Genomic DNA, 92,281 nt, shown 5'->3' with positions numbered 1-92,281 from the left:
ACCCACCCCACCTCCGACAGATTCCCGCTGCTGTTGGTAGGTGTCGACCTTGGTCGACACGGTAGATCCACGCCATGCGTGGATGCTTTTCGATCAATTATCGAAATATTCGATTTCGATGGAGATTCATCCACGCATGGCGTGGATCCATCAGATCGCGGAAATCTGTCAGAGGTGGGGCGGCATGGGCAGGCAGGACCGTTGGCGGCATGGATGCCGCCATCGAGCCCCCATGGATGGGTTTACGGCGTGTCCTGCCTGTCCATGCCGCCCCGCCAACCCACGGAACACCAGCTGTTGCTGTTGCTGTTGCCGTTGCCTTGGCTTGAAGCATCTGCAGGTGCAGGGCGCAGCCCTGCCGAAAAACACACATAAAAAAACAGCAGGCCGAGGCCTGCTGTTTCGGTGTAATGGTGCGCCCGGAGAGATTCGAACTCCCGACCGCCTGGTTCGTAGCCAGGTACTCTATCCAACTGAGCTACGGGCGCCAATTACATAAACTTGTTGTGCTGACTGTGTATGGTGCGCCCGGAGAGATTCGAACTCCCGACCGCCTGGTTCGTAGCCAGGTACTCTATCCAACTGAGCTACGGGCGCGCGGTACACAATCAAATTTTAAAACATTTCCAGCGGCGGATGCTGAAAACCTGTCGAGTGGTGCGCCCGGAGAGATTCGAACTCCCGACCGCCTGGTTCGTAGCCAGGTACTCTATCCAACTGAGCTACGGGCGCCCTGCGACAGGAGCGGAATTATGCGGATGTCGGCGCGAACCGTCAACAGTTTTTGTGAAAATTTTCATCCAACTGAATGAAAAAGCTGTCAGCCACGGCGTCCGGCGCCTTCAGCCACGCGAAATGATCGGCGCGCGTGCCCAGTTCCTGCGCGGACAGCACGCGCAGCTGCGCGTCCACATTCGGCAGCTTCGCCAGCAGCGTCTGCATCGATCCGGTGGGGGCCAACCAGTCGTGTTCCATCAGCACCGCCTGTGCGCTGCCATGCACGCGCGCCATCTGCGCATCGAGGTCTTCGTCCATGCCGGACGCGGCGTAGTGGTTGTTCAGGCCCACGCGCGCCCAGTCGGCAATCAGCCCGCGCGCTTCGGTGCCACCAAAGCCGAGGCGACGGCCATGCAGGACGCCCTGGCGCCGCGCGATCCACGGCAGGAAGCGGTAGACCAGTGGCAGCAGCCAGCCACGCGGTGGCGGGAACCCGCGCCAGAACGGTGAGCCACTGGCGGCCAGCCATAGCCGGTTGAAGTAGTGCGGGTTGCGGCCGGCATGCACGCAAGCCAGCTGCCCACCGAGACTGTGTCCACCGATGATCCAGGGCAGGGCGCCGGCGTCGTCATCCGCTGTGGCCAGGACCGCCTGGCTGGTTGGCAGATCCTGTTCGAGTACCTCGCGATAGCCCCAGTCCTGCGTGCGCGACGGGCGCAGTGAACTGCTGCCGTTGCCGCGCCACTCGTGCAGGTAGACCGCCACGCCCTTCGCCGCCAGCGCCAATGCCAGTGGCAGGTAGTGGCGCGCGGCCACGCCCAGTGCCGGTAGCCACAGCAGGCGCGCGACGGAATGTGCAGGCACGCAGGCGATCACTTCGTAGCGATGGCCGTCGTTGCACTGCACGGCGAGGATGCGTGGCGTCAGGCTCATGCGTGCGGTGCCGCGCCGAAATGGTCGAGCACCAGCACTTCGCTGCGGCCCGGCGCATAGCCTTGCTGCAGCCCACGTGCAACGTAGTCGATGCCGGCTTCGCAGGCATTGGCCAGGCTCAGGCCATTGCACAGCTGCGCAGCAATGGCCGAGGCCAGCGTGCAGCCGGTGCCGTGTGCGTCCAGCGGCAGGCGGGCGTGGATGAATTCTTCGCTGCTGACGCCGTCGAAATAGCGGTCGATCACGCGATTGCCTTCCTGCAGGTGACCGCCCTTGAGCAGCACTGCGCCCGCACCGAGGTCGAGCAGGGCTGAGGCGGCCTGTTCTGCGTCTTCGCCGTTGCTGATCTTCCGGCCGACCAGCAGTTCTGCTTCCGGCGTATTGGGAGTGATCAGCGTGGCCAGCGGGATCAGGCGCTCACGCATGGCCTGCAATGCGCTGTCTTCCAGCAGGCGTGCGCCGCTGGTGGCGACCATCACCGGGTCCAGCACCACGTGGGGCGGACGATGCTTCTCCAGTGCGTCGGCGACGGCATGGATCACTTCGGCGTTGGCCAGCATGCCGAGCTTCACCGCGTGGATGTCGAAGTCGTCGAAGCAGGCGTCCAGCTGCGCGCGCAGGAAGTCGATTGGTGGCACGTGCACGGCGGTCACGCCGCGGGTGTTCTGTGCGGTCAGCGCGGCGATCGCCGAAAGGCCGTGCACACGATGCGCGGCGAAGGCCTTCAGGTCGGCCTGGATGCCGGCGCCGCCGCCGGAGTCGGAGCCGGCGATGGTGAGGGCGGAAACGGGAGTGGTCGGGCTCATCAGGCGATTGTGCCGTGGTCCTGCAGGGGAAGGTAGATCCACGCCATGCGTGGATGCCGGCGGGGTCAGATCCCATTTCCGCAGGAAAAGGGATCTGACCCCCAGAGCGCGACCCTCAATGCCGCCAGCGCGCCCACTGCTGGTACAGCACATAGCCCAGCCCGGTCAGGCCGGTCAGCAGGGCGGGGGCGAGCAGGGCGTCGTACTGCCAGCGCATGAACAGCCAGGCGCCGATGATGCCGCCGGCGAGGAAGCCGCTGATGATCAGGCCGCTGAGGGTCAGGCGTCGTACCTGCAGCGGCAGCCCACGCAGCAGGTGGCCCAGGCCGATGCCGAGGTCGGTGAACATGCCGCTGAGGTGGGTGGTGCGTACCACCGCGCCACTGAAGGTGGTGGCCATCGCGTTCTGCAGGCCGCAGGCCATGGCGGCGGCCAGTGCGCCCCAGATCTGGTGCTGTTCGAACAGCGGAATGGCCACCAGCAGCAGCGCCGATTCCAGTGCCAGGGCCACGCCGTAGCGACGGCCCAGCTGCAGGGTGCTGTCCTGGATCAACAGGCCGCTGAGCATCGCGCCCAGCGAGAACGCGATCAGCAGTCCCCACAGGTGGCCGACCGCGCGCCAGTCACCCTGGGCCAGCGCCATGCCCAACTGGCTGGTGCTGCCGGTCATGTGGCTGACGGCCTGGTGTTCGAAACCGAGGAAGCCGACGACATTCACCATGCCGGCCACGCACGACAGCGCGACCGCGCCGATCCAGACCCAGGTGGGCAGGCGAATTCCCATCGGCGGGGCCCCTCAGGGCCCGCCGAAGCCGCCGTTGAACTGCAGCTCGCTGAAGGTGTTGTTGGCCGGGTCGAACACCGCGCCCCAGAACTGCGTGCCGCCGTCACAGACGCGGATCGCTTCCCGTGCCGGATTGATGCCGCTGTCGTCGGGCAGGTGGAAGGCGTTGATGTAGATCAGCCGCTTGCCGGCGCTTTCGATGCCGACGTACTGGCGGTCGAAGTCCAGCACCTTCGGTACCTGTGCCTCCAGCGATGACAGCCGCGCTTCCAGCTGGTCGACCTGCTGCCGGCTGGGCGCCCAGTAGCCGCTGACCCGCCCGGCCTCGCGGCCGGGGCTGGGTCGCGAGCAGGTGTCGAGCACCTGCGCGGCGATGATCGGGCGGGTGACCACCCAGGACTGGCCGGTACGTTCGGCGGTCGGCACGCTGGCCGGGCCGCGCGTGGTGGTGCAGGCGCCGAGCACGGCTGCGAGCGTGATCGCAGCCGCGGGCAGCAGCAGGCGGGTGCCGCGGTTCACAACACCTCCGAAGCGTAATCGGCCAGGCGCGAACGCTCGCCACGGCGCAGGGTGATGTGTGCACTATGCGGCCAGTTCTTGAAGCGATCCACCGCGTAGGTCAGGCCCGAAGTGGTTTCGGTCAGGTACGGGGTGTCGATCTGCTCGACGTTGCCCAGGCAGACGATCTTGGTGCCGGGGCCGGCACGGGTGATCAGCGTCTTCATCTGCTTCGGGGTGAGGTTCTGCGCCTCGTCCAGGATCAGGTAGCGCGACAGGAAGGTGCGGCCGCGCATGAAGTTCATCGAGCGGATCTTGATGCGGCTGGCGAGCAGGTCGTTGGTGGCCTGGCGGCCCCAGGTGCCGCCTTCCTGGTTGTGCGTGAGCACTTCCAGGTTGTCGGTCAGCGCGCCCATCCACGGCGTCATCTTTTCTTCTTCGGTGCCGGGCAGGAAGCCGATGTCCTCGCCGACGCTGACCGTGGCGCGGGTCATGATGATCTCGCGGTAGCGCTGCTGGTCCATGGTCTGGGCCAGGCCGGCGGCCAGCGCCAGCAGGGTCTTGCCGGTACCGGCGGTACCCAGCAGGGTGACGAAGTCGATCTCCGGGTCCATCAGTGCGTTCAGTGCGAAATTCTGCTCGCGGTTGCGCGCACTGATGCCCCACACGGCGTGGCTGCCGTGGCGGAAATCATCGACCAGCGACAGCACCACCTTGCCATCGCCGACCACGCGGCTGACGCGCAGTTCGACCTCGTCTTCGCCGGGCAGGTAGACGTACTGGTTCGGGTACCATTCCTCGCCGTCCTGCGCGAGGATTTCGTAATGGGTACGGCCCTTGTCGCTCCAGCTGCGCAGGTCGTCGCCGTGGCGCTTCCAGAAGTCTTCCGGCAGCTCGGTGGCGCCGGTGTAGAGCAGGCTGAAATCGTCCAGCGCGCGGTCGTTCTCGTAGTCCTCGGACACGATGCCGGCGATGGCGGCCTTGATCCGCAGGTTGATGTCCTTGGAAACGAACACCACCGGCAGATCCGGCGTCTCTTCCTTCAGGGCCAGGATCGCGCCGAGGATGGCATTGTCGGGAATGACCTTGCCAAAGCTCTTGCCCGCGTCGAAATGACTGGTCTGGAAGCGCATCTTGCCGGCGCTCTGCTTGCCGCGCAGCTGTAGGCCGTTGGGGCGCTGCAGCGGAATGCCGTCGGCCAGGTTGTCCAGGCCGGATTCCTGCACCAGTTCGTTGAGGAAGCGGCTCACCTGGCGGGCATTGCGGCTTGCCTCGGAGGTGCCCTTCTTGCCGTTGTCCAGCTCTTCGATCACCTGCATGGGCAGGTAGACGTCGTGCTCCTCGAATTTGAACAGCGCGGTGGGATCGTGCATCAGCACGTTGGTATCCAGCACGTAGATGCGCTTGCCTCGGGTCATCGTCGATTCCTGGTTACGGACAGGGAAAAACCACCACGGCCTGCTGCGGGGCAGGGTGATGGCAGACACAGTAGGCAGTGGGACTCACTTGGACTGGGAGGCCTTCAGTTCGGCGAGAACGGCATCGGCATGGCCGGCAACCTTGACCTTGCGCCAGGACTGCACGATGCGGCTGTCGGGGGAAATCAGGAAGGTGCTGCGTTCGATGCCACGTACCTGCTTGCCGTACATGTTCTTCATCTTGATCACGTCGAAGGCGCTGCACAGCGCTTCGTCACCATCGCTGACCAGCGGAAAGTTGAAGCCCTGCTTGGCACAGAAGTTGTCGTGCGACTTCACTGAGTCGCGCGAGACACCGAGTACCACCGCGCCTGCCTTCCTGAACTTCGGCAGCAGCGCGTTGAAGTCGATGCCTTCGGTGGTGCAGCCGGGGGTGCTGTCCTTGGGATAGAAGTACAGCACCAGCCAGTGGCCGGCGTAGTCGCCGAGAGTGGCCTGTTCGCCACCGGACAGCGCCAGCGGCAGGGAGAGGGTGGTGCTGTCCAGGGTATCGCCGTTGTTCATGAGGTCCTTCTGTCGAGCCTGGGTTCTTTCTACGACAATTGCATGAAACGCCACGCGCCCGTGAGAGGCGCGCGAAAAATCCGCACTTCCGATCAGAATTTCATCGGGTCCATGATCGCGTCCAGGTTCAGGTGGTCGCAGAACTCGAGGAAATCGTCGCGCAGCGCGGCGATGTGCATGTTGGCCGGCACGCCGATGGTGACCTGCGCGCTGAACATTTCCGCACCGGTCTGCATGGCGCGGTAGCGCGTGCTCTGCAGGTTCTCGATGGTGATGCCCTGGCGGTCGAAGAAATCGGCCAGCTGGAACAGGATGCCCGGCTTGTCGGCGGCGATCACCTCGACGATGTACGGCAGCAGGTTGGACTGCGCCTGCTTGGCGGCGGTGCGGTACCAGACCAGCTTCAGGCCTTCCTCGCGCTCGAGCCGGGTCAGCATCGCTTCCAGCTTGGCCACCGAGTCCCACGAGCCGGTGGCCAGGGCGGTGACCGAGACATCGCGGCCGACCGTGGCCAGGCGTGCGTCCACCAGATTGCAGCCGCTGTCGGCGATGCGGCGGGTGACGGACAGCAGGGGGGACTCCGGATGCGTCGTATAGGCGTTGATCAGGAGGTGGTTTTCGCTCGGCGCGGGGCGCGGGGTGGTGTCGGTCAAGGCGATTCCGGGTAATGCATGCGTTAGTCTGAATGCCCGCCAGAGGCGGGGATCCACCGGTGTCCAGCATACTTGCCCGTGCTTTCGCGCCGCAAGTAACATTCAAGTCGCCCCCGGCCTTTCGTGGCGGGCGTTTTCCCTTCCCAGCCAAGAGCAGCACGTCCTTGTCCCTTTCCGGCCTCATCACCGCGCTGGCGACCCCGTTCCGGGCCGACGGCGCCCTCGATCCCGACGGTTGGCAGCGCCTGCTGCACCTGCAACTGGAAGGTGGCGTCCATGGCGTTGTCGTAGCCGGCTCGACCGGTGAAGCGGCAACCCTCACCGATGCCGAGTACGACCTGCTGCTGGCCAGCGCGGTCGAGCGCATCGGCGGCCGCATCCCGGTCATGGCCGGTACCGGCCTTTCGGGCACCGCCAAGACCATCGAACAGACCCGCCGTGCCGCCGCGCTCGGCGCCAGCCATGCGCTGGTGGTCACCCCGCCTTACGTGCGGCCGACCCAGGCCGGCCTGATCGCGCACTACCGCGCGGTGGCCGACCAGGGCGGGCTGCCGGTCGTGCTGTACAACGTGCCCGGCCGTACCGGCTGCGACATGCAGCCGGAGACCGTGGCCGAGCTGGCCAGCCATCCCAATATCGTTGGCATCAAGGAAGCGGTGGGTGATACCGGCCGGGTGCAGGCGCTGCTGGCCCTGCGCAGCCCGAAGTTTGCGGTGCTCAGTGGCGACGACGGTACCGCCGCGCGTTCGATCCGGGCCGGCATCGATGGCCTGATCTCGGTCGGTTCCAACGTTCTGCCGGGCGCCTATCGCCGGATGTGCGAGCTGGCCGCCGCGCACGACCACGAAGCTACCGAGTCCTGGGATGCGCGCCTGCAGCCGTTCCATGATTTCTGTGGCGTCGAACCCAACCCGATCCCGGTCAAGGCGCTGCTGCGCCGCATCGGCATCGGTCACGACCTGCGCCTGCCGCTGCTGCCGCTGTCGGCAGCGCATCATCCGGCCGCCGACCATCTTGCCGGCGACATCGCCGCCCTCGAAGCCCTTTCCAGCCACTGACCTTCCGTCTTGGTCTGACCCAGGAGATTCACATGCGTCAATCCGTTTCCACCGTCCGCGTGTTGTCCTACGCCCTGCTTGCCGTGGCTGTCGCCGCCGGTACCACCGGCTGCTTCAAGCGTGGCGTCAAGGGCGACTACGCCCTGGCCCCGGAAATGCGTCCGCTGGAAGTGCCGCCGGACCTGAACCTGCCGACCACCACCGGTGACAACAAGGTGCCGACGCTGGCATCGGCGACCAAGCCGGCCGCGCCTGCGGCTGCGGCCCCGGCCGTGGGCAACACCGGTTTCACCATCGCCGGTGGCAAGGACGAGGCTTTCGCCAAGGTCGGCACCGCGCTGGAAGGCGTGGAAGGTGTGACCATTGCCAGCCGCGCGCAGCTGCTGGGCTCGTATGACGTGGCCTACGAAGGCAGCAACTTCCTGGTCCGCGTGGTCGCCGTCGATGCTGGCGCCTACATCTCCGCGGTCGACCCGCGTGGCCTGCCGGCCACCGCCGAAGCGCCGGTGAAGCTGATCGCTGCGCTGAAGGCGAAGCTGGCGCAGTAAGGGCTGGTCGGGTGGGGGCGGGCCTTGGTCCGCAGCTGCCTTGGGTAGCGCCGGGCCATGCCCGGCGAGCTTGAAGCGCGGCCCAGGATCCGCCGGGCATGGCCCGGCGCTACCGGAAATGGAAAAGGGCGCCCAAGGCGCCCTTTTTCGTTGTCGCAGCAGGCGCTTCTCAGCGCTCCAGCAGCTTCAGCTTGTCCGGCTTGCCGTCCCATTCGCCGGCATCGGCGGGCGGGTCCTTGCGCACGGTCAGCACCGGCCACTCCTTCGCCAGCTCGGCGTTGAGGGCCACGAAACTTTCCTGGCCGGCAGGAACATCGTCCTCCGGGAAGATCGCGTTGACCGGGCATTCCGGTTCGCAGAGGGTGCAGTCGATGCACTCATCCGGGTCGATCACCAGGAAGTTGGGGCCTTCGTGGAAGCAATCCACGGGGCACACTTCCACGCAATCGGTGTGTTTGCACTTGATGCAGTTTTCGGTGACGACAAAGGGCATGGGCTGGGGGTGGATCGATTCCTGAACCCGCCAATTCTAGAACAGGTTGGCCCCCGGTGTCGGTGCGGGGCGGAAATCGGGCGTCTGGCAGGCGCGGCCGTGGCGGTCATTGGCGGCAGGGCGAGGCCTGTGCGACGCTGCGGGTCAGCCGGCTGCGTCGGATGGCCGGACCCCTTCCCAGCAGGATCGTCCATGTCCCCAGCCCAGCCCAACATCGCCTCCCATGGCGGTGAGAACACTGCATTCATCGTCCTGATCAGCTGCGTGGCCACCCTGGGTGGATTCCTGTTCGGCTTCGACAGTGGTGTCATCAATGGCACGGTCGATGGCCTGCGCCAGGCTTTCAACTCCAGTGAGGCGGCGCTCGGTTTCGAGGTCGCCTCGATGCTGCTGGGCTGCGCGATCGGTGCCTTCCTGGCCGGCTGGCTGGGAGATCGCCTGGGCCGTCGTGGCGTGCTGATCGCCTCGGCGCTGATGTTCCTGGTTTCGGCGCTGGGTGCCGGTGCCGCACACGCCTCCTGGTTGTTCATTGCCGCACGCGTGCTCGGCGGCTTCGCGGTGGGCGCGGCCAGTGTGATGTCGCCGGCCTACATTGCCGAGGTGGCTTCGGCGCGCTATCGCGGGCGTTTGGCCACGGTGCAGCAGATGGCGATCATCTGCGGCCTGTTCGCCGCCTTCCTCAGCAATTACCTGCTGGCCCGTGCCGCTGGGGCGTCGACCGAGCCGCTATGGCTGGGCCATGAGGCTTGGCGCTGGATGTTCTGGATGCAGGCGCTGCCGTCGGGGCTGTTCCTGCTGTTGTTGCTGGTGATTCCGGAAAGCCCGCGCTTTCTGGTCGTGAAAGGGCGTCAGCAGCAGGCGAGGGCGGTACTGTCGCGGCTGTACGGCGAGGCCGCTGCGGCGGCCAAGCAGGCCGAGATCGAAGCCAGCCTGGCGCAGGACCAGCACAAGCCGCGCTTTGCCGACCTGCGCGACACGGTCAGCGGCAAGCTGCGCCCGATCCTCTGGGTGGGCATCGGCCTGGCCATGTTCCAGCAGCTGGTCGGCATCAACGTGGTGTTCTACTACGGCGCGGTGCTGTGGCAGGCGGTGGGCTTCTCGGAAAGCGATGCGCTGCTGATCAACGTGCTGTCCGGCGCGCTGAGCATCGGCGCCTGTCTGCTGACGGTGCTGTTGATCGACCGCATCGGGCGCAAGCCGCTGCTGTGGATCGGTTCGGTCGGCATGTCGGTGGCGCTGGTGCTGATGGTGGTTGCCTTCGCCAGTGGCAGCCTGGCCGACGGTCGCCTGCAGTTGTCCGACGGCATGGGCCGACTGGCGCTGGTGGCAGCCAACGTCTACGTGGTGTTCTTCAACATGTCCTGGGGCCCGGTGATGTGGGTGATGCTGGGCGAGATGTTCCCCAATCAGATCCGTGGTCCGGCGCTGGCGGTGGCCGGCGCCGCGCAATGGACCTCGAACTTCGCGATCACCGTGACCTTCCCGATGCTGCTGGCCGGCATCGGCCTGGCCGGCGCCTACGGCATCTATACGGTGGCGGCCATCCTCTCGATCGTCTTCGTGGTCCGCTACGTGCGCGAGACCAAGGGCAAGGAGCTGGAGCAGATGGAAGGCTGACGGCGACTGGCTTCGGTTGCATTCCGTTGGCGCCTGCCTGTCCAGAGTGTGAGGGGGCAGGCCGCCCTCTCCAGGACACGCAAAAGCCCATCCATGGTGCTCGATGGCGCCATCCATGGCGCCAACGGTCCTGGAGAGGGCGGCCCGCGCCCTCCTGACAGTTTCATGGTGCGTGCGGATGCGGCGAAGCGCTGGTCGGTTGTTGCCGCAGCTCGCGGGAAACCGTCCAGAGTCGGTGGGGTCACCCAGGGCAGGACCGTTGGCGCCAAGGATGGCGCCATCGAGCCCCCATGGATGGGTTCACGGCGTGTCCTGCCCTGGGTGACCCCACCGGCTCAAGCCGATTGCAGGCAGGCGCCAAAGCGACCAAGCCGATCGATGCCATTGCAAACCCCGGAAAACAGAAAAGCCCGCACAAGGCGGGCTTTTTCGGTTCCTGCTGCGGCGACTGGCGCTCCCTAGGGGACTCGAACCCCTGTTTTAGCCTTGAGAGGGCCACGTCCTAACCACTAGACGAAGGGAGCGTAACTGTGTCGCTGCCGAGGCAGGAGCGCTAGTATATGCACCTCGATGCCATTGGGCAATCCCGAAACTTCAACCGGAAGCGCCAACATCATTTCCTCTGCTACATCACCGTTCAGCCTGCGCGTCATCCCGCGCGACCAGCACACGATCTCCCGCAAGGACATCAGCCCGAACGCCCTGCGCGTGCTTTATCGCCTGCGCGATGCCGGCTTCGGCGCCTACCTTGTCGGCGGCGCGGTGCGCGATCTGCTGGTCAATGGCCAACCCAAGGATTTCGACGTGGCCACCGATGCCACGCCCGAACAGGTCAAGCAGCTGTTCCGCAACTGCCGCCTGATCGGTCGTCGGTTCCGCCTCGCCCACGTCGTGTTCGGCCGCGAGATCATCGAAGTCGCCACCTTCCGTGCCAACAGCGATGACGGCAGCGGCGACCGCGAGATGGAAAACGGCATGCTCGTGCGCGACAACGTGTACGGCACCATCGAAGACGACGCCATCCGCCGCGACTTCACCTGCAACGCCCTGTACTACGCCATCGAGGACTTCTCGGTGCGTGATTACACCGGCGGCTTCGAAGACGTCCAGGCGCGCCTGATGAAACTGATCGGCGACCCCGAGCAGCGTTATCGCGAAGACCCGGTGCGCATGCTGCGTGCGGTGCGCCTGGCGGCCAAGCTCGGCTTCCAGATCGAAGAGGGCACCGCCGCGCCGATCCCGCACCTGGCTGGCCTGCTCAACGAAGCCGCACCGGCACGCTTGTTCGAGGAGGTGCTCAAGCTGTTCCTGTCCGGGCACGGCGTGGCCAGCTTCGAAGGCCTTGAGCGTTACGGCCTGCTCGACGTGCTGTTCCCGGAAAGCGCCAAGGCATTGAAGTCCAACCGCACCGGTGCGCTGCGCCGCATGCTGGTCGAGGGCCTGGCCAACACCGATGCGCGCGTGGCCAACGACGAGCCGGTCTCGCCGGCGTTCCTGTTCGCGCTGCTGCTGTGGCCGGCGTTCTGCCGCGCGCAGGCGACCCTGCTCAAGCAGGGCGTGGCACCTGAGGAGGCACAGCGCCGTGCTGCCGACCGTGTGACCGTGCAGCAGCTGAGCACCATCGCATTGCCGCGCCGCTTTTCGCTGCCGATGCAGGAAATCTGGCTGCTGCAGTCGCGCTTCAGTTCGCGCCAGCGCAAGCGCGTGTTCCGTACCCTCACCCACCCGCGCTTCCGCGCCGCGTTCGATTTCCTCAGCCTGCGCCAGGTCGCTTCGTCCGAGCATGCAGTGGATGTCGAGTTCTGGCGCGAAGCACAGGCGCAGTCCGGTCGCGAGCTGGAGTCGTCGCTGGATGCGATGCACAGTGAAGACGGCGATGACGAGAGCGGGGCACCGCGCAAGCGCCGCCGTCGGCGTCGACGTCCCGGTGCTGCTGCGGCGGGCGAGTAAGCGATGACCCTGGCCTGGATCGGCCTCGGCGCCAACCTTGGCGACGCGGCCGCGACCGTGGGCGCGGCGATTGCCGCGCTGAACGGCCTGCCAGGAACGCGCCTGCGACAGGCCTCGCGCCTCTATGCAACCCCGGCCTGGGGCAATGAAGACCAGCCGCCGTTCGTCAACGCGGTGGCCTCGGTCGAAACCACATTGCCGGCCGATGAGCTGCTGCAGGCGATGCTGGCGCTGGAGCGGGGCTTTGGCCGCGTGCGCGATCCGGCGGTGCACTGGGGGCCGCGCGCACTGGACCTGGACCTGCTGCTGTATGGCGCGCAGGTGCTCGACCATCCCGGCCTGCAGGTACCGCATCCCTACATGCACGAGCGTGCCTTCGTGCTGGTGCCGCTGGCCGAAATCGCGCCGGATCTGGCCATTCCCGGCCATGGCCGCGTGCAGGATGCAGTGATGCGGGTGGATGCCTGCGGGATCGCGCCGATAGGGTGATAATGCCCAGGTTATCTCCCCCGGTTATCAGCACATGAGCACCCACGCAGACAGCAAGCCCTGGACCGTTCCCGCCCTGGCCGAGGCCAAGCGCAATGGCCAGAAGCTGGTCATGTTGACCGCCTACGACGCCGGCTTTGCCCGTACCTTCGATGCCAATGGCGTCGACCTGATCCTGATCGGCGATTCGCTGGGCATGGTCGTGCAGGGCCATGATTCGACCCTGCCGGTGACCGTGGCCGACATGGTCTACCACACCCGCGCCGTGGCCCGCGTGCTGCAGCGTGCGCTGCTGGTGGCCGACCTGCCGTTCGGTGCCGATGCCACCCCGGAACGCGCGCTGGATGCATCGCTGCAGCTGCTGCAGGCCGGTGCCGAGATGGTCAAGATCGAAGGTGCCGGCTTCAAGGTCGACATCATCCGCTACCTGGTCGAACGCGAGATTCCGGTCTGCGCGCACCTGGGCCTGACTCCGCAGTCGGTGTTGCGCCTGGGCGGCTTCAAGATCCAGGGCCGCGGCGATGCTGCACGCCAGCTGGTGGAGGATGCCAAGGCCGTGGCTGCCGCCGGCGCCAGCATCATGGTGCTCGAATGCGTGCCGACCCCGGTCGCCGCCGAAGTGACCGCGGCGGTGGATGTGCCGACCATCGGTATCGGTGCCGGCCCGCAGTGCGACGGCCAGGTGCTGGTACTGCACGATTTCCTCGGCCTGGACAGTGGCCATCGCCGTCCCAAGTTCGTCAAGGATTTCCTTGCCGAAGGCGGTTCGGTGGCCGGTGCCACCCGCGCCTATGCCGACGCCGTGCGCGACGGCAGCTTCCCCGACGAACAGCACGCCTACGCCCAATGATCCAGACCTTCAACGAGCTCGGCGCGCTGCGCGAGCAGATCGCCCAGTGGAAGCGCGAGGGCCTGCGCGTGGCGCTGGTGCCGACCATGGGCAACCTGCATGGTGGCCACCATTCGCTGGTGACCCTGGCCCGCCAGTACGCCGACAAGGTGGTGACGAGTATCTTCGTCAACCCGACCCAGTTCGGGCCGAACGAGGACTTCAGCCGCTACCCGCGCACGCCCGAGGCTGACGTGGCCGGGCTGGAGCAGGCCGGCTGCGATGCGGTGTGGCTGCCCAGCGTCGAGGCGATGTATCCGCTGGGCGTGGACAAGACCACGCAGATGCACGCGCCGGGTGTCAGTGAAGTGCTGGAAGGCGCCAGCCGCCCGGGCCACTTCGACGGCGTGTGCACGGTAGTGGCGCGCCTGTTCCTGCAGGTGCAGCCGGATGTGGCCGTGTTCGGCCGCAAGGATTACCAGCAGCTGGCCGTGATCAGGCAGATGGTGGCCGAGCTGTCGTTCCCGATCCAGATCGTCGGTGCCGAGATCGTGCGCGACGAGGATGGCCTGGCCAAGAGTTCGCGCAACCAGTACCTCAACGCCGAACAGCGACCGGTTGCGACGACCATTCACCGCACGCTGCTGGGCATGCGCGAAGGCTACGTGGCCGGGCACACGCGGGTGCAGATCGAGGCCGACGCCACGGCGGCGCTGCAGGCGGCCGGTTTCCAGGTCGACTACGCCGTGCTGCGCACGCCCGAGCTGGCCGAGCCGACCTTCGACGGCGGTGGCCGCGTGGCGCTGATCGCCGCGCGCCTGGGCACGACGCGCCTGATTGACAACCTGGAGTTCTGAGCCGCACGCGGCTTGGGGGCGCCCGTAACGGGCGCCTCTGCACTTCCCACGGACGGGAGACCGGAAATGAAAGCCCCCAGCACTGATACCGGCCGCCTCGCCCAGGCCTCGATCCTGGCGGTGCTGGCGGCAGGCATGTTGCCGGCCCAGCTGTTTGGCGGCCTGTTGTTCGCGCTCGAATTCAGGCGTACGCCGATGCCTGCGCTCACCGGTGGTGGGCTGATGTTCGTACTGGCCGTCTGCAATGCCATCGCGGTGTTGCTGCCGATGGCGCTGATCCTGCAGTCTCAGCAGCGCCTGCGCCGGGCCGGCTTCGTGCTGGTCGGCTTCGGGCTGGGCGCGCTGGCCTTGGCCACCTGCGCCTGGCCGGGAGAAAACCAGGGGCCCTGGCTGCAGCGCCTGCGCTACGTCGATACCTTCGATGTGATCAGCTATGCCTTGCAGGTGCTGGCCGCGGGAGGCTTCGGGCTGGTCGCCGGGCTGGCCTTCCATACGGTGTTCCGGCTGTCTCTGGAAGGCAGTTCCGGGCACGCAGCGCCGCCGCCGCCGGGGGAGGGCACCTGAACAGCCTTCAGCGTCCTGCTGCAGCCCCCTGACGATGGTCAAGCGGGTGCTAGAATCCGCTCTTTCCTTTGCCGTTGCAGCGCCCCCCATGCACCTGTCCCTGCTCAAGACCAAGATCCACCGCGCCACCGTCACCCATTCCGAGCTGAACTACGAAGGCTCGATCGCCATCGATGACAACCTGCTGGCTGCCACCGGCATCCGCGAGTTCGAACAGGTGCACATCTGGGACGTGACCAACGGTGCGCGCTTCTCGACCTATGCCATCCGCGCCGAAGCCGGCAGCGGCGTTGTCTCGCTCAACGGTGGCGCCGCGCGCCACGTGCAGGTCGGTGACATCATCATCATCGCCGCGTTCGCCAGCATGACCGAGCAGGAAGCTGACAGCTTCAAGCCGAAGCTGGTGTACGTTGATGGCAAGAACCAGATCACCCACACCAACGACACGATCCCGACCCAGGCCGCATGACAACGAACAACGGATTCGACTCGCTGCATTCCCATGCCCAGCGCCTGAAGGGCGCAAGCATCCCCAGCCTGCTCGCCGCCGAACCCGGCCGCGTGCAGGATCTGGCGCTGCGGGTCGGTCCGTTGTACGTCAACTTCGCCCGGCAGAAATACGATGCCGCGGCGCTGCAGGCATTGCTGGCTTTGGCCGCCGAGCGTGATGTCGGCGGTGCCATCACCCGCCTGTTCCGTGGCGAGCAGGTCAATCTGACCGAAGGTCGCGCCGCGCTGCACACCGCGCTGCGTGGCGATGTGGTCGATGCGCCGGTGGCAGCCGAGGCCTATGCCACCGCGCGCACGATCCGCCAGCGCATGGGCGTGCTGGTGCGCGCGCTGGAAGACAGCGGCGTCACCGACGTGGTCAGCGTCGGCATCGGCGGTTCCGATCTCGGTCCGCGCCTGGTCGCCGATGCGCTGCGCCCGGTCAGCGGTGCGCGACTGCGCGTGCATTTCGTGTCGAACGTGGACGGCGCCGCCATGCAGCGCACGCTGGCTACGCTGGATCCGGCGAAGACCGCCGGCATCCTGATCTCCAAGACCTTCGGCACGCAGGAAACCCTGCTCAACGGCCAGATCCTGCACGACTGGCTGGGTGGCAGCGAGCGCCTGTATGCAGTCAGTGCCAATCCGGAACGTGCCGCCAAGTCCTTCGCCATCGCAGCCGATCGCGTGCTGCCGATGTGGGACTGGGTGGGTGGCCGTTATTCGCTGTGGTCGGCGGTCGGTTTCCCGATCGCGCTGGCGATCGGCTTCGAGCGCTTTGAACAGTTGCTGGAAGGCGCGGCGCAGATGGATGCGCATGCGCTGGATGCACCGCTGGAGCGCAACCTGCCGGTGCTGCACGGCCTGACCGACATCTGGAACCGCAACCTGCTGGGCCATGCCACGCACGCGGTGATGACCTACGACCAGCGCCTGGCGCTGCTGCCGGCCTACCTGCAGCAGCTGGTGATGGAAAGCCTGGGCAAGCGCGTGCAGCGTGACGGCCAACCTGTCACCACCGACACCGTGCCGGTGTGGTGGGGCGGGGCGGGCACCGATGTGCAGCACAGCTTCTTCCAGGCGCTGCACCAGGGCACCAGCATCGTTCCGGCAGATTTCATCGGCTGCGTGCACAACGACGATCCCTACACGATCAATCATCAGGCCTTGCTGGCCAATCTGCTGGCGCAGACTGAAGCACTGGCCAATGGCCAGAGCAGCGACGACCCGCACCGTGATTACCCGGGCAGCCGCCCGAGCACGCTGATCCTGCTCGACGCGCTGACCCCGCAGGCATTGGGCGCACTGATCGCCATGTACGAACACGCTGTGTACGTGCAGTCGGTGATCTGGAACATCAATGCCTTCGACCAGTTCGGTGTCGAGCTTGGCAAGCAGCTGGCCAGTGGCCTGTTGCCGGCGCTGCAGGGTGAGGATGTGGCGATTGCCGATCCGATGACCCGCGAGATCCTGGCGCAGCTGAAGGGCTGACCCGGCCTGCGGATGTGCCGGCGCCGGCCGGCCATCCCATGCCTCTCCGGTTGCCTTCGATCCGGTCGCGCACGAGTGTCTGCGCGGCCACTCATTCCGTTCTGTTTCCGTGCTGCACATGCCGCGCATCCGCGTGCCTGCCGCAGCGCAGCTTGACTGCGCATCGCGTGCCAATGCAGTGTGCACGGGCGGCTGTACCTGTCATCCAGTATCGCTCGCAGCATGAAGTTGATGCCAGGGACTGGCCGTATCCGAAGGGACGTGGAATCGATCCATGTCCTCAACGCCTCATGTTGTGAATGACAGGAGATTGCGAATGGATCTGAATGACGATGTTGTGTCCGGCTGGCTCAATGGCTCGGACGATGTGGATGGGTGCGCCAACCCTGCGGGTTCGCTGTTCATCTATGGCGCTGGGGCCACCGAGTCCGCGCTCACGTCGGCCTCCGACACCCTGATCACGGGTGGCGGTACCGAATGCACCACCACGATGTCGGTGGTCAATCACTGCCTGTGCTGTTGATGTAGCCCGAGCCGGCACGCAGCGGCTTGCGCTGCGTGCCGGCGACTGGAACAGACTCTGGACACTTTGCAGGGGGCGTAATGACCGCTTCTCCGGCTGCGGCCGCGTTTGCGCGCATCACCGAACATTTCCTTGCCGAGGCGCGCGCCGCGTTGGCGGCTGGCCTGCATGACCCCGCCATCGATCTGCGGCCGGACGAGCGCGCGCTCCTGCATGAGCAGGGCGATGCGGCGCTTCGTGAACATGCCCAGCTCAAGCTCAACCGCGTGCTGTTGCTGGAACTGCATGCGGCCGCGCGCGGTGGTGACATCGGCCCGCTTGAGGGCGCCGGTGCGCTGGACGAATTCGTGGCCCTCGCCACCGGCGAGGGCTTCCATGAGCATCTGCAGCGACGCTACCCGGTGCTGCTGCCGCGGCTGTCGCGCATGCTCGAAGGACAATGTGCGGCCGTGGTGGAGCTGGCCGCGCGCATCGGCCGTGATCGTGCGCTGCTGACGGACCTGCTCGGCAGTCCGGCAGGATCGCTGCGTGCGGTGTCGCTGGGGCGCGGTGACCTGCACGGTGGCGGACGGACCGTGGCGCGGTTGCAGTTCGACGGCGGTACGCTGATGTACAAGCCGCGCTCGCTGCGTATCGATGCCACGCTTGATGGCCTGCTTGCCGCCGTCTTCGGCGAGGGCCCTGGCCGGGTACGCGTGCCGCACGTGGTGGATCGTGGCAGCCACGGCTGGGCCGCATTTGCCGCGCACCGCTATTGTTCCGGTGACGAGGAGCTGCGGGCCTATTACCGCGGTCTCGGCCACTGGCTGGCCATCCTGCGCCTGGTGGGCGGGACCGACATCCACCTGGAGAACCTGATCGCGGTCGGGCCGGTGCCGGTGGTGGTCGACGCCGAAAGCGTGTTCTCGCAGGTCATCGACGTCGAACCCTCCGGTCTGGGCGATGCCTACGACACGGCCGTCAAGCTGATGCGCAATTCGGTGCTGCGGACCGGTATCGTGCCGTTCCGCACCACCGGCCTCGGCATGGAAGGCGTGGACCTGTCCGCCGCCGGCGCACTGCCGGGCGAGCAGCCGCGCGTGCAGGTGCCGGTGATCATCGAAGACGGGACGGCGCCGGCGCGGCTGGGCCTGGTCGAGGCAGAGGTCGCCATCGCACAGAACCATCCAAGCCCGCAGCCGGATGTTTCGTTGTACTGGGACCACATCAGCGAGGGCTTCATCGACGCCAGTGGACGCCTGCGCGCGCTCGATGCCAAGGGCGAACTGATGCCACTCCTGGCGGCTTTCGAAGGCTGCCAGGTGCGCGACGTGCGGCGGCCGACAATGGCCTACGCAGAGCTCGGGCGGATGCTCTGGCATCCAGCCTCGCTGCACAACGAAGCCCAGGCGGTTGAACGCGCGATCGATCTGCTGGTGCGCAATGCAGCGGTGTCACCGGCTGCGCCATCGGACCTGGACACCGTCCGTAGCGAAGTGGATGACCTGCGCCACGGTGACATTCCGATCTTCACTTCGCAGCTGGACGCAGCGCGCATCCGCTCCATCGCCGACAACTGGCGTGCGATGCGCATCGACCTGGAAGACGTGACCATCCGCAGCACGCTGGTGGCCACCGACCTGAACCAGCATGCGCTGGCCCGCGCCGAGGCTCGATCCGGCTACAGCTATGCCGCACAGCATCCGCGTGCGGACGACCTGGACGCGCGCCGTCGTGCGCTGGCCGCGCGCGCGGTGGAGAGCCTGCTGCGGCTGGCGGTGCATGGTGAGGACGGTTCGATGACCTGGATCACCCCCGAGGTGACCCGTACCGGATGGACCGTCCAGCCGGTGCAGCCCGACCTGTATTTCGGGCTGGGAGGTATTGCATTCGCATTGGCGGCTTACCACCGGGAAGTGGAGCAGGGGCGTGCCGACCCGGTAGCGGGGCTGGGCCCGGCCATCGATGGCGCCCTTGCGGTATTCCAGACCATGTGTGAGCAGCACCCCGCCGAGATCGATGGTGGATTCGTCGGAACCGGTTCACAGATATGGACATTGCTGGCATTGCACGACCTGTTGCAGCGACCGGCGTTGCTGGTGCTGGCGGAACGTTGTGCGGAAGCCGCAGAGCGTCGCGGCTTCCAGGAGGCGACAAAGTTCGAACTGATCGATGGCGTGTCCGGCATGATCCTGCCGTTGCTGTCGCTGGCCGCGGCTACCGGGAACGCACGCTGGCTGGAGCTGGCCGCCGCAGCGGGGCGTCGCATGCAGGAAGCGGCGATCGTCGATGCCGACGGCGCACGCTGGCCGACGCCACAGTTCCGAGAGCCGATCGGTGGCTTCGGCCACGGTGCGATGGGCATGGGCTGGGCGCTGGCACGGCTGGCGCGTTCGGATGCCGGCAGCGTGCCTGAGCGAGCGGCCTGGCGGCAGTTGGCTGAAGGAGCGTTTGCGTTCCAGGCGGCGCTGTTCGAACCGCATACCGGGCACTGGCGTGACATCCACCTGCAGGATGGGCAGAAGAACTTCCCGACCTGGTGCCATGGCAGCGTTGGTATCGGTCTGGCGGCGGCGGATCTGTATGCCCGCACCGGCGATCCCGCGCAGTTGCGTGACATGCGGCGGGCTGTGGCCGACGCGCGCGGCAAATGGGGGTTCAGCCACACCCTGTGCCACGGCGATGTGTCCACCCGGGAGCTGCTGGTGCTGGCGGCTGCGCTGGATCCGGAGGGATGTCCCTATCCGCAGGATGAGGCGGCCATCGAGATCGTTTCTTCAATCGAGGAGCACCAGGGCATGGTCGGCGGACTGACCCGCGCGGCCTTCACTCCGGGCCTGATGATCGGCCTGGCAGGTGCGATCTATGGTTTCCTGCGCATGCATCCGGCCTGCGCGCTGCCGTCGCCGTTGCTGCAGGAGACGACAGTGGCCCGGGTCGATGCACCGGCATCGCGTTCCAGTACCGCGCAGGACCGAGCGGTGCTGGCCGAGGTCTGAGCCGGGCGGGGCCGGCCGCGATCAACGGCTGGGATCGCGTTCCGGGCTCGGTCGCTTGGCCAGCTTGCGCTGCAGCGAACGCCGGTGCATGCCGAGCAGGCGCGCGGCCGCCGATACGTTGCCGCCGGTCTCATGCATCGCCTGCTGGATGTGCTCCCACTGCAGGCGGCTGATCGGCGTCATCGCGTCCGGCACTTCCATTTCGCCATCGTCGGCCGGGCCGTCATCTTCCTCACCGAGGGCGCGCAGGATCATCGGCACCGTGGCCGGCTTCGGCAGATAGTCATCGGCCCCGAGCTTGATCGCTTCGACCGCCGTGGCGATGCTGGCGTAGCCGGTCACCAGCAGGATCCGCATGTCCGCGCGCAGGGCGCGCAACGGCTGGATCAGCGCCAGGCCGGAGTCGCTGCCCAGCTTCAGGTCGATCAACGCGAAGGCGGGCGGATGCTGGCGGGCCAACGCCAGTGCGCTGGCGGCATCCTGCGCGGTCTGCGTTTCCAGCCCCTTGCGGGCCAGGCTGCGCTGCAGCGTGCGCAGGTACAGTTCGTCGTCGTCGACCAGCAGGCCGAGGGTTGAGGCGCTCATGGGGTTTCCTCGCGTAGGGCCAGCGGCAGGCGGAAGCCGACGCGGCTGCCGGCCCCTTGGGCCGGGCGCATCCACATCTCGCCGTCGAGGCGTTCGATGGTGGCATGGGACAGGGCCAGGCCGACCCCCATGCCTTCACTCTTGCTGCTGCCGAACAGCTTGCCCGGCAGCACCGCGGCGCGCGCGTTGAAGCCGTGGCCGTAGTCGCGCACCTCGCCGATCAGATCGTTGCCTTCGATGCGCAGGTCCAGGTCCACGCGCGGCCGGCCGGCCTGTTCGCCGGCATCGGCGGCATTGTTGAGCAGGACCATCAGCAGATGGCCCACGCCGGGATCCAGCGGCAGCCGCAGCGGTGCATCGTCGTTGCGGTGCAGATCGATGGTCGGACGCACCAGTCGCCACTGTTCCAGCACCTGCTGGGCCGTGGATACCGCCCGGCCCGGGCCGTCCGCCGAGGCCGGTGCGGCCAGCGCCAGCACACGCTCGCGGCACTGCACCAGCAGCTCGCGCAGGGTTTCCATGTCCTCGCGCACTTCCGGCTCTTCACTGCGCTCGGCCACGTCGTCGGCGAGCAGGGTCATGGTGGCCAGCGGTGTATTCAGTTCGTGCGCCACCGACGCGGCATGGGTCGCCAGGGCGACGATGCCCTCGTTGCGGGCGAAGCGTTCGCGCAGCGCCGACAGTTCCAGTTCGCGCTGGCGCAGCGCCAGTGCCAGGCGGGTGGAGAAGGCCAGCACCACTGCGGCGGAAATCAGGAAATTGGCGACCACGCCCCAGCGGTTGAGGTCCTGCGCACGGAAATAGCCATCCGGCAGCGATTGGCCGAAGATGCCGCTGGCGGCGTAGCCGAGCAGGCAGGCCAGCGCGACCGCCAGCGCCCAGCGCAGGGGCAGGGCGAAGGCGGCCAGTGCGATCAGGATCAGGAACAGTGAACTGAACGGGTTGGCCATGCCACCGCTCCAGCCCACCATCCAGGTCAGGATGATTACGTCCACCAGGATGTGGCCGAATGCGGTCAGCGGCGCGGTGTCGGCCGCTTCCGGGCGCAGCTGGGTATAGACGTTGAACAGGGTCAGCACGGCCACGCCGGCCCACAGCGGCAGCTGCGGCAACGGCAGGCCCAGCACCCAGGTGGCGACCAGGATGGTGGCCGCCTGGCCACCTACGGCAAGCCAGCGCAGGCTGCATAGGGTTCGGAGAAACGGGGCGTCGGGACCGGTCATTCACGCTCATCCTATGCGTTCACGCGTGACCGTGCCTGCGACAATCGGCCGCAGCCGTGCCGCCGGCTGAATGCGAGTCACCCGGAATGCGGGAGCGGGCGGTAGAATGCGCCCATGCACGACGCCGTCACCCGCCCGACTCCCCCCTCCGATGCCACCTCCTGGCCCCGCCGCCAGACCCATGCCGTGCAGATCGGCGGGGTCACCGTAGGTGGAGGCAAGCCGGTGGTGGTGCAGTCGATGACCAACACCGACACGTCCGACGTGGCCTCCAGCGTGAAGCAGGTGGCCGAGCTGTGGCGTGCCGGTTCGGAAATGGTGCGTTTGACCGTCAACACAGTTGAAGCCGCTGCGGCGATCCCGCGCATCGTCGACAAGCTGGCGATGATGGGCATCGACGTGCCGCTGATCGGTGACTTCCATTACAACGGCCACCAGTTGCTGACCGCCGAACCGGCGTGTGCCGAAGCGCTGGCCAAGTACCGCATCAACCCGGGCAACGTCGGCTTCGGCAAGAAAAAGGACCTGCAGTTCGCCCAGCTGATCGAGTTCGCGATCCGCTACAACAAGCCGGTGCGCATCGGCGCCAACTGGGGCTCGCTGGACCAGGCCCTGGCGGCGAAGCTGATGGACGAGAACAACCTGCGCGAACAGCCCTGGGACGCCGGTCGCGTGCTGCGCGAGGCGCTGATCCGCTCGGCGCTGGATTCGGCCGAGCAGGCAGTGGAACTCGGCCTGCCGCGCGACCGCATCGTGCTGTCGGCCAAGGTCAGCGGCGTGCAGGAACTGATCGCGGTGTATCGCGACCTGGCCCAGCGCTCGGACTTCGCCCTGCACCTGGGCCTGACCGAGGCCGGCATCGGCAGCAAGGGCATCGTCGCCTCGTCCGCGGCGCTGAGCGTGCTGCTGCAGGAAGGCATCGGAGACACCATCCGCATCTCGCTGACCCCGGAACCGGGCCAGTCGCGCACGCAGGAAGTGATCGTCGCCCAGGAACTGCTGCAGACCACCGGCCAGCGTGCCTTCACGCCGCTGGTCACGGCCTGCCCGGGCTGCGGCCGCACCACCTCCGAGTTCTTCCAGGAGCTGGCCAAGGTGGTGCAGAACCACGTGCGCGAGAAGATGCCGCTGTGGAAGATCCACCACCCGGGGGCGGAGAACATGACCCTGGCGGTGATGGGCTGCATCGTCAACGGGCCGGGTGAGTCGCGCCATGCCAACATCGGCATCTCGCTGCCGGGCACGGGTGAAACGCCTGCAGCGCCGGTGTTCGTCGATGGCGAGAAGAAGGTGACCCTGCGTGGCGACAACATCGCCCAGGAGTTCGTCGCCCTGATCGACGATTACGTCGAACACAAGTATGTCCGAAGCGCCGGATAAGCCTGCGATCCTCGCTGCACCGGAGTCCGCCTCCGGCTTCCGCCACTGGATGGCGCGCAACGCCTGGCGCCTGGTCCTGCTGTTCGGCGGTGTGTTGCTGCCGCTGGCCGGCTTCGTCGCCCTGGCTGACGAGGTGCACGAGTTTGAATCGTTCCATTTCGACGCGCCGCTGCTGTGGCAGATGCATGGCCTGCATTCGCCGCTGCTGGACCGCTTCTTCGTGCTCATCTCCAAACTGGGCTACGAATGGTTCCTGATCCCGGCCGACGTGCTGATCATCGGCGCGCTCCTGGGCTACCGGCGTTGGCGCGAGGCCACCTTCGTGGCGGTCAGCTTCGTCGGCTCGGCGCTGCTGAACATGGGCAGCAAGCACTTCTTCCAGCGCCAGCGCCCCAGCCTGTGGGAATCGATCGCGCCGGAATCGACGTTCAGCTTCCCCAGCGGCCACGCGATGGGCTCGATGACCCTGGCGGTGACCCTGGTACTGCTGGCCTGGAACACCCGCTGGCGCTGGCCGGTGCTGCTGCTGGCGCCGGCATTCAGCCTGCTGGTCAGCGTGTCCCGGGTCTATCTGGGAGTGCATTACCCCTCCGATATCCTGGCCGGATGGTGTGCCGCGCTGGTTTGGGTGGTAGGGTGCTATCTGGTCATGTTCAGTCGCCGGCACCCTTGGCGACGTCACGGCCCGCCGCCAGCGAAGGCCAGCGAAGCATCATCACAGGGGGATTGACGTGGATGGCCCTTGAGGGACGTCTACGTGATAGATCAGTTGTTTCGTTGCAGCAGGTTCTGCAAGACAGGGGGCAAGCACAACGCGCGGTACTGTGATGCGCAAGGCAGATTGCCGGGGTCGCATTCCGAACGCGCTTGCAGGGGTATCGGCACCCCACCTAGCTTGACCTGCAATGGCCGCATTCGAAGAGGTACGTGAATGACGATTCGAGTCTACCTGGTGGATGACCGCGCACTGGTCCGCACCGGTATGAAGATGATTCTGTCGGGGGAAACCGACATCGAGGTGGTGGGCGAAGCCGAGACCGGCGAGGACGCGCTGCGCGAGGTCCGCCAGCTGCTGCCGGACGTAGTGCTGTGCGACCTGCATCTGCCGGGTGTGAGCGGCATGGAAGTGACTGAGCGCATCGTGCGCAGCCACCGCAATACCCGCGTGGTGATCGTGTCGGTGCTGGAAGATGGCCCGCTGCCGAAGCGGCTGCTTGAAGCTGGTGCTGCCGGCTACATCGGCAAGGGCTGCGATGCGCAGGAACTGCTGCGCGCGGTGCGCGACGTGGCCGGTGGCCGTCGCTACCTGGGTACCAGCATCGCGCAGAACCTGGCGCTATCGACGGTGGAAGGCAACGGTTCGCCGTTCGACAGCCTGTCGCCGCGCGAGCTGGAAGTGGCGTTGCTGCTGACCCAAGGCCTGCGCCAGGAAGACATCGCCCGCCGTCTGAGCCTGAGCGCGAAGACGGTGAACACGCATAAGGCGCGGTTGTTCGAGAAGATGGGGATCCACGACAACATCGCGTTGGCGCGGATGGCCAGCCAATACGGGCTGGTGGATCCGGCACGGCCGCTGTAAGGGATTCGGCCTTCTGTAGAGCCGAGCCCATGCTCGGCTGCGCTTCATTCCGCTGGAGTGGAGCCGAGCGTGGGCTCGGCTCTACAGCTGCGTTCGGCTCAGTGGCCGCGAACGCGCTGGATGATCTTCGCGGCGTCAGCGGCGCTGGCGCGCACCTTGGCCCATTCGCCATTGGCGATCCAGTTGCCCGGCACCATCCACGAACCGCCGATGCAGACCACGTTCTTCTGTTCGAGGTACTCGGCGGCGGTGTTTTCGGTGATGCCGCCGGTCGGGCACAGCTTCAGGTCGGCGACCGGGCCGGCCAGACCCTTGATCATCGCCAGGCCACCCACGGCCGTGGCCGGGAACAGCTTGCACACGCGGAAGCCGCGCGCATAGAGCGACAGAAGCTCGGTCGGCGTGGCCGCACCCGGCACCACCGGTAGCGGCGCAGCGGCCAATGCATCGGCCAGCGCCGGCGGCGTACCAGGCGTCACCAGGAAGTCCGCGCCCGCATCGATCGACTGCTGCATCTGCTCCACGGTCAGCACCGTGCCCGCGCCCACCACCACATCCGGCAGCTCGCGCTTGAGCATCGCCAGCGCTTCCATCGCCACCGGTGTCCGCAGCGTCAGCTCGATGGCCGGCAGGCCACCTTCCAGCAGCGCCGCACTGACCGCCCGCGCCTGGTCCAGCGTATGAATCGTCACCACCGGCAGGATGCCCGCCGCATGCAACAGCTCCGCCGCCTTCACCTGATGTTGTTCGATACCCATGCTTTTGCCCTTGCCTTTGCTCTTCTTGATTCAGTGGCCGCAGCGCAGATGATGCGCCGGGAATTGTCCAAGGGCAGTAGAGCGCCCTGGCCGGGACCGTGAGCGGCATGGATGCCGCGATCGAGCCCCCATGGATGGGTTTACGGCGTGTCCCGGCCAGGGCGCTCTACTGCCCAGGCCGGGAAGCCTGCCGCGGCTTTTCGCTTCAGGCGTCCTTCGCCTCATGCGGTGCCGCCGCCGCCGCGGCATCATGCCCCAGCTCGTACTCCGCGTCGTAATCCCACGGCCCACCATCGGCCGCCGCCGGCCCACACGAAATCGAAATCGCCCCCTGGTCGGCCGGACCCACCATGTGACGGTTGATCGCAAACAGATTGCGGCCCAGGTCATGCGCGGCGGGCGCGGTGTTCGGCGCCAGCGGACGTGCTGCCCATTCCGCCGCATCCACCAGCACTTCCAGCGTGCCGGCCTCGCCATCCAGGCGGATCATGTCGCCTTCGCGCACTTTGGCCAGCGGGCCACCGCGCGCCGCTTCCGGCGTCACGTGGATCGCCGCCGGAATCTTGCCCGAGGCGCCGGACAGGCGGCCGTCGGTGACCAGTGCCACACGCCGGCCCTGGTTCTGCAGCAGGCCCAGCAGCGGCGCCAGCGAATGCAGTTCGGGCATGCCGTTCGCACGCGGGCCCTGGTATCGCACCACCGCCACAAAATCCTGCGGCAGCAGGCCACCGGCGTGCAGCTTGTTCAAAACCTGTGGTGCATCCACCACCACCGCCGGTGCTTCGATCGTGCGGTACTGCGGCTTCACCGCCGACAGCTTGATCAGCGACTTGCCCAGGTTGCCGCGCAGCAGGCGCAGGCCGCCCTGGTGTTCGAACGGGTTGTCGACACCGCGCACTACTTCGTCATCGGCGCTGCGTTCCAGGCCCGGCAGATAGACCAGCTGGCCGTCGCGCAGCTGCGGCTCGCGCGCATAGTCGGCCATGCCGCCACGCGCGACGCTCACGAGGTCGCCGTGCATCAGGCCCGCCTTGATCAGCTCGCCGAACACAAACGCCGGGCCGCCGGCCGCAGCGAAGCGGTTCACGTCGGCGTCGCCGTTCGGATAGACGCGGGCCAGCAGCGGGATCAGCTGCGACAGCTCGTCGAAGTCGTCCCAGGTCAGCACGATGCCGGCGGCGCGTGCCACGGCGATCCAATGGATGGTGTGATTGGTCGACCCACCGGTTGCCATCAGCGCGATGACCGCGTTGATGATCGCGCGCTCGTCGATGATCCGGCCCAGCGGACGGAAGTCATCGCCCAGCGCGGTGATGTCCAGCGCACGTTCGGTGGCTTCGCGGGTCAGTGCATCACGCAGCGGCGTGCCCGGGTTGACGAACGACGCACCCGGCAGCTGCACGCCCATCGCTTCCAGCAGCACCTGGTTGGAATTGGCGGTGCCGTAGAAGGTGCAGGTGCCAGCGCCGTGGTACGACGCGGACTCGGCTTCCAGAAGCTCTTCGCGGGTCGCTTCGCCGGCGGCGTAGCGTTCGCGCACTTCGGCCTTCTGCTTGTTCGGAATGCCCGGGGTCATCGGGCCGGCCGGCACGAACACCGCCGGCAGGTGGCCGAAGGCCAGTGCACCGATCAGCAGGCCCGGCACGATCTTGTCGCACACGCCGAGGTAGACGGTGGTGTCGAACATGTCGTGGCTGAGCCCGATGGCGGTCGCCTGTGCGATCACATCGCGCGAGAACAGCGACAGTTCCATGCCGCCTCGGCCCTGGGTGACGCCGTCGCACATCGCCGGCACGCCGCCGGCCACCTGTGCGGTGGCGCCCAGCTCGCGGGCGATCTCGCGGATCTGCTCGGGATAGGTCTCGAACGGCTGGTGCGCCGACAGCATGTCGTTGTACGCGGTGATGATGCCCAGGTTCGGCGTCACGCCACCGCGCAGGCGGCTCTTGTCGGTGCCGCCGCAGGCGGCGAATCCGTGGGCGAGGTTGCCGCAGCTCAGGCGGCTGCGGAACGGGCCCTCACGCAGGGAGGCATCGATCGCGGCCAGATAGGCGGCACGCGAGGCGGCGCTGCGGCGGATGACACGCTCAGTGATGGCTTGCAGTTGCGGATGGAGGCTCATTGGCTACCGGCGTTCGTGGTGGCGAGAGGCAAGCGGCGGCGCGGCGCCGCCGCCGACATCAATCAGCCCAGTGCACGCGCAGGCGCGCGCCGTCCAGGTTGATTGCATTGAGGATCGGGTACTGCTGGGCGTCGTTGCTGTCCAGCGCCTGGCGCAGCACCTGCAGCTTCTGCTTGCCGCGCAGCAGCAGCAGGCGCTGGCGGCACTGGCCCAGCCCGTGCGGGGTCAGCGTGATGCGCAGCGGCCACTGGTTCGCGCCCGGGCAGCCGGTGGCGTCCAGTGCCGCGTAGGGCAGGGTGCTTTCCAGTGCGCGGGCCAGGTCCTTCGAGCCCGGGAACAGCGAGGCGGTGTGGCCGTCGTTGCCCATGCCCAGTGCCACCAGGCTCGGCGGCTGGCTGTGCTGGGCCTGCAGGTTGGCGGTGTAAACGCATTCCGGCAGCGGCTTTCCGATCCGTACCAGCGGATCGAAATGCGCACCTTCGGCGCGCTTGAGCAGGTGCTCGCGCACCAGCCAGGCGTTGCTGTCGCGATCCTGCGGCGACAGCCAGCGCTCGTCGGCCAGGCTCACTTCCACCCGGTCCCAGTGCACGTCCAACTCGGCCAGCGCCTGGTAGACCGGCGCCGGCGTGGTGCCGCCGGACAACAGGATGCGGGCGCGGCCCACTTCGTTGATGTCGTGGTTGAGGGTCTGCGCCATCTCGGCGGCCACTGCCTCGATCCAGCCGTCGGCATCGCCGTGGCTGATGAACTCGATGCGGTCGTCGTGGAAGGTGGAACTCATGCGGCAACTCCAGGTGCGTCACGTTCGGCGTCGGCTGCATAGGCGGCGGCGCCCAGCAATCCGGCGTGGGGATGCATCACGGCCAACGAGGGAACGCGCGCCATGATCGAAGAGAACCGCCCCTTGTGTTCGAAGCGCTGGCGGAAACCAGAGTGCTGCAGCGAATCGAGCATCTTCGGAGTCAGACCACCGGTCAGGAACACGCCATCCCAGGCACCCTGGGTCAGTACCAGGTCGCCGGCAATGGCGCCGAACACCGCGCAGAACACGTCCACCGTGCGCATTGCCTGCGGATCGCCATGCAGGGCACGGGCGGTCACGTCCACCGGCTGCAGCTGGCCGGGATCGATACCGGCCATCTCGCACACCGCGCGATGGATGTTGACCAGGCCCGGGCCGCAGATCAGTCGCTCGTTGGAGACGCGGCCGAACTGCTCGGACAGGATTTCCAGGATGCGGATCTCCTCCGGGGTTCCCGGCGGGAAGCTGACATGGCCGCCTTCGGTTTCCAGCGGATAGCAGCGTCCGTGGCGCAGGATCAGGCCACCGACACCCAGGCCGGTGCCCGGACCGATCACCGCGTAGTTGCGCGGCTGGCCCGGCTTGCCCGGCACCCAGGCGGCACCACCGACCTGGACCACGTCATCGGGCTGCAGCAGTGAAATCGCCATCGCCTGTGCGGCGAAATCGTTGATCAGGTGCAGTTCGTCGAACCCGAGCATCGCTGCGGTGCGGCTGCGCGAGATCACCCACGGATGGTTGGTGATGCGCGCTTCGTCACCATCAACGCGACCGGCCACTGCGAACACGCCGCGGCTGGCGGTGGCGCCGATCTGTTCCAGATGGTGGCGCGCGGCATCACCCAGCGATGGGAACTCCGCCACCGCGTACTCGCGGATGCTGTCCTTCTGCAGCGGTGCGTCCTGCGAGGTGTCGGCCAGGGCGAAGCGGGCGTTGGTGCCGCCGATGTCGGCCACCAGCACCGGCTGCGAGCTGGCACTCATGCCGAGGCTCCGCTGTCCGGCGCGTCCACGCCCTGCGGCAGGAACTCGCCCGCATTGCTCGGGCCCCATTGGCCGGCGGGGTAGGGCTCCAGCGGCAGCTTGGCGTCCTTCCAGGCATCGGCCACGCTGTCGATCCACGCCCAGGCGGCGCGCACTTCGTCATCGCGCACGAACAGCGTGTGGTTGCCGTTGAACGCATCCAGGAACAGGCGCTCGTACGCGATGCGGCGGTGCAGGCCGGTCGGCACCGACAGCTCCAGCTCCAGCGGGTGCAGTTCCAGCGCGCCCCATTCCGGGCCGGCCAGGCTGCTCATCAGGCCCAGTTCGATGTTTTCCTGCGGCTGCAGCTGGAACACCAGGCGGTTTGGTGCGGCCTGCGCGCGCTGCGGGCGCTCGAACAGCCAGTGGGTGACCGGCTTCAGCGTGACCACCACGCGGGTGGTGCGCTCGGGCAGGCGCTTGCCGGTGACCAGGTGGAACGGCACGCCGCTCCAGCGCCAGTTGTCGATGTGCGCAGTGACACCGGCGAAGGTCTCCACGTCGCTGCCTTCCGGCGGCTGGTAGGCCTGTGCCGGCTGGCCGTTGATGGTGCCGGCGGTGTAGCGGCCGCGGATGCTGTCACGCGCGGCGTGCTTGGCATCAAGCGGACGCAGGGCGCGCAGCACCTTGACCTTCTCGTCGCGGATGCGGTCGGCTTCCAGCGACGCCGGCGGTTCCATCGCCACCATGCACAGCAGCTGCAGGATGTGGCTCTGCACCATGTCGCGCAGCGCGCCGGAGCGGGCGTAGTAGGCGTCGCGGCCATCCACGCCTTCGCTCTCGGCCACCAGGATGTGCACCGATTCGATGTAGTTGCGGTTCCACACTGCCTCCAGCAGCGTATTGCCGAAGCGCAGCGCGATCAGGTTCTGCACTGCCGCCTTGCCCAGGTAGTGGTCGAGGCGGAACACGCGGTCCTCGTCGATCCACTGGCCGATGGTAGAGATGATCTCCTCGGCGCTCTCGCTGTCGCTGCCGATCGGCTTCTCCAGCATCAGGCGTGCCGGTGCGGCAAGTGCGCCGCCCTTGGCCAGGCCTTCGCAGGTGGAGATGTACAGACCCGGCGGGATGGCCAGGTAGCTGACGCACTTGCGGTGCACCAGGTCGGAGACCGCGGCGGCAACCGAGTCGACGTCGCGCAGGTCCACCGAACGGTAGTCGATGCGGCGCAGCAGGGCACTGATGTCGTCCTGCGAGGCCATCGGCATGGCCTGCTGCAGGCGCGGGCGCAGGATGTCATGGAAGGCTTCGGTGTCATGCCCGGACAGGGCCAGCGCACGGATACGGAAGTCCTCCGGCAGCAGGCCGTCGCCAAGCAGGCGAAGCAGCGAAGGGAACAGGTAGCGCTGGGCCAGATCACCTGTGGCACCGAACAGGAAGAGGGTGTCGTGCATCGCTCGAGTTTCAGATCCGGGTGACATCGTTGTCAATCGCTTCATGGCTGGGTTCGGGGGACATCCGCGCAACTGCCTGTCCGAGGTTCGTCAGGGGCGATCTCCGGGGTAGCGGAAGACCGTTCCATTCGAAACCACTGCCCCGGCGGAAGCTTCGTTCCACCGCCGACGCAGATCGGTGCGCACCGATCATCGGATAGTGCCACGTGAAAACGTTTACATGGCAGAATGGGCAACTGTATTCGATTGCAGTGCTCGCCGTCATGCCGCAAGCGCGCAATCATCACTGCCATCGGGAGGGCCGAGGCAGTCCCAAAAGACAGCCCGGCTTCGGGCGGACCGGATAGGTGATATGGCAAAAGTGCAGTTGCAGGGTGTGCGCAAGGTCTATGACAACGGCCAGGTCGCGGTGAAGGACGCCAGCTTCGAGGTCGCCGATGGCGAGCTGATGGTGCTGGTCGGTCCGTCCGGCTGTGGCAAGTCGACCCTGCTGCGGATGGTGGCTGGCCTTGAAGAAATCAGCGGCGGCACGCTGACCATCGGTGATCGCGTGGTCAACGACGTGGCGCCGAAGGATCGCGACATCGCGATGGTGTTCCAGAGCTACGCGCTGTATCCGCACATGACCGTGGCCGAGAACCTGGCCTTCGGCCTGAAGCTGCGCGGGCATGACAAGGCGACCATCGACAAGCGCATCGCCGAAGCGGCGCAGACGCTGGGCCTGACCGAGATGATGGACAAGCTGCCCAAGGCGATGTCCGGCGGCCAGCGCCAGCGTGTTGCGCTGGGCCGGGCGCTGGTGCGCGAGCCGGCGGTGTTCCTGCTCGACGAACCGCTGTCCAATCTGGATGCCAAGCTGCGCCACAGCGTGCGCACCGAAATCGCGCAGCTGCATCGCAAGCTGGGCACCACCATGATCTACGTGACGCACGACCAGGTTGAAGCGATGACCCTGGGCCAGCGCATCGTGGTGCTGAAGGACGGCATCATCCAGCAGATCGATACGCCGATGGCGCTGTACGACCGCCCGGCCAACCTGTTCGTGGCTGGTTTCCTCGGCAGCCCGGCGATGAACGTGCTGCGTGGCACGCTGCAGGGCGATGCCGGTGGCGTGACCGTGGTCGACGGCGAATGGCGTGCACCGCTGGGTCAGGCCACGATCGATCCGGCGTGGTTGCAGAAGCCGATCGCGGTGGGCGTGCGGCCGGAGCACCTGCAGCCGGCGGCCGCCGATGATGCGCATGCGTTCACTGCGCGCATCGAAGGCATTGAGCCGGTCGGCAACGAGATCTTCGTCAACCTCAGCAGTGGCCAGCATGCGCTGACCATGCGCGTGGCGCCGCAGGCGCTGCCGGCGGTGGGCGAGCAGATCCGCGTGGCGATCCACCCGCAGGGGTTGCATTTCTTCAACCCGGAAACCGGCGAGCGGCTCTGACTCTGTAGCCGAACCCACGCTCGGCTGCTTCGTTGCGGTGCGGACCAACGGTCCGCACCCACCATGGCGGCGGTAGCGCCGGGCCGTGCCCGGCGTGAACCTCAGCGCGCCAATCCATCCAGTAGCGGCACACGCTGCGCCACCGCACCACCCACCTGCAGCTCGGCGTCGCTGGCCTCCAGCGGCAGCACCGCCAGCGCCAGTTCACCGGCCACGCTGGCAATCGTGCCCAGCGCTGCGCCGTCCTGTTGTACGCCATCGCCGGCCTGCGCCGGTGCTGCGGCATGCAGCAGCTGCACCGCGCGCTTGGCCTTGCCGAGGAAGTGGGTGCGCGCGACGATTTCCTGGCCGGGATAGCAGCCCTTCTTCACGCTGTAGCCGTTCAGGCGGTCCAGGCCCAGCTGCTGGGGGGTCCACACTTCGCGCTGGCTTTCTTCCAGTCGCGGCAACCCGTAGCGCAGGTCGGCCTGGCGCCAGGCCAGGGCGAAAGCGGCCTCATCGGTTTCGCTGCCGGCGGCAAATGCATCAGCTGCGCCAATGCGCAGGGTGCGCGGCAGCGCATCGCTGCCCAGGTCAAGTTCCCAGCCGGCCGCTGCGGCGTGCGCAATCGCGGCGTTGCTGGCGGCTTCGGGCGCGGTGAAGGCGCCGGCCACCGCCAGATCGCTGCGCACCTGCACCTTCACCTTGCGACGGAACACGAAGCGCTGCAGTTGCGACGCAATCGCATCGGCATCGCCGTCGGCCAGCACCAGCATCACGTGGTCGTCGGCCAGCCGAAGCAGCTGGAACACCGCCAGGGTGCGGCCTTTTGCGCTCAGCCAGGCGCTCCACTGCCAGTGCAGCAGGGGCAGGGCAGTGACGTCGCCGCTGAACTGGGCGTGGGCGAAAACGGCCGCATCCGTGCCCTGCAGGCTCAGCAACTGGTGGCCGGGCAGGCGCGGATATCCGACGAAAGCAGGGGGCAGGTTGTCAGGCACGTGAACGAGGTCTAAAATTTGTGCGTTGCGAGACCGAACATGATAGGCCAAACAACCCCAACTCCCGACGACGAATCTGAAGCCCCGCTGGTCCCCGCGGCACCCGTGCCCGTGGAACAGGAAAAAGCAGAGGAATTCGGCGGCCGCGGCGGACTTGATCCGGTGCGGTATGGCGATTGGGAGAAAAACGGACGCTGCATCGATTTCTGATCAGCATTGAGCCAACGCGGCCGTGTGCCGCCCAGCCGAGACAACGAGCCCAGCGAATGGCGACCAGACAACGCCCACTTTCCCCGCACCTTCAGGTGTATCGCTGGCAGATTCAGATGGCCACCTCGATCCTGCATCGAGCCACTGGCGTCTTTCTGTCTGTTGGTGCCCTCATCATCGCTGCCGGCCTGCTGGCCCTGATGATGGGGCCCGAGTCCTGGAACTGCTTCACCGGCCATGCCGGGGCCTGGTATGGCCGCGTGTTCCTGTTCGCGTGGACATGGTCGTTCGCCTATCACCTGTGCAATGGCATCCGCCACGTGGTGCAGGACTTCGCCATCGGCTTCAGCATCCCCGCCTTCATCCGCAGCAGCTGGCTGTCGGTCACCGGCAGCCTGGTGATCACCCTGCTGGTGTGGGCCTATGTGATGTTCGGAGGTGCCGCGTGAGCAAGTTCCGTACCCCGCTGAAGAACGTGCGCGGCCTTGGCTCGGCCAAGACCGGCACCGAGCACTTCGTGCACCAGCGCCTGACCGCCGCCGCGCTGGTGGTGCTGGGCATCTGGTTCCTGGTCTTCGTGCTGGGCCTGCTGGGCTCGGACTACGCGACCGCCGCCGCCGCCGTGGCCAAGCCGTGGAACGCAGTGCCGCTGATCGGCCTGCTGATCGCCATGTTCTGGCACGCGCAGCTCGGCATGCAGGTCGTGCTGGAAGACTACATCCACGAATCGCTGCTGGCCCTGGTGCTGCAGACCGCGGTGAAGTTCGTCGCCGTGCTCGGCATGATCGTCAGTGTGTTTGCGGTGGGCCGCATCGCCCTCGGCGTTGCCTGAGCCCAGGCACCAACACAGGAATCCAGATTAGATGTCCGCTTACAAGATCACCGAACACAAGTACGACATGGTCGTGGTCGGCGCCGGCGGCGCCGGCCTGCGCGCCACGTTCGGCCTGGCCGCCAAGGGCCTGCAGACCGTGTGCCTGACCAAGGTCTTCCCGACCCGTTCGCACACCGTTGCCGCCCAGGGCGGTATCTCGGCCGCACTCGCCAACATGGGCGAGGACGACTGGCGTTACCACTTCTTCGATACCATCAAGGGGTCGGACTGGCTGGGCGACCAGGACGCCATCGAATACATGTGCCGTGAGGCCATCCCGGCCATCATCGAGCTCGAACACTACGGCGTGCCGTTCTCGCGCACCGCCGAAGGCAAGATCTACCAGCGTCCGTTCGGTGGCATGACCACCAAGTACGGTGAAGGCCCGGCGGCGCAGCGTACCTGCGCGGCGGCCGACCGTACCGGTCATGCGATGCTGCACACCCTGTACCAGCAGTCGCTGAAGCACGACGCGCGCTTCATGATCGAGTACTTCGCGCTCGACCTGATCTTCGACGAGGAAGGCGCCTGCCGCGGCGTGCTGGCCCTGGACATGTCCGATGGCACGCTGCACCTGTTCCGCGCCCAGGGCGTGGTGCTGGCCACCGGCGGCTACGGCCGTGCCTACTTCAGCGCCACGTCGGCGCATACCTGCACCGGCGACGGTGGCGGCCTGGCCATGCGTGCCGGCATCGCCATGCAGGACATGGAGTTCGTGCAGTTCCACCCGACCGGCATCTACGGCGCCGGCTGCCTGATCACCGAGGGTGTCCGCGGTGAAGGTGGCATCCTGCGCAACAGCAGTGGCGAGCGCTTCATGGAGCGCTATGCACCGCACTACAAGGATCTGGCCTCGCGCGACGTGGTCAGCCGTTCGATGACCATCGAGATCCGCGAAGGCCGCGGCGTCGGCGAGCACAAGGATCACATCCTGCTCGACCTGACCCACCTCGGCCCGGGCGTGATCGACGACAAGCTGCCGGGCATCGCCGAAAGCGCCCGCATCTTCGCCGGCGTCGACGTGCACAAGCAGCCGATCCCGGTCATCCCGACCGTGCACTACAACATGGGCGGCATCCCGACCAACTACCACGGCGAAGTGGTGCAGAAGGTCGGCGACAACGACAATGCCGTAGTGCCGGGCCTGTACGCGATCGGTGAAGCGGCCTGCGTCTCCGTGCACGGCGCCAACCGACTGGGCTCGAACTCGCTGCTGGACCTGGTGGTGTTCGGCCGTGCGGTGGCCAACCGCTGCGCCGAGACCATCAAGCCGGGCGCGTCGCACAAGCCGCTGGCGTCTGATGCCTGCGACAAGGCGCTGGGCCTGCTGGACAAGCTGCGCCACGCCAACGGCGATACCCCGACCTCGGTCATCCGCGATCGCATGCAGCGCACCATGCAGGCCGATGCCGCCGTCTTCCGCACCAGCCAGACGCTGAAGGAAGGCTGCGAGAAGATGGACAAGATCTTCGACTCGTTCCAGGACGTGAAGGTCTCCGACCGTTCGCTGGTGTGGAACTCGGACCTGATCGAGACCTACGAGCTGAACAACCTGCTGCTCAACGCGGTGGCGACGATCAACTCGGCCGAACAGCGCAAGGAAAGCCGCGGCGCGCATGCGCACGAGGACTTCCCGGACCGCGACGACGTCAACTGGCAGAAGCACACCCTGGTCAGCGTCGACGAGAAGGGCAAGTGCAGCTTCGACTACCGTCCGGTGCACATGTACACGTTGACCGACGACGTGTCCGTGGTGCCGCCGAAGCCGCGCGTGTACTGATCCGACCCCGCCTACCATGCAATCCGCGCCCAAGGGCGCGGGCCGCCTGAGCCAACGAGAGCAGCCATGGCCGAGTTTTCACTCCCCAAGAATTCCAAGATCACGAAGGGCAAGCACTTCCCCGTCAAGAACGGCGGCAAGAACGTGCGCACCTTCAAGATCTACCGCTGGAGTCCGGACGACGACAGCAACCCGCGCACCGATACCTATGAAGTCGATCTGGACGCCTGTGGCCCGATGGTCCTGGACGCCCTGATCAAGATCAAGAATGAGATCGACCCGACCCTGACCTTCCGCCGCTCCTGCCGCGAAGGTATCTGTGGTTCGTGCGCGATGAACATCGACGGCACCAATACCCTGGCCTGCACCCGAGCCATCTCGGACTGCGGCAAGAAGGAAGTGCCGATCTACCCGCTGCCGCACATGAACGTGGTCAAGGATCTGGTTCCGGACCTGACCCACTTCTACGCGCAGTACGCCTCGATCAAGCCGTGGATCCGCACCCAGACCCCGGCACCGCCGGACCGCGAGCGCCTGCAGTCGCCGGAAGACCGCAAGAAGCTGGACGGCCTGTACGAGTGCATCCTGTGCGCCTGCTGCTCGACCAGCTGCCCGAGCTACTGGTGGAACGGCGAGCGTTACCTGGGCCCGGCGATCCTGCTGCAGGCCTACCGCTGGATCATCGATTCGCGCGATGAGGACACCGGTGCGCGCCTGGACGACCTGGAAGATCCGTTCAAGCTGTACCGCTGCCACACCATCATGAACTGCGCCCGGACCTGCCCGAAGGGCCTGAACCCGGCGCTGGCGATCGCCGAGATCAAGAAGCTGATGATGGAACGCCGCGCCTGATACGGTCCGGCTGTACCCGGTAGAGCCACGCCGTGCGTGGCTGCACCTCCCAGCAGAGCCACGCCATGCGTGGCTTTGCTGCATCTGGAGAAACACGATGGAAGAAGATGTTCTGCTGAAGAAGCTGCGCTGGCGCTGCCGCCGCGGCATGCGCGAGCTGGACCAGCTGTTCGGCCGTTACCTCGACCACGAATGGAGCACTGCGCCGACCGAAGAGCGCGAGGTTTTCTTGTTCCTGCTCGACTGCGAGGACGATAAGTTGTGGCGCTGGTTCATGGGTTATGAGGCCTGCCCGCATGCGCACGCAATCCCCCTCATGCAGAAGATCCTCGCCCTCAAGCCTTGAGTGGCGGCCCTCACGGCTGCAGGCCGCCGCCCAGCTGGCGGTGCTGCTGGCCGCACCCTGGCTGCTGCGCGCATCGGATCTGCCGCCGCGGCTGTTGATGCCCGCGGTGTTGCTGGCCTGGGGCATCGGGTTGGCCGAACTGGCCTGGCGCCAGCGCAGGCCACGCGTGCAGGTGCTTCTGCCGGTACCGTCCGAGCCGCTGCAGGTGGCCGGGCAGGACGTCGATGCGCCACAGCTGGTCGTGCGCGGCCCCTGGCTGCTGTTGCTGTGGCGTGAGGATCGGCGCCGCCGGCGCCTGCTGTTCTGGCCGGATGTGCTCGATTCCGGGCAGCGACGTGAACTGCGACTGGCCGTCGCCGCACGCAGCGTTTCCCGTCGGCCCCGGTCGATGGCACCATAAGCTGAATTGACCGGCGTGCCTGCATGTTCAAACCCATTCCCGTGGCCATCGGCCTGCGCTACCTGCGCGCCAAGCGCCGCAACGGCTTCATCTCCTTCATCTCGATGGCATCGATCCTGGGCATCGCGCTCGGCGTCACGGTGCTGATCACCACCCTGGCGGTGATGAGCGGTTTCCAGAAGGAAATCCGCAGCCGCCTGCTGCAGATGACCGCGCACACCACCATCAGCCGTGACGGCGAGCCGATGCCGGACTGGATGCGGGTGGTCGACGTGGCCAACAAGGATCCGCGCGTGGCCGGTGCCGCGCCGTACATCGAGATCCAGTCGATGATCAGCGGTCCGCGCGTGCAGGGTGCGATCATCCAGGGCATCGATCCGGCGCTGGAGCCGAAGGTGTCGGTGATCGACAAGAAGATCACCAAGGGCAGCTATGACAGCCTCACGCCGGGCAGCTTCAACGTGCTGCTGGGCAAGGAGCTGGCGCTCTGGCTGGGCGTGGACGTCGGCGACCAGGTGCTGGTGACCTTTGCAGAAGTGCAGGGCACGCCTGCCGGCGCGGTGCCACGGATGAAGCGCTTCACCGTCAGCGGCATCTTCGAGGCCGGTTACAACGAAGTCGACCGTGGCGTGGGCTTCGCCAACATGCAGGACCTGGAGCGCGTACTGCGCAGCGACGGTGCCACCGGCGTGCGCCTGAAACTGCACGACATGGACCGCTCGCTGGAAGTGGGCGTGGACCTGGCGCAGAACCTCGGCGGTGCCTACAGGGTGAGCGACTGGACCCAGCAGAACGCCAACCTCTACCACTCGCTGCGCATGGAGAAGGTGGTGATGGGCATCCTGCTGTCGCTGATCATCGCCATGGGCGCCTTCAACCTGGTGTCCTCGCAGGTGATGCTGGTGACCGACAAGCAGGCCGACATCGCCATCCTGCGCACCCTCGGCCTGACCCCGGGTGGCGTGATGCAGGTGTTCATGGTGCAGGGCTCGCTGATCGGCATCTTCGGCACGCTGGCCGGCCTGATCGGTGGCATCACCCTGACCCTCAACCTGGAGCGCATCCTCGGCGCCATCGAGAGCGTGTTCAACGTCAAGCTGATGCCGGAGGATGTCTACTACATCACCGGCCTGCCGACCGACATGCAGACCGGCGACGTGGTGGCGATCACCGTGGTCGCACTGCTGATGAGCTTCCTGGCCACCCTGTACCCCGCCTGGCGGGCAGCACGCACCCAGCCGGCGGAGGCCCTGCGTTATGAATAAGGTCTTCAACCGCGGCGATGAAGTGATCCGCGCCGAAGCACTGGGCAAGACCTACGCCGAAGGGCGCATGCAGACCCCGGTGTTCGATGGCCTGGACCTGACCGTGACCGCCGGCGAAACCGTGGCGATCATCGGTGCCTCCGGCGCCGGCAAGAGTACGCTGCTGCACCTGCTGGGTGGCCTCGACATTCCGACCGCGGGCGAGGTCTATGTGACCGGCCAGCGCATGTCGGCGCTGTCGGACACCGCGCGCGGCCTGCTGCGCAACCAGGCGCTGGGCTTCGTCTACCAGTTCCATCACCTGCTGCCGGAGTTCACCGCGCTGGAAAACGTGATGATGCCGGTGCTGCTGGCTGGCACCGCGGTGGCCGAAGCGAGCAGCCGCGCCACCACGCTGCTGGAAGCGGTTGGCCTCGGCCATCGCCTGGACCACAAGCCGGGCGAGCTGTCCGGCGGCGAGCGCCAGCGTGCTGCGGTGGCGCGAGCACTGGTCAATCATCCGGCCTGCGTGCTCGGTGACGAGCCGACCGGCAACCTGGATGACCGCACCGCTGCAACGGTGTTCGAGCTGATGCTGGAGCTGAATCGTGCACGTCACACCAGCCTGGTGCTGGTAACCCATGACCGCAGCCTGGCGCGTCGCCTGGACCGGGTGCTGGAACTGCGCGAAGGGCGCCTGCACGCACTGGCCCACGCCGACGTCTGAGCGGTCGGACGGACTCTGGTGGAAGCCGACCTTGGTCGGCTGCTCCTGCAGGGCAAGCGCCAACCAAGGTTGGCGACTACCGGAATCCGATGTTCTGGACCCGCTTTGGCAGAGGTCGACCTTGGTCGACCGCCGACCGGCGCCTGAATGGGGCCGTCGGCCGTCGCGCCGGCATTGCCAGGCCAAGCGCATGATGGCGACAGTTCCCCGAGGAGATCGCCATGAAGACCCCGCTTCTGCTGGCCGGCCTCTGCCTGGCCCTGGCCGCCTGTGCCACCACCGGCCGGCTCAGCAGCGCCGAGAAGCTTGACCTTTACCGTGCCCACGCCGGTGCGCCGCAGAACGACATGCAGTTCTTCGGCACCCTTAATGGCTGGACCGAGCTGGGTGACAGCGCGCTGGCGGTGTGGACGCGTCCCAGCGAGGCCTACCTGCTGGAGCTGAGAGGCCCCTGCCAGGACCTGCCGTATGCCACCGCCATCGGCCTGACCAGCCAGATGAACCGTGTCTCGGCGCGCTTTGACAAGGTGCTGGTGCGCGACCCCACCGGCGGCCCGCGCATGCCGTGCTTCATCAACAGCATCCGCAAGCTGGACGTGAAGGCGCTGCGTGCTTCCGAACAGGAGCTGCGCCAGGCGCAGGTGCAGGAGCGCGAGGAATCCGGGAAATAAACGGGTAGCGCCGGGCCATGCCCGGCGGATGCCTGGACGCCGGGCATGGCCCGGCGCTACCGGCAGGTCAGGCTTCCGGAACGAAGCCTGCGGGCTTCTCCGCGTCCTTCTCGAACAGGAACTTGACCAGTTCGCCTTCAAGGAACGCGCGATGCTCCGGCGTGCGCGGTGACAGCCGGTTCTCGTTGATCAGCATGGTCTGGTGCGCCAGCCACGCGGCCCAGGCCTGCTTGCCGATGTTGTTGAAGATGCGCTGGCCCAGCTCACCGGGGTAGGGCACGAAGTCCAGGCCCTCGGCATCGCGTTGTTCGTACTGGCAGAAGACGGTTCGGGGCATGGCACTCACTCGTGGTTGCGGGATTTCTTGGAGGTTCGTTTCGGCGTCTTGATCGTGGCGCCGTCGAGCAGCTTGCGGATCGGCGCCGGAAGGCCCAGCGCGGGCAGTTCGTCGGCAGCCACCCAGCGCAGCGTGGGTTCTTCCACGCGCAGGCCGTGTACCTGCCGCGACAGTACCTGCAGATGCAGCTTGTAGTGGCTGAAGGTGTGCTGCAGCACCGGCAGTTCGTCGGCATCTTCCAGCGAGCCGTCCACATGTGTGTCGAACCAGTCCTGCAGGTCGCTGCCCGTCTCGGCCTGCGGCAGCGTCCACAGCTGCGCCCAGATGCCAGTATCCGGCCGCTTCTGCAGCAGCACGCGCTGCTGGGCGTCGCGCAACAGCAGGGCGACCGCTTCGCGTTCGGGCAGGGTCTTGCTGGGCTTGGGCGTCGGTAACTCAGCGGTGCGGCCTTCGCGGCGTGCCACGCAGTTGTCCTGCAGCGGGCAGATCACGCATGTCGGCTTGGCCCGACTGCAGACGGTGGCGCCCAGATCCATCTGCGCCTGGGTGTAATCTGCCATGCGCCCGGCCGGGACCTGCGCAACGTGCGCCCCGGCGATGGCCCACAACTGCTTCTCGATGGCCGGCAGGGCGGGAAACCCGTCGATGCCGTGGTAACGGCTCAGCACGCGCTTGACGTTGCCATCCAGGATCGCGAACGGGTCGTTCCAGGCTTGGCTGAGGATCGCGCCGGCAGTGCTGCGGCCGATGCCGGGTAGGGCGTGCAGTGCATCGAAATCTCGCGGCAGGTCGCCGTCATGCAGTTCCACGCAGCGCTTTGCGGCGGCATGCAGGTTGCGTGCGCGGGCGTAGTAGCCGAGCCCGGCCCACTGCGCCATCACCGCGTCGTTGCTGGCGGCGGCAAGGTCGGGCAGGGTCGGGAAGTGCTGCAGGAACCGCTGGAAGTACGGGATGACCGTGGCCACCTGGGTCTGCTGCAGCATGATTTCCGACAACCACACCCGGTAGGGGCTGCGCGGGTGTTGCCAGGGCAGGTCGTGGCGGCCGTGGTCGTCGAACCAGTGCAGCAGGCGGGCGACGAAGTCGTCGTGCTGGGCAGTGTCGGCGCTGGCGTGCGGCTGGCGGGGCATCGGTGTTCCAGAGAGGCAGCCACCCGTGGGTTCACCCTTGTAGAGCCACCCCATGGGTGGCTGCACCAGAGTGCGGTGGCTGCACGGTATATCAGGCACCCAGCGCTTCAGGCAGCAGGGCGTCGACGAAGGCTTCCGGATCGAACACGCGCAGGTCTTCCGGGCGCTCGCCGATGCCGGCAAAGCGGATCGGAATGCCAAACTCGCGGGCCAGCGCGAACACCACGCCGCCCTTGGCGGTGCCGTCCAGCTTGGTCACCACCAGGCCGGTCACGTTCACTGCGGCATTGAACTGGCGCAGCTGCGACAGCGCGTTCTGGCCGGTGGTGCCGTCGATCACCATCAGCACCTCATGCGGCGCGGTGGGGTCGATCTTGCCGAGCACGCGGCGGATCTTGCCCAGTTCGTTCATCAGGCCGGACTGGGTATGCAGGCGGCCGGCGGTATCGGCGATCAGCACCGAGGTGCCGCGGGCCTTGCCGGCCTGCAGTGCGTCGAACGCCACCGAAGCGGCATCGGCGTTCTGCCCCTGGGCGACCACGGTCACGCCATTGCGCTCGCCCCAGGCCTGCAACTGGGCCACGGCGGCGGCGCGGAAGGTGTCACCGGCGGCCAGCATCAGGCTGTGGCCTTCGTCCTTGAAGCGCTTGGCCAGCTTGCCGATGGTGGTGGTCTTGCCGACGCCGTTGACGCCGACGGTCAGTACCACGAAGGGCTTGGCAGTGCGGTCGATCACCAGCGGCTTGGCCACCGGCTGCAGGATCGCGATCAGCTCGGCGCGCAGTGCGGCCAGCAGTGCATTGGCGTCGGCGAACTCGCGCGACTTCATGCGCTTGCGCAGGCTCTCGACCAGATCGGTGGTGGCACCCACGCCGACGTCGGCGGTGATCAGTGCGGTTTCCAGCTCGTCCAGCAGGTCGTCGTCGAGCTTGGGGTTGCGCGAGAACAGGCCACCGAAGCTGCGCGCGATGACGCTGTTGCGCAGGCGCTCGCGCCAGCCGGGCTTGCCGGCAGTTGCGGGCACGGCGTCGACCGAGGCGGCGGCCGGCAGATCGTCGGTGACCGGTGCCGGTGCCGGGGTGGGCCCAGGCAGCGGCGCGGGTGCAGGTTCGATGGCCGGGGTCGCAACGGGGGCGACGTCGATCTGCGCCGTCGGCGCTGGAGCTGCCGGAACCGGCGCGGCTGGAGCCGGAATCACCGGCGTGGGCTCGACAGCGACTGGAGCGACCGCTGCCGGGGGCGGCTCGACCGTGGCAGGCACGGCCGGCGCGGCTACCGGCGCAGGCTCCTTGTCCTCGACCGGTGCGGCCGACGGGAACGCCGCCGCCAGCTCTTCAGCCGAGTAGTGCTGGGTCTTGGGTGCCTCCGCTGCGGGGGCATCCTGGGGCTTCTTGCGGCGGAAAAAACTGAGCATTGGCAAAAGGCGCTGAAATCAGGGGGATATGCTACCACTCGGGCCTGTCGGGCCGATGTGGGCTCAAGGTTGCGGCCCATCGGCCGTTAACCGGTCCGGAGGGCTGCGCAGTGCGGTCCGGAGACCGCCATGAACAACGTGATGGGAACGGCACGCGGTGGCATGCGTGCAGCCCAGCAGGGGGTGCAGCTGGCCGCGCACAACGTGGCCAATCTGGCGACCCCGGATGCCCAGCGCCTGCAGCTGCAGCGTAGTGCGGTGGAGCAGGGCGGAGTGCAGGCCTCGGTGACCCCTGCCGGTGCCGATGTCGATGTCAGTGCACCGCTGGGAGATCTGCTCGCGGCGAAAGCCGAGGTGTTGGCCTTCGCCGCCAATGCCACGGTGATCCGCCGCCAGGACCCGTTGCTGGGCTCGCTGCTGGATCGCGAAGCCTGAACCCCCTCGGCAGGCGCCAACCGCCGCCCCTGGTGGGTGCCAACCCTGGTTGGCATGCTTGACCCGCCCTGGTAGGTGCCAACCTTGGTTGGCACGCTTTTGGGGCGCCAACCAAGGTTGGCCTCTACCAAGGCACCGCCGGGCCATGCCCGGCGACCACCGCCTCGATCAGGCCGACAGCTCCAGCAGCAGTTTGTTCAGGCGCGCCACGTAGGCGCCCGGGTCCTTCAGGCTGTCACCGGCGGCCAGCGCGGTCTGGTCGAACAGCACCCGGCTCAGGTCGTCGAAACGTGCGCCATCGCCTTCGGCATCCAGCTTGGCGATCAGCGGATGGCCGGGGTTGATCTCCAGCACCGGCTTGCTGTCGGGCACCTTCTGCCCGCTGGCCTCCAGGATCTGCCGCATCTGCAGGCCCAGGTCCTGTTCGCCGATGGCCAGGACCGCCGGCGAATCGGTCAGGCGGTGCGACACGCGCACCTCGGCCACGTCATCGCCCAGCACCGTCTTCAGGCGCTCCACCAGGCCCTGCTTGTCCTTCGCGGCCGCTTCCTGTTCCTGCTTGTCGGCCTCGCTTTCCAGCGCGCCCAGGTCGAGGTCGCCACGGGCGATGTCAACGAAGCCCTTGCCGTCGAAATCGGTCAGGTAGCCCATCAGCCACTCGTCGATGCGGTCGGTCAGCAGCAGCACTTCCACGCCCTTCTTGCGGAACACTTCCAGGTGCGGGCTGTTGCGCACCTGGCTGTAGCTCTCGCCGGTCAGGTAATAGATCTTGTCCTGGCCTTCGGTCATGCGGCCGATGTAGTCGGCCAGCGACACGGTCTGCGCATCGGCCTCGCCACGGGTGGAGGCGAAGCGCAGCAGGCCGGCCACCTTCTCGCGGTTGTTGTAGTCCTCGGCCGGGCCTTCCTTCAGCACCTGGCCGAATTCCTTCCAGAACGTGGCGTACTGCTCGGGCTTGTCGTTGGCCAGCTTCTCCAGCATGTCCAGCGAGCGCTTGGTCAGCGCCGCCTTCATCGAATCGATGACCGGGCCGGACTGCAGGATCTCGCGCGAGACGTTCAGCGACAGGTCGTTGGAATCGACCACGCCCTTGATGAAGCGCAGGTACAGCGGCAGGAACTGCTCGGCCTGGTCCATCACGAACACGCGCTGCACGTACAGCTTCAGGCCCTTGGGCGCGTCACGGTGGTACAGGTCGAACGGCGCGCGGCCGGGCACGTACAGCAGCGAGGTGTACTCCAGCTTGCCTTCAACCTTGTTGTGGCTCCACGCCAGCGGGTCGCTGTGGTCATGTGCCACGTGCTTGTAGAACTCGGTGTACTCGGCGTCGCTGATCTCGGTGCGCGGGCGGGTCCACAGCGCGCTGGCGCGGTTGACGGTTTCCCATTCGACCGCAGCGCCTTCTTCGCCGCCTTCCTTCGGCATCTGGATCGGCAGGCCGATGTGGTCCGAGTACTTCTTGAGGATGCTGCGCAGGCGCCAGCCATCGGCGAAGTCATGCTCGCCTTCCTTCAGGTGCAGCACGATGCGGGTGCCGCGCTCGGCCTTGTCCACGGTGGCCACTTCGAAATCGCCTTCGCCACGCGAGGTCCAGCGCACGCCTTCGCCTGCAGCCAGGCCGGCGCGGCGCGAGGTCACTTCCACTTCGTCGGCGACGATGAAGGCGCTGTAGAAGCCGACGCCGAACTGGCCGATCAGCTGCGAATCCTTCTTCTGGTCGCCCGACAACTGGCGCAGGAAGTCGCCGGTGCCGGACTTGGCGATCGTGCCGAGGTGGGCGATGGCTTCGGCGCGGCTCATGCCGATGCCGTTGTCTTCGATGGTGATGGTGTGGGCGGCGGGGTCGAAGCTGACGCGCACGCGCAGTTCGCTGTCGCCTTCCAGCAGAGCCGGCTGGGTCAGGGCCTCGAAGCGCAGCTTGTCGGCGGCGTCGGCGGCGTTGGAGACCAGCTCGCGCAGGAAGATCTCCTTGTTGGAGTACAGCGAGTGGATCATCAGCTGCAGCAGCTGCTTGACTTCGGTCTGGAAGCCAAGGGTTTCGGTCTGGGTGGTCTCGGTCATCGATAGGGCTCCATGTGCAATGCCGCGCCAGCGCGTGCGGCCTCGCCAAGGGGTATGGCTGATTGTCCCGAAATCAAGGGGTTGGTCGGCAGGGCTTGCAGCCCTGCACCTGCAGAGGCCGAAGCAACCGCAACTGCAACAGCAACGGCAAGAGCGGGCATTCCGTGGGATGGCGGGGCACTGTGGGTTTGCGGGGACGCCGTAAACCCATCCATGGGGGCTTGGGCGCGGCATCCATGCCGCTCACACCCCGCAAACCCACAGTGCCCCGCTTTCGACAGTTGGCTGGCGGCCAGTAGATCCACGCCATGCGTGGATGAAATCTCTCAGATATCGAAATCCAATCTGACCCCGCCTGTATGTCGAGCATCGGATCGCGTCTGGGGTAGAGCCCCCTGAGTCAGGGGGCGGCCGCGAAGCGGCGGGGGTATGGAAGCTGGTAAGTGGGGCCCGCGTTTCGCGCAGCGAAGCGTGGGAGCGACAGCGCGTATGCGTTGGCGCGTCCCCGGGCGCCGCCCGGCCGAACTACAATCCCGCTCATGCTGAAATTCTCGAATACCTCCCGCCGGGGGCGCCGGTGAGCGGCCGTGGGGGCAATGACGGTCAGGTCCGCATCATCGGCGGGCGCTGGCGCAATACCCGCCTGCCGGTGCCGACCCTGCCAGGGCTTCGGCCCAGCAGCGACCGCGTGCGCGAGACCCTTTTCAACTGGTTGATGCCCAGACTGGGCGGCGCGCGGGTGCTGGACCTGTTCGCCGGCAGTGGCGCGTTGGGCCTGGAGGCGGTCTCGCGCGGCGCCGCCCACGCCACTCTGGTCGAGCGCGACGCGCAGCTGGGACGCAATCTGACCGCGGCCGTGGCCAAGCTGCAGGCCTCCGACCAGGTCACCGTCGTGCAGGCCGATGCCCTGCGCTGGCTGCAGGGCGCACCGGCACAGCAGGCCGATCTGGTGTTCATCGACCCACCGTTCGCCGATGGCCTGTGGCAGGACGTGCTGGCCCAGCTGCCGCGGCATCTGGCTGCCGATGCTTGGCTGTACCTGGAATCGCCGGCCGGCCACGCGCCGGTGCTGCCGTCGGACTGGCTGCTGCACCGCGAGGGGGGCACCCGCGAGGTGCGCTTTGCCCTGTACCGCCGCGCCACTGCTACACTTTGACCTCATCTGAACATCTGCAACCGCCCATGACCGTGGCCAACCGCCGCATTGCCGTTTATCCCGGCACGTTCGACCCCATCACCAACGGTCATATCGACCTGGTGAGCCGGGCCGCGCCGCTGTTCGAAAAGGTCGTGGTCGGCGTGGCGCAGAGCCCGTCCAAGGGCCCGGCGCTGCCGCTGGAGCAGCGCGTGCAGCTGGCACGTGGCGCACTCGGCCACCACAGCAACGTCGAGGTCATCGGCTTCGATACGCTGCTGGCCCATTTCGTACGTTCGGTCCAGGGCGGGGTGCTGCTGCGCGGCCTGCGCGCGGTGTCCGACTTCGAGTACGAGTTCCAGATGGCCAGCATGAACCGCCACCTGATTCCGGAGGTCGAGACCTTGTTCCTGACCCCGGCCGAGCAGCACAGCTTCATTTCGTCCTCGCTGGTCCGCGAGATCGCGCGCCTGGGCGGCGACGTGTCCGGTTTCGTGCCGGCCGCGGTGCTCGAAGCCCTGCGCAAGGTCCGCGAAGCGAAGGCCGCACAGTCGTAAGCCCCGCTGTACCCGCACCCCATTACGTACAACACCACGCACCATTCCGGGAGGAAACCCATGAACACCACCATGCGCGCGATGCTGATCGCTTCGTTGGCCCTGGCCTTCACCGCCTGCAAGAAGGAAGAGGCCGCTCCGGTCGACGAGGCCAAGCAGGCCCTGGTCGCGCCGTCCAAGGACGACGATGCAGGCTGGAAGAAGTACCTGCAGGAAGTGGCCATCCAGAACATGGGCAACATCAGCAACAGCCCGTTCCTGTACTACCTCTCGCCGGAATCGGACCCGGACTTCCAGGCCAAGTACGAGCGCCAGACCGAGAGCGCGACCCAGGCCGTGGCCCGTGGCGTGCAGCCGGGCAACATGCTGGCCTTCGGTTCGTCGGCCTCGGGCAAGATGGCTGACATGATCCAGGCCGTGTTCAAGGACGTGGCGCCGGATTCGATGAAGGGCGTGCGCGTCGTCTTCATCGGCCAGTCGGCCGACAACGCCCGCGTGCAGGCGGCGGTCCAGCCGACCGGCGCCGAGTACATTTTCGTCGAAGCCAAGTAATACCGAGCCATGGCGGCCATGCTCCGGCATGGCCCGGGCGGCACCCCGCAAGGGTGCCGCTGATGACCTGACCGGCCCGCGCGCCCGCGCTGGCCGGTCCTTTGTCCCAAGGCGCGGGCGAGGAGTATCGCCATGTCGCTGAAAATCAACGAGCTCTGCGTCAACTGCGACGTCTGCGAGCCGGCCTGCCCGAACCAGGCCATTTCGATGGGTGAAACCATCTACGTGATCGACCCTGCGCGCTGTACCGAATGCGTCGGTCATTTCGACGAGCCACAGTGCGTGGTCGTCTGCCCGGTCGAGTGCATCGACCCGGACCCGGAGATCGTGGAAACGGAAGACCAGCTGCTGGCCAAGCTGCGCCAGCTGCAGCACGATCACCCCGAACTCTACGCGGAGCCCCCATCCGAATGAAGACGCTGATCGTCCGCCCCCTGTTGCTGCTCGGCCTGCTGCTGAGCCCGATGGCCTGGGCCGACAGCCCGGCCCGTGCCGAGCGCCCCGATGGCGCAGCCATTGCCAGCGGCCACGCGCTGGCCACCCAGGCAGGTATCGATATCCTGGCGCAGGGCGGCAACGCCTTCGATGCCGCGGTCGCGGTGTCATCCACGCTGGCGGTGGTCGAGCCGATCAGTTCCGGGCTGGGCGGCGGCGGCTTCTTCCTGCTGCACGACGCGGCCACCGGCAAGGATGTGATGCTGGATGCACGCGAGACCGCACCGGCCGCGGCAACTCCGCAGGCCTTCCTCGACAAGCAGGGCAACCTGGACCGTGATCGTTCGGTCAACGGCGCCTGGTCGGCCGGTATCCCGGGCCTGCCTGCAGCGCTCGTCGAGCTGTCGGCCAAGCACGGCAAGCTGCCGCTGTCGGCATCGCTGCAGCCGGCGATCCGCATCGCGCGCGAAGGCTTCCCGGTGTACGACCGCATGGCCAAGGGCTATGCGTCGCGCCGAGAAGTGATGGAGCGCTATCCCGGCACGCGCGAGGTCTACCTGCGCAACGGCAAGCCGATCGCCACCGGTGACCTGTTCAAGCAGCCGGAGCTGGCACAGACGCTGGAGCGCCTGGCCGCGGATGGCTTCGATGGCTTCTACAAGGGCCAGACCGGAAAGCTGTTGCTGGCAGGCGTGAAGCAGGCTGGCGGCAAATGGAGCGCCGAAGAGTTGGCCGGCTACCGCGTGAAGCAGCGCGAGCCGATCGTCTTCAATTACAACGGCTGGAAGATCACCACCGCGCCGCCGCCGTCGTCCGGTGGCATCGCGCTGGCCAGCATGCTGCAGATCCTGGAAGGCTGGGACATCAGGAAGATGGACCCGGCGCATCGTACCCACCTGGTGGTGGAGTCGATGCGTCGCGCGTACCGCGACCGCACCTTCTTCCTCGGCGATCCGGACTTCGTGCAGATCCCGCAGAAGGTGCTGACCAGCAAGGATTACGCACAGGGCCTGCGCGCTACCATCCATCCGGAGAAGGCCACGCCCAGCGACCTGCTGTCGGGCAATCCGACTCCGCTGGAAGACGACGAGACCACGCATTTCTCCATCATCGACCGCGACGGCAACCGCGTCGGCGCCACCCAGACCGTCAACCTGCTGTACGGCTCGGGGTTGATTCCCAAGGGCACCGGCGTGCTGCTGAACAACGAGATGGACGATTTCGCGCTGAAGCCGGGCACGCCCAATGCGTTCGGCGTGATGGGCTATGAAGCCAATGCGCCGAAGCCGGGCAAGCGCATGCTCAGCTCGATGACGCCGACCTTCATGGAGAACGCCGACAAGGTCGTGGTGCTGGGCACCCCGGGTGGCAGCCGCATCATCACCATGGTGCTGCTGGGCATCCTCGGCTACGACGACGGCCTGGATGCACAGCAGGTTGCCGCGCTGCCGCGCTACCACCACCAGTGGCTGCCGGACCTGATCGAAGCCGAGGACGATGCGTTCGACGCGGCGACGGTGAAGCAGCTGCAGGCGATGGGGCACAAGATCGACCTGCCGGGCAATGTGGCTGCAGGCGGCCGCGGGTCCAGCCATGTGTGGGGCAACCTGCAGACCGTGGAATGGGACCGCAAGGCGAACAAGCTGTTCGGCGGCAGCGACCCGCGCAATCCGGTGGGCAGTGCCCAGGTCGTCCCGGCGCGCTGATCCGGTCGTGCCGGCTGCTGGCCGGCAATCCGGCTGATTATCGAAACCCCGCCTTTGCCGGCGGGGTTTTCTGTTTCCCTTCTAGCGATTATTTAACGAGCCGGCGCCGATAATCGACACATGAAACTCTGGTCAATTCGTGGAAACTCGCAGCGCCTCGATGGCGGCGCGATGTTCGGCAACGCGCCGCGCGCGTTGTGGGAAAAATGGGCGGCACCGGACGAGCTCAATCGCATCGAGCTGGCCTGCCGTGCGCTGCTTGCCAGCCCGCTGGAAGGCAAAACCGTGCTGTTTGAAACCGGGATCGGCGCGTTCTTCGACCCGCGCATGCGCGAGCGCTACGGCGTGCAGGAAAGCCAGCATGTGCTGATCGATTCGCTGCGCGAAGCCGGCTTCGAGCACGAGGATATCGACGTGGTGGTGCTCAGCCACCTGCACTTCGATCATGCCGGCGGCCTGCTGGCGGCGTGGAGCGAAGGGCGTGAGCCCGAGCTGCTGTTCCCCAACGCAACCTATGTGGTCGGCGCGCAGCATTGGCAGCGCGCCGTGCAGCCACACCCGCGCGACCGCGCCAGCTTCATTCCGGAACTGCCGGGCCTGCTGCAGGCCAGTGGCCGGCTGGAAGTGGTGGACGGGGAGTACTCGAAGGCGCTCGGCCGCAGCGTGCGCTTCAGCTACAGCGACGGGCATACGCCGGGGCTGATGCTGGCCGAGATCGTCGGTCACGCGCATGCCGGCGAAAGTGCGCACGGTGGCGTGGTGTTCTGTGCCGACCTGATCCCGGGGCGCTCATGGGTACACGTGCCGATCACCATGGGCTACGACCGCAATGCCGAGCTGCTGATCGACGAAAAGCGGCAGTTCCTTGAAGACAAGCTGGCGCGCAACGTGCGGCTGTTCTTCACCCACGACCCGCAGGTGGCGTTGGCGCAGCTGGGCAGGGATGACAAGGGGCGTTTCGTGACCCTGCACGAACAGGGCGAGCTGAAGGCACGCGCCCTGGGGTAATGGAAAGGCCGGGCAACGCCCGGCCTTCACTGATGGCGGCAGGTCCACGCCATGCGTGGATGGCCGTTTCATCCGGATGCGACCGTTACGATGCCTTCAGGCAACTGCTCATGAAGGTCTTGCGCGCATCACCGGTCAATTTTTTCGTGCCGGCATCGGCGTTGCATTTGCGCATGCGTTCCTGCGGCGTTGTCGCGGCCTTGGTCTCGGCGGCATGGCCGCTGAGGCAGGAGCTCTGTGCAGTCTTGTAGGCATCCCCCTTCAAGCCCTTGTTCTTGGCTGAGCATTCGGCCATGCGCTGCTGCTGCGGCGTGGTGGCATTGGCAGCCAGGGGCAGGCCGACCAGCAGGACGGCGGCCAGCAGGAAAGAGGCTTTCATCGGGAGCTCCAAGGGTGGCGGGTGCGCGGAGCATTCGCTTCCAGCCTGCAAGGCCACGTGAAGAACCACGCCATTGCCGCGCCTGCTTGCGGCAACGTTCAGATCGGCGTATTACTTAGCCATATGGGTAAGTATGATCCCGCCATTCAAGACGTCTTCCAGGCATTGGCCGACCCGACCCGGTGCGCGATCGTGGCTGTGCTGGGGCAGGGGCCGCGCACGGTGTCGATGCTGGCCGGGCCCTTCGAGATGGCTTTGCCTTCTCTGATGAAACATCTGGCCGTGCTGGAGCGCAGCGGCGTGGTGCGCAGCCACAAGCGGGGGCGCGTACGCACCTGCGAACTGGTGCCGGCGCGGTTGGGCGAGGCCGAGCAGTGGCTGGCCGAACAACGTGCCGTATGGGAAGCGCGCGCCGACCGCATGGTCGATTTCGTTGAAACCCTTCACCGACAGGAGCAGGCCCATGGCCGTAGACGCAGGCAACAACCCTGACACCGACCTGGTCATCAGCCGTGTGTTGAATGCACCGCGTGCCGCCCTGTGGCGGGCCTGGACCGATCCGGAACTGCTGCGCCAGTGGTGGTGCCCGAAGCCGTGGACCACCGAGGTACGCGCATTCGACCTGCGCCCCGGCGGGGCCTTCCACACCTTCATGCAGGGCCCCGATGGTGGCAGCAGCGACAATCCGGGCAGTTTCCTGGAGATCGTGCCGCAGCAGCGCCTGGTGTTCACCTCGATGCTGGGCGCAGGCTGGCGACCGCAGTCACCCTGGCTGGGCTTCACCGCCGTCATCACGATGGAGGATGACGGGCAGGGCTGCCGCTATACCGCGCGGGTGATGCACCCGGACAAGGCCCTGCGTGACCAGCATGAGCAGCTGGGCTTCTTCGACGGCTGGAACACGGTCATCGGCCAGCTGGAAGCCTTCGCGGCCGGCCTGTAGGCCGCGCTTGGGGTCAGATCCCTTCCGCTGTGAAAGGGCGCTGACCCCGGTTCGCCGGATCAGCCGACGCGGGTCCCGAAGATACGGTCACCGGCATCGCCCAGGCCTGGCAGGATGTAGCCCTTGTCGTTGAGCTGGGCGTCGATGGCCGCGGTGTAGATCTCCACGTCCGGGTGCACGGCCTTGACCGCCTCGATGCCTTCCGGCGCGGCCACCAGGAAAATGCCCTTGATGCGGCGGGCGCCGGCACGCTTGAGCATGTCGATGGTGGCGATCAGCGTGCCGCCGGTGGCCAGCATCGGGTCCAGGATCAGCGCGTCGCGCTCTTCCAGGCGGCCGGTCAGGCGCTCGAAGTAGGGCACCGGCTGCAGGGTTTCCTCATCGCGCTGCAGGCCCACCACGCTGACGCGGGCGGCCGGGATCAGCGACAGCACGCCGCTGAGCATGCCCAGGCCGGCGCGCAGGATCGGCACCACGGTGATCTTGGCGCCCGCAATGCGCTGCACGGTGACCGGGCCGGCCCAGCCGGGCAGGGTGTGCGGCTCGGTTTCCAGGTCGGCGGTGGCCTCATAGGCCAGCAGCGTACCCAGCTCGTTGGCCAGTTCGCGGAAATCCTTGGTGCTGAGCGCAGCGTTGCGCATCAGGCCGATCTTGTGCTGCACCAGCGGGTGGCGCACTTCGACGATCTTCATGGTCGGGAAGGGGAAAAGGAGAGAGGGCGCCATTTTGCCGGATTGGGCGGCCAACCCCAAACCGGGGCCGGAGACGGCCAGCATGAAATGCGCAGGCGCATGTCACGGCCATGCAATCTTGCGGACATACCGTGCAGACCCATTCTTAACAGGAATGGGGATTCCCAGTGCATATCAAGACTCCGTTGGCCGTTGCCATCACGCTGACCCTGGCAATGGGGGCCGCAGCACCGCTGCATGCCGCCGGGCAGCAGGCGGTAGCCGCCACCGGCGCCGTGGCGTCGGACGCGGTCGACCTGGACCGCATCGAAGTGCGCGCCCAGCTCGAATCGCAGATCCGCACGGTCGACCTCAAGCGCAGCAGCGACGCCATCGAAGACGCGGTGTCCTCCGATGCGCTGGGCCAGTACCCGGACAAGAACGTGGCCGAGTCGCTGCAGCGGCTGCCGGGCATCAGCGTCACCCGCGACCAGGGCGAGGGCCGCTTCGTGGTGATCCGTGGCCTGGATGCCAATCTCAACAGCGTCAGCGTGGATGGCATCGCCGTGGGCACGCCGGAGGATTCCAGCCGTGCCGCGCCGTTGGACGTGATCCCGTCCGACTCCACCGAACGCCTGCGCGTGGTCAAGTCGCCGACCCCGGACATGCCCGGTGATGCCATCGGCGGCGCCGTGCTGGTGGAATCGGCCTCGGCCTTCGACCGCGACGGTCGCAGCCTGCGTGGCAAGATCGAAGGCAGCCACCAGCAGTTGTCCGGCGAGACCAGCCCCAAGGCCGCCTTCAACTACAGCGAAGTGTTCAACGACACCTTCGGCGTGGCCCTGGGCGTGAACTACCAGAAGCGGAAGTTCGAGTCGGACAACACCGAAGTGGAGTATGACGGCGAGGATGACGCCGCACCTGGCGACGTCACCGCGATCAACCTGCAGCACCGCAAGTACGAGATCGAGCGCAAGCGCATCGGCGCCAACCTCAACCTCGACTGGCGCCCGAACGAAGACAGCAAGTACTACCTGCGCACGCTGTACAGCCAGTTCGACGATGCCGAAACCCGCCAGCGTGTGATCTTCAACTTCGACGACGCCAAGATGGTCAGGACCGGCACCGACCAGTACCGCCTGGATGGCATGCCGAAGGATTCCATCGACAAGCGCATGCGCTACCGAACCAAGAAGGAAAACACCTTCGCGGCCAGCCTGGGTGGCGAGAACAAGCTGACCAACGCCGTGGTCGACTACAGGGTTGGCTACACCCGTACCGAAGAGCGCGTGAATGACGAGATGGAGGCGCGCTTCAAGCTCAACGGCAAGGCCTTCAACGGCACCCTGGACCAGAGCAGCCGCCTGCCCAGCTACAGCTTCGACAATCCGCAGTGGCTGGACAGCAGCAACTACGCGTTCGACCGCTTCGTGCTTTCGCCCAAGCAGGTGAACGACAAGGAGCACAGCGCGCAGGTCAACGTGCGCTTCGACGGCGACAGCAGCAGCATCAAATTCGGCCTGCTGGGCCGCTGGCGCGACCGCGACGTCAATGTGGATGAGCGCGAACTGCGTGTCGGCCCGAAGGTGGCGCTGTCGAGCTGGAGCACCTCCCCGCCCGAACACCGCCACGGCAACCTGGGTGATGGCATGGATTCGGCCGCGATGCGTGCCTTCTGGGCGGCCAATGGCGGCCAGTACAGTGCCCGCCCGCAGGACGTCGGTGGCAACGCGATGACCTCGCTGGAAGAGGACTACGTGGCCAGCGAAGACATCTTCGCCAGCTATGCGATGGGCACCTGGGATGTGGGCGCGCTGCGCATCATCGGCGGTGTTCGCGTGGAAAACACCCAGTTCAAGGCAGTCGGCAACCAGGTGGACGTGGCCGCCAACGGCCGCAGCTTCACCGTCACCCCGCGCGTGGCCAACAGCAGCTACACCAACGTGCTGCCGGGCCTGCACCTGCGCTATGACGCGGCCGATGACTGGGTGCTGCGCGCCTCGGCCAACAAGACCGTGTCGCGCCCCTCGTTCGGTGACATTTCACCGCGCGTGGGCTACAGCCGCGGTGACGAGGAAGTGCGCCTGGGCAATCCGGAACTGGACCCGTACGAGTCGAAGAACATCGACCTGTCGGTAGAGAAGTACATCGGCAGCAGCGGCATCGTCTCGCTGGGCCTGTTCCACAAGTCGATCGATGGTTACATCGTGGAGACCGTGCGCACCAATGATCCGGCCTACGGCGGCCTGGACGTGACCCAGCCGATCAACGGCCGCAAGGCCACCGTGCGCGGTGCCGAGTTCAACTGGCAGCAGCAGCTGGCCTTCCTGCCGGAGGGCCTGGATGGCCTGCTGGTCGGCGCCAGTGGCACGTGGCTGGATACCGAGTTCGATGCCGGCATCAAGGACCGCCCAGGCGAGGACTTCACCCTGCCGCGCGCCTCCAAGCACGTCTACAGTGCCCACATCGGCTATGAGAAGTACGGTCTGAGTACGCGGCTGGCGGCGGTGTACCGCAGCGAGTACCTGGACAGCATCGGCAAGGGCCGCGCCTTCGACATCTACGTCGCGCCGAACACCCAGCTCGACTTCTCGCTGGACTACAAGTTCACCCCGCGCGTGAGCATGTATCTCGAAGCGCAGAACCTGCTGGACAAGCCGCTTGAGCTGTACCAGGGCACGCGCTCGCGCACCCTGCAGATGGAAGAGTATGGCCGCACCTACGCGCTGGGCCTGAAGGTGGCACTGTGATGGGGCGTCGCATCACTGCCTTGGCCACCGCGCTGGCGGTAGCGCTGGCTGCCGGCTGCACGCCGGCCACCGGCAATGACCCCGCCATGGCCGCGACGTCAGCGAAGGCCAGCGGCGAGCGAGCGGTGACCACCATCGCCGAGGCCTTCCTTTCGCCGATGACCCCGGCTGACAACATCGACTCGCCTGCGGCCTGGCGAGCTCCGGATGGCAGGCTGTGGCTGATCGCCACCGCAAAGGCCACCGACAAGCTGGTGGTCTACGACGGCAGCACCGGCCAGCACCTGCGTGACGTGGGCAGCAGCGGCACCGCACCGGGGCAGTTCGACCGCCCAAACGGCATCGCGGTGATCGACGATCTGCTGTGGATCGTGGAGCGCGACAATCATCGCGTGCAGGTATTGAGCCTGCCGGACTTCGCACCGCTGGCGACGTTCGCTGCGGAGGACCTGCGCAAGCCGTACGGGCTGTGGGTAGACCGCCGCGCCGATGGCTACAGCGTCTACGTCACCGACTCCTGGGACAACGGCGAGGATGCGCAGGGCCGTGACATCCTGCCGCCGCTGGCCGAGCTGGACAAGCGCGTGCGCCAGTATCACGTGACCCGCGATGGTGCGAAGGTCGAGGCGAAGCTCGTCGCCAGCATCGGTGACACCAGCGAAGCCGGTGCACTACGCGTAGTCGAATCGATCTGGGGCGACCCGGATAACGACCGCCTGCTGATTGCCGAAGAGGACGAGAGCTACGCCAGCGAGTTCAAGGTCTACACCCTGTCAGGTCGCTTCACCGGTACCACCTTCGGTCGCGACGTGTTCAAGGCCCAGGCCGAAGGCGTGACCCTGCGCACCTGTGGCAAGGACGGCTGGTGGATCACTACCGAACAGGGCAAGCAGCGCAGCGTGTTCCACCTGTTCGACCGGCATACGCTGAAGCCGGTCGGTGCGTTCCAGGGCAATACCGTGGCCAACACCGATGGCATCTGGATGATGCAGCAACCCAGCGCGCGCTTCCCGCACGGTGCGCTGTATGCCGTGCACGACGACCAGGGCGTGGTTGCGTTCGACTGGGAGAGCATCGCCAAGCAGTTGGCGCTGCCGCTGGAGTGTGGCGCATGAGCGGGCACTGCGTGATGCGTACGCTGGCGCTGAGCTTGCTGCTGGCGTTGCCGTCATTGTCGTTCGCAGCGGCCGAACCGAATACCCAGGTGCCGGCGGGCAGCCGCCACTACGCAGCAACGACGGTACCTGACCGCATCGTCGCCTCGCCGGCGGTCGATCCCAGCCATGGATTCGCTGTCGCCTGGCGTACCGACGGCAGCGTGCAGGCACCGCTGCTGGAGATTGCCCTCGCCGGAGATTCGCCGGCCATCGAGGGCATCCGCCAGGTGCGCGCAACGACCCGTTCGCTACAGACCGAGAATGGTCTGTCGCATCATCATCGCGCCGACATCAGCGGCCTGCAGCCGGATACCCAGTACGTCTACCGCGTGCAGGGCAACGGCAGCTGGAGCGCCTGGAACCAGTTGCGCACACTGGCCGCGGCCGACCAGCCGCTGACCCTGCTGTACTTCGGTGATACCCAGAACAAGAACGTCAGCCATGTCAGCCGGGTAGTGCGCGCCGCGCAGAAGGCCGCACCGCAGGCGCGCATGAGCCTGTTTGCCGGCGACCTGGTCAGCGGCGGCGACAACATGGATGACAGCGAGTGGGGCGAGTGGTTTGCTGCGACCAGCTGGCTGGCGCAGGAAACCCTGGTGGCCCCGGCCATCGGCAACCACGAGTATTTCGAGGAGTTCGAGGACACCCCGCAGGAACGCCGCGTGCTGGGCAAGCATTGGCCGGTGACGTTTGCGCTGCCGGGCAATGGCGCCAGCGCCGCGCAGCAGACCAGCTACTGGTTCGATGCGCAGGGCGTGCGCGTGGCCGTAGTCGATGGCACTTCGGCGCTCGACCTGGGCACCGCCAAGGCACAGGCACAGTGGCTGGACAAGGTACTGGGCGGAAATCCGCAGCCGTGGACCATCGTGCTGCTGCACCAGCCGTTCTACTCGCCGCGCGAAGGACGCGAGAACGCCGCGTTGCGTGACGTGCTGCTGCCGGTGGTACGCCGCCATAACGTCGACCTGGTGCTGCAGGGCCACGATCACACCTATGGTCGCCGTGGTGAAGGGCAGGCCGCGACGCCGCAGTATGTGGTCACCGTGGCGGGGCCGAAGCAGTATCGCCTTTCCGACGAAGCGCGCAGGACGATGGACCCGGTGGCCGAAGACACCCAGTTGTTCCAGGTGTTGAACATCGATCCGCAGCACCTGCGCTATGAAGCACGCACCGTGACTGGCCGTCTCTACGATGCCTTCGAACTGCGCCGTGATGCCAAGGGTGGCAAGCAGCGCACGGAGCTGACCGAAGGCCGCATCACGCCGCGTGACTGCCCGCGCGCGCAGACTGCCAAGGGTCGTGCCGACCGCTGCTGGGAATGAGGACGCACCGATGACCACGCCCCGTCGCATCCTTCCGCTCGCTGCCATCGGCGCCGCCCTGCTGTTGCTGGCCAGTGCAGTGACCGCCGCCGATACCGTGCTGCATCCGTTCCTGGTGGCGCAGCCGAAGCAGGCCCCGCAGGAGGTGAATCTGGCGGTGGAGATTCCGGCCGGCAGCTTCACCAAGTACGAGATCAAGGACGATGGCCTGGTCCATGTGGACCGCTTCCAGTCGATGCCGGTCGCCTATCCGGCCAACTACGGTTCGATGCCGCGCACCCTGGCCGGTGACAACGATCCGCTGGATGCACTGGTGCTGACCCGCGAACCGCTGCATCCGGGCGTGATCGTGCGCTTCCGGCCGATCGGCTACCTGAAGATGATCGACGGCGGCGAGCACGACGAGAAGATCATCGGGGTGCCCACCGACAAGGTTGATCCGAGCTACGCCAACATCCGCGATCTGGCCGATCTGCCGGAGACCGAACGGCAGCGCATCGAGGCCTTCTTCCGGGTCTACAAGGAGCTGCCGGCCGGGCGCAACCCGGTGCAGCTCAACGGTTGGGGCAACGCCGCCGAGGCGCGCGGGCTGATCAGTGAAGCGATGGAGCGATTCAAGCAGTAGACCCACGCCATGCATGGATGGCCGGGCGCGCGCATCTCCTTCACCACCGCTGGCTATCATGTGCGCCTTCCACAACGAAGGCAGTGCCTGTGTCGGTAGCGTTGGTATGGTTCCGCCGTGATCTGCGGCTGCAGGACAATCCGGCCCTGCAGGCCGCGCTGGATGCCGGTCACGACGTGGTGCCGGTCTACATCCATGCGCCGCACGAAGAAGGCGGGTGGGCGCCGGGTGCCGCCTCCGATGCGTGGCGCCACCGTTCACTGGCCGCGCTGGATGCGGACCTGCGCACGCGGGGTTCCTCGCTGGTGCTGCACAGTGGTGACAGCCTGCCGGCCCTGCAGTTGCTGATCGAGCAGACCGGCGCCGGGGCGGTCTACTGGAACCGCAAATACGAACCGGCCACCCAGCCACGCGACGCCACCATCAAGCGCATGCTGCGCGAGCAGGGCATCGACACGCACAGCTGCAATGGCAGCCTGTTGTTCGAGCCTTGGGACATCGCCACCCAGCAGGGCCAGCCGTACAAGGTATTTACGCCGTACTGGCGCAACGTACTCAGTCATTGGCGCCTGCCTTCGCTGCAGGCCGCACCGAAGGCACTGGCGGCACACGCGGTCGACAGCCTCGCACTGGATGATCTCCAGCTGGCACCGACGCTGGACTGGGATACCGGCTTCTGGGAACACTGGCAGCCGGGTGAAGCCGGTGCGCTGGAAGCACTGTCCGTCTTTGAAGATGGTGCCCTGCGCGGGTATCGCGAGCAGCGGGACCTGCCGGACCGTGTCGGTACCTCGCGGCTGTCACCGCACCTGCATTTCGGCGAAATCGCCCCCTGGCGGATTGCCCATGCGCTGGAAGGGCTGCGTAGTGCCGGCACCGACGCCGACATCGACGGCTACCTGCGCCAGCTGGGCTGGCGTGACTTCGCTTACCACCTGCTGCATCACTTCCCGAAGACGCCGACCGACAACCTCAACCCCCGTTTCGATCGCTTCCCATGGGCAACGCCCAGTGACGCGCAGCTGCACGACTGGCAGCGCGGCAACACCGGCGTGCCGATCGTCGACGCCGGCCTGCGCGAGCTGTGGCACACCGGCTACATGCACAACCGGGTGCGGATGATCGTTGCCAGCTACCTGTGCAAGCACCTGCGTGCGCACTGGCTTCACGGCGCGCGCTGGTTCTGGGACACCCTGGTCGATGCCGACCTGGCCAACAACACGATGGGCTGGCAATGGGTGGCCGGGACCGGCGCCGATGCCGCACCGTACTTCCGCGTGTTCAACCCGGTCACCCAGGCCGAGAAGTTCGACCCGCAGGCCCGCTACATCAGCCGCTGGGTGCCCGAACTGGCGGCGCTGCCGGTGAAGGCGCGCTTCGCGCCGTGGCAGCATCCACAGTTGCTGGCGGCGCATGCCCCGGGCTATCCGCGTACGCCGCTGGTGGATCTGGCGGCTGGCCGCGATGCCGCGCTGGCTGCCTACCGGCAGTCAGGAGCGGGGTAAAGTGCGGGTTGAGTGATCCGGTCAGTTAGCTGAACGCGGCCCTGTCGGCGTGCCCGATCATCATTCCGGCATCGCATCGGGCTGTTTATTCTCTTTGCGCCCGCAGGCCGCCGGCCAACCGGAAACCAAGGAGAACCTCATGATCCGCAACACCACCCGCAACGTCGCATTGGCCCTGATGAGTGCGGCCGTCCTGTCGGCCTGCGCCACCGGCGGCTCCTACGTACAGAGTGACCAGTACGGCAACCCGACCGAGCAGCAGAACCGCACCGGCCGCAACGCCCTGATCGGTACCGCCATCGGCGTGGCCGCCGGCCTGCTGACCGGCGACAGCGCCACCGAGCGCCGCCAGCATGCCCTGATTGGTGCTGGTATCGGCGCGCTCAGCGGCGCCGCGGTCGGCCAGTACCAGGATCGCCAGGAACGCGCACTGCGCGAGCGCACCGCCAATACCGGCATCGATGTGCAGCGCCAGGGCGACAACATCATGCTGAACCTGCCGGACGGCATCACCTTCGATTTCGGCAAGTCGACCCTGAAGCCGCAGTTCTATGGTTCGCTCAACGGCGTCGCAGGCACTCTGCGTGACTACAACCAGACCATGATCGAAGTGGTCGGCCACACCGACAGCATCGGCAGCGACGCGGTCAACAACCGCCTGTCGAAGGAACGTGCCGACTCGGTCGCGCAGTACCTGATCGGCCAGGGCGTGCAGAGCGTGCGTATCGAAACGCTGGGCGCCGGCAAGTCGTACCCGATTGCCGACAACAGCACCGACGCCGGCCGCGCCAAGAACCGCCGTGTCGAAATCCGTGTGATTCCGCTCAAGCAATAACGCGTAGCGTTATTGCGATTCCGGCGCAGCCGGAACGGAAATGCCGCCCTTGCAGGCGGCATTTTTGTAGGTGCCGAGCTTGCTCGGCACGCCGATAGCGTTCCCGTTCGCGGCTTCTCCGAACGGCGCCGACCAAGGTCGGCATCTACCGGAAGCCCGGCGCAGCCGGAACGAAAATGCCGCCCTTGCAGGCGGCATTTTTGTGGGTGCCGAGCATTGCTCGGCACGCCGATAGCGCCTGTAGAGCCGAGCCACGCTCGGCTACCTCTTCTGGTAGATGCCAACTTTGGTCGGCGCCGTTCGAAAGGCAGTCGAGCATGGCTATGCCGGTCGTCCTGACCGGCACCCGTCGGGCCGTCGCAAGCGACGTTGGTAGCGGCTCCTGCCGCTACCTTCGACGCTACAGAAAGCGGCATCGCGCGCTCGGGTAGATCTACGCCATGCGTGGATACCCTCGGTCATGCCGCCGAGGCGGCCACCTTCTCCAGGATCCGCTTGCCGCTGCTTTCCAGCGCAGCGTCTTCCTTTTCTTTCTGCTGCTGTGCCAGCTTCGCGCCCGGGCATTGCGCCAGCATGTAGTTGGCGTCGAAGTTGAGCTTCTCGACCAGGAAGTCGACGAACGCACGCACCTTCGGCGAGACCAGGCGGCCACCGGCGAACACGGCGTTGAAGTCCACTTCCGGGCCGGTCCAGCCGGCCAGCACGCGGCGCACCATGCCCGATTCAACGAACGGCTTGGCCATCACGTCGCCGGTCAGCAGCAGGCCTTCGCCGCACACCAGCGCACCATTGAGCGCAGACATGTCGTTTGCGGTCATCAGCGGGGTAACAGGGAAGTCGCGCAGCTCGCCGCCGTTCTCGCCCAGCTGCCAAGTGAAGCGCGGCGAGTTGCCGGTGTGGTACGGCTTGCGCATCGCCAGGATGCGATGGAACTGCAATTCTTCCGGATGCAGCGGCTCGCCATAACGTTCGATGTAGGCTGGGCTGGCGAACACCTGCGTGCGCAGGCTGCCGAGCTTGCGCGCGACCAGATTGGAATCGGGCAAGGCACCCACGCGCAGCGCCAGATCGGCTTCGCCGGCAATCAGGTCCAGCTTCTCGTTGCCCATATGCATGTCCAGGCGGATCTCTGGATACTGGGCATGGAACTGGCCCAGCAGCGGCGCAATCCAGGTGATGCCGATCGAGTAAGGCACAGTGAAGCGCAGCCAGCCACGCGGCCCGGACTGCAACTGGCTCACTGCGCTCTCGGCTTCTTCAAGCTCGCGTGCGATGCGTTGGCAATGTTCGTGATAGATCGAACCGGCTTCGGTCAGGCCGAGGCGGCGCGTGGTCCGGTGCAGCAGGCGCGCACCCAGGCGCGTCTCCAGTTCCTGCACCTTGCGGCTGACCGTGGTCTTGGGCAGGCCGAGCGATTTGGCAGCGGCAATGAAACTGCCTTGCTCGACCACTTTGACGAAGATCAGCGTCTCGTTGAGATCGTGGGACATGGTCTGGGATCCTGGACGTCGGGGATGGGACAATCGTGACAGAACGATTGGACCGGGAGCGGGATGATTATTCCCCTTAATCAGGACTAATCAAGTAAAGGTTTGAGGTCTATCGTGGCGCCATTCGTTAATTGGAGCCCGTCCGCCATGAGCCTGCGCAACATTCTTGCCCGTCTCCGGAACGCCGGCCAGAGCAGCCTGGACCTGGCAATGACCGTTGAAGTCCGCCCGAGTTCCTTGGTACACAAGGACTTTCGTGAGTTTACCGCGCCCATGCGTCAGCAGCGTGGCGGTGCCATCCGCCTGGTCCCGCACAAGGGCGACCGGCTGCGTCGAATCGGGACTATCCCGGATTTGGGAGGAAATGTCCCGTGAATGGGATGCTGACGCCCGAAGTCCTGGTCCTCGGCGGCACCGGTGCCGTCGGCCAGGGCGTGGTTGGCGCATTGCTGGAAGCCGGCAGCCCGGTGCTGGTGGTCGGTCGCGATCCGGGCCGGCTGGCGGCGCTGCATGAGCAGTTCGCCGACGAGCCGGGCCTGGAGACGCTGCTGGGTTCGCTCAGCGATGACGGCTCGGCGCGCGCACTGGCCGAACGCATCGCGCATCGCCCGCGTCCGCTGGCCGCCGTGATCGCCGCAATGGGTGGTCCTTACCGTCGCGGCCGGGTGACCGACCGCAACGGCGATGAACTGCTGGGCGCGATGCAGGCCGACCTGATGCCGCACGTGCACGCGGTGCGTCACCTGCTGCCGCTGCTGCAGGACAACGTGCACGCACGACGCTACGTGATGATCGGCAGCCCGGCCAACGCCAAGCCGTGGGCGGGCTACGGCGAGACCTCGATTACCACCGCCGCGCTGCGCATGTACGCGCAGGTGGTGCACCAGGAAGCGCAGGCGCTGGGCGTGCGCGCGCAGATGCTGGAAGTCTGCAGCCCCGTCTGTACCCCGGCCAACGCGGCCAATGCCTGCATCGAGTGGCCCAGCTCGCTGCTGGTCGGCCGTCGCGTGGTCTCGCTGCTGGATGGTTGCCGCGACAACCGCGCCATCGTCCGCTGTGACAGCAGCGATGCCGAACTGCCGCGCGGCCTGCTGCACTTGGAAGTTCCCCCTTTGTGGCGCGATACCGCAGGCGTCGCTTGACCTCGACCATGGTTGAGGTCGCAGTATGCGGCGCCGATTTTTGCAACACGTTCTCATCTAGCTGTACCACCCCTCCGTACGGATGCATGCCATGACTTCCCCCAATACCACCCCACATCGTTTCGGCCATCGCATCGCGATGGTCGGCGTGTCGATCCTCGCCGCGGCCGTGCTGGCGGCCTGCAGCGGCGGCCATGCCGAAGAAGCCGGTGCACCGCCTCCGCCGCAGGTCAGCGCAGCGCCGGTGCTGGTCAAGCAGGTCAGCCAGTGGGACGAATTCAGCGGCCGCGTCGAAGCGGTACAGAGCGTTGAACTGCGTCCGCGCGTGTCCGGCTACATCGACAAGGTCAACTACGTCGAAGGCCAAGAAGTGAAGAAGGGCGAAGTGCTCTTCACCATCGACGCGCGCAGCTACCAGGCCGAGTACGATCGCGCTGCCGCAGAACTGGCCCGTGCCCGCACCCAGGCTACGCTGGCCCGCAGCGAGTCCGAGCGTGCCAAGCGCCTGTCCGAGCAGCAGGCGATCTCCACCGAGACCGCCGAACAGCGTCGTGCGGCGGCCGACCAGTCCGGTGCTGCGGTGCAGGCCGCGCAGGCAGCGCTGGACGCGGCCCGGCTAAACCTGGAGTTCACCAAGGTGCGCGCACCGATCGACGGCCGTGCCGGCCGCGCGATGGTCACCGCTGGCAATCTGGTTACCGCCGGCGACAGCGCCAGCGTGCTGACCACGCTGGTCTCGCTGGACACGGTGTTCGTCTATTTCGATGCCGACGAGAGCACTTTCCTGCGCTACGCCCAGATGGCGCGCAAGGGCGAGCGCCCGAGCGAGCGGGACAGCGAGCTGCCGGTGAAGGTCGGCCTGTCCGGGGAAGAGGGCTATCCGCACTCGGGCAAGGTCGATTTCCTCGACAACCAGGTGGCGCGCAGCACCGGCACCATCCGCGTCCGTGCGCTGCTGGACAACGCCGACCGCCAGTTCACGCCGGGCCTGTTCGCCCGCGTGCAGCTGCTCGGCAGCGGCCAGTTCCAGGCCCTGCTGATCGACGACAAGGCCGTGCTGACCGACCAGGACCGCAAGTACGTCTACGTGGTCGACAAGGATGGCAAGGCCCAGCGCCGTGACATCCAGCTCGGCCGCACCGCCGATGGCCTGCGCATTGTCGAGCACGGCCTGGCCGCCGGCGACAAGGTGATCATCGACGGCGTGCAGAAGGTCTTCATGCCGGGCATGCCGGTGCAGGCCAAGGCCGTGGCGATGCAGCCGCAGGCTGCGCCGGCACCGGGCCGTGATGCCACCGCTGCGCTGAACCACTGATCCGCCCGCTCCTGATCCGCGTCCCCGCTTAGCTGCCGGCGCCAGCGGCAGCCTTCCGTGCCTTCGTCATATCGACGAGGGGCAGGGTGGCTGTTGCCCGCCGTCGGCCTTTCCCAGGAATTCCTCCATGGACTTTTCCCGTTTCTTCATCGACAGGCCGATCTTCGCGGCGGTGCTGTCGATCGTGATCTTCGTCGCAGGCCTGATCACGATTCCGATCCTGCCGATCAGCGAGTACCCGGAAGTGGTGCCGCCGTCGGTGGTCGTGCGTACGGTGTATCCGGGCGCCAACCCCAAGGTCATTGCCGAGACCGTCGCCACGCCGCTTGAAGAGGCCATCAACGGCGTCGAAGGCATGATGTATCTGAAGTCGGTTGCCGGCTCGGACGGCGTGCTGCAGATGACCGTCACCTTCCGCCCGGGCACCGACCCGGACGCGGCGGCGGTGAAGGTGCAGAACCGCGTGGCGCAGGCACAGGCACGCCTGCCCGAGGACGTGCGCCGGCAGGGCGTGACCACGCAGAAGCAGTCACCGACCTTCCTGATGGTGGTGCACCTGACCTCGCCGCAAGGCAAGTACGACACCCTGTACCTGCGCAACTACGCGCGCCTGCACGTCAAGGATGCGCTGGCGCGTATTCCGGGCGTGGGTGACGCGCAGATCTTCGGCGGTGGCGACTACGCCATGCGCGCCTGGCTGGACCCGGACAAGGTGGCTTCGCGCGGCCTGACCGCCAGCGACGTGGTGCGCGCCATGCGCGAGCAGAACGTGCAGGTGTCGGCCGGCCAGCTTGGCGCCGAACCGCTGCCGGACAGCAAGTTCCTGACCCTGATCAACGCCCAGGGCAGGCTGAAGACCGAAAAGGAATTCGGCGACATCGTGCTCAAGAGCGGCACCGATGGCGAGATCGTGCGCCTGTCCGACGTGGCCCGCCTGGAACTGGGTGCCGGTGACTACACCCTGCGCTCGCAGCTGGACGGCAAGAACGCGGTCGGTATCGGTATCTTCCAGTCGCCGGGTGCGAACGCGCTGGAAATCCGCGACCAGGTCATCTCGACGATGGACGAGATGCAGAAGACCATGCCGGCCGACGTGAAGTACGAAGCGGTGTATGACACCACCATCTTCGTGCGCGATTCGATCAAGGCTGTGGTCTCCACGCTGCTGGAAGCCATCGCGCTGGTGGTGCTGGTGGTGATCCTGTTCCTGCAGACCTGGCGTGCCTCGATCATCCCGTTGATCGCGGTGCCGGTGTCGGTGGTGGGTACCTTTGCCGCGCTGTACCTGCTGGGCTTCTCGATCAACACGCTGAGCCTGTTCGGCCTGGTGCTGGCGATCGGCATCGTGGTCGACGACGCGATCGTGGTGGTGGAGAACGTCGAACGCAACATCGAGGAAGGGTTGTCGCCCACCGCCGCGGCTCACCAGGCCATGCGCGAGGTCTCCGGCCCGATCGTGGCGATCGCGCTGGTGCTGTGCGCCGTGTTCGTGCCGATGGCGTTCCTGTCCGGTGTCACCGGCCAGTTCTACAAGCAGTTCGCGGTCACCATCGCCATTTCCACGGTGATCTCGGCGATCAACTCGCTGACCCTGTCGCCGGCCCTCGCCGCGCGCCTGCTGAAGGCCCACGGTGCCCCGAAGGACGGCCCGAGCCGCCTGATCGACCGCCTGTTCGGTTGGGTGTTCCGTCCGTTCAACCGCTTCTTCAAGTCCAGCTCGGAGAAGTACGAGCGTGGCGTGGCCCGCATCCTCGGCCGTCGTGGTGCGGTGTTCGTGGTCTACGCGATCCTGCTGGTCGGTACCGGCGTGATCTTCAAGCTGGTGCCGCCGGGCTTCATCCCGACCCAGGACAAGCTGTACCTGATCGCCGGTGTGAAGCTGCCGGAAGGCTCCTCGATCGCGCGTACCGATGAAATGTTGCGCAAGGTCGCCAAGATCGCCCAGGAAACCGATGGCGTGGCCCACACCATCTCGTTCCCGGGCTTGAACGCGCTGCAGTTCACCAACACGCCGAACACGGGTGTGGCGTTCATTCCGCTCAAGCCGTTCGCCGAGCGCCATGGCCGCACTGCCGCGCAGATCAACGCCGAGATCAACCAGAAGATCGCCGGGCTGCAGGAAGGCTTCGCCTTCGCGATGATGCCGCCGCCGATCCTCGGCCTGGGCAACGGCAACGGCTACCAGATGTTCATCGAGGACCGTGGCAACCTGGGTTACGGCGCGCTGCAGAATGCCGTACAGGCGATGCAGGGCACCGTGGCGCAGACGCCGGGCATGGCATTCCCGATTTCCAGCTACCAGGCCAATGTGCCGCAGCTGGATGCCGAGGTCGACCGCGTCAAGGCCAAGGCGCAGGGCGTGCAGCTCACCGAACTGTTCGACACCCTGCAGACCTACCTCGGTTCGGCCTACGTCAACGACTTCAACCAGTTCGGCCGTACCTGGCAGGTGATCGCCCAGGCCGACGGTCCGTACCGCGAGACGGTCGAGGACATCGGCAAGCTGCGCACCCGCAACGACCGCGGCGAGATGGTGCCGATCGGTTCGATGGTCACCATCAAGCAGACCTTCGGCCCGGACCCGGTGCTGCGCTTCAATGGCTATCCGGCGGCTGACCTGGCCGGTGAAGCCGACCCGCGCCTGCTGTCCTCCGCCGAGGCGATGAACAAGCTGACCGAGATCGCCGGCAAGGTGCTGCCGGTGGGCATGACCACCGAATGGACCGACCTGAGCTACCAGCAGGCAACCCAGGGCAAGGCGGCCTTCATTGTCTTCCCGGTGGCGATCATGTTGGCCTTCCTGGTGCTGGCCGCGTTGTACGAGAGCTGGTCGCTGCCGCTGGCGGTGATCCTGATCGTGCCGATGACCCTGCTGTCCGCGCTGTTCGGCGTGTGGTTGACCGGTGGTGACAACAACGTGTTCGTGCAGGTCGGCCTGGTGGTGCTGATGGGCCTGGCGTGCAAGAACGCGATCCTGATCGTCGAGTTCGCCAGAGAGCTGGAGATGGGCGGCAAGGGCATCGTTGAAGCGGCATTGGAAGCCTGCCGCCTGCGTCTGCGCCCGATCGTGATGACCTCCATCGCCTTCATCGCCGGCACCGTGCCGCTGGTGCTGTCGCACGGTGCAGGCGCCGAAGTGCGCTCGGTGACCGGTATCACCGTGTTCGCCGGCATGCTGGGCGTGACTCTGTTCGGCCTGTTCCTCACCCCGGTGTTCTACGTGGCCCTGCGCAAGTTCGTCACCCGCAACGGTGGTGGCCAGCTGGTGCAGCACGGCGAGCCGACCATCCACCACTGATATGGAACCCCGTCGCCGCCGGTTATTGGCCGGTGGCGGCTTTCCCCTCACAAGGCATGCATCCATGAACACCCATCAGAACAAGATCGCGCTGGTCACCGGCGCCACCCGTGGCATCGGCCTGGAAACTGTGCGCCAGCTGGCCCAGGCTGGCGTGCACACGCTGCTGGCCGGTCGCAAGCGTGAGACCGCCGTGGAGCTGGCACTGAAGCTGCAGGCTGAAGGCCTGCCGGTCGAAGCCCTGCAACTGGACGTGACCGACGCGGCCAGCATCGCCGAAGCGGTCGAGCAGGTGCGCCAGCGCCATGGCCGCCTCGACATCCTGGTCAACAACGCCGGCATCATGATCGAGAACCCCGCGCAGGCACCGTCGGAACAGTCACTCGATACCTGGAAGCGCACTTTCGACACCAACGTGTATGCGCTGGTGGCGGTCACCCAGGCCTTCCTGCCGCTGGTCAAGCAGGCCAAGTCCGGGCGCATCGTCAACGTATCGAGCATGCTCGGCTCGCAGACCCTGCACGCCGACCCGGCGTCGGGCATCTACGATTTCAAGATCCCGGCCTACAACGCCTCCAAGGCGGCGGTGAACAGCTGGACCCTGAGTCTGGCCTACGAACTGCGCAATACCCCGATCAAGGTCAACACCGTGCATCCGGGTTACGTGAAGACCGACATGAACGGCGGCAACGGCGAAATCGAAATCAGCGAAGGCGCACGTTCCAGCGTGGAAATGGCGTTGATCGGTGAATCCGGCGCCAGCGGCAGCTTCACCTACCTGGGCGAGGTGCTGCCATGGTGATCCGCACGTTGGCGATGGCCGTCTCCAGCCTGGTGCTGGCAGGCTGTGTCAGCGTCGGCCCCAACTACAAGGCGCCGGTACAGGAGCCTGTGGTGCTGCAGGGTGCGCAGCAGCCGGTGTTCAGCACCGCCTCGCCGGTGGCCAGCTGGTGGGCGCAGTTCGATGATCCGGTGCTGGAACAGCTGGTGCATGGCGCACTGTCGGACAACCTGGATCTTCGCGTGGCCGTGGCCCGCGTCAGCCAGGCCCGCGCGGTGTTCGTCGAAAGCCGTTTCGACCAGGCCCCGCACATCACCGCAGGCGGCAGCTACGACCGCCGCAAGCAACCCGATCCGCAGCTGGGTGGGCAGCGGGTGTTCAGTGAAAGCTACCAGCTCGGCTTCGACGCCGGCTGGGAGCTGGATCTGTTCGGCCGCAAGCGCCGTGCTGCAGAAGCCGCGCGCGCCGACCTCGACGCCGAGCAGGCCAACCTGGCCGATGCGCAGGTGCTGGTCGCCGCCGAAGTGGCGCGCAACTACTTCGAGCTGCGCGGTACGCAGAAGCGCATCGCCGTGGCCCAGCACACGCTGGTCAACCTGCGCGATACGCAGAAGCTGACCGAGGCGCGCTGGGAGCTGGGCGCCGGCAGTGAGCTGGACGTGCAGAGCAGCCGTGCACGGCTGAAGGCGATCGAGGCCGACATTCCGCTTCTGGAAGTGGCCGAGACGCAGTCGCGTAACCGGCTGGCGGTGCTGCTGGGCCAGCGCCCGGAAACGCTGACCGCCATGCTGGCACCACATGACGTGCCGGCATTCGCCAAGGCACTGCCGCTGGGCGATACCCGCGAGCTGCTGCGCCAACGCGCCGACGTGCGCGTGGCCGAGCGTCGCCTGGCCGCTGCTACCGCACGCGTGGGCGTGGCTACTGCGGACCTGTTCCCGCGGCTGTCGCTGTCCGGTTTCGTCGGCTTCCTCGGCGGCGATGCAAGTGGCCTGGTCAATGGCAACAACAAGGCCTGGTCGCTGACCCCGTCGCTGAGCTGGGCAGCATTCGACTTCGGCACCGTGCGTGCACGCCTGCGTGCCAGCAAGGCCGAGGCCGAAGGCGTGGCAGCACAGTATGAGCAGGCCGTGCTGCTGGCACTGGAAGACACCGAGAACGCGCTGACCCGCTATTCCAAGCAGCAGGCGCGGCTGGCGATCGTGGTCGAGCAGGCGCAGGCGGCACGCCGCGCTGAGTCGCTGGCGCAGATCCGCTACCGCGAGGGCTCGGAGGACTTCCTGACCCTGCTGGATGCGCAGCGCACGCAACTGGCGGCCGATGATGCGTTGGCGGCCGCCGAGTCCGAGGTCAACGTCAGCGTGGTGGGCGTGTACAAGGCGCTGGGGGGATGGGGTCAATCACCGCAGCCGCCGAGTGTGGCGCAGGTGCAGTAACCGCAGGGGACGGAAGCAGTGGCTTCCGTCCCTTTCTTCTTTCAGGGCCAGTGATTGGCAGGCACCTCGCGCTCGCGCATGCGCACGATGCAGAAGCGATGGCCGGTCGGTGCTTCCATTACCCACCAACGTTTGACGAAGCCGATCCGGCGCGCGCCGAGCCTCTCCAGGCGGTCGGCCTCGGCGTCGATGTCGTCGCTCTCGATGTCCAGGTGCACCCGTGAAGGGTGATCGACGCGCTGTACTTCCACGTTCAGGCCCGCAGGAGCGCCCTGCAGGTCAGCGTACTCGGCGCCATCTTCGGCATACGATGGCTGCGCCTGCAGGCCGAGTGCGGCCGCCCAGAAGCGTGCGCCTTCGTCAGCGGGCGTGTCCTGGCAGTCGATGATGAATCCGGCCAGACGGCTCTGGTGCGCCATGACGTCCTCCGCAGATTGGGAATGGAGGAAGGGTAGCGCGTCGCGCGCTGTGGACGTTGTCACAGTCATGACGTTTCTGACTCTGCCAGAACCGGGGCCTGCGGTGTAACTAGTGGGGCAGAGTCCAGGAGGGAAGGCGATGAGCGATGACAAACGCGATACCCAGCGCATGCTGTTTGGTGATCCGGGACCGCCTGGCGCAGGGCTGTCGGTAGCGGTCGTAGTGCTGATGGTGCTGGCGACGATGGCCGCTGCCATCGGTTTCCTGCGGCTGCCCGATCCGATGCTGGGGCTGGGGCTGATCGGCGTTGCCGTGTTTCTCGCCGTCGGCGCCCGCATCTGCCAGGCGCGCAACCAGCACCAGGCGTTGTACCGGCTGTTGTCGCGGCAGCCGCCGCCGTAGCCACGGCTGCCGCAGGGAGTCAGTGCTTCGGCCAGTCCAGCGTGACCACCAACGGGAAGTGGTCCGACGGCAGCACGCCATCGATGCGACGATCATCGGTAAGGAAGCTGCGCGCATGGAAGCCGCGCACCAGCACCCAGTCCAGCTGCACGGTGGCCTTGCCGGTGAAGTTGTGGAAGGTCAGGCGCGGACCCTGCGGAGCCCTCACCTGGGTACGGGTGTCCAGCAGGAGGCGGGTGAACGCCTTGTAGGTGTCACCGCCTGGCTCGCTGTTGAAGTCACCGGTCAACACCACCGGCAGGTCGGCCGGCAGTGCTTCCAGGCGCTTGCCGATCAGCTCGGCACCCTTCACCCGGCGTGGTTCGTCCTCGTCGCGGTAGGGCAGGTGGGTATTCATGAAATAGAAGCGACGGCCGTCGTCCAGGCGCCGGAACAGGGCCCAGGTAACCATGCGCGGGTACAGATTGCCCCAGGTGATGCTGCCGGGTACATCGGGTGTATCGGACAACCAGAAGTTGCCGGATTCCTCGATGGCCAGCACCTTGCTGTCGTAGAACACGCCCATGTGTTCATCGCCGCTGCCACCGCGGCGGCCTTCACCGAACCAGCGGTAGCCGGGCAGGTGCCCTGACAGGTAGTCGGCCTGTTCCTTCACCAGCTCCTGCGTGCCGATCACCGCCGGATGCGCGTCGAGGATCACCTTGACCATGGCATCGCGACGGTCGGGCCAGCGCTTGCCCGGTTCGGTATCGGCCGGAGTGCGGACATTGAACGACATTACTTTCAGCGGCGCCGGTGCAGCAGCCCAGGCGACGCCAGGCAGAGCAAGCGCCAGCAGCGCACACAGCGCAGGGCGACGGAAACGCGACAACATCGTGGAATCCCTCCATTCCATGAAAACGGTTTCACGAAGCATGCCACGGAAGGCGAGGGCAGCGGTATGCCTGGATGGGCGGCTGGGAGATGCCGGGCGGGCGGTGAAGGCGCCGCCCGGCGGATCGTGCGGGCGCGATCAGGGGTCGTAGATCATCCCGTTTTCGTCGCGGTTGTAATGGCCGGTGACTTCGCGGGTGCCGTCGTCGTAGATCACGTACGACGTGCAGCGCTGGTGGAATACGTTGCCAGCGATGCGGAAGGGCACGCATTCCTCCTGGACCTCGACGACTTCGGCCGCCATCGTGGTGCCGACCGGAGCCAGTGCGGCCACGGCCAGCACGGCGGCAAACGCACATGCCGGAAAACCTTGATGCAGTCTCATCCTTACGTTCCTTGTCGATGGGGGGGGCTTACATCAGATAGGGATTGCCGTACTCGTCGATCCAGTACTCGCTGAGGAAGATCTCACCGTCCACGTCGGGCATGGTCACGATGCAATGCTGGTGGAAGCGATAACGCTCCACTTCAAACGGTTCGCAGCGGGTTATGCTGCCGGGCGGGTCGGCACCCCCGCGCTCGCCGTGCCGGACGACATCATTCCAGCGAACGTCACAATCAGTGCCGCCATCGAAGCCAGTTGCAGTTTCATAAGCATCATCCTTGCTTTCTGCAATCGCGCACATGCGCATGGCGTGTGTAGCACGCGAACCAGGCCGCCGGAAGTGTCTCGCCCGGATCAGTCCTCGATCTCGCCGCGCCGACTGGCAGCGCGTACCGCCTGCGCGGTGGTTGCCACTCCCAGACGCTGGCGCGCGCGACGCAGGTGATTTTCCACTGTACGAGCGGAAAGCCCCAGCGTGGCCGCGATCTCCGCCTGGCGACGGCCGGCGGCGACCCAGCGCAGCACCTCGCGTTCGCGCGTGCTCAACGTACGTCCGGAAAGTTCGCCGGGTGTCTCTGCAAGCCGGCGTGCGGCACGGAATGCTGCAGCTGCAGCAGCATCCAGCAGCAGCCGCGCGCTGGCCGATGCATCGATCGCTGTCCCGGCAAAACTGATCGCGCCTTCCAGGCCGGTGGTGCCGAACACCGGCACCTGCAGGCCGTGCAGGCCTTCACCACGAGGCTGCTTCACCACCTGATAGCGTTCGCCGCGAACGCCCTGGCGCTTGCTCCAGAAGAACGGCGCGTCACTGTCCAGCACGTGGCGATTGACCGGACAGGCGTGCAGGTAGCGCTCGAGGTCGGTACTGCTGCCGTCGCCGAACCAGTCGCCCTCGATCCAGTACACGCGCTGGGTACCGCGCTCCAACCCCGTGCCGGTGGCGAACACCAGCACGCGGTCGTAGCCGAGTGGTGCAGAGATGCTGCGCAGTACCGCGCCCACCGAACTCAGTGAGCGAGCGCGTTCCAGTTCCAGCAACGCCTGCACCAGATCGTCCATCCCGATCAGCGCCCGGCCAGTGCGTCGAGCAGCGTGCGCGCGGCCAGCTTGCCCAGCGCATTGCCGGCCAGCGGGCTGTCACCGGTCAGCAGTAGGCGGTCCTGCAGCACGCTGCCATCGATGCCGTCATTGACGATCTGCACGCCCTGCTGCGCCAGGCGTTCACCGAAGAACCACGGCAGCTGCCCGGGCATGTAGCCGATCTCCGGTGTCTGCCGGTCCATCGCATCGGGGAAGGCACAGATGCGGTAGCCGCGGAACAACGAGCCACCGTCGGCCTCGTCGACGCCTGCGGCCAGCAACGCGGCCGGGCCGTGGCAGAGGGTGATGATGTGGCGTTGCTCGGCCATCGCCCAGTGCAGGGCTGCCTTTACCGCGCGACTCTGCGGCAGTCCGATAAGGGCGCCATGGCCACCGGGAATGAACACGGCTGCATAATCCGATGCGGCATCGAGGCCTGCCACCACCTCAGCCAACGGCAGTGGCTGGCGGAAGCGGGCTTCGTAGCGGTCGTACAGTCCGCCGATCTCCTTGTCCTCGCGCGGGAACGCCCACCACTCGAACTTTGCGGCGTTGCCGGACAGCGTGGCCACATCGATGTCGAAGCCGGCCTTGTCCAGGTGGTACATCGGCAGCAGGGTTTCCACCGGATGGTTGCCGGTGGAGAACAGGTGGCCGTTGGCAGTAGGCAGATAGCGTTCGTCCGCAGCGATCATCAGCACCTTCCAGCGGCCATCACGGCGCGCGTCGGGATAGTCGGCACCGGACAGGTCGCTCTTCGCCGACGTGAACTGTGACAGCGCGTACGGAGACGGGAAGAAGGCGTCGCGCTCGGCCGGGTCGGGGCTGGGATGGCGGCTGGGCTCTTGCGTGTTCATGCGGACCTCCAGTGGGGTAGTGGAGCCAGCATAGAAGGGCTGATGCGTACGTGCGATGAGGGTTTTCCCCTCATTCGCGCGACGCTTCCATCTGTTGGCGCCAGGCATTCGGGCTCATGCCGAAAGCACGGCGGAACGCACGGCTGAATGCTGGTTCGGAGAGATACCCGACGTCTCCGGCGATCTGCGAAACCCGCCGGTTTCCGCTGCGCAGCAGCTCCGCGGCCAGCTGCAATCGCGATCCAGCGAGATAACGCATCGGTGACATGCCGGTGGCCAGGCTGAACCGCTGCGCGAAGTTCGAGCGGGACTGATTCAGGCTTGCCGCCAGAGACTCGACCGTCCATGCCTGTGCGGGGTGTGCCTGCATCAACGCCAGTGCCCGCCCGATCAATGGGTCGGCCAGTGCGTGCAGACGCTGGCAGTTGTGAGGGCTGGAGGTTCCCAGCCAGTAGCGCAGCGTCCAGACAAACAACAGGTCGAGCAGGCGTGACAGCATCAGCCCACTACCCAGCGTGGGCCGGGCCGCTTCAACCTGGATTGCGCCCAGGGTTACCGCCACCCAATCGGCTGAGCTGGCGGGAAATCCGTTCGGCATCCGGTCAACCCCGGGAACATGCAGCCAGCCGGGCAGGGCATCAAGCAGCAGCTGGCTGCCTGGGCCATCAAATCCAAAGGACGCCGTGGTCAGATGGGCAGGTTGCGAGGCGTCGCCGGCACAGTCGATGCGATGTGTCCTGCCATGCGGCATCAACAGCAGCTCGCCGGTCTGCAGTGGCACCACCGTGGCATCCGCATGCAGGCGTGCCGTACCCTGTTCGATGAAATGGAAGCAGCCGCGCCCCACGGCAATGATGCGGGCCCCACCGGGCTGCACGACGTGGCGGGTGATGTCGCCGCCGTGCATGCGCGAGGACTGGAAGATCGCAAACAAGGCGTCGGAGCCGGCCTGAAGCGATTCGGTGGTGTGGAGCCTTGGCATGGTTTTCAGGAGTCCGTGCATCGCCGCTGGCAGGGGCGATCCGTAGTCTGGTCGGGTGGCTTCAGGCAGCGCTGATGGCTGTCGGGCAACGATCCCATCCAAGTGAGGAGTTCTGCAAGATGAGCAAGCCAAGCATCATTCTGGTTCATGGTTTCTGGGGCGGCGCCGCGCATTGGGCCAAGGTGATCCTGGAGCTCGATCGCCGGGGCTTCCACGATCTGCGTGCCGTGGAACTGCCGTTGACGTCGCTGGCCGACGACGCAGAGCGGACCCGGCGCATGATCCGCCAGGTTGCGGGGCCGGTGCTGCTGGTCGGCCATTCGTATGGTGGCGCGGTGATCTCCGAAGCCGGAAACGAACCCAACGTGACCGGCCTGGTCTTCATTGCCGCGTTCGCGCCGGATGCGGGCGAGAGCCCTGGCGGCATCACCCAGCAACAGCTGCCGCAGGCGGCGGCCAATCTGGCGCCGGACAGCGACGGCTACCTGTGGCTGCAGCCCGGCAAATTCCACGAGAGTTTCTGCCAGGACCTGCAGGCCGACGAGGCGCGGGTAATGGCGGTCACCCAGAAGGCGCCGCTGGCGAGCACGTTCGGTGATGCCGTCAGTGTTCCGGCGTGGCGGCATAAGCCGAGCTGGTACCAGGTCTCCAGCGCTGACCACATGATTCACCCTGATAACCAGCGGCGCATGGCGGCACGCATGCAGCCACGTGCCAGCATCACGCTGGATGCCAGTCATGCATCGCTGGCATCGCAGCCGGTAGCGGTGGCCGAACTGATCACCGAAGCTGCGTCCGACGGACAAGGCTGAGTTTCCCGGTCTTGCCGCGGTGGTGGTGTCCCGGCCGGCCAGAGCACCGCTGCCGTGATGCTGCCACGCCTAGCGTTACTTGTACTGCCGGTCGTGTTCCTGCATGTCTTCATGCAGGATCCGCCGCAGTTCGACGATGGCCGGCGTGGCTTCCTGCACGCTGTGCCCGGACACGATCACCTTCTCCGAATCCGCGTGCGGCAGGTGCGAGCTCCAGTAGGGCACCAGCCCGTCGTCGGTCTTTTCCAGCGGACCATCGGCCTTGGCCCGCGCGATGATCGAGTGGTAGTGCACGTTCGGCGACATCGGCAGGTCCGCCACGGCGCGGACGAAGGGATCGTCCTTGTCCAGATTCTGGATGCTGTTCATCTGGTAGCCGTGCTTGCCGTCGTTGCGATCGATCTGGCCGTCGTTGGCGATGGTGGCGACGTCTTCCAGCACGGTCAGCGGCAACCGCACCAGGCGACCGATCCAGCGGCCCAAGCGGGTGCCCGCCACATCGGTGCCGCGGTGTGGCGTGGCGATGAATACCACGCGCGATACTTCCGGCTCCGGCAGGAAGGTCAGTGCCGGTGCGCCCTTGGTACGCAGCAGTTCACGCTGTGCCGGCGTCATCTGCGCAGTCTCCAGCAGGGTGTCGACCAGATGATCGCCGGAAGAGGAGATCATCAGCCGCGCGATCACGCCACCCATGCTGTGCCCGACCAGCACCATGTCATGCGAAGCCTGCGCCTTGCCGCTGGGGTCGAAATGCTTGAACACCTCATCCAGCGTGTGGCGCATCGAATCGTGGCTCATCGCGATGGGCATGTTGGTGGGGTAGTAGAACTGCCAGACCTGGAAGTCCTGGCGGATCTCGTCGTCGCGCATCAGCTCGTTGGCGACGTTGACCCAGGCTTCCGGACTGCTGGCCAGGCCATGGATCATCAGCAGCACGCGGCGGTTCGGATCGTAGGGCTGCATCATGTACAGATGCGGCGTGTCGATGCCGCCTTTGCCACCGAACAGCGAACGCAGTGATTGGTGGCTGAAGTTGGAGCGCGCCAGCCACAATGCGTAGCCTGCGGTGAAGTTCGCGGCCAATGGCACCTGCTGCCCATGCAGAGTGACTTCCGTGACCTGGTAGGGATCGTGGATCTCCAGTTCCGGCTCGTCGTCGTGCAGCACTTCCCACAGGTTCTTTCCGGAGAAGCGCAGCAGTACCGTCATCGATGGCGACGGCATCTCGCTCCAGCTTTGCGTGACCGGTGTGGCGGCCTGCGCGGCGGGTGTTGTGGCCGGCAGCGTGGTGGCCGTGGTGGCGGCCGGATCCTCCATCACGGCCACCAGTTCGGCACCGAAGCCATCGCGGCGATGCACGCTGCGCAGCGTGCCGGTGAACGATAGCGAGGCCGCCGGTACCAGTTCGGTGGGGGTACGCGTATCCAGCGGCGATGCCTCGCCTGAAGGGGCCAGCACGAAGGTCCAGCGGCCCAGCTGGAAATGGCTGGCCTGGCTGTGCACGCGCCCGGTGGCATACGCGTTGTACAACTGCACCGAGGCTTCCTGCACGGCCAGGTTGTAGTAGTCGCGCACCTGGGTCTGGCGGTCTTCGAAACCACGCTGGTTGGCGGTGCGCTCGGTGAAGAACAGATAGGCGTAGGCTTGGCGCGCGACCTGCATCCACGCGTCCAGGCGCGGTTGGAAATCGGCATCCAGCTCGGTGATCGCGCTCTTGGCACGGCCGGAGGTGGAGTACTCACGCTTGGGCGCCGGCAGGGTCATCGCATACTGCAGCCACAGCTCGGCCAGGCTTGAGCGCTTGTCCTCCTCGCGCACCACGATGCTGCCTTCCATGGCCTCGATGCAGGGCAGGCCGGGCTTGGCGCAGACGCCTTCGTCGAGACCGGCCACGCGCAGGGTTTCCATGGTGGCCGAACTGAGCTTGCCGGTGGTCAGGATGTCGCCGCGCTTCAGGGCGATGTACTGGCCGGGGGTGACCGAGGCCACCTGCACCGACGGCCCGAACTGGCGCAACGTGGCGCAGCCGCCCAGGGTGAGCAGCACGGTGATGATGAGGGTCGTGCGACCGATGAAGCCCAAGCCCGTGGTTGCCATACGATCCTCCTGCGCGGTGGCGCCACTCTAGCGGTCGGCATGTCAAAGCGGAAGATACCGGGCGGTCGGTTTGGAGTGCGGAAGTGCCGCCAACCGGGCGATTCAGGCATTTCCGTGTGACACTGGGGTGAACAGGATGAATGCAGGGCTGCAATGCGCTGGCTTGAGACCCGTGTTCCTCCGCCTCTTGCGATGCTGTTGTGCGCCGCCATCGGCTATATGGGCAGCCGATGGCAGCCGGGCGGGGCGTTGCAGCTACCGATGCCTGAGTTGCTTGCGGGTCTGGTGATGGTCTTCGGCGTGGTCTTGAACCTGCTGCCGAAGCTGGCCTTTCGTCGCGTGGGCACCACGGTCAATCCCCTGCGGCCGGCGGCGTCGAGCGTGCTGGTCACGCACGGCGTGTACCGCTACACACGCAGCCCGATGTATCTGGGCCAGGCCACTGTCTTGGCAGGTGCCATGCTGTACCTGCAGAACCTGGCCGCACTGCTGGCTGTGCCGCTGTTCGTGCTGTACATCAACCGGTGGCAGATCGTGCCGGAAGAGCGGGCACTGTCGGCCCGCCTTCCTGAGGCATACGCAGCCTTCCGCCAGCGAGTACGACGCTGGCTGTAGCGCGGGTCAGGCCGTTACGGCGTGATCTGGCACTTCACGGCGGCGGAATAACCTTCGTAATCGTCACCGGCAATCACGTGCAGGGTGTGGCGCTTGTCGATGCGCTTCACGTACGAGGGCTCTTCGGTGTTGGCGTATTCGTTGACCGTGGTCACCGACCAGGTCTTGGCGAGGCGCTTCGGATCGATACCGTTCAAGTAGACGAAGACGCTCTTCTCGCCCTCGGCGACATTCACATCGGCATGGGTGACGGTACCGCCGAACAGGGCGACTGGCGTGGTTTCCGGCTCGAACGTGCCGCCAGGCTTCCTGGCCAGGCCGGCTGCCTGCAGGGCATCGATGGCCTCGGCTTCGCTGAAGTTCGAACCTGCCTTGCAGGCCAGCAGGGCCTCCAGCGTTGCGGTGCCGGCGGGGGCGATGGCAGGCGGGGCTGCGTGGGTAGCCGAGCTCGCGGCCAGAGCGGTCATGACCACGGCGAACGCGGTGTTTCTGGTTCTCATTGCAGGTCCTTCTGTACGTGACGGAGCAGCGCGCCCGGCACCGGGCGCGGAACCGGATTATGGGCCTGCTGATGTTGCCTGCGTGTACAGATCGGATGCGTGACGAAGGCGCAGCGACCTTGCCGGGCCGCTGCGCCATGCCATCAGTTGCTGGCCGCCTTCACCGCTTCTGCGGCGTCGACAATGCCTGGCCCGCAACCCCCCGGGCAGTTTGCTGCCGCGATCGGGCGCGCAGTGCGACGCAGGATGTCCTTGACCTGGTCGGTGGTCTTGGGCACCGGCGCCACCGCCTGCATCAGCGCGACGATGCCGGCGACGTGCGGCGCCGCCATCGAGGTGCCGGACATGAAGTCGAAGGCGTTGTTGCCCACGGTGGACAGGATGCCCTGTGCCGGATGCTGGCGGGTCGGTGCGCAGTTGGTCTGGTTCGGCGGCGTGGCCAGCGGCAGGAACTCGCCGACGGACGCGCGGCAGGACCAGGTTTCACCACCGGGTGCGGTGATGTGGATGCCTGCGCCGTAGTTGGAGTAGAACGCACGACGACCGCCCTGGTCGTTGGCGGCAACCGCAATCACGCCCTTGCAGTTCGCCGGAGCAAACTCGGACACATCCAGATTACTGTTGCCGGCGGCGACCACCACGATCGTGCCCTGCGCGGTGATGTCGTCGATTGCATCCTGCTCGGCCGGCGAGCAGGCCCGGCGGCCGCCGAGGCTGAGATTGATGACTTCAGCCGGGTTGGCATTGGCCGGGACGTTGGGCACGTTGATACCCGCACTCCAGAGCATGCCGTCGATGATGTCTGCGGAACCGCCATTGCCCTGGTTGCCGAGTACGCGCACCGGCACGACCTTCGCGTTGTAGGCCACGCCGGCGACGCCGATCTGGTTGTTGGTCACCGCTGCGACCGTCCCAGCGACGTGGGTGCCGTGAGCGATGCCCGAGGCATCGAAGGCATCGGCGTCGCGTCCGTCGCCATCGTCGGAGCCACCACAGCCGGGATTGAGTCCGCCGATGATGCACTGCCAATCACTGAACGGGCGGGTGGACGAGATCATGTCGTAACCCGGCAACAGGTTCGCCTGCAGGTCGTTGTTGTTGAGATACCCCGAATCGACCACAGCCACCACCACACCCTGGCCGGTGGAGCGGTCCCACGCGGCCGGCAGGCGCGCACCACTGGTCGGATTGCTGTAGTGCCACTGCTCGCCGTAGCGCGGATCGTTCGGTGTGGCGAACGCGCTCATCATGTAGTTCGGCTGCACATACTCGACGTCCGGATCGTCGGCGATGCGCTGCATCAGGATCTGCGCTTCCGGAAGATCCAGTGCCTTGTCCGTGGTGACGACGTCGGCGCCACCGCCCATGCGGCGCTGGTGGGTCACGGCTGGGGCCGGCGCAGCGCCGATCGAGCGCTTGCTGCGTTGCTGGATGCCGAGGCGCTTCTTCAGCGCATCCTGTGCGGTGGTAGCCGAAACGCGCTTGCTGCTGCCGTCCCGGTACTTGACGATGAAACTGCTGTACTGCTCGTTGCTGGCCATGCCTCGCGTCCATACCCGTTCGGTGGGTTGGGCGAAGGCGGGGGCGCTGACCAGAACCAGGGTGATGGCGCTGGCAAGGGAAACCCGAAGCGACGTACGCATGGATACAGTTCCTTTGTGAAAGATGTGTCGAACAGGCCGTGCCCCTCGGGCGCGGCTTCATGTGAAGGGTGCGGGTGCTCCGTGGTCTCCTCTTGATGGCGACCAGGGACGAACGGCTTCGCGGACACATCCCCCCCAATGGGAGGCTGGGAAAATTCTGAAGTGATTTAGTGATGTCGAAGGTGAGAGAAGATGCGCGGTGTCGACATTGCTTCACGGCATCGAATCGCGACTGCGCCTGGGCGGTGAACTCCGCGGCGAGGCGAGGCGGGCAATAAAAAAGCCCGGAAACCCACGTTGGTGGAATTTCCGGGCTTCTCCGGTCCTTGACGAACCGTTCGTTGGTGGAGGTGGGCGGAGCCGTTTACGCCCATTTGCAACCTATTGAAAGCAAAAGATATTTAGCTTTCAAAAGGTGCAAGTTTTGATGCCTCTGATGATACCCGGCATGGGGCCGAGGTGCAAAGCACAACTGCTTAGGAGCGGTTGTGCGCATTGCATCGGTGATGGTGGTGTTGACCATTTGGCTTGGAGCGTGTGGCGAGGCCGTGGCGAAGGCCGATTCAATTCCGCCCACCGGAACCAAACAGGGTTGGGAGCGCCAGCATCTGGGCGACCATGTCAGCGAACCCGGCGAGGCTTTACCGGACTTTCTCCGACGCACCGGGGCCGCTTTGCGCGATTTCACCCGTCGCACCGGCCACGAGGCGTGCGGGGCCCTGGCCAGGGATGGTCAGCGTTTCTCGTACCGCCTCTACACCGATGGCGTGCCCCACGGGTGCGCGGTGTTTCCATCCCAAGTGTTGCCCGGCTTCACTTACACCGGGGAAACCTTCCACTCCCACCCCACCGCGGCCGTGATCGAACTGGATCGCGCGGGCCGGGCCTGGAGTCGTCACTACGGCGTGGGCGTGCAGCACCTGCGCCAGGCACTGCCCATTCGTAACCGCTGGCATACCTTCAGCCCCGAAGATTTCGCAGGCGGACCCGGGTGGTTGGTGGCGGGAAACCGGTTGCTCCACCAGCGCGGGGAAAACGAGGTCACCCGCCACGGACGGCTCTCCCCCTAGTTGCACTGACATGCCCAGGAGCGTTGCCACGTGTTGGGTTCACGTGCCGCATGCGCGCGCGCGCCCCCATACGCCACCAACGTCAAATCCACCCAAGCCCCACTCTGGCATTGGCCTTGCGGTGTGAACCGGGTCAGGTCACCGGCCCATGATGGACACGGCGTGCTCTCATCGCCCTGGCCAGCATTGCCGTTGCGCAAGATGCCGCATGAACCACGCCCGCCCCACATGGGGGCACTCCCCCAAGCCAGGGACTGCTCTTCCAGGGGCACGTTGGGCACCCAATGACGGGTGTCCTGCTTGGGAGCCCAAGCGCACACGGGTGCAGGCGTGGTGCAAGTGTTGAAAGTTGTTGCCCAGCCGCTGGTGGGGGTGTAACGGCCGCTCCAGTTCTCGAACGTGCGGGGCACCGGAGAACCGGTTGGCGCCGGGCAGGCCCAGGACGTGGTGCGCGTGCCGTTTTCAACGCGGTTGCGTTGCTGCCAGTGCTCACCGACTTGCCCAGCCGGACACCCCACGTTCCGGCTCTCTGCTGGCGCAGCGCGCGTGATTGCAACGCTGGTTGGCGGCGCAGACGTGCATGCGGGAGCACAGATACTCGCTGCTGCCGGTAACCAGGCTGACCATGGTCCCATCAGCGCGATTGGGCTTCCGAACGGGTCGGGGCATGAATATGTAGTGGTTCGGGTGCGGGTCTGCGGAAAAGAAGCGGCGCCACTGATGGTGAGAGTGCCTGAAGGACAAACGCCCGTTTGCGCCGCGCTTTCGCTCAAAGGTAATGGCGCTGAGCAGACGGGTGTGATGAAGGGAGGGACAATAGAAGGAGTGACGGCGGGTGGCGCCGGTGGTGCGGTTGGAATTGGAGGTTGAGCGGCGATTGGCACGCATAACGCCAGCGGAGACCAGCAAGCAGGAGCAGCTACCGAATTCCAGATAAACGAACACGTTTGACCCGCAGGTGTCGTTCCTGTGGCTGGAGCCGTGGGAGCCGCTGCGCACCCAGGAGATGGAGCAGGTGGAGCAACAGCTACGGGTGGTGGCGCTACCACTGGCGCCGGTGGTGGCGGAGCTGATGTTGGAGGGGGCGGTGGAAGTGCGACCGGTGTGAGAACTTGCGCTGACAGGCCAGTAGCGCCGCCGTAGTATGTGAACGCGAGCCGTGCTGGATTCCTGCAGCGTTGAGTCGCGGCCTGGATGTCCAATATGGTCGGACGATGATTATTGCCGCGTTTGAAGACCGATGTGTCGTCTATTTCGAGGCCATACATGCCTTCACTCGCTGCAGCAGCTAGCTTTAGGCACGCACGCGTTGGAACCGCGTGGTAAACAATCTTCAACCCTGCGTTGGGGTGGCCATCAATGGTGGCAGGCTCAAGAATAACGGGTTGCACCCATCGGCTCGTTAGGCCAACGCCAGAGTTCATTGAAACGGGTGGAACGCGGTCGGCAATAGCCTGAGCGGTTGTCAGTCCCGCATAGGAGCCGAGCGCTCCATACGTCATGTCTGCATTTCGAGCAATGGTATGAATATTCGCTTGTTCCGCGCGAACATCTGCGTTGTTTGCCGATGACTGATAGATAGCGAAGGCCGCACTGGAAAGAAGTGTCATGGCGCCCACCGCCAACATCACCTCGATCAATGAGATGCCACGTTGCGGATGTGGGCGACTTGATGGCTTCATGGTTAGCGCTTCTTTGCGCGGGATGCTTCTCGCTCGGCTAGATGCATTCGCCCGCGCGTGCGCATCTCATTTCGTTGTTGAACGAAGGCTGGCTTTGAGATGTGCTCTCGATAGCCAAGTAGTAGGCCAACAAGCTCAGCCTCATCCAATGAATCAGCCCCAGCGGCGATGACCGCGCCGCCCAGGAGAATCTTGCGGTGCGCGTCTGCTTTGCGTTCGCTCGCTCTTGTCTTTGCTTTTGACCTTTGCTCGGCCAGCATCTCCCGTGCTTTCAATTTCGCGAGACGCTCAGTGGCGGCGGTTATTTTTTCTTGTATAGAGCGTGTTGCCATTGTTGATTTCTCTTAATGTCCTGCACTCCATGCAAGCAGAAAATCGGCTATTGGCAAGTCATCGACTTGTCATATTGCAATTACCTGCCATCCTGAAATAGAGGGGCACGGGCGAGCGAGAGCGAGCCAGCCCCAGCGGGAAACGCGAGCGAAGCGAGCCCCGGTCTCTTGCCCGAAGCCGTCACGAATAGTGGCGGCAAGGATCAAAGCAAGAGCGCACTTATGGTTTCCCTGCGGGAAACCGTGCGCCGGGGCTCCGCCCCAGACCCCGGCCCGCTTCGCAGGCCGCCCCCGATGCTAGCCCCCTCGGGGGCGTCGCCAAAAACAAGAATAGGAGCAAGGACAAATCGAAATGGCCATTTATCACGCTACCGTCAAAGCCTTTTCGCGCGGCAAGGGTCATTCCTCTACTGCCGCTGCGGCGTATCGTGCGGGCATTGTGATTAATGACGAATTGACCGGTATCAAACACGACTACACAAGGCGCAGTGGCGTTGCCTCGGTTGATATGTTGGCCCCGCAAAATGCCCCCGAATGGGCGCGAGATCCGGTCGCCTGTTTCAATCGCTCGGAAATGGCCGAGACCCGGCTAAACGCCAGGACGGCGCGAGAGCTTGAAGTTGCTCTGCCTGCAAAACTGAACGAAGCGCAGCGTCGTGCGCTCGCGTGCGATTTGGGTCAGATGTTGGTTGACCGCTATCAGGTTGCGGTGCTTGTTGCAGTCCATGAGCCCGATAAGAAGGGAGATGAGCGAAATCACCATGTGCATCTCCTGATGACACCGCGTCAGATCGGTCCTGATGGCTTGGGTCCACGTGCATGTGCTGAATTTGATGCGCGTGGTGGCGCAGGTCCGGAGGCTATCCGCATTCTTCGTGAAGCGGTTGCTGACCGTATCAATTCGCATCTGGAACGAGCACAGGTCGCTGAACGTGTCGATCATCGCAGCCTGGCCAGGCAAGCACAGGCCGCTGAAGCTGATGGCCACATTGGGTTCGCAGCCATGCTTGCTCGCGAAGCCACCCAGCACGAGGGTAAAGCAGCAACCGCAATGCGTAGGAGGGGTGAAGATAGCGAGCGGGGCACGGTAAACAACCAGATCCAAAACGCCAATCGCATTGAACTGCGTGACTACCTGGAACGCTTGGAGAAGGAGGGAAAGGTGATGGCGACGCCACGCTCCCATACGCAAGAAGCAGCTCAACGTGAGAGGTTTGCAGCGGTTCGCAAAGAAGAGCGGCAACCGCAACTCGTGGGTCAGGTCGCGTTGGCGCCGCCACGAGCGCGAACAAGGCCAGTATCAGTAGCGCAGCGCGCTGGGCGAGTGGGGTCAGGCCTCTCGCGCTTTCCGTCAAGTCTCAAGCCAGCCTTGATGAAGGCGGCTAGCCGTCTTCGTAGCAAGATTGCGAACAAGCAAGCAGACGAGGCCATGGCTCATTACGAAGCCGAAATAGAGCAGCTGGAGATGGAAGCGAGGCGGCTGTGGCTAGAGGGTATAGATGCCACCGTTCGGCAAAGTCTTTCGACGGTCGCCAAGCTCTTTGACATGCCGGGCAGGGTGGTCGCCTACGCCCATAGGGCTTCATATCGAAATGATATGCGCGAGCTTCACAGTTCATTGAAACAGGTGGCTCATGACACCACTCGATGGGAGCGCAGGTTACAGGTCGAAGTTAAGGCGGACATTTCACTCACGGAAGCCAAAATGAAATTGGAGGCATGGGCAAGGAAAAATCCCAAGCCGTCTCTCTGGAGCGGTAGCAGGCGCGATTGGACGCAGCGGCGTCGGAGTGGTGAAGAGCGCATTGAGCGGCGCAGGACTCGGCGCGATGCTGCGCGTCTAGCTACAGGCCCGGAAGCACAGGTGAAGTATGCGGCACAGGCAGCTGCGAGTGTAGAAGCTTTGGATAAGCTCGCAGCATCAATGCTGAAGCGCTATCCAATCACCGCCGATACAGCACAGCCGCACCAAGCGCATTGCACTGGAAACATCCCAGTGTGCACGCTCAAGGAGCAGCTAACCAAGAGCGAGCAGCAGGTGAGCCAAGGCAAACAGCGCGGGCCTTGCCTCTGATATCTGCGGTCCTTCGGTGGCACGAGCACCTAGTCAAGTGGCCCACGCTTTCCAAGCTCAATGCCTAAAGATGAATGAAGTGTGAATATCACCTCCGGTTGCGCCGGGGGTGATGGGCTTCGTTCAGCGTTTTTACGCTGTACAAGGCGGCGGAAGACCTAGAACCTTGCCGTCTCCCTTGTAATTGTTCCGTTTCGACGGAGACGTGAGATCGACAGATGAAGAAAAGGCTAATCGGGATCGTTGTAGTCGCAGCGGCGTTAGCTGTTGTGATTGGGGTGTTTTGGGGCCAACGACTGCAGGCAAACGACGCGCAGCGAAAATCTAAGGAAAAGGAGGTCCAAGAGGATGCACCAATTGGAAGCGGCGATTCACACGCCTTTCCCGCAACAAGAGCGCGTGAGTTGGAAATGGAGAAAAAGATCCCGCCCGGATCATATAAGGCTCTAGGCCCTAAAGCCTACGAGATAATCCGTGGGCGTGAATTCCGTCCGCCAGGCGACGCACTTGCCCATGTGAAGCAGTTGATTCAGCGATCCGAATCGGGCGACGCCACGGCAACCTACGAGATATATCTAACCATCGATCAATGCCGAACCTTCACATCAGATCGGGCCGATGAGTTGGCCGACTCCGCCTCGAGTCTCGGATCAGGCGGTTGGTTCCTCGAAAGATCAGAGCGGCTTCTCAAGGAGTGTGAATCACTGGTGCTGGATCAAAAAATATACCAAGCCGATTGGCTCTCAAAGGCTGCGGCCATGGGATCGCAGGAGGCGATGCTCGCTTATTCAGTATCACCACAGGAAGTTATCGGGTCGCTCGATGACGTTATCCATGATCCAGAGAAGCTTGCTCAATGGAAGGAAAATTCATCTAGGTATCTCAATGAGATGGCAAGCCAAGGAAATATTGCAGCGCTGGGGAGCTTAAAAAGAGCCTACACCTATGGGCGGACCCGCGATAGAGATCCGGTCGCAGCAACGGCCTATACGCGTGTGCTTAGTCGTATCAATCCTCGACTTTATACCAATGACGACGTTATCAAAGCTGAGAGTGATCTCAGTAGCAGGGAGCGAGCCGATGCGCTCGCGTTGTCTGAAGAAATCTTCCGTAACTGTTGTGTCCCAAGATAAAGGATGATCTATGCAAGCCATGCGTGAGGGGAGTATTTTTCGTGTTGGTAATGCGTCCATTTTCACCCTGCTCGGGGTTGCGCTGCTGTTGGCATCTGGAAATGCCCTAGCGAGAAAGCATCCAGGAGTAATTCAGTGCCCTATAGGATGCACTTTAAGCACGCCAAATCCAGATGAGGGGACAAGTAAACTTCTTTCCGATGAGATAGATCGCCGCAACCCCACAAGAGGGAAAGTCTGGAATGTTTCACGACCCGACCGAATTTTGGTAGGCGATGTCGTTACCGTCTGCAATGGCATTTCCTGTGTTGAGTACACTTGGCGCGGTGAACAATTCGACTCCGGCAAGGAAGTGTCGAACATCCTCCCGCCCCCCGCACGTGGTGGCGGTGGTGGCGGTGGCGGTGGTCGTGTTGGCGGTGGTGGTGGATGGATTGGTGGCGGTACCGGTGGCGGTGGCGGTTCTTGCTGCGGCAGAGTAACTGTAGACCCGCCAACGATGGTCCAGTGATTTGCAAGTTCCGAAGAGTAACTTTTCGTATTTCTTCCTCTTCCCATTTTCATCGGGTTGGCCCCTATACTCTGGGGCCTTTTTTTCTGACACAGCTGCCCCCCGATAGTTAAGGCGTAATCGACTTTTCGTACCTCTGGGGTTGGAAAACAATGCCCCCGAATATTCTTCGGGGGCATTGACAGAATTGGCGTTGGCCTCATGCTGTTTTTTAGCGGCAGCGCGTTGTTAAGAGCAACGGCTGCGAGTAGGTAGAAAGCAGCTCTACACACCCAGGCATCGGCCCCAAGCAACAACATAGCCGACATCGGGAAGAGCGCAACCCCTCGCAACCCAGCTGGAACCAATGGCTATCGCACGGAGGTCCGATTAGTTCGCGCCCGGTGACAATCCGGGGCTATCCAGCTCCTACGGATAGCGGCCTTAAACCGTGGAGGAATACGTCCACATCCGGCAGCATGGCTTCTGCGTCGCGGAGGTTCCAAGGCATGGGTTCCCTAGCTGGTCTTGGATTGTGTGCCCCGTCTCGGGTCGGCCATGTATGCGAAGGGCAAGATTGGAGAGCGTCAGGCGACAGCCTGATCACGGGGCAAAGCCCATGGGAGAGACGCCAGTGAATGCTGGTGGCAGGACCCCAGCCCCGGCGCCATGTCAGGCGTGAACCTGCCGTAGCTGTGTATTGACAGTGATCACAGCGCCGACGATGGTCCTCTTGCTTGGGCAAGAGTAGACCGACCGGGCAAAGGTCCCCAGGCTCGCTTATTGCGGGTTGGGGGAGACTTTGCCTCGGTCGGTCGGCGGTTAGAAGCAAAGACCGAGGCAAGACAGCGGGCCCATAGTGTCCTGAGTCAGCAGGAAGATGTGTCCTGAATCAGATGGCGGAGGTGGCCTTATCCGTAAAGGAGCGCTTAAGGAGCACTTGGAGTTCTTTAGCAGAAAAACGGAGCGGGCCGAAAATTTTCGGGCGCCGATGAATGTTTCAATGTTCGGTCAAAGACACATCAGATTTGACCCCAAGGAAGGAAGAAGCGTCGCCCTACCTTCAGGCCACGAATTCGAGCTTGCCAGTCACTGATCTGCTTTATGAAGCTATCGACGGGATACGCCGAGTGCTTACATGCTGCTATAGAATTTAGAAGCTCATTGCTAACTTCCATCAAGGAAACTCCGGCGCCCTTGTGCTTGAGAAGGAAGAGCTCGGATGCGATCAGGTGAAGTTCTTCACTCTTATCTGAACTGGTAATCTGTGTGTGACTGGCATCGCCGATGTAGTTGATGGATCGAATGGCTCGAAGTGCCTCGTATTTCAGTGCATTGAACTTTGAGAGCTTGGCCATCAGCAAGCCCGAGTAGTATCCAGCGGCCGTGCCGGGAATCAATGCCATCAGGAGGTCGTAGGCCAAGCTTGCCATTAGGATCTTCCTTGCTGGCACCTAGGCATAGCGTAGGAAGTCACTAGGCCGCTCGGTGCGTGTCACTTGCTAGTGGGGGCGAGGCTTTTTAGAAGTGCCAGTGCTTCTTTCTGTTTTCGGGCATCAAGCTGTGTCAGTACCAGGATTGCCTCCGCAACCACGTCAGAGGCAGCAAGGAAGTAGGCGGCTGGGAGGTCCAGGAGTTCCGCGAGCTTCTCAATGGTCTCAAGATCAGGCTTATGAAGGCCCCTCTCATACCTGCTGATGCGGGGTGCAGTGGTGTTTGGATCATCCACTCCCATCAATAGTTCCCCTAGCTGGGCCAGAGTCCAGCCCTTGGCTGCGCGTGCGGCGCGGAGGCGTTGGCCAAGAGCGGTGGTTGTCGGTAGCGGCGCAGGCATTCGGGGCAGCAAGAAAGGCATTGACTACCCGAAGTGTGCCCGCCTAAGCTTAACCGGTCATTTGCACTCAACGCAAATGTGCGAAATGGAGCCATGTTTCGCATGGCTCATGGGAGTTCATCACATCTGAGGGAACTGAAATGAAGAAGTTCTGGCTCGTTTCCGTTGTAGCGCTGTTGGTAGCTTGCTCAGGTGGTCCTGGTAAAAGCGATGTTGAGAAGGCTTTGGCTGTCTACTTCAAGCAGCTAACCGGGACCACGATGACGTTTGAGCACTTGAAGGTAGGCGAGTGCGTGCGGGGTGACGGTCCAGGCTATGCCTGTAGCGTCGCCGGAACGGCGCAATACCAGATTGGGACTCGTACGCAACAGCAGCAGCTTGCTGGCACGTTCGTCCTCGACAAGGTGGGTGACACTTGGACCGTGGTGGACCGTCGCTAACCCTAGGCTTCACCCACTAATGCTGGGGAGCTCGTATGTGGACCTTGTTCAACGTGGTGCGCTGGCTCATTACCGGTGCGGCGCTGTGGTGGCTATGCAGTGTGGTGTTTGAGGAGGGAACGACTGCAGATGGAGCGCTATTGGGGTTGATCTTGTTCGGGCAACTTATCTTCTGGCCCCTCTTGCTGCTCTGGGGGCTGCCGTGGCTCCTGCGTCGCCGCTTGGCCCGAAGGAGGCGCCAATCGATATACTGATTGCATGTCCAACAAGCGTCTACTATTTGAAGGGAGGGAAAGTGCCCTCCCATAGCCGCCGTTCTTTATGCTCTGAATCGTCCAGGCCATCTGAGGTCCCGCTTAAGCCTCAGTGTCATCAGGGGTAACGGGTTCGCCTAGCTGAAGGCTGGGGTCAGCTGGATCTGGCGTCGCAGGAACGTTATCCATGTGTCGGGGTAGGTTGCGGCGATATCTCTCTCAATCTATCGAATTCATTCTTCAGTGAGTTCTGAAATTTCTGATTGATTGTGAGCGACAGAGCTACTGCGTTCTTTATCTCCAGTTTCTTTCCTCCCCCGGAGCGGCCAACATATATTGGCATGAGGTCAATAAGGCTAGGTAGCAGGGCAATCCCAGTCTCCTCATTCAGTTCGAGCCAAGAGTCATCTGTGCCAAGTCCATGGGTGAGGGTTTCTGCAAAGTCCGTGGGGGAGGATTTGTCGGTAAGTGTGATCCAGTTATGCGTGAATGATTTTTCTTCGAGTTCTTTGGGTAGTGCGTCGGATATGTTGGAGATGGGGATGCAGACGGCCTTTCCATTAAAGTAGCCGATGTATTTTATCCATTTTACGTTTTTGCAATGGGAGGTTAGTTCCTCGTCATTCGCATTGTCTGCCTTGGTTTGGGCTTCTTGGATAATTTTAGGCAGGCCAGTGCTCAGGCTACTAGTGCGCACTTCTTCGAAGAGGATTGAAGTTCTGACGAGTCGAACCATTTGCGCTTCTCGCCAGGGGGTGTCTGGCTCAGGCTTTTTCGGGCGCCGGTGAACGTTTAGCTTCCATTCTTCGCGGTTTGCGTCCTCTTCGTCCACCTCGCATTGACCATTCTTTGCTTGAAACAGAGCAATGCGCATTTTTCGATCTGGCCTCCAGCACACCATGGCGAAGTCAGCTCCAATGTCAGATTCGTTCAATAGCTTCTCGTTGCCCGCCTTTTTCCTGTATTGCGTCCAGGACAAGGGGGGAGTCGCGTTGGGGTCGATGTGGCATAGCGCTGCGACGATAGAGAATGATGTTGTAAGTCCACCTAGGAAACAGGCCGTCAATGCTTCTTCGTCGAGACTGGTGGCTTGGGCGAGATTTTCGAAGGATCGGCGATGAAGCTCAGCAGCCAGTGACAACGGGTCTACTGGTGCGGGCTGTTTTGCAGGCGACTTATAGGAGCCCATTTTCATAAATGTTACCAATTGGCAGTTGATGGGAAGGGCAGTGTTTGGGGGGGGGGGG

The 92,281-nt window shown here is 65.4% G+C and carries 91 protein-coding genes, 4 tRNA genes and 2 pseudogenes; 55 read left to right on the top strand and 42 right to left on the bottom strand.

The genetic code is table 11. The annotated features are described in order from the left end of the window. Positions 1-411: 411 nt before the first annotated feature. The 10 genes and pseudogenes from ARC63_RS09260 to ARC63_RS09215 all read right to left on the bottom strand — a co-directional run bounded on the left by ARC63_RS09260 (position 412) and on the right by ARC63_RS09215 (position 6,373). Positions 412-488, bottom strand: a tRNA-Arg gene (locus tag ARC63_RS09260). A 32-nt stretch (positions 489-520) separates the two neighbouring features. After that, positions 521-597 (bottom strand) — tRNA-Arg (locus ARC63_RS09255). A gap of 58 nt (positions 598-655) precedes the next feature. Next, positions 656-732 (bottom strand) — tRNA-Arg (locus tag ARC63_RS09250). Beyond that, positions 723-1,650, bottom strand: a pseudogene (locus tag ARC63_RS09245) (alpha/beta hydrolase family protein). Before ARC63_RS09245 ends, ARC63_RS09250 begins: the two are co-directional and overlap by 10 nt. After that, positions 1,647-2,456 carry a bifunctional hydroxymethylpyrimidine kinase/phosphomethylpyrimidine kinase gene (thiD, locus tag ARC63_RS09240; RefSeq protein WP_010484282.1) on the bottom strand — a complete coding sequence of 270 codons (810 nt, stop codon included), beginning with the start codon at positions 2,454-2,456 and terminating at the stop codon, positions 1,647-1,649. Before thiD ends, ARC63_RS09245 begins: the two are co-directional and overlap by 4 nt. A 115-nt stretch (positions 2,457-2,571) precedes the next feature. Further along, positions 2,572-3,240, bottom strand: coding sequence for a YoaK family protein (locus ARC63_RS09235; protein ID WP_010484284.1), 669 nt, complete (start codon positions 3,238-3,240; stop codon positions 2,572-2,574). 12 nt (positions 3,241-3,252) lie between these two features. After that, a complete protein-coding gene (locus tag ARC63_RS09230) occupies positions 3,253-3,759 on the bottom strand; it encodes a hypothetical protein (RefSeq protein WP_019338317.1) in 507 nt (168 codons plus the stop codon). Then, positions 3,756-5,156 (bottom strand): PhoH family protein, encoded by a 1,401-nt coding sequence (locus ARC63_RS09225; protein ID WP_057503087.1) that lies wholly within the window; start codon positions 5,154-5,156, stop codon positions 3,756-3,758. The genes ARC63_RS09230 and ARC63_RS09225 overlap by 4 nt, the downstream gene beginning before the upstream one ends. 84 nt (positions 5,157-5,240) lie before the next feature. After that, the gene (locus ARC63_RS09220) at positions 5,241-5,720 is read right to left on the bottom strand and encodes a peroxiredoxin (RefSeq protein ID WP_010484289.1); all 480 of its coding nucleotides are present in this window, start codon (positions 5,718-5,720) and stop codon (positions 5,241-5,243) included. A gap of 92 nt (positions 5,721-5,812) precedes the next feature. After that, on the bottom strand, positions 5,813-6,373 hold the full coding sequence (locus tag ARC63_RS09215) for a glycine cleavage system transcriptional repressor (protein ID WP_005409051.1): 561 nt from the start codon (positions 6,371-6,373) through the stop codon (positions 5,813-5,815). A 164-nt stretch (positions 6,374-6,537) separates the two neighbouring features. Here ARC63_RS09215 and dapA point away from each other — a divergent pair, with 164 nt between their 5' ends. Then, on the top strand, positions 6,538-7,431 hold the full coding sequence (dapA, locus tag ARC63_RS09210; protein ID WP_043403360.1) for a 4-hydroxy-tetrahydrodipicolinate synthase: 894 nt from the start codon (positions 6,538-6,540) through the stop codon (positions 7,429-7,431). A gap of 32 nt (positions 7,432-7,463) precedes the next feature. Next, positions 7,464-7,979, top strand: a complete 516-nt coding sequence (locus ARC63_RS09205; protein ID WP_010484296.1) for a hypothetical protein — start codon at positions 7,464-7,466, stop codon at positions 7,977-7,979. A gap of 169 nt (positions 7,980-8,148) precedes the next feature. Here ARC63_RS09205 and fdxA read toward each other — a convergent pair whose 3' ends face one another. Then, the gene (gene fdxA / locus ARC63_RS09200) at positions 8,149-8,472 is read right to left on the bottom strand and encodes a ferredoxin FdxA (RefSeq protein ID WP_004153066.1); all 324 of its coding nucleotides are present in this window, start codon (positions 8,470-8,472) and stop codon (positions 8,149-8,151) included. A 192-nt stretch (positions 8,473-8,664) separates the two neighbouring features. Between fdxA and ARC63_RS09195 the strand changes: the two genes are divergently transcribed. Then, on the top strand, positions 8,665-10,089 hold the full coding sequence (locus ARC63_RS09195) for a sugar porter family MFS transporter (protein WP_010484300.1): 1,425 nt from the start codon (positions 8,665-8,667) through the stop codon (positions 10,087-10,089). A 449-nt stretch (positions 10,090-10,538) separates the two neighbouring features. Here the strand turns inward: ARC63_RS09195 and ARC63_RS09190 are convergent. Next, a tRNA-Glu gene (locus tag ARC63_RS09190) sits at positions 10,539-10,613 on the bottom strand. A 52-nt stretch (positions 10,614-10,665) separates the two neighbouring features. Here ARC63_RS09190 and pcnB point away from each other — a divergent pair. The 9 genes from pcnB to ARC63_RS09145 all read left to right on the top strand — a co-directional run bounded on the left by pcnB (position 10,666) and on the right by ARC63_RS09145 (position 20,259). Further along, complete coding sequence (pcnB, locus tag ARC63_RS09185) at positions 10,666-12,039, top strand: polynucleotide adenylyltransferase PcnB (RefSeq protein ID WP_029550838.1); 1,374 nt, start codon at positions 10,666-10,668, stop codon at positions 12,037-12,039. A gap of 3 nt (positions 12,040-12,042) precedes the next feature. Beyond that, positions 12,043-12,528, top strand: coding sequence for a 2-amino-4-hydroxy-6-hydroxymethyldihydropteridine diphosphokinase (gene folK / locus ARC63_RS09180; RefSeq protein WP_057503086.1), 486 nt, complete (start codon positions 12,043-12,045; stop codon positions 12,526-12,528). Positions 12,529-12,562: 34 nt separating this feature from the next. Beyond that, positions 12,563-13,378 (top strand): 3-methyl-2-oxobutanoate hydroxymethyltransferase, encoded by an 816-nt coding sequence (panB, locus tag ARC63_RS09175; RefSeq protein WP_005416119.1) that lies wholly within the window; start codon positions 12,563-12,565, stop codon positions 13,376-13,378. Beyond that, on the top strand, positions 13,375-14,214 hold the full coding sequence (gene panC / locus ARC63_RS09170) for a pantoate--beta-alanine ligase (protein ID WP_043402539.1): 840 nt from the start codon (positions 13,375-13,377) through the stop codon (positions 14,212-14,214). Before panB ends, panC begins: the two co-directional genes overlap by 4 nt. Before the next feature lie 66 nt (positions 14,215-14,280). Then, positions 14,281-14,778 carry a hypothetical protein gene (locus tag ARC63_RS09165; protein ID WP_057503085.1) on the top strand — a complete coding sequence of 166 codons (498 nt, stop codon included), beginning with the start codon at positions 14,281-14,283 and terminating at the stop codon, positions 14,776-14,778. A gap of 88 nt (positions 14,779-14,866) precedes the next feature. After that, positions 14,867-15,247: an aspartate 1-decarboxylase gene (gene panD / locus ARC63_RS09160; RefSeq protein WP_005409061.1), complete on the top strand. Its 381-nt coding sequence runs from the start codon at positions 14,867-14,869 to the stop codon at positions 15,245-15,247. After that, a complete protein-coding gene (pgi, locus tag ARC63_RS09155) occupies positions 15,244-16,758 on the top strand; it encodes a glucose-6-phosphate isomerase (protein WP_057503084.1) in 1,515 nt (504 codons plus the stop codon). Before panD ends, pgi begins: the two co-directional genes overlap by 4 nt. A 316-nt stretch (positions 16,759-17,074) precedes the next feature. Beyond that, positions 17,075-17,281 (top strand): DUF6229 family protein, encoded by a 207-nt coding sequence (locus ARC63_RS09150; RefSeq protein WP_049400943.1) that lies wholly within the window; start codon positions 17,075-17,077, stop codon positions 17,279-17,281. 80 nt (positions 17,282-17,361) lie between these two features. Further along, positions 17,362-20,259: a type 2 lanthipeptide synthetase LanM family protein gene (locus ARC63_RS09145; RefSeq protein ID WP_057503083.1), complete on the top strand. Its 2,898-nt coding sequence runs from the start codon at positions 17,362-17,364 to the stop codon at positions 20,257-20,259. 21 nt (positions 20,260-20,280) lie between these two features. Here the strand turns inward: ARC63_RS09145 and ARC63_RS09140 are convergent, their stop codons facing one another. Together ARC63_RS09140 and ARC63_RS09135 are read right to left on the bottom strand one after the other, a co-directional pair. Beyond that, complete coding sequence (locus ARC63_RS09140; protein ID WP_005409063.1) at positions 20,281-20,844, bottom strand: response regulator transcription factor; 564 nt, start codon at positions 20,842-20,844, stop codon at positions 20,281-20,283. Beyond that, positions 20,841-22,067, bottom strand: a complete 1,227-nt coding sequence (locus ARC63_RS09135) for an ATP-binding protein (protein ID WP_049453348.1) — start codon at positions 22,065-22,067, stop codon at positions 20,841-20,843. The genes ARC63_RS09140 and ARC63_RS09135 overlap by 4 nt, the downstream gene beginning before the upstream one ends. 114 nt (positions 22,068-22,181) lie before the next feature. On the opposite strand from ARC63_RS09135, the gene ispG reads away from it, so the two are divergent. From ispG to ARC63_RS09120, 3 genes are all read left to right on the top strand, one after another. After that, positions 22,182-23,447: a flavodoxin-dependent (E)-4-hydroxy-3-methylbut-2-enyl-diphosphate synthase gene (ispG, locus tag ARC63_RS09130; protein WP_014036794.1), complete on the top strand. Its 1,266-nt coding sequence runs from the start codon at positions 22,182-22,184 to the stop codon at positions 23,445-23,447. After that, positions 23,428-24,177, top strand: coding sequence for a phosphatase PAP2 family protein (locus ARC63_RS09125; RefSeq protein WP_010484323.1), 750 nt, complete (start codon positions 23,428-23,430; stop codon positions 24,175-24,177). Before ispG ends, ARC63_RS09125 begins: the two co-directional genes overlap by 20 nt. Positions 24,178-24,378: 201 nt before the next feature. Then, a complete protein-coding gene (locus ARC63_RS09120) occupies positions 24,379-25,026 on the top strand; it encodes a response regulator (protein ID WP_057503082.1) in 648 nt (215 codons plus the stop codon). 98 nt (positions 25,027-25,124) lie between these two features. On the opposite strand, the gene eda is transcribed toward ARC63_RS09120, so the two are convergent. The 5 genes from eda to zwf form a co-directional block, all read right to left on the bottom strand. Next, positions 25,125-25,784 (bottom strand): bifunctional 4-hydroxy-2-oxoglutarate aldolase/2-dehydro-3-deoxy-phosphogluconate aldolase, encoded by a 660-nt coding sequence (eda, locus tag ARC63_RS09115; RefSeq protein ID WP_057503081.1) that lies wholly within the window; start codon positions 25,782-25,784, stop codon positions 25,125-25,127. Positions 25,785-25,989: 205 nt separating this feature from the next. Next, positions 25,990-27,906 carry a phosphogluconate dehydratase gene (gene edd, locus ARC63_RS09110; protein WP_057503080.1) on the bottom strand — a complete coding sequence of 639 codons (1,917 nt, stop codon included), beginning with the start codon at positions 27,904-27,906 and terminating at the stop codon, positions 25,990-25,992. A gap of 58 nt (positions 27,907-27,964) precedes the next feature. Beyond that, positions 27,965-28,687 carry a 6-phosphogluconolactonase gene (pgl, locus tag ARC63_RS09105; protein ID WP_057503079.1) on the bottom strand — a complete coding sequence of 241 codons (723 nt, stop codon included), beginning with the start codon at positions 28,685-28,687 and terminating at the stop codon, positions 27,965-27,967. Further along, positions 28,684-29,691, bottom strand: coding sequence for a glucokinase (glk, locus tag ARC63_RS09100; protein ID WP_010484331.1), 1,008 nt, complete (start codon positions 29,689-29,691; stop codon positions 28,684-28,686). Before glk ends, pgl begins: the two co-directional genes overlap by 4 nt. Beyond that, positions 29,688-31,124 (bottom strand): glucose-6-phosphate dehydrogenase, encoded by a 1,437-nt coding sequence (zwf, locus tag ARC63_RS09095; protein WP_057503078.1) that lies wholly within the window; start codon positions 31,122-31,124, stop codon positions 29,688-29,690. The genes glk and zwf overlap by 4 nt, the downstream gene beginning before the upstream one ends. 352 nt (positions 31,125-31,476) lie before the next feature. On the opposite strand from zwf, the gene ARC63_RS09090 reads away from it, so the two are divergent. After that, positions 31,477-32,559 (top strand): ABC transporter ATP-binding protein, encoded by a 1,083-nt coding sequence (locus ARC63_RS09090; RefSeq protein ID WP_010484335.1) that lies wholly within the window; start codon positions 31,477-31,479, stop codon positions 32,557-32,559. 101 nt (positions 32,560-32,660) lie between these two features. Here the strand turns inward: ARC63_RS09090 and ygfZ are convergent, their stop codons facing one another. Next, the gene (gene ygfZ, locus ARC63_RS09085; RefSeq protein WP_010484337.1) at positions 32,661-33,536 is read right to left on the bottom strand and encodes a CAF17-like 4Fe-4S cluster assembly/insertion protein YgfZ; all 876 of its coding nucleotides are present in this window, start codon (positions 33,534-33,536) and stop codon (positions 32,661-32,663) included. 39 nt (positions 33,537-33,575) lie between these two features. Here ygfZ and ARC63_RS23790 point away from each other — a divergent pair, with 39 nt between their 5' ends. From ARC63_RS23790 to ARC63_RS09040, 10 genes are all read left to right on the top strand, one after another. Further along, positions 33,576-33,746: a DUF1674 domain-containing protein gene (locus ARC63_RS23790; RefSeq protein WP_005409075.1), complete on the top strand. Its 171-nt coding sequence runs from the start codon at positions 33,576-33,578 to the stop codon at positions 33,744-33,746. A gap of 56 nt (positions 33,747-33,802) precedes the next feature. Beyond that, positions 33,803-34,195 carry a succinate dehydrogenase, cytochrome b556 subunit gene (gene sdhC, locus ARC63_RS09080; protein ID WP_005409076.1) on the top strand — a complete coding sequence of 131 codons (393 nt, stop codon included), beginning with the start codon at positions 33,803-33,805 and terminating at the stop codon, positions 34,193-34,195. After that, positions 34,192-34,578: a succinate dehydrogenase, hydrophobic membrane anchor protein gene (gene sdhD / locus ARC63_RS09075; RefSeq protein WP_005409077.1), complete on the top strand. Its 387-nt coding sequence runs from the start codon at positions 34,192-34,194 to the stop codon at positions 34,576-34,578. Before sdhC ends, sdhD begins: the two co-directional genes overlap by 4 nt. Before the next feature lie 31 nt (positions 34,579-34,609). Further along, positions 34,610-36,400 carry a succinate dehydrogenase flavoprotein subunit gene (sdhA, locus tag ARC63_RS09070; protein WP_010484342.1) on the top strand — a complete coding sequence of 597 codons (1,791 nt, stop codon included), beginning with the start codon at positions 34,610-34,612 and terminating at the stop codon, positions 36,398-36,400. Positions 36,401-36,466: 66 nt separating this feature from the next. After that, entirely contained in the window at positions 36,467-37,252 is a 786-nt protein-coding gene (locus tag ARC63_RS09065; protein ID WP_005409079.1) for a succinate dehydrogenase iron-sulfur subunit, read from the top strand. Positions 37,253-37,349: 97 nt separating this feature from the next. Next, entirely contained in the window at positions 37,350-37,598 is a 249-nt protein-coding gene (locus ARC63_RS09060) for an FAD assembly factor SdhE (protein WP_005409080.1), read from the top strand. Continuing rightward, complete coding sequence (locus ARC63_RS09055; protein ID WP_029379940.1) at positions 37,549-37,998, top strand: hypothetical protein; 450 nt, start codon at positions 37,549-37,551, stop codon at positions 37,996-37,998. The genes ARC63_RS09060 and ARC63_RS09055 overlap by 50 nt, the downstream gene beginning before the upstream one ends. A 23-nt stretch (positions 37,999-38,021) precedes the next feature. Next, the gene (locus tag ARC63_RS09050; RefSeq protein ID WP_019338333.1) at positions 38,022-39,263 is read left to right on the top strand and encodes a lipoprotein-releasing ABC transporter permease subunit; all 1,242 of its coding nucleotides are present in this window, start codon (positions 38,022-38,024) and stop codon (positions 39,261-39,263) included. Next, on the top strand, positions 39,256-39,969 hold the full coding sequence (gene lolD, locus ARC63_RS09045) for a lipoprotein-releasing ABC transporter ATP-binding protein LolD (protein ID WP_005409083.1): 714 nt from the start codon (positions 39,256-39,258) through the stop codon (positions 39,967-39,969). The genes ARC63_RS09050 and lolD overlap by 8 nt, the downstream gene beginning before the upstream one ends. Positions 39,970-40,190: 221 nt before the next feature. Continuing rightward, positions 40,191-40,640: a DUF6491 family protein gene (locus ARC63_RS09040; protein ID WP_019338334.1), complete on the top strand. Its 450-nt coding sequence runs from the start codon at positions 40,191-40,193 to the stop codon at positions 40,638-40,640. Positions 40,641-40,707: 67 nt separating this feature from the next. On the opposite strand, the gene ARC63_RS09035 is transcribed toward ARC63_RS09040, so the two are convergent. From ARC63_RS09035 to ftsY, 3 genes are all read right to left on the bottom strand, one after another. After that, the gene (locus ARC63_RS09035; protein ID WP_019661206.1) at positions 40,708-40,977 is read right to left on the bottom strand and encodes an oxidative damage protection protein; all 270 of its coding nucleotides are present in this window, start codon (positions 40,975-40,977) and stop codon (positions 40,708-40,710) included. A 5-nt stretch (positions 40,978-40,982) separates the two neighbouring features. Next, the gene (gene mutY / locus ARC63_RS09030) at positions 40,983-42,107 is read right to left on the bottom strand and encodes an A/G-specific adenine glycosylase (protein ID WP_057503077.1); all 1,125 of its coding nucleotides are present in this window, start codon (positions 42,105-42,107) and stop codon (positions 40,983-40,985) included. A gap of 91 nt (positions 42,108-42,198) precedes the next feature. Next, the gene (ftsY, locus tag ARC63_RS09025) at positions 42,199-43,521 is read right to left on the bottom strand and encodes a signal recognition particle-docking protein FtsY (protein WP_057503076.1); all 1,323 of its coding nucleotides are present in this window, start codon (positions 43,519-43,521) and stop codon (positions 42,199-42,201) included. Between the two features lie 129 nt (positions 43,522-43,650). Between ftsY and ARC63_RS09020 the strand changes: the two genes are divergently transcribed. Beyond that, on the top strand, positions 43,651-43,956 hold the full coding sequence (locus ARC63_RS09020; RefSeq protein ID WP_057503075.1) for a hypothetical protein: 306 nt from the start codon (positions 43,651-43,653) through the stop codon (positions 43,954-43,956). 168 nt (positions 43,957-44,124) lie between these two features. Here the strand turns inward: ARC63_RS09020 and htpG are convergent, their stop codons facing one another. After that, positions 44,125-46,017, bottom strand: coding sequence for a molecular chaperone HtpG (gene htpG / locus ARC63_RS09015; protein ID WP_057503074.1), 1,893 nt, complete (start codon positions 46,015-46,017; stop codon positions 44,125-44,127). 547 nt (positions 46,018-46,564) lie between these two features. Between htpG and rsmD the strand changes: the two genes are divergently transcribed. From rsmD to ARC63_RS08985, 6 genes are all read left to right on the top strand, one after another. Next, a complete protein-coding gene (gene rsmD / locus ARC63_RS09010) occupies positions 46,565-47,173 on the top strand; it encodes a 16S rRNA (guanine(966)-N(2))-methyltransferase RsmD (RefSeq protein WP_321210815.1) in 609 nt (202 codons plus the stop codon). Between the two features lie 26 nt (positions 47,174-47,199). Continuing rightward, complete coding sequence (gene coaD / locus ARC63_RS09005) at positions 47,200-47,709, top strand: pantetheine-phosphate adenylyltransferase (protein WP_010484372.1); 510 nt, start codon at positions 47,200-47,202, stop codon at positions 47,707-47,709. Between the two features lie 60 nt (positions 47,710-47,769). Next, positions 47,770-48,261 carry a hypothetical protein gene (locus ARC63_RS09000; RefSeq protein ID WP_010484374.1) on the top strand — a complete coding sequence of 164 codons (492 nt, stop codon included), beginning with the start codon at positions 47,770-47,772 and terminating at the stop codon, positions 48,259-48,261. Between the two features lie 132 nt (positions 48,262-48,393). After that, complete coding sequence (locus tag ARC63_RS08995; RefSeq protein ID WP_010484376.1) at positions 48,394-48,675, top strand: YfhL family 4Fe-4S dicluster ferredoxin; 282 nt, start codon at positions 48,394-48,396, stop codon at positions 48,673-48,675. Beyond that, on the top strand, positions 48,672-50,402 hold the full coding sequence (gene ggt / locus ARC63_RS08990; protein ID WP_057503073.1) for a gamma-glutamyltransferase: 1,731 nt from the start codon (positions 48,672-48,674) through the stop codon (positions 50,400-50,402). The genes ARC63_RS08995 and ggt overlap by 4 nt, the downstream gene beginning before the upstream one ends. Before the next feature lie 120 nt (positions 50,403-50,522). Beyond that, entirely contained in the window at positions 50,523-51,410 is an 888-nt protein-coding gene (locus ARC63_RS08985) for an MBL fold metallo-hydrolase (RefSeq protein ID WP_019338337.1), read from the top strand. 85 nt (positions 51,411-51,495) lie between these two features. On the opposite strand, the gene ARC63_RS08980 is transcribed toward ARC63_RS08985, so the two are convergent. Beyond that, positions 51,496-51,789: a PsiF family protein gene (locus ARC63_RS08980; protein ID WP_019338338.1), complete on the bottom strand. Its 294-nt coding sequence runs from the start codon at positions 51,787-51,789 to the stop codon at positions 51,496-51,498. Between the two features lie 57 nt (positions 51,790-51,846). Here ARC63_RS08980 and ARC63_RS08975 point away from each other — a divergent pair, with 57 nt between their 5' ends. Together ARC63_RS08975 and ARC63_RS08970 are read left to right on the top strand one after the other, a co-directional pair. Further along, entirely contained in the window at positions 51,847-52,281 is a 435-nt protein-coding gene (locus ARC63_RS08975) for an ArsR/SmtB family transcription factor (RefSeq protein WP_224329208.1), read from the top strand. Then, positions 52,253-52,732 carry an SRPBCC family protein gene (locus ARC63_RS08970; protein WP_049434910.1) on the top strand — a complete coding sequence of 160 codons (480 nt, stop codon included), beginning with the start codon at positions 52,253-52,255 and terminating at the stop codon, positions 52,730-52,732. Before ARC63_RS08975 ends, ARC63_RS08970 begins: the two co-directional genes overlap by 29 nt. Positions 52,733-52,791: 59 nt before the next feature. Here ARC63_RS08970 and upp read toward each other — a convergent pair whose 3' ends face one another. Beyond that, on the bottom strand, positions 52,792-53,424 hold the full coding sequence (gene upp, locus ARC63_RS08965) for a uracil phosphoribosyltransferase (RefSeq protein WP_004153184.1): 633 nt from the start codon (positions 53,422-53,424) through the stop codon (positions 52,792-52,794). A 215-nt stretch (positions 53,425-53,639) separates the two neighbouring features. Here upp and ARC63_RS08960 point away from each other — a divergent pair, with 215 nt between their 5' ends. The 6 genes from ARC63_RS08960 to ARC63_RS08935 all read left to right on the top strand — a co-directional run bounded on the left by ARC63_RS08960 (position 53,640) and on the right by ARC63_RS08935 (position 61,597). Next, on the top strand, positions 53,640-56,153 hold the full coding sequence (locus ARC63_RS08960; protein ID WP_425513174.1) for a TonB-dependent receptor: 2,514 nt from the start codon (positions 53,640-53,642) through the stop codon (positions 56,151-56,153). Next, the gene (locus ARC63_RS08955; RefSeq protein ID WP_057503071.1) at positions 56,153-57,268 is read left to right on the top strand and encodes an NHL repeat-containing protein; all 1,116 of its coding nucleotides are present in this window, start codon (positions 56,153-56,155) and stop codon (positions 57,266-57,268) included. Before ARC63_RS08960 ends, ARC63_RS08955 begins: the two co-directional genes overlap by 1 nt. 14 nt (positions 57,269-57,282) lie before the next feature. Further along, positions 57,283-58,632, top strand: a complete 1,350-nt coding sequence (locus tag ARC63_RS08950; RefSeq protein WP_224329389.1) for a purple acid phosphatase family protein — start codon at positions 57,283-57,285, stop codon at positions 58,630-58,632. 10 nt (positions 58,633-58,642) lie between these two features. Beyond that, entirely contained in the window at positions 58,643-59,257 is a 615-nt protein-coding gene (locus ARC63_RS08945) for an inorganic diphosphatase (RefSeq protein ID WP_057503070.1), read from the top strand. Between the two features lie 89 nt (positions 59,258-59,346). Beyond that, entirely contained in the window at positions 59,347-60,762 is a 1,416-nt protein-coding gene (locus ARC63_RS08940) for a cryptochrome/photolyase family protein (protein ID WP_057503069.1), read from the top strand. A 139-nt stretch (positions 60,763-60,901) separates the two neighbouring features. Continuing rightward, on the top strand, positions 60,902-61,597 hold the full coding sequence (locus tag ARC63_RS08935; protein WP_010484399.1) for a YiaD family glycine zipper/OmpA-like lipoprotein: 696 nt from the start codon (positions 60,902-60,904) through the stop codon (positions 61,595-61,597). A gap of 458 nt (positions 61,598-62,055) precedes the next feature. Here ARC63_RS08935 and ARC63_RS08930 read toward each other — a convergent pair whose 3' ends face one another. Continuing rightward, a complete protein-coding gene (locus ARC63_RS08930) occupies positions 62,056-63,087 on the bottom strand; it encodes a LysR family transcriptional regulator (protein WP_005409107.1) in 1,032 nt (343 codons plus the stop codon). Between the two features lie 147 nt (positions 63,088-63,234). Here ARC63_RS08930 and ARC63_RS08925 point away from each other — a divergent pair, with 147 nt between their 5' ends. The 6 genes from ARC63_RS08925 (at position 63,235) to ARC63_RS08900 (ending at position 71,059) form a co-directional block, all read left to right on the top strand. Further along, a complete protein-coding gene (locus ARC63_RS08925) occupies positions 63,235-63,462 on the top strand; it encodes a hypothetical protein (RefSeq protein ID WP_010484401.1) in 228 nt (75 codons plus the stop codon). Further along, the gene (locus tag ARC63_RS08920) at positions 63,459-64,229 is read left to right on the top strand and encodes an SDR family NAD(P)-dependent oxidoreductase (protein ID WP_019338346.1); all 771 of its coding nucleotides are present in this window, start codon (positions 63,459-63,461) and stop codon (positions 64,227-64,229) included. Before ARC63_RS08925 ends, ARC63_RS08920 begins: the two co-directional genes overlap by 4 nt. A 91-nt stretch (positions 64,230-64,320) precedes the next feature. Then, positions 64,321-65,544: an efflux RND transporter periplasmic adaptor subunit gene (locus ARC63_RS08915; RefSeq protein ID WP_010484405.1), complete on the top strand. Its 1,224-nt coding sequence runs from the start codon at positions 64,321-64,323 to the stop codon at positions 65,542-65,544. Positions 65,545-65,671: 127 nt separating this feature from the next. Next, the gene (locus ARC63_RS08910; protein ID WP_057503068.1) at positions 65,672-68,842 is read left to right on the top strand and encodes an efflux RND transporter permease subunit; all 3,171 of its coding nucleotides are present in this window, start codon (positions 65,672-65,674) and stop codon (positions 68,840-68,842) included. 64 nt (positions 68,843-68,906) lie between these two features. Beyond that, positions 68,907-69,644, top strand: coding sequence for an SDR family oxidoreductase (locus ARC63_RS08905; RefSeq protein ID WP_005416162.1), 738 nt, complete (start codon positions 68,907-68,909; stop codon positions 69,642-69,644). Continuing rightward, complete coding sequence (locus ARC63_RS08900; protein ID WP_057503067.1) at positions 69,638-71,059, top strand: efflux transporter outer membrane subunit; 1,422 nt, start codon at positions 69,638-69,640, stop codon at positions 71,057-71,059. The genes ARC63_RS08905 and ARC63_RS08900 overlap by 7 nt, the downstream gene beginning before the upstream one ends. Before the next feature lie 41 nt (positions 71,060-71,100). Here the strand turns inward: ARC63_RS08900 and ARC63_RS08895 are convergent, their stop codons facing one another. Further along, positions 71,101-71,478, bottom strand: a complete 378-nt coding sequence (locus tag ARC63_RS08895; protein ID WP_010484413.1) for a VOC family protein — start codon at positions 71,476-71,478, stop codon at positions 71,101-71,103. Between the two features lie 139 nt (positions 71,479-71,617). Between ARC63_RS08895 and ARC63_RS08890 the strand changes: the two genes are divergently transcribed. Continuing rightward, the gene (locus ARC63_RS08890) at positions 71,618-71,881 is read left to right on the top strand and encodes a hypothetical protein (protein WP_010484415.1); all 264 of its coding nucleotides are present in this window, start codon (positions 71,618-71,620) and stop codon (positions 71,879-71,881) included. Between the two features lie 19 nt (positions 71,882-71,900). Here the strand turns inward: ARC63_RS08890 and ARC63_RS08885 are convergent, their stop codons facing one another. The 6 genes from ARC63_RS08885 to ARC63_RS08860 all read right to left on the bottom strand — a co-directional run bounded on the left by ARC63_RS08885 (position 71,901) and on the right by ARC63_RS08860 (position 76,079). Beyond that, on the bottom strand, positions 71,901-72,755 hold the full coding sequence (locus tag ARC63_RS08885) for an endonuclease/exonuclease/phosphatase family protein (RefSeq protein ID WP_057503066.1): 855 nt from the start codon (positions 72,753-72,755) through the stop codon (positions 71,901-71,903). Positions 72,756-72,893: 138 nt separating this feature from the next. Further along, the gene (locus ARC63_RS08880) at positions 72,894-73,139 is read right to left on the bottom strand and encodes a hypothetical protein (RefSeq protein WP_010484419.1); all 246 of its coding nucleotides are present in this window, start codon (positions 73,137-73,139) and stop codon (positions 72,894-72,896) included. Positions 73,140-73,167: 28 nt separating this feature from the next. Beyond that, positions 73,168-73,440, bottom strand: a complete 273-nt coding sequence (locus ARC63_RS08875) for a hypothetical protein (RefSeq protein ID WP_228355229.1) — start codon at positions 73,438-73,440, stop codon at positions 73,168-73,170. Positions 73,441-73,493: 53 nt separating this feature from the next. Further along, on the bottom strand, positions 73,494-74,198 hold the full coding sequence (locus tag ARC63_RS08870; RefSeq protein ID WP_057503065.1) for a PA1136 family autoinducer-binding transcriptional regulator: 705 nt from the start codon (positions 74,196-74,198) through the stop codon (positions 73,494-73,496). A gap of 5 nt (positions 74,199-74,203) precedes the next feature. Next, a complete protein-coding gene (gene hchA / locus ARC63_RS08865; RefSeq protein ID WP_057503064.1) occupies positions 74,204-75,076 on the bottom strand; it encodes a glyoxalase III HchA in 873 nt (290 codons plus the stop codon). 70 nt (positions 75,077-75,146) lie between these two features. Then, positions 75,147-76,079: an AraC family transcriptional regulator gene (locus tag ARC63_RS08860; RefSeq protein WP_231298608.1), complete on the bottom strand. Its 933-nt coding sequence runs from the start codon at positions 76,077-76,079 to the stop codon at positions 75,147-75,149. 98 nt (positions 76,080-76,177) lie between these two features. Between ARC63_RS08860 and ARC63_RS08855 the strand changes: the two genes are divergently transcribed. Then, on the top strand, positions 76,178-76,870 hold the full coding sequence (locus ARC63_RS08855; RefSeq protein WP_057503062.1) for an alpha/beta hydrolase: 693 nt from the start codon (positions 76,178-76,180) through the stop codon (positions 76,868-76,870). A 75-nt stretch (positions 76,871-76,945) separates the two neighbouring features. On the opposite strand, the gene ARC63_RS08850 is transcribed toward ARC63_RS08855, so the two are convergent. Next, positions 76,946-78,967 carry an esterase/lipase family protein gene (locus ARC63_RS08850; protein ID WP_057503061.1) on the bottom strand — a complete coding sequence of 674 codons (2,022 nt, stop codon included), beginning with the start codon at positions 78,965-78,967 and terminating at the stop codon, positions 76,946-76,948. A gap of 153 nt (positions 78,968-79,120) precedes the next feature. On the opposite strand from ARC63_RS08850, the gene ARC63_RS08845 reads away from it, so the two are divergent. After that, positions 79,121-79,582: a methyltransferase family protein gene (locus ARC63_RS08845; protein ID WP_057503060.1), complete on the top strand. Its 462-nt coding sequence runs from the start codon at positions 79,121-79,123 to the stop codon at positions 79,580-79,582. Positions 79,583-79,596: 14 nt separating this feature from the next. Here ARC63_RS08845 and ARC63_RS08840 read toward each other — a convergent pair whose 3' ends face one another. After that, positions 79,597-80,082: a hypothetical protein gene (locus tag ARC63_RS08840; RefSeq protein ID WP_057503059.1), complete on the bottom strand. Its 486-nt coding sequence runs from the start codon at positions 80,080-80,082 to the stop codon at positions 79,597-79,599. A 143-nt stretch (positions 80,083-80,225) separates the two neighbouring features. Beyond that, positions 80,226-81,725, bottom strand: a complete 1,500-nt coding sequence (locus tag ARC63_RS08835; protein WP_228355232.1) for a S8 family serine peptidase — start codon at positions 81,723-81,725, stop codon at positions 80,226-80,228. Positions 81,726-82,213: 488 nt separating this feature from the next. Here ARC63_RS08835 and ARC63_RS08830 point away from each other — a divergent pair, with 488 nt between their 5' ends. Together ARC63_RS08830 and ARC63_RS23655 are read left to right on the top strand one after the other, a co-directional pair. Further along, positions 82,214-82,795: a hypothetical protein gene (locus tag ARC63_RS08830; protein WP_057503058.1), complete on the top strand. Its 582-nt coding sequence runs from the start codon at positions 82,214-82,216 to the stop codon at positions 82,793-82,795. Positions 82,796-83,753: 958 nt separating this feature from the next. Next, positions 83,754-83,903, top strand: coding sequence for a hypothetical protein (locus ARC63_RS23655; protein WP_228355389.1), 150 nt, complete (start codon positions 83,754-83,756; stop codon positions 83,901-83,903). Positions 83,904-84,027: 124 nt separating this feature from the next. Here the strand turns inward: ARC63_RS23655 and ARC63_RS23925 are convergent. Together ARC63_RS23925 and ARC63_RS22765 are read right to left on the bottom strand one after the other, a co-directional pair. Further along, a pseudogene (locus ARC63_RS23925) lies at positions 84,028-84,297 on the bottom strand (type 4 pilus major pilin); the annotation flags it as partial. Between the two features lie 182 nt (positions 84,298-84,479). Continuing rightward, positions 84,480-84,809 carry a conjugal transfer protein TraD gene (locus ARC63_RS22765; RefSeq protein WP_082587832.1) on the bottom strand — a complete coding sequence of 110 codons (330 nt, stop codon included), beginning with the start codon at positions 84,807-84,809 and terminating at the stop codon, positions 84,480-84,482. 352 nt (positions 84,810-85,161) lie between these two features. Here ARC63_RS22765 and ARC63_RS08825 point away from each other — a divergent pair, with 352 nt between their 5' ends. Then, positions 85,162-86,883 carry a MobA/MobL family protein gene (locus tag ARC63_RS08825; RefSeq protein ID WP_057503057.1) on the top strand — a complete coding sequence of 574 codons (1,722 nt, stop codon included), beginning with the start codon at positions 85,162-85,164 and terminating at the stop codon, positions 86,881-86,883. Between the two features lie 218 nt (positions 86,884-87,101). Then, positions 87,102-88,016 (top strand): hypothetical protein, encoded by a 915-nt coding sequence (locus ARC63_RS22760; protein WP_082587831.1) that lies wholly within the window; start codon positions 87,102-87,104, stop codon positions 88,014-88,016. 1,512 nt (positions 88,017-89,528) lie between these two features. Here the strand turns inward: ARC63_RS22760 and ARC63_RS08820 are convergent. Next, positions 89,529-89,939, bottom strand: coding sequence for a hypothetical protein (locus ARC63_RS08820; protein ID WP_057503056.1), 411 nt, complete (start codon positions 89,937-89,939; stop codon positions 89,529-89,531). 62 nt (positions 89,940-90,001) lie between these two features. After that, positions 90,002-90,340 carry a helix-turn-helix domain-containing protein gene (locus ARC63_RS08815; RefSeq protein ID WP_057503055.1) on the bottom strand — a complete coding sequence of 113 codons (339 nt, stop codon included), beginning with the start codon at positions 90,338-90,340 and terminating at the stop codon, positions 90,002-90,004. A gap of 140 nt (positions 90,341-90,480) precedes the next feature. Here ARC63_RS08815 and ARC63_RS08810 point away from each other — a divergent pair, with 140 nt between their 5' ends. Further along, positions 90,481-90,780: a hypothetical protein gene (locus tag ARC63_RS08810; protein WP_057503054.1), complete on the top strand. Its 300-nt coding sequence runs from the start codon at positions 90,481-90,483 to the stop codon at positions 90,778-90,780. 435 nt (positions 90,781-91,215) lie between these two features. Here the strand turns inward: ARC63_RS08810 and ARC63_RS23185 are convergent. Then, positions 91,216-92,281 (bottom strand): hypothetical protein (locus ARC63_RS23185; RefSeq protein ID WP_231298607.1); only part of this gene is annotated, 1,066 nt, incomplete at its 5' end.

The sequence above is a fragment of the Stenotrophomonas geniculata ATCC 19374 = JCM 13324 genome (assembly GCF_001431625.1).
In the GTDB taxonomy this organism is placed as follows: Bacteria; Pseudomonadota; Gammaproteobacteria; order Xanthomonadales; family Xanthomonadaceae; genus Stenotrophomonas; species Stenotrophomonas geniculata.
This window is presented reverse-complemented; position numbering and strand designations above follow the sequence as displayed.

Coding starts and splice junctions, on each gene's coding strand:
- ARC63_RS09135 (WP_049453348.1), bottom strand. CDS start 22,067: ATGACCGGTCCCGACGCCCCGTTTCTCCGAACCCTATGCAGCCTGCGC.
- ARC63_RS08895 (WP_010484413.1), bottom strand. CDS start 71,478: ATGGCGCACCAGAGCCGTCTGGCCGGATTCATCATCGACTGCCAGGAC.
- ARC63_RS08885 (WP_057503066.1), bottom strand. CDS start 72,755: ATGTTGTCGCGTTTCCGTCGCCCTGCGCTGTGTGCGCTGCTGGCGCTT.
- ARC63_RS08855 (WP_057503062.1), top strand. CDS start 76,178: ATGAGCAAGCCAAGCATCATTCTGGTTCATGGTTTCTGGGGCGGCGCC.
- ARC63_RS08850 (WP_057503061.1), bottom strand. CDS start 78,967: ATGGCAACCACGGGCTTGGGCTTCATCGGTCGCACGACCCTCATCATC.
- edd (WP_057503080.1), bottom strand. CDS start 27,906: ATGAGCCTCCATCCGCAACTGCAAGCCATCACTGAGCGTGTCATCCGC.
- ARC63_RS09090 (WP_010484335.1), top strand. CDS start 31,477: ATGGCAAAAGTGCAGTTGCAGGGTGTGCGCAAGGTCTATGACAACGGC.
- ARC63_RS08950 (WP_224329389.1), top strand. CDS start 57,283: ATGCGTACGCTGGCGCTGAGCTTGCTGCTGGCGTTGCCGTCATTGTCG.
- fdxA (WP_004153066.1), bottom strand. CDS start 8,472: ATGCCCTTTGTCGTCACCGAAAACTGCATCAAGTGCAAACACACCGAT.
- ARC63_RS09150 (WP_049400943.1), top strand. CDS start 17,075: ATGGATCTGAATGACGATGTTGTGTCCGGCTGGCTCAATGGCTCGGAC.
- ARC63_RS08915 (WP_010484405.1), top strand. CDS start 64,321: ATGACTTCCCCCAATACCACCCCACATCGTTTCGGCCATCGCATCGCG.
- lolD (WP_005409083.1), top strand. CDS start 39,256: ATGAATAAGGTCTTCAACCGCGGCGATGAAGTGATCCGCGCCGAAGCA.
- ispG (WP_014036794.1), top strand. CDS start 22,182: ATGCACGACGCCGTCACCCGCCCGACTCCCCCCTCCGATGCCACCTCC.
- ARC63_RS08960 (WP_425513174.1), top strand. CDS start 53,640: ATGGGGGCCGCAGCACCGCTGCATGCCGCCGGGCAGCAGGCGGTAGCC.
- upp (WP_004153184.1), bottom strand. CDS start 53,424: ATGAAGATCGTCGAAGTGCGCCACCCGCTGGTGCAGCACAAGATCGGC.
- ARC63_RS09145 (WP_057503083.1), top strand. CDS start 17,362: ATGACCGCTTCTCCGGCTGCGGCCGCGTTTGCGCGCATCACCGAACAT.
- ARC63_RS09225 (WP_057503087.1), bottom strand. CDS start 5,156: ATGACCCGAGGCAAGCGCATCTACGTGCTGGATACCAACGTGCTGATG.
- pgl (WP_057503079.1), bottom strand. CDS start 28,687: ATGAGTTCCACCTTCCACGACGACCGCATCGAGTTCATCAGCCACGGC.
- ggt (WP_057503073.1), top strand. CDS start 48,672: ATGAAGACGCTGATCGTCCGCCCCCTGTTGCTGCTCGGCCTGCTGCTG.
- ARC63_RS08815 (WP_057503055.1), bottom strand. CDS start 90,340: ATGCCTGCGCCGCTACCGACAACCACCGCTCTTGGCCAACGCCTCCGC.
- ARC63_RS08860 (WP_231298608.1), bottom strand. CDS start 76,079: ATGCACGGACTCCTGAAAACCATGCCAAGGCTCCACACCACCGAATCG.
- ARC63_RS09125 (WP_010484323.1), top strand. CDS start 23,428: ATGTCCGAAGCGCCGGATAAGCCTGCGATCCTCGCTGCACCGGAGTCC.
- ARC63_RS08890 (WP_010484415.1), top strand. CDS start 71,618: ATGAGCGATGACAAACGCGATACCCAGCGCATGCTGTTTGGTGATCCG.
- ARC63_RS08820 (WP_057503056.1), bottom strand. CDS start 89,939: ATGGCAAGCTTGGCCTACGACCTCCTGATGGCATTGATTCCCGGCACG.
- ARC63_RS08935 (WP_010484399.1), top strand. CDS start 60,902: ATGATCCGCAACACCACCCGCAACGTCGCATTGGCCCTGATGAGTGCG.
- thiD (WP_010484282.1), bottom strand. CDS start 2,456: ATGAGCCCGACCACTCCCGTTTCCGCCCTCACCATCGCCGGCTCCGAC.
- ARC63_RS09065 (WP_005409079.1), top strand. CDS start 36,467: ATGGCCGAGTTTTCACTCCCCAAGAATTCCAAGATCACGAAGGGCAAG.
- folK (WP_057503086.1), top strand. CDS start 12,043: ATGACCCTGGCCTGGATCGGCCTCGGCGCCAACCTTGGCGACGCGGCC.
- ARC63_RS09035 (WP_019661206.1), bottom strand. CDS start 40,977: ATGCCCCGAACCGTCTTCTGCCAGTACGAACAACGCGATGCCGAGGGC.
- ARC63_RS23790 (WP_005409075.1), top strand. CDS start 33,576: ATGATAGGCCAAACAACCCCAACTCCCGACGACGAATCTGAAGCCCCG.
- ARC63_RS08945 (WP_057503070.1), top strand. CDS start 58,643: ATGACCACGCCCCGTCGCATCCTTCCGCTCGCTGCCATCGGCGCCGCC.
- ARC63_RS08930 (WP_005409107.1), bottom strand. CDS start 63,087: ATGTCCCACGATCTCAACGAGACGCTGATCTTCGTCAAAGTGGTCGAG.
- ARC63_RS08910 (WP_057503068.1), top strand. CDS start 65,672: ATGGACTTTTCCCGTTTCTTCATCGACAGGCCGATCTTCGCGGCGGTG.
- ARC63_RS08970 (WP_049434910.1), top strand. CDS start 52,253: ATGGCCGTAGACGCAGGCAACAACCCTGACACCGACCTGGTCATCAGC.
- ARC63_RS08925 (WP_010484401.1), top strand. CDS start 63,235: ATGAGCCTGCGCAACATTCTTGCCCGTCTCCGGAACGCCGGCCAGAGC.
- ARC63_RS08810 (WP_057503054.1), top strand. CDS start 90,481: ATGAAGAAGTTCTGGCTCGTTTCCGTTGTAGCGCTGTTGGTAGCTTGC.
- hchA (WP_057503064.1), bottom strand. CDS start 75,076: ATGAACACGCAAGAGCCCAGCCGCCATCCCAGCCCCGACCCGGCCGAG.
- ARC63_RS08955 (WP_057503071.1), top strand. CDS start 56,153: ATGGGGCGTCGCATCACTGCCTTGGCCACCGCGCTGGCGGTAGCGCTG.
- ARC63_RS09165 (WP_057503085.1), top strand. CDS start 14,281: ATGAAAGCCCCCAGCACTGATACCGGCCGCCTCGCCCAGGCCTCGATC.
- coaD (WP_010484372.1), top strand. CDS start 47,200: ATGACCGTGGCCAACCGCCGCATTGCCGTTTATCCCGGCACGTTCGAC.
- ARC63_RS08880 (WP_010484419.1), bottom strand. CDS start 73,139: ATGAGACTGCATCAAGGTTTTCCGGCATGTGCGTTTGCCGCCGTGCTG.
- ARC63_RS08840 (WP_057503059.1), bottom strand. CDS start 80,082: ATGAGAACCAGAAACACCGCGTTCGCCGTGGTCATGACCGCTCTGGCC.
- panD (WP_005409061.1), top strand. CDS start 14,867: ATGCACCTGTCCCTGCTCAAGACCAAGATCCACCGCGCCACCGTCACC.
- ARC63_RS09040 (WP_019338334.1), top strand. CDS start 40,191: ATGAAGACCCCGCTTCTGCTGGCCGGCCTCTGCCTGGCCCTGGCCGCC.
- zwf (WP_057503078.1), bottom strand. CDS start 31,124: ATGCACGACACCCTCTTCCTGTTCGGTGCCACAGGTGATCTGGCCCAG.
- panB (WP_005416119.1), top strand. CDS start 12,563: ATGAGCACCCACGCAGACAGCAAGCCCTGGACCGTTCCCGCCCTGGCC.
- ARC63_RS09055 (WP_029379940.1), top strand. CDS start 37,549: ATGCGCACGCAATCCCCCTCATGCAGAAGATCCTCGCCCTCAAGCCTT.
- ARC63_RS09235 (WP_010484284.1), bottom strand. CDS start 3,240: ATGGGAATTCGCCTGCCCACCTGGGTCTGGATCGGCGCGGTCGCGCTG.
- ARC63_RS09140 (WP_005409063.1), bottom strand. CDS start 20,844: ATGAGCGCCTCAACCCTCGGCCTGCTGGTCGACGACGACGAACTGTAC.
- sdhA (WP_010484342.1), top strand. CDS start 34,610: ATGTCCGCTTACAAGATCACCGAACACAAGTACGACATGGTCGTGGTC.
- ARC63_RS09220 (WP_010484289.1), bottom strand. CDS start 5,720: ATGAACAACGGCGATACCCTGGACAGCACCACCCTCTCCCTGCCGCTG.
- ARC63_RS08875 (WP_228355229.1), bottom strand. CDS start 73,440: ATGTGCGCGATTGCAGAAAGCAAGGATGATGCTTATGAAACTGCAACT.
- sdhC (WP_005409076.1), top strand. CDS start 33,803: ATGGCGACCAGACAACGCCCACTTTCCCCGCACCTTCAGGTGTATCGC.
- ARC63_RS08985 (WP_019338337.1), top strand. CDS start 50,523: ATGAAACTCTGGTCAATTCGTGGAAACTCGCAGCGCCTCGATGGCGGC.
- htpG (WP_057503074.1), bottom strand. CDS start 46,017: ATGACCGAGACCACCCAGACCGAAACCCTTGGCTTCCAGACCGAAGTC.
- pgi (WP_057503084.1), top strand. CDS start 15,244: ATGACAACGAACAACGGATTCGACTCGCTGCATTCCCATGCCCAGCGC.
- ARC63_RS22765 (WP_082587832.1), bottom strand. CDS start 84,809: ATGGCAACACGCTCTATACAAGAAAAAATAACCGCCGCCACTGAGCGT.
- ARC63_RS09020 (WP_057503075.1), top strand. CDS start 43,651: ATGAACAACGTGATGGGAACGGCACGCGGTGGCATGCGTGCAGCCCAG.
- ARC63_RS08825 (WP_057503057.1), top strand. CDS start 85,162: ATGGCCATTTATCACGCTACCGTCAAAGCCTTTTCGCGCGGCAAGGGT.
- ARC63_RS09060 (WP_005409080.1), top strand. CDS start 37,350: ATGGAAGAAGATGTTCTGCTGAAGAAGCTGCGCTGGCGCTGCCGCCGC.
- ARC63_RS08835 (WP_228355232.1), bottom strand. CDS start 81,725: ATGCGTACGTCGCTTCGGGTTTCCCTTGCCAGCGCCATCACCCTGGTT.
- ARC63_RS09120 (WP_057503082.1), top strand. CDS start 24,379: ATGACGATTCGAGTCTACCTGGTGGATGACCGCGCACTGGTCCGCACC.
- eda (WP_057503081.1), bottom strand. CDS start 25,784: ATGGGTATCGAACAACATCAGGTGAAGGCGGCGGAGCTGTTGCATGCG.
- mutY (WP_057503077.1), bottom strand. CDS start 42,107: ATGCCCCGCCAGCCGCACGCCAGCGCCGACACTGCCCAGCACGACGAC.
- ARC63_RS08980 (WP_019338338.1), bottom strand. CDS start 51,789: ATGAAAGCCTCTTTCCTGCTGGCCGCCGTCCTGCTGGTCGGCCTGCCC.
- ftsY (WP_057503076.1), bottom strand. CDS start 43,521: ATGCTCAGTTTTTTCCGCCGCAAGAAGCCCCAGGATGCCCCCGCAGCG.
- panC (WP_043402539.1), top strand. CDS start 13,375: ATGATCCAGACCTTCAACGAGCTCGGCGCGCTGCGCGAGCAGATCGCC.
- ARC63_RS08845 (WP_057503060.1), top strand. CDS start 79,121: ATGCGCTGGCTTGAGACCCGTGTTCCTCCGCCTCTTGCGATGCTGTTG.
- ARC63_RS08870 (WP_057503065.1), bottom strand. CDS start 74,198: ATGGACGATCTGGTGCAGGCGTTGCTGGAACTGGAACGCGCTCGCTCA.
- ARC63_RS09195 (WP_010484300.1), top strand. CDS start 8,665: ATGTCCCCAGCCCAGCCCAACATCGCCTCCCATGGCGGTGAGAACACT.
- ARC63_RS22760 (WP_082587831.1), top strand. CDS start 87,102: ATGAAGAAAAGGCTAATCGGGATCGTTGTAGTCGCAGCGGCGTTAGCT.
- glk (WP_010484331.1), bottom strand. CDS start 29,691: ATGAGTGCCAGCTCGCAGCCGGTGCTGGTGGCCGACATCGGCGGCACC.
- ARC63_RS09000 (WP_010484374.1), top strand. CDS start 47,770: ATGAACACCACCATGCGCGCGATGCTGATCGCTTCGTTGGCCCTGGCC.
- ARC63_RS09205 (WP_010484296.1), top strand. CDS start 7,464: ATGCGTCAATCCGTTTCCACCGTCCGCGTGTTGTCCTACGCCCTGCTT.
- ARC63_RS09050 (WP_019338333.1), top strand. CDS start 38,022: ATGTTCAAACCCATTCCCGTGGCCATCGGCCTGCGCTACCTGCGCGCC.
- ARC63_RS08900 (WP_057503067.1), top strand. CDS start 69,638: ATGGTGATCCGCACGTTGGCGATGGCCGTCTCCAGCCTGGTGCTGGCA.
- ARC63_RS08995 (WP_010484376.1), top strand. CDS start 48,394: ATGTCGCTGAAAATCAACGAGCTCTGCGTCAACTGCGACGTCTGCGAG.
- ARC63_RS08905 (WP_005416162.1), top strand. CDS start 68,907: ATGAACACCCATCAGAACAAGATCGCGCTGGTCACCGGCGCCACCCGT.